Source organism: Halomonas sp. (genome assembly GCF_034520545.1).
Classification (GTDB): domain Bacteria; phylum Pseudomonadota; class Gammaproteobacteria; order Pseudomonadales; family Halomonadaceae; genus Halomonas.
In genome coordinates this window covers 282887-395471 of sequence record NZ_JAXHNN010000003.1, presented here as the reverse complement: position 1 = coordinate 395471, position 112585 = coordinate 282887, and the positions used below count along the sequence as shown (strand labels likewise).

At 64.3% G+C, this 112585-nt stretch carries 108 protein-coding genes, 6 pseudogenes and 1 riboswitch (2 of these 115 cut by a window edge); of the genes and pseudogenes, 56 read left to right on the top strand and 58 right to left on the bottom strand.

The genetic code is table 11. The features are described from left to right. Window positions 1–130: the beginning of a DUF6394 family protein gene (locus U5L98_RS03875; protein ID WP_322557028.1), read on the bottom strand. 254 nt of this gene lie to the left of the window's left edge; only the first 130 of its 384 coding nucleotides appear in the window; it begins with the start codon at window positions 128–130; its stop codon lies off the left edge, out of view. On the opposite strand from U5L98_RS03875, the gene U5L98_RS03870 reads away from it, so the two are divergent. The 3 genes from U5L98_RS03870 (at window position 129) to U5L98_RS03860 (ending at window position 1537) form a co-directional block, all read left to right on the top strand. Continuing rightward, window positions 129–344 carry a hypothetical protein gene (locus tag U5L98_RS03870; protein WP_322557027.1) on the top strand — a complete coding sequence of 72 codons (216 nt, stop codon included), beginning with the start codon at window positions 129–131 and terminating at the stop codon, window positions 342–344. The genes U5L98_RS03875 and U5L98_RS03870 overlap by 2 nt on opposite strands. 27 nt (window positions 345–371) lie before the next feature. Next, window positions 372–1055 (top strand): HAD-IA family hydrolase, encoded by a 684-nt coding sequence (locus U5L98_RS03865; RefSeq protein WP_322557026.1) that lies wholly within the window; start codon window positions 372–374, stop codon window positions 1053–1055. 107 nt (window positions 1056–1162) lie between these two features. Then, complete coding sequence (locus U5L98_RS03860; protein ID WP_322557025.1) at window positions 1163–1537, top strand: translation initiation factor Sui1; 375 nt, start codon at window positions 1163–1165, stop codon at window positions 1535–1537. Here U5L98_RS03860 and U5L98_RS03855 read toward each other — a convergent pair. Continuing rightward, window positions 1518–2396 (bottom strand): NAD-dependent protein deacetylase, encoded by an 879-nt coding sequence (locus U5L98_RS03855; protein WP_322557024.1) that lies wholly within the window; start codon window positions 2394–2396, stop codon window positions 1518–1520. The genes U5L98_RS03860 and U5L98_RS03855 overlap by 20 nt on opposite strands. A 100-nt stretch (window positions 2397–2496) precedes the next feature. On the opposite strand from U5L98_RS03855, the gene U5L98_RS03850 reads away from it, so the two are divergent. Continuing rightward, window positions 2497–3408 (top strand): nuclease-related domain-containing protein, encoded by a 912-nt coding sequence (locus tag U5L98_RS03850; RefSeq protein ID WP_322557023.1) that lies wholly within the window; start codon window positions 2497–2499, stop codon window positions 3406–3408. Here U5L98_RS03850 and U5L98_RS03845 read toward each other — a convergent pair whose 3' ends face one another. After that, window positions 3409–4203 carry a ribonuclease T2 family protein gene (locus U5L98_RS03845; RefSeq protein ID WP_322557022.1) on the bottom strand — a complete coding sequence of 265 codons (795 nt, stop codon included), beginning with the start codon at window positions 4201–4203 and terminating at the stop codon, window positions 3409–3411. It lies immediately after the preceding gene. 1 nt (window position 4204) lies between these two features. Further along, complete coding sequence (locus U5L98_RS03840) at window positions 4205–5554, bottom strand: deoxyguanosinetriphosphate triphosphohydrolase (RefSeq protein ID WP_322557021.1); 1350 nt, start codon at window positions 5552–5554, stop codon at window positions 4205–4207. Between the two features lie 145 nt (window positions 5555–5699). Between U5L98_RS03840 and U5L98_RS03835 the strand changes: the two genes are divergently transcribed. Together U5L98_RS03835 and U5L98_RS03830 are read left to right on the top strand one after the other, a co-directional pair. Next, on the top strand, window positions 5700–5969 hold the full coding sequence (locus tag U5L98_RS03835) for a type II toxin-antitoxin system Phd/YefM family antitoxin (protein WP_322557020.1): 270 nt from the start codon (window positions 5700–5702) through the stop codon (window positions 5967–5969). A gap of 2 nt (window positions 5970–5971) precedes the next feature. Continuing rightward, entirely contained in the window at window positions 5972–6292 is a 321-nt protein-coding gene (locus tag U5L98_RS03830) for a type II toxin-antitoxin system RelE/ParE family toxin (RefSeq protein ID WP_322557019.1), read from the top strand. An 11-nt stretch (window positions 6293–6303) separates the two neighbouring features. Here the strand turns inward: U5L98_RS03830 and U5L98_RS03825 are convergent, their stop codons facing one another. The 6 genes from U5L98_RS03825 to glnA form a co-directional block, all read right to left on the bottom strand. After that, the gene (locus U5L98_RS03825) at window positions 6304–6558 is read right to left on the bottom strand and encodes a hypothetical protein (RefSeq protein WP_322557018.1); all 255 of its coding nucleotides are present in this window, start codon (window positions 6556–6558) and stop codon (window positions 6304–6306) included. Between the two features lie 34 nt (window positions 6559–6592). Further along, window positions 6593–7801 (bottom strand): CoA transferase, encoded by a 1209-nt coding sequence (locus U5L98_RS03820; RefSeq protein WP_322557017.1) that lies wholly within the window; start codon window positions 7799–7801, stop codon window positions 6593–6595. Window positions 7802–7967: 166 nt separating this feature from the next. Next, on the bottom strand, window positions 7968–9380 hold the full coding sequence (gene glnG, locus U5L98_RS03815) for a nitrogen regulation protein NR(I) (RefSeq protein ID WP_322557016.1): 1413 nt from the start codon (window positions 9378–9380) through the stop codon (window positions 7968–7970). Beyond that, window positions 9373–10419, bottom strand: coding sequence for a nitrogen regulation protein NR(II) (glnL, locus tag U5L98_RS03810; protein ID WP_322557015.1), 1047 nt, complete (start codon window positions 10417–10419; stop codon window positions 9373–9375). The genes glnG and glnL overlap by 8 nt, the downstream gene beginning before the upstream one ends. A gap of 483 nt (window positions 10420–10902) precedes the next feature. Then, window positions 10903–11493 (bottom strand): DUF4124 domain-containing protein, encoded by a 591-nt coding sequence (locus tag U5L98_RS03805; protein ID WP_322557014.1) that lies wholly within the window; start codon window positions 11491–11493, stop codon window positions 10903–10905. 179 nt (window positions 11494–11672) lie between these two features. Next, a complete protein-coding gene (gene glnA / locus U5L98_RS03800; RefSeq protein WP_322557013.1) occupies window positions 11673–13079 on the bottom strand; it encodes a glutamate--ammonia ligase in 1407 nt (468 codons plus the stop codon). Between the two features lie 638 nt (window positions 13080–13717). Between glnA and typA the strand changes: the two genes are divergently transcribed. From typA to U5L98_RS03760, 8 genes are all read left to right on the top strand, one after another. Then, complete coding sequence (typA, locus tag U5L98_RS03795; RefSeq protein ID WP_322557012.1) at window positions 13718–15568, top strand: translational GTPase TypA; 1851 nt, start codon at window positions 13718–13720, stop codon at window positions 15566–15568. Window positions 15569–15810: 242 nt separating this feature from the next. Next, window positions 15811–17439 (top strand): thiamine pyrophosphate-binding protein, encoded by a 1629-nt coding sequence (locus U5L98_RS03790; protein ID WP_322557011.1) that lies wholly within the window; start codon window positions 15811–15813, stop codon window positions 17437–17439. A 161-nt stretch (window positions 17440–17600) separates the two neighbouring features. Beyond that, entirely contained in the window at window positions 17601–17921 is a 321-nt protein-coding gene (locus U5L98_RS03785; RefSeq protein ID WP_322557010.1) for a hypothetical protein, read from the top strand. Between the two features lie 128 nt (window positions 17922–18049). Further along, window positions 18050–19495: a sodium-dependent transporter gene (locus U5L98_RS03780; RefSeq protein WP_322557009.1), complete on the top strand. Its 1446-nt coding sequence runs from the start codon at window positions 18050–18052 to the stop codon at window positions 19493–19495. 36 nt (window positions 19496–19531) lie between these two features. Next, complete coding sequence (locus U5L98_RS03775) at window positions 19532–20299, top strand: ABC transporter ATP-binding protein (RefSeq protein WP_322557008.1); 768 nt, start codon at window positions 19532–19534, stop codon at window positions 20297–20299. Between the two features lie 87 nt (window positions 20300–20386). After that, entirely contained in the window at window positions 20387–21091 is a 705-nt protein-coding gene (locus U5L98_RS03770; RefSeq protein WP_322557007.1) for an ABC transporter ATP-binding protein, read from the top strand. A 34-nt stretch (window positions 21092–21125) separates the two neighbouring features. Next, window positions 21126–22130 carry a branched-chain amino acid ABC transporter permease gene (locus U5L98_RS03765; RefSeq protein WP_322557006.1) on the top strand — a complete coding sequence of 335 codons (1005 nt, stop codon included), beginning with the start codon at window positions 21126–21128 and terminating at the stop codon, window positions 22128–22130. Next, window positions 22130–23431 carry a branched-chain amino acid ABC transporter permease gene (locus U5L98_RS03760; protein ID WP_322557005.1) on the top strand — a complete coding sequence of 434 codons (1302 nt, stop codon included), beginning with the start codon at window positions 22130–22132 and terminating at the stop codon, window positions 23429–23431. Before U5L98_RS03765 ends, U5L98_RS03760 begins: the two co-directional genes overlap by 1 nt. A gap of 126 nt (window positions 23432–23557) precedes the next feature. Here U5L98_RS03760 and U5L98_RS03755 read toward each other — a convergent pair whose 3' ends face one another. Next, window positions 23558–24772, bottom strand: a complete 1215-nt coding sequence (locus tag U5L98_RS03755) for an ABC transporter substrate-binding protein (protein ID WP_416208169.1) — start codon at window positions 24770–24772, stop codon at window positions 23558–23560. A gap of 141 nt (window positions 24773–24913) precedes the next feature. Between U5L98_RS03755 and U5L98_RS03750 the strand changes: the two genes are divergently transcribed. The 5 genes from U5L98_RS03750 to U5L98_RS03730 all read left to right on the top strand — a co-directional run bounded on the left by U5L98_RS03750 (window position 24914) and on the right by U5L98_RS03730 (window position 30136). Then, entirely contained in the window at window positions 24914–25678 is a 765-nt protein-coding gene (locus U5L98_RS03750) for a dienelactone hydrolase family protein (RefSeq protein WP_322557004.1), read from the top strand. Between the two features lie 2 nt (window positions 25679–25680). After that, entirely contained in the window at window positions 25681–26751 is a 1071-nt protein-coding gene (locus U5L98_RS03745; RefSeq protein WP_322557003.1) for a C45 family peptidase, read from the top strand. 125 nt (window positions 26752–26876) lie between these two features. Further along, the gene (locus tag U5L98_RS03740) at window positions 26877–27245 is read left to right on the top strand and encodes a DUF6746 family protein (RefSeq protein ID WP_322557002.1); all 369 of its coding nucleotides are present in this window, start codon (window positions 26877–26879) and stop codon (window positions 27243–27245) included. A gap of 257 nt (window positions 27246–27502) precedes the next feature. Continuing rightward, window positions 27503–28927 carry a bifunctional enoyl-CoA hydratase/phosphate acetyltransferase gene (locus tag U5L98_RS03735; protein WP_322557001.1) on the top strand — a complete coding sequence of 475 codons (1425 nt, stop codon included), beginning with the start codon at window positions 27503–27505 and terminating at the stop codon, window positions 28925–28927. A 15-nt stretch (window positions 28928–28942) separates the two neighbouring features. Further along, window positions 28943–30136 (top strand): acetate/propionate family kinase, encoded by a 1194-nt coding sequence (locus U5L98_RS03730; RefSeq protein ID WP_322557000.1) that lies wholly within the window; start codon window positions 28943–28945, stop codon window positions 30134–30136. 56 nt (window positions 30137–30192) lie between these two features. On the opposite strand, the gene U5L98_RS03725 is transcribed toward U5L98_RS03730, so the two are convergent. The 3 genes from U5L98_RS03725 to ltrA all read right to left on the bottom strand — a co-directional run bounded on the left by U5L98_RS03725 (window position 30193) and on the right by ltrA (window position 33430). Further along, the gene (locus U5L98_RS03725; RefSeq protein ID WP_322556999.1) at window positions 30193–30798 is read right to left on the bottom strand and encodes a DUF4202 domain-containing protein; all 606 of its coding nucleotides are present in this window, start codon (window positions 30796–30798) and stop codon (window positions 30193–30195) included. 107 nt (window positions 30799–30905) lie between these two features. Next, a complete protein-coding gene (locus U5L98_RS03720) occupies window positions 30906–31961 on the bottom strand; it encodes an endonuclease (protein WP_322556998.1) in 1056 nt (351 codons plus the stop codon). An 80-nt stretch (window positions 31962–32041) separates the two neighbouring features. After that, the gene (gene ltrA, locus U5L98_RS03715) at window positions 32042–33430 is read right to left on the bottom strand and encodes a group II intron reverse transcriptase/maturase (RefSeq protein WP_322556997.1); all 1389 of its coding nucleotides are present in this window, start codon (window positions 33428–33430) and stop codon (window positions 32042–32044) included. 627 nt (window positions 33431–34057) lie between these two features. Between ltrA and U5L98_RS03710 the strand changes: the two genes are divergently transcribed. After that, window positions 34058–34381, top strand: coding sequence for an antibiotic biosynthesis monooxygenase family protein (locus U5L98_RS03710; RefSeq protein ID WP_322556996.1), 324 nt, complete (start codon window positions 34058–34060; stop codon window positions 34379–34381). 113 nt (window positions 34382–34494) lie between these two features. Here the strand turns inward: U5L98_RS03710 and U5L98_RS03705 are convergent, their stop codons facing one another. Then, window positions 34495–35904 (bottom strand): amidase, encoded by a 1410-nt coding sequence (locus U5L98_RS03705; RefSeq protein ID WP_322556995.1) that lies wholly within the window; start codon window positions 35902–35904, stop codon window positions 34495–34497. A 508-nt stretch (window positions 35905–36412) separates the two neighbouring features. Here U5L98_RS03705 and U5L98_RS03700 point away from each other — a divergent pair. Then, entirely contained in the window at window positions 36413–38272 is a 1860-nt protein-coding gene (locus tag U5L98_RS03700) for a class I poly(R)-hydroxyalkanoic acid synthase (RefSeq protein ID WP_322556994.1), read from the top strand. 34 nt (window positions 38273–38306) lie between these two features. Here U5L98_RS03700 and U5L98_RS03695 read toward each other — a convergent pair. The 4 genes and pseudogenes from U5L98_RS03695 to U5L98_RS03680 all read right to left on the bottom strand — a co-directional run. After that, window positions 38307–38702: pseudogene (locus U5L98_RS03695) on the bottom strand (IS5 family transposase); the annotation flags it as partial. A gap of 187 nt (window positions 38703–38889) precedes the next feature. Further along, the gene (locus U5L98_RS03690) at window positions 38890–39651 is read right to left on the bottom strand and encodes a PRC-barrel domain-containing protein (RefSeq protein ID WP_322556993.1); all 762 of its coding nucleotides are present in this window, start codon (window positions 39649–39651) and stop codon (window positions 38890–38892) included. A 289-nt stretch (window positions 39652–39940) separates the two neighbouring features. Beyond that, window positions 39941–40486: pseudogene (locus tag U5L98_RS03685) on the bottom strand (DUF4396 domain-containing protein). Window positions 40487–41070: 584 nt separating this feature from the next. Beyond that, entirely contained in the window at window positions 41071–41499 is a 429-nt protein-coding gene (locus U5L98_RS03680; protein ID WP_322556992.1) for a hypothetical protein, read from the bottom strand. Between the two features lie 283 nt (window positions 41500–41782). Between U5L98_RS03680 and U5L98_RS18660 the strand changes: the two genes are divergently transcribed. Together U5L98_RS18660 and U5L98_RS03675 are read left to right on the top strand one after the other, a co-directional pair. Beyond that, a complete protein-coding gene (locus U5L98_RS18660) occupies window positions 41783–41956 on the top strand; it encodes a response regulator (RefSeq protein WP_416208168.1) in 174 nt (57 codons plus the stop codon). 33 nt (window positions 41957–41989) lie between these two features. Then, on the top strand, window positions 41990–42301 hold the full coding sequence (locus tag U5L98_RS03675) for a hypothetical protein (protein ID WP_322556991.1): 312 nt from the start codon (window positions 41990–41992) through the stop codon (window positions 42299–42301). A 78-nt stretch (window positions 42302–42379) separates the two neighbouring features. Here the strand turns inward: U5L98_RS03675 and U5L98_RS03670 are convergent, their stop codons facing one another. The 4 genes from U5L98_RS03670 to U5L98_RS03655 form a co-directional block, all read right to left on the bottom strand. Next, window positions 42380–42664 (bottom strand): YrhK family protein, encoded by a 285-nt coding sequence (locus U5L98_RS03670; RefSeq protein WP_322556990.1) that lies wholly within the window; start codon window positions 42662–42664, stop codon window positions 42380–42382. A gap of 91 nt (window positions 42665–42755) precedes the next feature. Next, complete coding sequence (locus U5L98_RS03665) at window positions 42756–44171, bottom strand: DegQ family serine endoprotease (RefSeq protein WP_322556989.1); 1416 nt, start codon at window positions 44169–44171, stop codon at window positions 42756–42758. Window positions 44172–44246: 75 nt separating this feature from the next. Next, window positions 44247–45662, bottom strand: coding sequence for a HAMP domain-containing sensor histidine kinase (locus U5L98_RS03660; protein WP_322556988.1), 1416 nt, complete (start codon window positions 45660–45662; stop codon window positions 44247–44249). Then, window positions 45659–46315 (bottom strand): response regulator, encoded by a 657-nt coding sequence (locus U5L98_RS03655; RefSeq protein WP_322556987.1) that lies wholly within the window; start codon window positions 46313–46315, stop codon window positions 45659–45661. Before U5L98_RS03655 ends, U5L98_RS03660 begins: the two co-directional genes overlap by 4 nt. A gap of 262 nt (window positions 46316–46577) precedes the next feature. Here U5L98_RS03655 and U5L98_RS03650 point away from each other — a divergent pair, with 262 nt between their 5' ends. Then, the gene (locus U5L98_RS03650) at window positions 46578–47243 is read left to right on the top strand and encodes a hypothetical protein (protein WP_322556986.1); all 666 of its coding nucleotides are present in this window, start codon (window positions 46578–46580) and stop codon (window positions 47241–47243) included. A 166-nt stretch (window positions 47244–47409) separates the two neighbouring features. On the opposite strand, the gene U5L98_RS03645 is transcribed toward U5L98_RS03650, so the two are convergent. Both U5L98_RS03645 and U5L98_RS03640 read right to left on the bottom strand, forming a co-directional pair. After that, window positions 47410–48384, bottom strand: coding sequence for a calcium/sodium antiporter (locus tag U5L98_RS03645; RefSeq protein WP_322556985.1), 975 nt, complete (start codon window positions 48382–48384; stop codon window positions 47410–47412). A gap of 41 nt (window positions 48385–48425) precedes the next feature. After that, a pseudogene (locus U5L98_RS03640) lies at window positions 48426–48824 on the bottom strand (ATP-dependent zinc protease); the annotation flags it as partial. A gap of 137 nt (window positions 48825–48961) precedes the next feature. Here U5L98_RS03640 and U5L98_RS03635 point away from each other — a divergent pair. Next, entirely contained in the window at window positions 48962–49735 is a 774-nt protein-coding gene (locus tag U5L98_RS03635) for a glycosyltransferase (RefSeq protein ID WP_322556984.1), read from the top strand. Here the strand turns inward: U5L98_RS03635 and U5L98_RS03630 are convergent. Then, on the bottom strand, window positions 49723–50760 hold the full coding sequence (locus U5L98_RS03630) for a hypothetical protein (RefSeq protein ID WP_322556983.1): 1038 nt from the start codon (window positions 50758–50760) through the stop codon (window positions 49723–49725). The genes U5L98_RS03635 and U5L98_RS03630 overlap by 13 nt on opposite strands. Before the next feature lie 203 nt (window positions 50761–50963). Between U5L98_RS03630 and U5L98_RS03625 the strand changes: the two genes are divergently transcribed. Then, window positions 50964–51188, top strand: coding sequence for an amphi-Trp domain-containing protein (locus U5L98_RS03625; protein WP_322556982.1), 225 nt, complete (start codon window positions 50964–50966; stop codon window positions 51186–51188). 150 nt (window positions 51189–51338) lie between these two features. Here the strand turns inward: U5L98_RS03625 and U5L98_RS03620 are convergent, their stop codons facing one another. Further along, on the bottom strand, window positions 51339–53276 hold the full coding sequence (locus U5L98_RS03620; RefSeq protein ID WP_322556981.1) for an alkaline phosphatase family protein: 1938 nt from the start codon (window positions 53274–53276) through the stop codon (window positions 51339–51341). Window positions 53277–53491: 215 nt separating this feature from the next. Here U5L98_RS03620 and yegS point away from each other — a divergent pair, with 215 nt between their 5' ends. Continuing rightward, window positions 53492–54394 carry a lipid kinase YegS gene (gene yegS, locus U5L98_RS03615; protein ID WP_322556980.1) on the top strand — a complete coding sequence of 301 codons (903 nt, stop codon included), beginning with the start codon at window positions 53492–53494 and terminating at the stop codon, window positions 54392–54394. Window positions 54395–54543: 149 nt separating this feature from the next. Here the strand turns inward: yegS and U5L98_RS03610 are convergent, their stop codons facing one another. The 7 genes from U5L98_RS03610 to U5L98_RS03580 form a co-directional block, all read right to left on the bottom strand. Next, window positions 54544–55578: a sodium:calcium antiporter gene (locus tag U5L98_RS03610; RefSeq protein ID WP_322556979.1), complete on the bottom strand. Its 1035-nt coding sequence runs from the start codon at window positions 55576–55578 to the stop codon at window positions 54544–54546. A gap of 63 nt (window positions 55579–55641) precedes the next feature. Continuing rightward, on the bottom strand, window positions 55642–55992 hold the full coding sequence (locus tag U5L98_RS03605; RefSeq protein WP_322556978.1) for a DMT family protein: 351 nt from the start codon (window positions 55990–55992) through the stop codon (window positions 55642–55644). A gap of 285 nt (window positions 55993–56277) precedes the next feature. Continuing rightward, a protein-coding gene (locus U5L98_RS03600; protein ID WP_322556977.1) for an IS3 family transposase occupies window positions 56278–57836 on the bottom strand; the annotation gives its coding sequence in 2 pieces (ribosomal slippage) (window positions 56278–57357 and window positions 57360–57836; 1557 coding nt in all). Window positions 57837–58199: 363 nt separating this feature from the next. Beyond that, window positions 58200–58481 carry a HigA family addiction module antitoxin gene (locus tag U5L98_RS03595; protein ID WP_322556976.1) on the bottom strand — a complete coding sequence of 94 codons (282 nt, stop codon included), beginning with the start codon at window positions 58479–58481 and terminating at the stop codon, window positions 58200–58202. 9 nt (window positions 58482–58490) lie between these two features. Next, window positions 58491–58769 carry a type II toxin-antitoxin system RelE/ParE family toxin gene (locus tag U5L98_RS03590; protein WP_322556975.1) on the bottom strand — a complete coding sequence of 93 codons (279 nt, stop codon included), beginning with the start codon at window positions 58767–58769 and terminating at the stop codon, window positions 58491–58493. A gap of 155 nt (window positions 58770–58924) precedes the next feature. Further along, window positions 58925–59356, bottom strand: coding sequence for a large conductance mechanosensitive channel protein MscL (gene mscL, locus U5L98_RS03585; RefSeq protein WP_322556974.1), 432 nt, complete (start codon window positions 59354–59356; stop codon window positions 58925–58927). 159 nt (window positions 59357–59515) lie between these two features. Next, window positions 59516–60739 (bottom strand): YbfB/YjiJ family MFS transporter, encoded by a 1224-nt coding sequence (locus U5L98_RS03580; RefSeq protein WP_322556973.1) that lies wholly within the window; start codon window positions 60737–60739, stop codon window positions 59516–59518. Between the two features lie 94 nt (window positions 60740–60833). Between U5L98_RS03580 and U5L98_RS03575 the strand changes: the two are divergent. Next, a pseudogene (locus tag U5L98_RS03575) lies at window positions 60834–61473 on the top strand (aldo/keto reductase); the annotation flags it as partial. A 14-nt stretch (window positions 61474–61487) separates the two neighbouring features. Here the strand turns inward: U5L98_RS03575 and U5L98_RS03570 are convergent. From U5L98_RS03570 to U5L98_RS03555, 4 genes are all read right to left on the bottom strand, one after another. Beyond that, complete coding sequence (locus tag U5L98_RS03570) at window positions 61488–61721, bottom strand: hypothetical protein (protein WP_322556972.1); 234 nt, start codon at window positions 61719–61721, stop codon at window positions 61488–61490. A gap of 190 nt (window positions 61722–61911) precedes the next feature. Beyond that, entirely contained in the window at window positions 61912–62886 is a 975-nt protein-coding gene (locus tag U5L98_RS03565; RefSeq protein WP_322556971.1) for a DUF4349 domain-containing protein, read from the bottom strand. An 84-nt stretch (window positions 62887–62970) separates the two neighbouring features. Continuing rightward, window positions 62971–63210, bottom strand: coding sequence for a DUF2442 domain-containing protein (locus tag U5L98_RS03560; protein WP_322556970.1), 240 nt, complete (start codon window positions 63208–63210; stop codon window positions 62971–62973). A gap of 56 nt (window positions 63211–63266) precedes the next feature. Next, a complete protein-coding gene (locus U5L98_RS03555; protein ID WP_322556969.1) occupies window positions 63267–64178 on the bottom strand; it encodes a LysR family transcriptional regulator in 912 nt (303 codons plus the stop codon). 122 nt (window positions 64179–64300) lie between these two features. Here U5L98_RS03555 and U5L98_RS03550 point away from each other — a divergent pair, with 122 nt between their 5' ends. The 3 genes and pseudogenes from U5L98_RS03550 (at window position 64301) to U5L98_RS03540 (ending at window position 68266) form a co-directional block, all read left to right on the top strand. Further along, window positions 64301–65899, top strand: a complete 1599-nt coding sequence (locus U5L98_RS03550; protein ID WP_322556968.1) for an NADH-quinone oxidoreductase subunit L — start codon at window positions 64301–64303, stop codon at window positions 65897–65899. Further along, window positions 65896–67299 (top strand): annotated as a pseudogene (locus U5L98_RS03545) (putative inorganic carbon transporter subunit DabA); the annotation flags it as partial. The gene U5L98_RS03550 and the pseudogene U5L98_RS03545, both read left to right, overlap by 4 nt. Further along, entirely contained in the window at window positions 67250–68266 is a 1017-nt protein-coding gene (locus U5L98_RS03540; RefSeq protein ID WP_322556967.1) for a putative inorganic carbon transporter subunit DabA, read from the top strand. The pseudogene U5L98_RS03545 and the gene U5L98_RS03540, both read left to right, overlap by 50 nt. A gap of 7 nt (window positions 68267–68273) precedes the next feature. Here U5L98_RS03540 and U5L98_RS03535 read toward each other — a convergent pair whose 3' ends face one another. Then, window positions 68274–68744 (bottom strand): TspO/MBR family protein, encoded by a 471-nt coding sequence (locus U5L98_RS03535; protein ID WP_322556966.1) that lies wholly within the window; start codon window positions 68742–68744, stop codon window positions 68274–68276. A gap of 80 nt (window positions 68745–68824) precedes the next feature. Between U5L98_RS03535 and U5L98_RS03530 the strand changes: the two genes are divergently transcribed. Continuing rightward, on the top strand, window positions 68825–70003 hold the full coding sequence (locus U5L98_RS03530) for a UbiH/UbiF/VisC/COQ6 family ubiquinone biosynthesis hydroxylase (RefSeq protein ID WP_322556965.1): 1179 nt from the start codon (window positions 68825–68827) through the stop codon (window positions 70001–70003). An 11-nt stretch (window positions 70004–70014) separates the two neighbouring features. Here U5L98_RS03530 and U5L98_RS03525 read toward each other — a convergent pair whose 3' ends face one another. Beyond that, on the bottom strand, window positions 70015–70917 hold the full coding sequence (locus tag U5L98_RS03525) for an alpha/beta hydrolase (protein WP_322556964.1): 903 nt from the start codon (window positions 70915–70917) through the stop codon (window positions 70015–70017). Window positions 70918–71060: 143 nt separating this feature from the next. Between U5L98_RS03525 and U5L98_RS03520 the strand changes: the two genes are divergently transcribed. From U5L98_RS03520 to U5L98_RS03505, 4 genes are all read left to right on the top strand, one after another. After that, entirely contained in the window at window positions 71061–71210 is a 150-nt protein-coding gene (locus U5L98_RS03520) for a hypothetical protein (protein ID WP_322556963.1), read from the top strand. Continuing rightward, window positions 71210–71944, top strand: coding sequence for a metal ABC transporter ATP-binding protein (locus U5L98_RS03515; protein WP_322556962.1), 735 nt, complete (start codon window positions 71210–71212; stop codon window positions 71942–71944). Before U5L98_RS03520 ends, U5L98_RS03515 begins: the two co-directional genes overlap by 1 nt. Beyond that, window positions 71928–72818, top strand: coding sequence for a metal ABC transporter permease (locus U5L98_RS03510; protein WP_322556961.1), 891 nt, complete (start codon window positions 71928–71930; stop codon window positions 72816–72818). Before U5L98_RS03515 ends, U5L98_RS03510 begins: the two co-directional genes overlap by 17 nt. 68 nt (window positions 72819–72886) lie before the next feature. Further along, complete coding sequence (locus U5L98_RS03505) at window positions 72887–73936, top strand: metal ABC transporter solute-binding protein, Zn/Mn family (protein WP_322556960.1); 1050 nt, start codon at window positions 72887–72889, stop codon at window positions 73934–73936. Between the two features lie 425 nt (window positions 73937–74361). Here U5L98_RS03505 and U5L98_RS03500 read toward each other — a convergent pair whose 3' ends face one another. Next, window positions 74362–74505 carry a hypothetical protein gene (locus U5L98_RS03500; protein WP_322556959.1) on the bottom strand — a complete coding sequence of 48 codons (144 nt, stop codon included), beginning with the start codon at window positions 74503–74505 and terminating at the stop codon, window positions 74362–74364. Between U5L98_RS03500 and U5L98_RS03495 the strand changes: the two genes are divergently transcribed. The 3 genes from U5L98_RS03495 to U5L98_RS03485 all read left to right on the top strand — a co-directional run bounded on the left by U5L98_RS03495 (window position 74504) and on the right by U5L98_RS03485 (window position 78583). After that, complete coding sequence (locus tag U5L98_RS03495; protein ID WP_322556958.1) at window positions 74504–75157, top strand: ABC transporter ATP-binding protein; 654 nt, start codon at window positions 74504–74506, stop codon at window positions 75155–75157. The genes U5L98_RS03500 and U5L98_RS03495 overlap by 2 nt on opposite strands. Before the next feature lie 26 nt (window positions 75158–75183). Then, entirely contained in the window at window positions 75184–75882 is a 699-nt protein-coding gene (locus U5L98_RS03490; RefSeq protein ID WP_322556957.1) for a TVP38/TMEM64 family protein, read from the top strand. Between the two features lie 184 nt (window positions 75883–76066). Beyond that, the gene (locus U5L98_RS03485; RefSeq protein WP_322556956.1) at window positions 76067–78583 is read left to right on the top strand and encodes an ABC transporter permease; all 2517 of its coding nucleotides are present in this window, start codon (window positions 76067–76069) and stop codon (window positions 78581–78583) included. A gap of 51 nt (window positions 78584–78634) precedes the next feature. Here the strand turns inward: U5L98_RS03485 and U5L98_RS03480 are convergent, their stop codons facing one another. Beyond that, window positions 78635–79603 (bottom strand): ABC transporter substrate-binding protein, encoded by a 969-nt coding sequence (locus tag U5L98_RS03480; RefSeq protein ID WP_322556955.1) that lies wholly within the window; start codon window positions 79601–79603, stop codon window positions 78635–78637. A gap of 102 nt (window positions 79604–79705) precedes the next feature. Continuing rightward, window positions 79706–80239: a lactoylglutathione lyase gene (gloA, locus tag U5L98_RS03475; RefSeq protein ID WP_322556954.1), complete on the bottom strand. Its 534-nt coding sequence runs from the start codon at window positions 80237–80239 to the stop codon at window positions 79706–79708. A gap of 241 nt (window positions 80240–80480) precedes the next feature. Here gloA and U5L98_RS03470 point away from each other — a divergent pair, with 241 nt between their 5' ends. Both U5L98_RS03470 and U5L98_RS03465 read left to right on the top strand, forming a co-directional pair. After that, entirely contained in the window at window positions 80481–80825 is a 345-nt protein-coding gene (locus tag U5L98_RS03470; protein WP_322556953.1) for a hypothetical protein, read from the top strand. Window positions 80826–80881: 56 nt separating this feature from the next. Next, a complete protein-coding gene (locus U5L98_RS03465; protein WP_322556952.1) occupies window positions 80882–81403 on the top strand; it encodes a C40 family peptidase in 522 nt (173 codons plus the stop codon). A 59-nt stretch (window positions 81404–81462) separates the two neighbouring features. Here the strand turns inward: U5L98_RS03465 and U5L98_RS03460 are convergent, their stop codons facing one another. Next, window positions 81463–81660 (bottom strand): CopG family transcriptional regulator, encoded by a 198-nt coding sequence (locus tag U5L98_RS03460; protein ID WP_322556951.1) that lies wholly within the window; start codon window positions 81658–81660, stop codon window positions 81463–81465. Window positions 81661–81853: 193 nt separating this feature from the next. Between U5L98_RS03460 and dauA the strand changes: the two genes are divergently transcribed. The 3 genes from dauA (at window position 81854) to thiE (ending at window position 85237) form a co-directional block, all read left to right on the top strand. Next, window positions 81854–83608 (top strand): C4-dicarboxylic acid transporter DauA, encoded by a 1755-nt coding sequence (dauA, locus tag U5L98_RS03455; RefSeq protein ID WP_322556950.1) that lies wholly within the window; start codon window positions 81854–81856, stop codon window positions 83606–83608. A 77-nt stretch (window positions 83609–83685) separates the two neighbouring features. Beyond that, window positions 83686–83786: riboswitch (TPP riboswitch) on the top strand. A gap of 37 nt (window positions 83787–83823) precedes the next feature. After that, window positions 83824–84630: a hydroxyethylthiazole kinase gene (gene thiM / locus U5L98_RS03450; RefSeq protein ID WP_322556949.1), complete on the top strand. Its 807-nt coding sequence runs from the start codon at window positions 83824–83826 to the stop codon at window positions 84628–84630. After that, on the top strand, window positions 84620–85237 hold the full coding sequence (gene thiE / locus U5L98_RS03445) for a thiamine phosphate synthase (protein ID WP_322556948.1): 618 nt from the start codon (window positions 84620–84622) through the stop codon (window positions 85235–85237). The genes thiM and thiE overlap by 11 nt, the downstream gene beginning before the upstream one ends. Window positions 85238–85241: 4 nt before the next feature. Here thiE and U5L98_RS03440 read toward each other — a convergent pair whose 3' ends face one another. The 3 genes from U5L98_RS03440 to U5L98_RS03430 all read right to left on the bottom strand — a co-directional run bounded on the left by U5L98_RS03440 (window position 85242) and on the right by U5L98_RS03430 (window position 88557). Next, the gene (locus U5L98_RS03440; protein WP_322556947.1) at window positions 85242–86117 is read right to left on the bottom strand and encodes a DMT family transporter; all 876 of its coding nucleotides are present in this window, start codon (window positions 86115–86117) and stop codon (window positions 85242–85244) included. A gap of 109 nt (window positions 86118–86226) precedes the next feature. Further along, the gene (locus U5L98_RS03435; protein WP_322556946.1) at window positions 86227–87624 is read right to left on the bottom strand and encodes a D-alanyl-D-alanine carboxypeptidase; all 1398 of its coding nucleotides are present in this window, start codon (window positions 87622–87624) and stop codon (window positions 86227–86229) included. A gap of 165 nt (window positions 87625–87789) precedes the next feature. Further along, complete coding sequence (locus U5L98_RS03430) at window positions 87790–88557, bottom strand: sulfite exporter TauE/SafE family protein (protein WP_322556945.1); 768 nt, start codon at window positions 88555–88557, stop codon at window positions 87790–87792. Window positions 88558–88984: 427 nt separating this feature from the next. Between U5L98_RS03430 and U5L98_RS03425 the strand changes: the two genes are divergently transcribed. From U5L98_RS03425 to U5L98_RS03405, 5 genes and pseudogenes are all read left to right on the top strand, one after another. Next, window positions 88985–89194 carry a hypothetical protein gene (locus tag U5L98_RS03425; RefSeq protein WP_322556944.1) on the top strand — a complete coding sequence of 70 codons (210 nt, stop codon included), beginning with the start codon at window positions 88985–88987 and terminating at the stop codon, window positions 89192–89194. Between the two features lie 222 nt (window positions 89195–89416). Beyond that, window positions 89417–89650: a 3-keto-5-aminohexanoate cleavage protein gene (locus U5L98_RS03420; RefSeq protein ID WP_322556943.1), complete on the top strand. Its 234-nt coding sequence runs from the start codon at window positions 89417–89419 to the stop codon at window positions 89648–89650. Window positions 89651–89653: 3 nt separating this feature from the next. Beyond that, window positions 89654–90606 (top strand): annotated as a pseudogene (locus U5L98_RS03415) (L-carnitine dehydrogenase). Beyond that, window positions 90606–90725, top strand: coding sequence for a thioesterase family protein (locus tag U5L98_RS03410; RefSeq protein ID WP_322556942.1), 120 nt, complete (start codon window positions 90606–90608; stop codon window positions 90723–90725). Before U5L98_RS03415 ends, U5L98_RS03410 begins: the two are co-directional and overlap by 1 nt. Window positions 90726–90855: 130 nt before the next feature. After that, a complete protein-coding gene (locus U5L98_RS03405) occupies window positions 90856–91047 on the top strand; it encodes a hypothetical protein (RefSeq protein ID WP_322556941.1) in 192 nt (63 codons plus the stop codon). Window positions 91048–91146: 99 nt separating this feature from the next. Here the strand turns inward: U5L98_RS03405 and U5L98_RS03400 are convergent, their stop codons facing one another. From U5L98_RS03400 to U5L98_RS03350, 11 genes are all read right to left on the bottom strand, one after another. After that, window positions 91147–91599 (bottom strand): helix-turn-helix domain-containing protein, encoded by a 453-nt coding sequence (locus U5L98_RS03400; RefSeq protein WP_322556940.1) that lies wholly within the window; start codon window positions 91597–91599, stop codon window positions 91147–91149. A gap of 283 nt (window positions 91600–91882) precedes the next feature. After that, complete coding sequence (locus U5L98_RS03395) at window positions 91883–92107, bottom strand: hypothetical protein (protein ID WP_322556939.1); 225 nt, start codon at window positions 92105–92107, stop codon at window positions 91883–91885. Window positions 92108–92182: 75 nt separating this feature from the next. After that, window positions 92183–92926: a Crp/Fnr family transcriptional regulator gene (locus tag U5L98_RS03390; RefSeq protein ID WP_322556938.1), complete on the bottom strand. Its 744-nt coding sequence runs from the start codon at window positions 92924–92926 to the stop codon at window positions 92183–92185. Further along, a complete protein-coding gene (gene glp, locus U5L98_RS03385; protein ID WP_322556937.1) occupies window positions 92886–94142 on the bottom strand; it encodes a gephyrin-like molybdotransferase Glp in 1257 nt (418 codons plus the stop codon). The genes U5L98_RS03390 and glp overlap by 41 nt, the downstream gene beginning before the upstream one ends. Further along, window positions 94139–94723 carry a molybdenum cofactor biosynthesis protein B gene (gene moaB / locus U5L98_RS03380; RefSeq protein ID WP_322556936.1) on the bottom strand — a complete coding sequence of 195 codons (585 nt, stop codon included), beginning with the start codon at window positions 94721–94723 and terminating at the stop codon, window positions 94139–94141. The genes glp and moaB overlap by 4 nt, the downstream gene beginning before the upstream one ends. Window positions 94724–94733: 10 nt before the next feature. Further along, window positions 94734–95555, bottom strand: coding sequence for a peptidylprolyl isomerase (locus tag U5L98_RS03375; RefSeq protein ID WP_322556935.1), 822 nt, complete (start codon window positions 95553–95555; stop codon window positions 94734–94736). 12 nt (window positions 95556–95567) lie between these two features. After that, on the bottom strand, window positions 95568–96251 hold the full coding sequence (gene narI / locus U5L98_RS03370) for a respiratory nitrate reductase subunit gamma (RefSeq protein WP_322556934.1): 684 nt from the start codon (window positions 96249–96251) through the stop codon (window positions 95568–95570). Between the two features lie 12 nt (window positions 96252–96263). Next, complete coding sequence (gene narJ / locus U5L98_RS03365; protein WP_322556933.1) at window positions 96264–97064, bottom strand: nitrate reductase molybdenum cofactor assembly chaperone; 801 nt, start codon at window positions 97062–97064, stop codon at window positions 96264–96266. Next, complete coding sequence (narH, locus tag U5L98_RS03360) at window positions 97057–98631, bottom strand: nitrate reductase subunit beta (RefSeq protein ID WP_322556932.1); 1575 nt, start codon at window positions 98629–98631, stop codon at window positions 97057–97059. The genes narJ and narH overlap by 8 nt, the downstream gene beginning before the upstream one ends. After that, complete coding sequence (locus U5L98_RS03355; RefSeq protein WP_322556931.1) at window positions 98628–102410, bottom strand: nitrate reductase subunit alpha; 3783 nt, start codon at window positions 102408–102410, stop codon at window positions 98628–98630. The genes narH and U5L98_RS03355 overlap by 4 nt, the downstream gene beginning before the upstream one ends. A gap of 199 nt (window positions 102411–102609) precedes the next feature. Next, window positions 102610–103941 (bottom strand): MFS transporter, encoded by a 1332-nt coding sequence (locus tag U5L98_RS03350; RefSeq protein WP_322556930.1) that lies wholly within the window; start codon window positions 103939–103941, stop codon window positions 102610–102612. Window positions 103942–104092: 151 nt separating this feature from the next. Between U5L98_RS03350 and U5L98_RS03345 the strand changes: the two genes are divergently transcribed. From U5L98_RS03345 to U5L98_RS03315, 7 genes are all read left to right on the top strand, one after another. Next, window positions 104093–105997: a type IV pili methyl-accepting chemotaxis transducer N-terminal domain-containing protein gene (locus U5L98_RS03345; RefSeq protein ID WP_322556929.1), complete on the top strand. Its 1905-nt coding sequence runs from the start codon at window positions 104093–104095 to the stop codon at window positions 105995–105997. Window positions 105998–106002: 5 nt separating this feature from the next. Further along, window positions 106003–106668 carry a two-component system response regulator NarL gene (narL, locus tag U5L98_RS03340; protein ID WP_322556928.1) on the top strand — a complete coding sequence of 222 codons (666 nt, stop codon included), beginning with the start codon at window positions 106003–106005 and terminating at the stop codon, window positions 106666–106668. A 268-nt stretch (window positions 106669–106936) separates the two neighbouring features. Continuing rightward, window positions 106937–108529, top strand: a complete 1593-nt coding sequence (locus tag U5L98_RS03335) for an MFS transporter (protein ID WP_322556927.1) — start codon at window positions 106937–106939, stop codon at window positions 108527–108529. A gap of 68 nt (window positions 108530–108597) precedes the next feature. After that, window positions 108598–109074 carry a universal stress protein gene (locus U5L98_RS03330; RefSeq protein WP_322556926.1) on the top strand — a complete coding sequence of 159 codons (477 nt, stop codon included), beginning with the start codon at window positions 108598–108600 and terminating at the stop codon, window positions 109072–109074. 6 nt (window positions 109075–109080) lie between these two features. Next, window positions 109081–110583, top strand: coding sequence for an MFS transporter (locus U5L98_RS03325; RefSeq protein WP_322556925.1), 1503 nt, complete (start codon window positions 109081–109083; stop codon window positions 110581–110583). Window positions 110584–110846: 263 nt separating this feature from the next. Continuing rightward, the gene (locus tag U5L98_RS03320; protein WP_322556924.1) at window positions 110847–112199 is read left to right on the top strand and encodes a nitrate/nitrite transporter; all 1353 of its coding nucleotides are present in this window, start codon (window positions 110847–110849) and stop codon (window positions 112197–112199) included. A gap of 179 nt (window positions 112200–112378) precedes the next feature. After that, window positions 112379–112585: the start of a hypothetical protein gene (locus tag U5L98_RS03315; protein ID WP_322556923.1), read on the top strand. Its footprint extends 234 nt past the window's final position; the window shows 207 of its 441 coding nt (coding positions 1–207); its start codon is at window positions 112379–112381; its stop codon lies off the right edge, out of view.

The window sequence follows — 112585 nt, the reverse complement described above, 5'->3', positions numbered from 1 at the left end:
CGATGATGGCGAAGGTGAGAATCCAGACGTTGTGGTGCTCAGCCGTATCGACGCCACCCGCCACGAACGCGACATTGAGGCTCAAGGTAAGGACGATAAAAAAACCGAATACCACGCGTTCGAAATTCATGGAACTGCTCCTGGCCGAGGCGCGACGACAGTATAGGCATGCGCCTGCGTTGACCGCGAACGCCATGATGGGCTCGGACAGCAGCCGAGCTCACGATATCAGCCTGCGCGAACGTCTCGTCACCGCGATATTGAAGAACACTGTTCACAAAAAACGGAAACTGGGCTTTAATGTTGGGCAGGAAGACCCGATGTCTGTAACAATGTATTTATAACGTTCTGATTCTTCGTGAGGCCCGGTGATGGCACGCCCCCTCTGCCTGCTCTTCGATTGCGACGGCACCCTGGTCGACAGCGAGCCGCTGCTCGCCGACGAAATGTCGTCCAGCTTGACCGACGCCGGCCTGCCCTTCCAGGCAAGCGACTACATGGGAGAGTTTCGCGGGGCCCGCTTTCGCCACATCGTCGCCGAACTCGAGCGCCGCTACGGCAGCGTGGACCCCGAAAGGCTGGGACCCCTCGAGAGCCGAATGCGCGCCAACCTCAACCGCCGCCTGGCCAGCGAGCTGATCACCATCGATGGCGCCATGGAGGCCCTAGCCGCCCTTGCCCACCACCCCATGGGGGTGGTCTCGAATGGCCCGGAGAACAAGATTCGCATGTCGCTCGAGGCCACGGGGCTTGCCGGGATTTTCGACAATCGCCTGTTCAGCGCCTATACCGCCAATTGCTGGAAGCCTGATCCCTGCCTGTTCCGCCATGCCGCCAGCCTTATGGGTTATACACCCGAAGAGTGCGTGGTCATCGAGGATGCCCTGGTGGGTGTCAGGGGCGCACTGGCTGCCGGCATGACGGTGATCCACCTCAACCGCTTTCCCGACGCCGAGGAGACACCGGAAGGGGCCATCATGATCAGCAACATGTTCCAGTTGCCCACGGTGATCGGCCATCTGGAGAGTGGCCGGGCCCTGGCCGCCCATGCCTGATATCCACAACCCCTTCCCGCTACCGCCTGTGCGTGACTCGCATGGATGCAGGCCGCCTGCGTCATGTCTATCATCGGCGTGACATTCTCGAACAGCAGGAGACCGACATGGCATCCCTGAAGGAGCAACTCGGCGGCCTGGTCTACTCCACCGAGCACGGCGATACCTGCCCGGACTGCCGGCAGCCCCTGGCCCAATGCCAATGTACCGAACAGGCAGAATACGCCCGCCTTGCCGAACTGGACGGCATCGTGCGCATCCGCCGCGAGACCAGCGGGCGCAAGGGCAAGGGCGTCACCACCCTCGATGGCATCCCGCTACCTTCCGGCGAGCTAAAGGCCCTCGCCAAGGAACTGAAAAAGCGCTGCGGCACCGGCGGGGCCATCAAGGAGGGAGTTATCGAGATTCAGGGCGACCATCGCGAGCTGCTCAAGGGCGAGCTCGAGAAGCGCGGCTTCCGCGTCAGGCTGGCCGGCGGCTGACTCCTCGGGAAAAGCCGTTCTCCAGCATCCCGCACAGGGAATCGAGGGCCTCGGCCGGGGCCTGTACCTTCAGCGCATAGAGCGCATCGGCCCGGGTTCGCCCGAGGTTGAGACAGGCAATGGGTTTATCCTGCCGAGCCGCCTCCCGGGCGAAGCGGAAGCCGGAAAAGACCATCAGCGAAGAGCCCACCACCAGCAACGCATCACTCTCGGCCAGCATGGCGAAGGCCGCCTCCACGGTGGTGCGCGGCACGCTGTCGCCGAAGAAGACCACGTCAGGCTTGTAGATCCCGTCGCCGCAGCGCGTGCAGTCGGGGACTCGGAACCCCGAGAAGTCGGCCTCCAGATCGGCGTCGCCATCCGGGCCCGCCCGCGCGCCAGCCTCCCGCCAGTACGGATTACGGGCGGCAAGCTCGGCATGCAGGTCATGTCGCATGCGACGGGCGCCACAGCCCATGCAGCGCACCATATCGGCGCGGCCATGCAGGTCGATCACCCGCCTCGAGCCGGCCCGCTGGTGCAGGCCATCGACGTTCTGGGTGATCACCCCACTGACATGGCCTTGGGATTCGAGCCTGGCCAGGGCCGCGTGGGCCGCATTGGGCCGGGCCTGCTGCAGGGTGTGAAAACCCACCAGGGCCCGTGCCCAGTAGCGTTGGCGCGCCGCATGGCTGGCCATGAACACCTGGTGCTGCATGGGTGGCGGACGTTTCCAGTCGCCGCTGTCGTCACGGTAGTCAGGTATGCCGCTGGCGGTGCTGACGCCGGCGCCGGTGATCACCGCCAGGCGTGGATACCGCGCAAAGAAGGCCGCGAGCGCCTCGAGATTTCCGGAGTCACCACTCAGAACCTGATCCACACTCGTCCCCTCCCCATTTACCACTCACGCCGAAAGAGCATGGCCCCGCGAGGGGCAGGTTGTCTAGAATGAGCATTCCCCCCAAGGGCAAGGAATCCCGATGGCCTGGCTGGAATACCTGCTCCCGCTGATCTTCCTGTTTCCGCTGGCGGCCACTGCGGTGATCGTGGTGGCGCTGCGCAACCTGCACGACGCGCGGGTGCGTTCGCCCTTCGACGCTCACCCGCTGCGTGAACCCGGACAGGCCCTGCGCGATCGTCTCGACCACGCTTTCGCCAGCCTCTTCCTCGACGGCGCCCTGGGCCCCATCGTCACCCTGACGCCACTGGTCTACGGCATGGGCCGCATGCTCTTTTCCAGCGAACAGGACTGGATCGAGTGGGCCCTCTACGGGGCGCTCTGTACCCTGCTGGCGCTGGTATTCTGTTTTCTGCTGATCCGCGACTTTCAGCGCATTCGTCGGCTCAAGCTGGGCCTGGCCTGCGAACTCGCCGTGGGCCAGGAACTCGAGCGGCTGATTCGTCCCGAGGCGCACCCCTACTTTGTCTTCCACGACGTGCCCGGCGATGGCTATACCATCGACCATGTAGCCGTCACACCCCACGGCATCTTCGTGGTCGAGACCCGCGCCCGTACCCCCGCCATCACCCCCGGCGGCCGGGAGGTCAACCTGGTCGCCGTGGAGCCGGACCGCCTGCGTTTTCCGGGCTGGAGCGAGCACCGGCCACTGCACAAGACCCGCCTGGCAACCAGCTGGCTGACCGTTTGGCTCGAGCATCAGATCGGCGGTCCGGTACCGGTCAAGGGCGTGCTGGCCCTGCCCGGCTGGGAAATCGACGTCAGCCAGGCACCGGACGACCTGCTGGTCGTCGGTGGCGGCGACCTGGCCAGGCGGCTTACCGCAACCCGACTGGGCGAGGTCGACGATGCCACCCATGATGCCGTGATCACGGTTCTGCGCCATCGCGCCAGCCTGCTGGACCTGCCGCCCCTGGAGGCCCCTTCGGTCTGATCAGTCGAAGGTGGCGATCCGCACCCGTGTCGCACAGCGGCCTCGGTCTTGGTGCACCAGGCTCTCGGCAGCCGGGAAGTCCGCCAGGCGCTCAGCGTCGATGCCGATGCGCACCTCGGTTAGCAGACGATTGCCGCGCCCGCGGCACTCCAGCCGCAGTGCCCGGCCAGTCCCCTGGCCGAAGGCCGCCTCGAAGGCGTCGATCAGTGCGTTGCGCTTCACGTCCCCACCCTGATTGAGGGTCACGAAGGCACCGAAGGCACTCTCGTTGACCGCCTCCACCAGGGCGACCGAGGCCGCGAAGTACGACGCCTCGGGTAAGGCCAGACAGGCGGCGTGCTTGGCGTACTGGTAGCGACCCAGACAGCTCGCGCGACCCGGCATGGCGGTATCCAGCGCCTCCCCTAGCGGCTCCGGCAAGTCGAGAGGCGGATGGGCGCGGCAGAAGCTGCCCTCGGGCCGCGGCGTCGCAAGGAAGCAGCCCTCTTGCCACCAGCGCTTCCGGTCGATCCCTCGCTCAGCGAAGCGCTCGGGCAGCGAGGGCCACAGGCCATGCAGCACGAAGCCCCGCTCGGCCCCCTCGTATAGGGTCGGCTCACGGCACTCCCGAGGCGGGCGCGAGCGGCTCTCGCAGAAGCCGGGATGCCAGGTCAGCGCCAGGGTGTAATGGTCGAAGCCCTCCCCTTCGAGGCGCTCGAGGGGCCCTTCGGCCAGGGACGGCAAGGCTGCCAGCAGCAATGCCAGCCCGAGCAGTGCCCCCCGCCAACCAGCCACTATTGCCTGCAGCATCGTCATCTCAGTCTCCCCGCAGCCGGCCACCCATCTCCTGGGCCAGGTCCACGGCGTAGTGATCGGTCATGCCCCCGATGAAGTCGAGCATACGCCGGTAGCTGTCATAGAGGCTCCAGGAGGGCCGCGGGGTGTTCTCGCCGATCAGTGCCAGCACCCGCTGGTGCTTGAAGGTGGACCGACCGGTATGGTGAAGCTCGTGGGCGGCACCGATAAAGGCTTCGAGCAGGATGCCCAGGGTGGTGTAGGCACCAATCTCCAGCTTGGCCTTGCGCTCGTTCTGGAAGATCCGCTCCCGGGCCAACTGCTTGGCCGCCTTCACCCCCCAGCCCAGGTCCGGGTGGCAGAGCTCCAGCAAGTCGTCCTTGAGGCGCCCGCCCAGCAGTTCGGCCTCGTACTGCACGAAGACCGCACCCACGTCGTTCACCGCCCGCTCCATGGCCGCGCCGCGCAGGGCGGCGATACGCCGCCGCTGAGAGACCCCGTGGCGCTGCATAGTGGCATAGTCGGCGGGTTCGCCACCGGCGATCTGGATGAGGATCTCGGCCACCTCTTCGTAGCGAAGGATCCCCATCTCCAAGCCATCCTCCAGATCGAGCAGCGCATAGCAGATATCATCGGCAGCCTCCACCAGCCAGGCCAGTGGGTGGCGACACCAGCGTCCCTCGCCGCGGGGCAGCAAGCCCAGCCGTTCAGCCACTTCGGCAAGCAGCACGCGCTCGCTCTGGTAGCAACCGAACTTGCCAGCCGCCCCGCCGTGCTCAACGGTCCAGGGATACTTGAGCAGAGTACCCAGGGTCGCCGTGGTCAGGCGCATGCCACCGCGGAACTGGTTGTATTCCACCTGGGTGACGATGCGAAAGCCCTGGGCGTTGCCTTCGTAGGTCAGCAGATCTTTGCGCTCGGTCGCCGAGAGCCCTTCCAGCAAGCCCTTGCCGTCGACCGCGGCGCGGGCGAACCAGTCACGGATGGCGTATTCACCGGCATGGCCGAAGGGCGGGTTGCCGATATCGTGGCCCAGGCAGGCGGCCTGGACGATCACCCCCAGATCCGCCGGGGTGATCCAGTCGGGCAGTCGGCCGCTCAGCCGCTCGCCGACGATCATGCCCAGCGAGCGTCCCACGCAGCCGACCTCCAGAGAGTGGGTCAGCCGGGTGTGGATATGATCGTTGTCGGTCAAGGGGTGGACCTGGGTCTTGCGCCCCAGGCGCCGGAAGGAACCGGCGAAGACAATGCGGTCGTGATCCTTGTGGAAGGGGCTGCGTCCGATCTCGTCGCGATCGCCGCCGGGGCGTTCACCTCGCCGGTCATGCAGGCGGCTCGGGTCGAGCAGCAGCTCCCAGCTCATCTGCGTCATGGGCATTCTCTCCTTGGATGGCCCATTCTGGCACTGCCGACCGACACGTTGCCATCATCCCTGACGAGGCAGCAGACCCTGTCCATTGCCATGGCACCAGATAAAGACTAAATTAAGTCCGAACAGGCTGCGACGCAGGGGTACCATGAAATACTCAGAGAACATCAAGCCGATCAGCTACCTGAAGGCCCATGCTGCGGAGATTTCCCGCTCGCTCAACGAGCTGCGCGAGCCCATGGTGATCACCCAGAATGGCGAGGCCCGGATGGTCGTGCAGGATATCCGCAGCTTTGAACAGACCCAGGAGACCCTGGCGCTACTGAAGATCCTGGCGCTTGGCGACCAGGAGGTCGAACAAGGCAAGACCCTGGACGCCACAGAGTGTTTCCGCCAGCTGCGCCGCACAGACGGCTGACGATGGCGCTTCGGATCGAGCTCACGGCCTCGGCTTTCGAAGATTTGCGGGAACTGTACGACTTCATCGCCGAGGACTCACCACTGGTGGCCGATCAGCTACTAAGCGCCCTTGAAGAACGCATTGCCTCCTTGGGGGAATTTCCCGAACGCGGCAGCCACCCCCGCGAACTGCTGGAACTGGGCATCCGGGAATACCGGCAGATCATCGCGCCACCGGTACGCATCCTCTACCGGCAACATGCTGAGCGCATCATCGTCTATCTGATCGCCCATCAGCGGCGTGACATGCAGCGGCTACTGGCCCGGAGGTTGCTCAGCTAGCGATCCGGGAGCTACTGCAGGCGCCTCCGGACCAGCCAGGAGTAGACCAGGCCGATCTGCTGGGCGACCTCCTTCCACTCGTCGCTGTCTGAGAGTGCCTGCAGGTCCTCCACCATGGCGGCATAGTCCTCGTCGAAGACCTCGCCGCCGGTGTAGAAGCCGCGCCAGTTGTAGCCCGCCACGTCATTGCCCTGGGAGGCGGCGGTGGGCAGCTCGGCGAAGGGGTCGGGCAGGGGCTCCTCGGAGAGCACCGCCAGCACGCGCACGTCCCCCCCTCGAGGCGGCCGTGTTCAGGGTAGTTCAGATCACCCCACGCGCTTGCAGATCATCCAACGCTCCCCGGGTCATGCCCAGCTCCCCGAGCAACTCGCGGGTGTGCTCGCCGAGCCGCGGTACCCGATGGTAGAGAGTCGCCGGCGCCTCGCGCATCTTGACGGGAAAGCCGGTCACGGGAACCTTGCCGGAGGCCTGCTCCAGCTCCAGGCGCATCTCCTGAGCCTGCACCTGGGGGTCGGCGAAGGTCTCGCGCATGTCGTGTACTCTCCCGCACGGGACACCGGCTCGGTTGAGATGCTCGATCCATTCATCTACCCCGCGTTTTTCGGTGACGTCGTTGAGAATCTCGCGCAGCGCGTCGCGATTGTTCATACGTCGAGCGTTGTCGGCGAAGCGTTCCTCATCGAGCAGATGCAGCATATTCAGGGCGCTCAGGAAGCGTTCCACCATGGTGTCGTTGCTGGGAGCGATGGCCACTTCACCGTCGTTGGCCTTGAACAGGCCATAGGGATAAAGCATGGGGTGGTCGTTGCCGGTGCGCGCCGGCACATGGTCAGTGGCGAAGAACTCGGCGGCCAGATAGCCCATCATGGCGATCAGGCCGTTGGTCAGCGCCGTCTCGACGATCTCCCCCTGGCCGGTGGTGGCGCGGCGCACCAGGGCGGCGCAGATGCCGAAGGCGAGGTTCTGGCTGGCCACCATATCGCTGATCGGCGGTGCCGCCCGCATGGGCTCGCCGTCGGGTGGGCCGTTCACGCCCATGAAACCGCTCATGGCCTGGGCGATGAAGTCATAGGCGGGGCGGTCGCGATAGGGGCCGGTGGAACCGAAGCCGTTGATGCGCCCCACCACCAGATGGGGGAAGCGCTCGCGCAGGGTGTCGTCGTCGAGGCCCATCTTGGCCAGCACCCCGGGGCGGAAGTTCTCCACCAGCACATCGGCGCCCTCCAGAAGACGCCGCAGGATCGCCTTGCCGTCGTCGCTGCGCAGGTCAAGCGTCAGCGAACGCTTGTTGCGATTGAACTGGGCGAAGTACCAGCTCTCGCCGTTGACCATGTTGCCTTGGCTGCGTACCACATCGCCCTTGCCCGGTGGCTCGATCTTGACCACATCGGCCCCATGGTCGCCGAGGATCTGGGTGCAGAAAGGACCGGAGATGACGCGAGTCAGGTCAATGACGCGAATGCCGGCCAGTGAACCCGATGCCGGGGAAGCGATGGGTGTCATGTTCATCGACCCTCTGCCGTGTCCACGTCACCAAGGTGGGAACGCGAGAGCGGAGCTTCTGGAGCGACGGGCATAGAAAGACCTATTGAATGAAAAATTGCTCATACATCGGCGACGCTACGGCAGCGGCGTCACGCTCAACAATGCGCCTTTCGTCCTAGCCAGTCACGGCTCACTCCCCCTCCGCCAGCGCCGGCAGCAGCGTCTTCAGCTTGCGCGTGAGCGTGTTGCGCCCCCAGCCCAGCAACTCGGCGGCCTCGCCCTTGCGTCCCCCGGTGTGCTTGAGTGCCGTCTCGATCAGGATGCGTTCGAAATCCGGCACCGCTTCCTCGAGCAAGTGGGTATGGCCAGCGGCCAGCGCCCTGTCGGCCCAGTCACGGAAGGCGGTGCGCCAGTCCTCGATGTTGCCCACGGCGGCCCCGGGCTCGCGCAGCTCCTGCGGCAGGTCCTCGACGAGCACCTCGCGCCCGGAGGCCATCACCGTCAGCCAGCGACAGGTGTTCTCCAGCTGGCGAACGTTGCCCGGCCAGGGCAATCGGGTGAAGTGCGCCTCGGCCTCGGGGGTCAACACCTTGACGTCGGTAGCGAGCTCCTTGGCCGCCTCGGCCAGGAAGTGGCTCGCCAGGCGCGGGATGTCCTCGCGGCGCTCGGCCAGCTTTGGCAGGTGCACGCGGATGACGTTGAGGCGGTGGAAGAGGTCCTCACGAAAGCGACCATCTCCTACCAGGGTCTCCAGGTTCTGGTGGGTGGCCGCGATGATTCTCACATCCACCTTCACCGAGGTGTGCCCGCCGACTCGGTAGAACTCGCCATCGGCCAATACCCGCAGCAGGCGGGTCTGGGTCTCGGCGGGCATATCGCCAATCTCGTCGAGGAACAGGGTGCCACCATTGGCCTGCTCGAAACGCCCCTGGCGCTGGGCGGTTGCACCGGTGAAGGCACCCTTCTCGTGGCCGAACAGCTCCGACTCGATCAGGTCCTTGGGGATCGCCGCCATGTTCAGGGCGATGAACGGCTTGCCGGCCCGCGGGCTGTGCTGGTGCAGCGCCTGGGCTACCCGCTCCTTGCCAGTTCCCGACTCGCCGTTGATCAGCACGGTGATATGTGAGTGTGACAACCGGCCGATGGCGCGGAACACCTCCTGCATGGCCGGGGCCTCGCCTATGATCTCGGCGTCCAGGCCCTCGGGCACGTTGACCGGACGCTGGCGCTCGCGGGCATGGGCCACGGCACGGCGAACCAGGGCCAGTGCCTCGTCGACATCGAAGGGTTTGGGCAGGTATTCGAAGGCGCCACCCTGATAGGAGGCCACGGCACTGTCCAGGTCGGAATGGGCCGTCATCACGATCACCGGCAGTTCCGGATGAACCTCGCGCAGCTTGGCCATCAGATTCAGGCCGTCGATTCCCGGCATACGGATATCGGTGACCAGCACGTCCGGTGGCGCCTCGAGCAGGCGCTCCAGGGCTCCATCGGCTCGAGCGAGGGTCTCCACTTCGAGGTCAGGCTGGGCCAGGGCACGCTCGAGTACCCAGCGAATGGCACGGTCGTCGTCGACGACCACCACGCGTGCGACATCAGTCATGGTGTTTCTCCAGCGGAATCAGCAGTCTGAATTGGGTATGGCCGGGCTGGGACTCGCACTCGATCAGCCCATGGTGCTGGTGCAGGATTGACTGCGCGATGGAGAGACCCAGGCCGCTGCCTTCGGCACGCCCAGAGACCATGGGGTAGAAGAGGGTCTCGCGCAGCGACCCGGGAATGCCCGGGCCGTTATCGACGACTGCCACCTCGCAAACAAGCCGGTGACACTCGGCCCCCAGGGTGAACTGGCGGCGAGCCCGGGTGCACAGCGTGAGCTTCGGCGAGGCGATGCCTGCCTCGGTCATGGCCTCAACCGCATTGCGCGCCACGTTGAGCACAGCCTGGATCAGCTGAGACTCGTCGCCAGACAGGTCCGGCAGGCTGGGGTCGTAGTCGCGCTCGATCCATACGCCCGGATGCTCCACGATAAGCAGCGCACGGACCCGCTCCAGCACCTTGTGGATATTGAGCGGCTCATGGCGAATCACCCGATTGGGCCCAAGCATGGAATCGACCAGATCACGCAGGCGGTCCACCTCTTCGATGATGATGTGGGTGAACTCCTTGAGACCCGGGTCATCGAGATCACGCTCCAGCAGCTGAGCCGCGCCGCGGATACCGCCCAAGGGGTTCTTGACCTCATGGGCCAGACCCCGGGCAAGCACCTTGATGGTCTCCTGTCGGGTCTGCAGCGCCTCCTCGCGGGAGATGCGCAACAGCCGGTCGCGAGGCTCCACCTCCAGCAGCAACTCGTCGGCAGACAGCGGCGAAACCGTATAATCCACCGTAAGCGTCTCGCCGGAGGCCAGGGTCAGCCGCGCTTCTCGCTGAGTGAAGGGGTGGAGCTCGTCGCGTGCCTTGGCCAGCAACTCACCGATCTGCTTCCCGCCATCCACCAGGGACGGCAGGGGCAGCCCTTTGAGACGACTCAGACTGATCGCCAACAGCGCTTCAGCGGCCGGGTTCATCCAGCGCAGCCGCAGCTCGCCATCGAGCAGCAGTACCGCCGTGGTGAGATGTTCCATCAAGCGTTGGTACATGGGGAGGTCCTGCCCAGTCCGGTTTGGCCTCCATCGGGAGGCGCTCTCAAGGCTTGTCACTCAAGACTTGTCTTTCAAGACATGCTGCAAAAAGCGCGCCACTTTATGGCGCGCGTCATGGCGCCTTATCGGGGCAGGGTCGCACCCGCATTGCGCACCACTTTAGTGCAGGATGGCACGGACTGGCGATTGGCGTGCAGCGAGGACGCCAGGAGAGCAGGAGAATCAGCGCGACTCCGAAGAAGGAACGTCGGAGTAACGATGACGATGTGGCGGGTATGGCGATGCCTCTCGTTCGGCATCGGGACGTTGCGGGGTCTCGCCGTCGCGCAATCGCTCCAGGTGTTCGAAAGCCCTGCCTTCACTCACCCGGTCGGCATGATCGAAAGCATCGAAGTGGCCCTCGTCGCGAGGCGGAGGCTCGCGACAGGGCCTGTGGCTACCGTCCGGACACAGCGGCGGGTTTGGCCGACGATGGGGCAGCTAATTGCTGCCCGGGTTATTAGGGTTCTGGGGCAGGTTGACGCTGGCCCGCTGCACGTAGAGGGTCACCGGCGACGTGCGATGTCGCACCGCCCCATTCGCATCCAGAAGTTCGGCCTGCAGCACGTGTTCACCGCGATTCAGGTTGTTGAGCATGAAGGTATCGGTATGCATGGCCGTCTGGCTGACCCGGCCGTCCACCAGCAGACGCACCCGATGGTCCTCACGCAGGTTCGGCTGTATGCCCAAGGCCACCTGGACGTTGCCGGCGGCCCCGGTGGGCAGGGTCTCTTCCTGGCGTGGCGAGAGGATGGTGAAGCTGTCGTAGGGCATGAAGGGCTGCCCCGGGCCGGCAGAGGTTCCGCCACTACTCCCGCCGCCGTCGATCACAGCCGGTGGCTCCCCCTCGCGGACCCCGCCGCGGCTGGGTACCACGGTGAGTGGTTTGAGGTCGACTTCCTCGCCGCCGCGCTCCGGATTGTCGGTGAACACCACATTGCCCTGGGCATCGGTGCTGCGGTAGATGTTCTGAGCCTGGGCCACGAAGCTTACCGAGAGCCCCAGCGCCAGGATCACGAGTACCTTGTTCATGCCTACCCCCTGCGTCGTTGCCGCCACCTGACGGCAACGGCCATGAGATTGCATCATCGCTTTATTGGATAGTGTACGAAAGCAAGGGGTTCCGCCATGGCGGAACCCCTTTCCTCACTCAACACGCGTGGCGGCAAGCCACGGCGGACCTGAAGGCCCGAGCCGTCAGCCGTGCGTAATCAGCAGCTGTAGTACATATCGAACTCGATCGGGTGCGTGGTCATGCGGATGCGTTCCACATCCTCGCTGAGCAGCTCGATGTAGGCATCGATCATCTCGTCGGTGAACACGCCACCCTCGGTGAGGAAGTCGCGATCGGCATCCAGCGCCTCCAGGGCCTGATCGAGGCTGTGGGCCACGGTCGGCACGGACTTGCCTTCTTCCGGCGGCAGGTCGTAGAGGTTCTTGTCCATGGCGTCGCCGGGATGGATCTTGTTCTTAATGCCGTCGATTCCGGCCATCAGCATCGCCGAGAAGCACAGGTAAGGGTTGGCGGTAGGATCCGGGAAGCGCAGCTCGACACGCTTGCCCTTGGGGCTGGCGGTGTAGGGAATGCGCAGCGACGCGGAGCGGTTGCGGGCGCTGTAGGCCAGCATCACCGGCGCCTCGAAGCCCGGCACCAGACGCTTGTAGGAGTTGGTGGAAGCGTTGGTGAAAGCGTTCAGGGCACGAGCGTGCTTGATGATGCCACCGATGTAGTAGAGCGCCATCTCGGAGAGACCGGCGTACTCGTCACCGGCGAACTGGTTGACGCCCTCCTTCCAGAAGGACTGGTGGACGTGCATGCCACTGCCATTGTCACCGACCAGTGGCTTGGGCATGAAGGTAGCGGTCTTGCCGAAGGCGTGAGCCACGTTGTGCACCACGTACTTCATTTCCTGAAGCTCGTCGGCCTTCTTGACCAGAGTGTTGAACTTGACTCCGATCTCGTTCTGACCGGCGTTCGACACCTCATGGTGATGCACTTCCACGGTCTGGCCGATGGCCTCCAGGGTGTTACACATGGCGCCACGGATATCGTGGAAGCTGTCCACCGGCGGAACCGGGAAGTAACCACCCTTGACGCGCGGACGGTGACCCAGGTTGCCGCCCTCGACCTGACGATCGGTGGACCAGGCACCCTCCTCGGAGGTGATCTTGTACATGGAGCCTTCGATATCGGACTTCCAGTGCACCTCGTCGAAGATGAAGAACTCGGGCTCTGGTCCGAAGAAGGCGGTATCGCCCAGCCCAGAGGACTGCAGGTAGGCTTCGGCACGCTTGGCGATGGAGCGCGGGTCGCGCTCGTAGCCCTGCATGGTAGCCGGCTCGATGATGTCGCAGCGCAGCACCAGGGTCGAGTCCTCGGTGAAGGGATCGAGGAAGGCAGTGCCATCTTCAGGGCGCAGAATCATGTCCGACTCGTTGATGCCCTTCCAACCAGAGATGGAAGAACCGTCGAACATCTGGCCGTTCTCGAAAAATTCTTCGTCAACGTCACGGGCCGGAATGGTGACGTGCTGCTCCTTGCCGCGGGTATCGGTGAAGCGCAGATCGATCCACTTAACGTCGTGTTCTTCAATCAGGGCGAGAGTCTTGGCAGACATGATGTCCTCCGCTGTGAGCTAGGCTCGAAAGGTTAGGCTTGTGTATTGCAATAGTGCTGGCGATACCAGCAGGTGTTGTAGCATGCCGTAGCAACGCTGCCCACGGCCGCCATGCACGAACACGGCACTGCCCACAACAATGCAGGCAGCGTGCCAACCCTGCACCGTTTCATGCCGTCAAATCCATAATTTGATGATTTACAAGAATTTTATAACATAGCTACTGGAAAGATCCTGCACCAGCATCGGGATAGCGATACGTAAAGGGGGGATATCACGCACCAAAATGCACCACTTAGGTGCGCCATCGTCTTACCATGCACCATATCGACACATGCAGCCACCCCTTGTCCGCAGGACTATCGCAATTACCCAAGGCGAAAGGCGCCGGGGACAGGTCGAAGTGGAGGTCTACGCCAGGGGCAAGGAGCACTGCTCCGATGTTCCGACACTTCGGAACCTGTCGCCGGAACAGCCTTGAGCAATACTTCCCTCTGCGATAGCCCTGGTAAGGCACCGAACTTGCTACTCCTGGGCGCCGCTAATCTGTACAATGCGCGGCCTACATTCCCTGCCCCGCGCCTAGGGTACTTATAAAACGTGTACATAGGTGCGTACATATCAGCGAGTCACACCCTATGAGCACGACCGTAACTCCTTCACATATCGATAGTCTCAGGAACATCGCCATCATCGCCCACGTCGACCACGGCAAGACCACCCTGGTCGACAAGCTCCTCAGCCAGTCCGGCACGCTGGACCGCAAGGCGGAGGGGCAAGAACGCATCATGGACTCCAACGACCAGGAAAAGGAACGCGGCATCACCATCCTGGCCAAGAACACGGCCATCCGCTGGCAGGCGCCCGATGGCGAGCACTTCCACATCAACATCGTCGACACGCCGGGACACGCCGACTTCGGCGGCGAAGTCGAGCGCGTAATGTCCATGGTCGACTCCGTGCTGCTACTGGTAGACGCGGTGGACGGCCCCATGCCGCAGACCCGCTTCGTCACCCAGAAGGCCTTCGATCAGGGCCTCAAGCCGATTGTGGTCGTCAACAAGATCGACCGCCCCGGCGCCCGCCCGGACTGGGTCATCGACCAGATCTTCGACCTGTTCGATAACCTTGGTGCCAGCGACGACCAGCTCGACTTCCCGATCATCTACTGCTCGGCACTCAACGGCATCGCCGGGCCGGATCCCGATGAGCTGGCCGAGGACATGACGCCCATGTTCCAGTCCATCGTCGACATCGTCGAGCCGCCCAAGGTCGAGCTGAACGGCCCCTTCCAGATGCAGATCTCCGCGCTGGACTACAACAGCTACGTCGGGGTCATCGGCCTGGGCCGCATCAAGCGCGGTTCGGTGAAGCCCAACCAGCAGGTCACCATCGTCACCAAGGAAGGCAACACCCGTAAGGGCAAGATCGGCCAGGTGATGACCCATATGGGCCTGGAGCGCGTTCAGACCGACGAAGCCACCGCCGGCGACATCGTCTGCGTCACCGGCATCGACAGTCTGGCGATCTCCGACACCCTGTGTGATCCGGCCGCCGTCGAGGCGCTGCCGCCGCTCTCCGTGGACGAGCCCACCGTCTCCATGAGCTTCCAGGTCAACGACTCGCCCTTCGCCGGAAAGGACGGCAAGTTCGTCACCAGCCGCAACATCAAGGACCGACTCGACCAGGAGCTGATCCACAACGTGGCGCTGCGGGTGGAGCAGGGCGAGACCCCGGAGAAGTTCAAGGTCTCCGGTCGCGGCGAGCTGCACCTCTCGGTGCTGATCGAGAGCATGCGTCGTGAGGGCTTCGAGCTCGCCGTGGGGCGTCCCGAGGTGATCATCCGCGAGATCGACGGGGAGAAGCAGGAACCCTACGAGGAAGTGATCATCGACTGCGAGGAGCAGCACCAGGGCGCCATCATGGAGGAACTCGGCTATCGCAAGGGCGAGCTGCTCAACATGAACCCGGACGGCAAGGGCCGCGTGCGCCTGGACTTCATGATCCCCGCCCGCGGGCTGATCGGCTTCCGTGGCCAGTTCCTGACCCTGACCTCGGGCACCGGCATCCTCACCAGCCGCTTCGACCACTACGGCCCGCTCAAGCCCGACGCCTCCATCGAACGTCGCAACGGCGTGCTGGTGTCCATGGTTTCCGGCAAGGCCCTGGCCTATGCCCTGTATGCCCTCCAGGAGCGCGGCAAGCTGATCATCGATCATGGCACCGAGGTCTACGAGGGCATGCTGATCGGCATCAACAACCGCGCCAACGACATGGTGGTCAACCCCACCAAGGGCAAGAAGCTCGACAACATGCGCGCCTCGGGCAATGACGAGAACATCGTGCTCACACCGCCCGTCAGGTTCAGCCTCGAGCAGGCCATCGAGTTCCTCGATGATGACGAACTGGTCGAGATCACCCCGCACCACATCCGCCTGCGCAAGAAACATCTGACCGAGAACGATCGCAAGCGCGCCGGCAAGAAATAGGCACATCGCGAAACAAGCTTGACCCGCACCATCGCGCGCCGCCTCGACGCTCATGGCGAACGACGTCCACTGGACGATTCGTGCCGGCAAGCGGAACGGCGGCGATATCGAGCTCGGGTGGTGAAAGGCTTGCCGATTGACGGTTGCCGGTTCTGGCCTGAACATGGGCACGAAGAAAGCGGGCAACCACCACAACAAAATGTCTGCGACCGGCGAGCAGGCATCAGCAATGATTACTGAGCATGTCTGACAAAAAAACCTACGTTTACCAATCGATTGCGCAATCCATCCAGGACCACGGCGTCGACACGCTGTTCGGCCTGATGGGTGATGCAAATCTCTTTATGGTCGATCACTATGTGCGATCGTGCGGGGGAACATTTGTCCCCGCCGCCTTCGAAGGCAGCTCGATCCTGATGGCGATGGCCTATACCCATGTCTCGGGCCAGGTCGGCGTAGCGACGGTTACGCATGGGCCGGGCCTCACCAACTGCGTCACCGCACTGACCGAGGGAGCCCGCGGCAACATCCCGATGGTTCTGCTGTGCGGCGACACCCCGGCGGTGAACCCCCAACACCTGCAAAGCATCGATCAGCGCGAAGTGGTCACGGTGACCGGAGCGGGATTCGAACAGATGCGCTCTGCACAGACCGCGGCGGAAGATGTCGCTAATGCCTTCTACCGCGCACGCATTGAAAGACGGCCCATCGTGCTGAACATGCCGGTCGAATTCATGTGGGAGGAGGCACTGCACCAGAAGGTCAAGTATCCGGTCTTCACCACTCCGGCCTATGTGCCCGAAGGCGATGACCTCGATGAAGCGATCGGCATGATCGCCTCCGCCCGGCGACCGGTCATCCTGGCCGGGGCCGGAGCGACCGGCGCCCGAGACCAACTGATCCGCCTGTCCGAACGTCTGCAGGCGCCACTCGCTACCACGCTCAAGGCCAAGGGCCTGTTCAATGGCCACCCCGGCAACATGGATATCTTCGGCACGCTCAGCACGGATGCGGCCTATGATGTGATCGCCAAGGCCGACTGCGTGATCGCCTTCGGCGCGAGCCTGCACTACTTCACTACCGACCGCGGCAAGCTGATGGAGGGCAAACGCGTCGTACAGATCAACGACGACCCCGCCGCGATCGGGCGCAATTACCACCCCCATGCGGCACTAGTGGCCGATGCGGGGCTGACCGCCGACAACATCGTCTACTGGCTAGACGAAGCCGAGATCGAACCGAGCGGCTTCACCGAGGAGCTGGACCCGGCGACGCTCACCGCCCATTCGCCGGGACAGGCTGACAAGGCCCCGGCGGGCTGCGTCAATTACATCCATGCACTCGACCGGCTGGAAGAGGCTCTGCCGAAGGACCGCATCCTGACCACCGACGCCGGCCGCTTCATGACCGAGGTCTGGTGCCGTATCTCCGTTCCCGATCCGCGCAGCTTCCTGGTGACGGCGAATTTCGGCGCGATCGGCCTCGGCCTGCAGGAGGCGATCGGCGCCGCCCTCGCCGCCCCGGATCGACCGGTCGTGCTGTTCACCGGCGATGGCGGGTTCATGATGGGCGGGGTGAACGAGTTCAACGCGGCCGTCCGTCTCGGCCTCAATCTGATCGTCATCGTCTGCAACGACAGTGCCTACGGCGCCGAGCATATCCAGTTCCTGGATCGCGACATGGACCCTGGCTTATCGCAATTCAAATGGCCGTCTTTTGCCGATGTTGCCACGGCCCTTGGCGGTGAGGGGATTCGTGTGGAGTCGACCGAGGAACTCGAAGCCGCCATCGCTGCGATCGAAACACGAGATCGCCCGCTGCTGATCGAACTCCCTCTCGATCCCTACGATGTTCCGCGGATGCGGAGCTGAACCACACAAAACTTGCGATACGAGTGCCCCACGAGGGCTTCACGCCCCTCCAGAGCCCGCTTTCCCGGCGGGCTCTCTCGTTTTTAGTCGTGACGTACTTTCGTGTCCTGCCTCGACGGCTATGCTGGAGGCTGTATTCCCCTACCGTAAGGAGAGCCACCATGCACAAGCACGTGGAATGGGATGAGCCCGGCCGCGACAGCGTGCTGGCGCATTTCGCCAACCATCCCGAGCAGCTCGTCGAGCCCCGGCCCGGCGACATCCTGTCGGCCCGCTACGAGGGCACCATCGTCCGGGTGAAGGTCGAAGCCTGGGTCGAGGGCACCAGCATCGGCGAGGTGGCGGCGATCATAGCCATGGACAACGGCCGACGCCTCAAGTCTCACGGCAAGCTCGCCCTGGGCGACACCGTGCGCCTGCCGGACGACAAGCGCGCCCTGGAGCCCGAGCCCGGCGCTGCCGAGGACGATGACGAGGAATGATCCAGCGCGTGGATACCATTTTCACCACCAACGCCCCCTAAACGCAGGACGACTAGCCAGGAAGGGGGTTTGTGCCGCAAAGTCGCAGGGCAGGCCCACAAGGCCCAACAAGACAATCCTGGATCCCCATGAGCACGCACAACGTCTGGACTCACAAGGGTACTTTCCTGCTCGCCGCCGTCGGCTCGGCCGTAGGGCTTGGCAACCTCTGGCGCTTTCCCTACCTGACCGGCGAGAATGGCGGTGGCGCCTTCATCCTGGTCTATGCCATTACCATCTTCGCGGTGGGCATTCCCATCCTGATCGCCGAGATCATGCTGGGACGCAACAGCCGTCGCAGCCCGATCATGGGCATGCGCTTCCTGACCCGTACCCACCAGACGTCGCGAAGCTGGGAAACGATCGGCTGGCTGGGCGCCGCTTCGGCCTTTCTGATCCTGAGCTTCTACTCGGTGATCGCCGGCTGGGCGATCCACTACACCGGCTTGATGTTCACCGGTGCCATGGTCGACGTGGATGCCGGCAGCGTGGGACAGAGCTTCGATGCCCTGCTCGCCTCGCCCGCGTTGCTGACGCTCTATCACACCCTGTTCATTGCCGCCTCGGCGCTGATCGTCGGTCTCGGCATCCACAGGGGCATCGAGGCAGGGCTGCGCGTGCTGATGCCCTCACTGTTCGTGATCCTGCTGGTGGTGCTGAGCTATGGCGCCATCATCGGAGACTTCGCTGCCGCTGCCAGCTTCCTGTTCACCTTCAACCTGGCCGATCTCAGCCTGGAAGGCTGGCTGCAGGCCATGGGCCAGTCGTTCTTCACACTGAGCCTGGGCATGGGCGCGATCATGGCCTACGGCGCCTACATGCCCGGTGAGGCATCGTTGACCCGTACCGCTTTTTCCATCGCCGTGGTCGACACTGCCGTGGCCATGGTTGCCGGCCTGGCGATCTTCTCGCTGGTCTTCGGTGCCGGGCTCGACCCCGGCGAGGGCCCGGGACTGATGTTCGTCACCCTGCCGCTGGCCTTCGCCGAGATGCCCGGCGGGGCGTTGGTCGGCGGGGCCTTCTTCATCCTGGTGCTGGGCGCGGCCATCAGCTCCTCGATCTCGCTGATCGAGCCGGTGGCGGCCTTCCTGGTCGAGCGCTTTGACCTGACCCGGCCCCAGGCCGTGGCCATCATGGTCATCGCCAGCTGGGCACTGGGGTTGCTCACCGTGCTCAGTTTCAATCTCTGGGCCGAGGGCACGTTCTTCCACGTCCTCTTCGGGCGCAGCGCCTTCGAGCTCATCGAGTTGCTGACCAACATCTTCATGCCACTGGGCGGCCTCTTGATCGCGCTCTTCGCCGGCTGGACGCTGACCCACTCCGAAGTCATGAAGGAAATGCGCACCAACGAGCGCTGGTTCCGCATCTGGCGCTTCCTGGTACGCTTCGTTGCGCCTGCTGCGGTCGCCTTCGTCTTCCTGCGCAGCATCCCACAGGTCGAGGGCTACGTTATTCCGGCCATCGGCGCCGTGGTGATCATCGGCGCCTTCGCCGCCGGCCGAACCTTCCTGGCCGGTGACAGCCAGGAACTGTAAGAACAAGGGTACAAACAACCAGCGACGGAATCCGATATGGCAGCCATCATCGACGTCCAGCACGTCCAGAAAGCCTTCGGTGGCCTAAGGGTCATCAATGACTGCTCGATCCAGGTGGAGCAGGGCTCGATCACCGGCCTGATCGGCCCCAACGGCGCCGGAAAGTCGACGCTGTTCAACATCATCGCCGGCGCCCTGCCGCTGGACAGCGGCCAGGTGCTGCTCGACGGCGAGGACATCACCAACCGTCCCGCCAACGAGCTGTTTCACAAGGGGCTATTGCGCACCTTTCAGATCGCCCATGAATTCTCGCAGATGACGGCACTGGAGAACCTGATGATGGTGCCGCCGGCCCAGGCCGGCGAGACCCTCTTCAATGCCTGGCTCAAGCCCTCCCTGGTGAACCGGCAAGAGGACGAAGTCCGCCGCAGGGCGCTGGAGGTAATCGACTTCATCGGTCTGCACCACGTACGCAACGAGCTGGCCGGCAACCTCTCCGGCGGCCAGAAAAAGCTCCTGGAGCTCGGCCGCACCATGATGACCAACGCCCGGGTGGTACTGCTCGACGAGATCGCCGCCGGGGTCAACCGCACCCTGCTCGGCGACCTGGTGACCAACATCGAGCGGCTCAATCGCGAGATGGGCTACACCTTCCTGGTCATCGAGCATGACATGGACATGATCGCGCGACTCTGCGACCCGGTGATCGTGCTCGCCCAGGGCAGCGTGATGGTTGAGGGCAGCATCGCGGAGATCCAGAACAACCCCCAAGTCATCGAGGCCTACTTCGGCGCCGCATCCTGACGGGAAAGCCGCTGCCGAAGGCAGGCTTCCGGCCAGCGCATTCCAGCGCTTTCCAACAACGAGAACGAACGCAGAGAACATCTGACAATGCCATTACTCGACGCACGCGACGTGCAAGGTGGCTACGGCGGCATGAACATCCTAAATGGGGTGGACATGGCCATCGAGGCCGACGAGATCGGCGTGATCGTCGGCCCCAACGGCGCCGGCAAGTCCACCATGCTCAAGGCCATCTTCGGCCTGCTCCACGTCAGCCAGGGCGAGATCCTGCTGCGTGGTGAGCCGATCCAAAACCTGCCACCCAACAAGCTGGTGCAGAAAGGCATGGGCTTCGTCCCCCAGGAACACAACGTATTCCCCAGCCTCACGGTGAAGGAAAACCTGGAGATGGGCGCCTTCCTCAAGCCCGACAACGTCAAGCGCATGTTGAAGCAGGTCTATGAGTTCTTCCCGCCGCTCCATGACAAGCGTCACCAGCCTGCCGGGGAGCTATCCGGCGGCCAGCGCCAGATGGTGGCCATGGGCCGGGCGCTGATGGCCGAACCCAGCCTGCTGCTGCTCGACGAACCCACCGCAGGCCTCTCGCCGCTCTTCGTGAACGAGATCTTCGAGCAGGTAAAGCTTGTCAACTCGGCCGGCGTAGGCATCCTGATGGTCGAGCAGAATGCCAAGCAGGCCCTGGCCATTGCCGACCGAGGCTTCGTGCTGGCCGCCGGCCAGAACCGTTTCACCGATACCGGCGCCGCCCTGCTGGCCGATCCGGAAGTCGCCAAGAGCTTCCTGGGCGGCTAGCCCAGAAGGTCAGAAAAGGTGGGAGAGTACCGACGTGAATGAACTTGTCTTCTTTATCAACAACGTGGTGATCGCTGGCAGCGTGAGCGGCTCGATCTATGCCATCGGCGCGGTGGGAGTGACGCTGATCTTCAGCATCATGCGCTTCGCCCACTTCGCCCATGGCGACATGATGACCTTCGGCGCCTTCATGGTGCTGTTGCTGACTACCGCCTTCCCAGGGGTGGGTGCCGCCTTCGGCGTGCCCTCTGCGCTGATCCTGCTGCCGCTGGCCATGGCGCTCACCGCCCTGTTAGCGGTGGGCATCGACAAAGCGTTCTACAAGCCGCTGCGCGCCCATGGGGTCAAGCCGATCGTGCTGGTGATCGGCTCGCTTGGGGTGACGCTGATGCTCCAGGGCCTGATCCGGCTGTTTGCGGGCACCAGCGGCCAGAGCCTCTACGTGGATGATCGCAAGGAGATCTTCCGCCTCGCCCTGCCCTTCGATGGTGTGCGGGCCCCGGTGGTGATCACCGAACCGCAGCTCTATCTCTTCGTGATCACACTGGTCACGGTCGTCGGCCTGCACCTCTTTCTCAACCGCTCGCGGCTGGGCAAGGCGATGCGCGCCATGTCCGACAACCCCGATCTAGCCCAGGCCTCGGGCATCAACACCAATACCATCGTCGCCGTCACCTGGGTGATCGCCGGGGGACTGGCCGCCATCGCCGGCACCCTGCTGTCGCTGGACGTGACCTTCAAACCCGACCTCAGCTTCTTCCTGCTGCTACCGATCTTTGCCGCAGCAATCGTCGGCGGCGTGGGGCACCCCTACGGCGCCGTCGCCGGCGGCTTCGTGGTCGGCTTCGCCGAGACCCTCGCCGTCTTCAACTGGAGCGTATTGCTGCGACCCTTCCGCGACAGCCTGCCGGAGTGGCTGACACAGTCGGGCAACCTGGCCTTCGTCGGCACCGAATACAAGATCGTGGTGCCCTTCTTCATCCTGGTCGTCATTCTGGTGTGGCGCCCCACCGGCATCTTCAAGGGCAAGGTGATCTGATGGACACGAAACGAGCCGATACCGTCGCCGCACCGCGCCGCTTTCCGCTGCGCGAGGTGATCCTCTTCGCTGCCGTGCTGGTGGCCGTGCTGGGCGTCTACGCCGCCATGGGCCCGGCCTACAGCACCCGCATGCTGGTCGAGGCATCCTGCTACGCCATCCTGGCCCTGGGGCTGACCATCCAGTGGGGCTATGCCGGCCAGTTCAACGCCGGGGTGATGGGCTTCGTCGCCCTGGGCGGCTTCTGTGCCATGCTCTTCAGCTTTCCGGTCAATCCGGATTTCTGGGAGAGCGAGCTGCCCGGTGAGCTGGGACGAGCATTACTTTACATGGTCGGCGCCGTGTTAGTGGTGTTCGGCGCCACCCGGCTCGACCGCCTCGGCGTGCCGAAAAAGCTGCGTACCGTCATCGCCGTGATTCTCGGGGTAGTGCTCTACCTAGTGGTGGTCAATGCCTTCCGCGGCGTGACCGACCAGATCGAAACCCGTGCCGGCTTCATCGGCGGCCTCGGCCTGCCGGTCGGCGTTGGTTGGATCATCGGCGGGGCGCTCGCCGGTGGCGTCGGCTACTTCATAGGCCGCGTCTGCCTGGGGCTGCGCAGCGACTACCTGGCCATCGCCACCCTGGGCATTGCCGAGATCATCAAGGCCTTCCTCAAGAACTCCGACTGGCTGACCCGCGGCACCGCTACCGTCTCGCCGCTGCCCTGGCCGGTGCCGGGCCCGGCCGAGGTCGGGTTCACCCTGGCCCGTGCCCTCTATCTCTCGGTCACCGCAGTGGTGATCGCGGTCATCTTCTTCCTGCTGAGCCGCGCCTACCACGCTCCCTGGGGGCGAATGATCCGCGCCATTCGCGATAACGAGATATCCGCTGCCGCCATGGGCAAGGATATCAACAAGCGCCGCCTGGAGATCTTCGTGCTGGGCTGCATCCTGATGGGGATCGGCGGGGCGGCCATGGCCAGCTTCAACACCATGTTCGATCCCCAGGGCTACCTGCCTCTCAATCACACCTTCCTGGTGCTGGTGATGGTGATCCTGGGCGGGCCCGGCAACAACCTGGGCACCATCTTCGGCGCCGTGGCGGTGTACATCATCTGGATCATGTCAGCACCCTTGGCACTGTTCCTGATGGACATGGCCGTTGCTTTCGGTGAGGGCGCCTTCGGCTGGGATGCACCCACCAACCTGGACAGTCGGGCCCTGCAGGCGAGGGTATTGGTGATCGGCCTGCTGATCACCCTGGTGCTGCGCTACGCACCCAAGGGGCTGCTGCCAGAGAAGGTTCGACACCATGGGTGACTCAGGCTGTAAGCTGCAAGCCGTAAGCCGTAAGCCGTAAGCCGTAAGCAACACAAGGTGCAGCAAGCGCAGAGAAAAGGCCCCGGCGGTTACCCGCCGGGGCCTCGTGCTGCAGGAGCCGGTGTCTTAGACGTCGTCGGCCTCGAGTTCGCCGACCTGCACGAACTCGCCGTCTTCGACGGTCATCTCGACCACGATGCCCGGCACGTCGCCATTCTCGTCGAACTCATGGGTACCGGAAGCGCCCTGGTAATTGATCTCGGTACCGGCGGCGATCAGCTCCACCGCCTTCTCCCACTCACCGGGCAGGATCACCTCGCCGGGGGCCATGGCGACGCTGCGCAGCGCCGCGGATAGCCCCTCGCGCTCGGCGTTGCCGTTCTGCTCGATAGCCAGCGCCAGCAGGAAGGCCGCGTCGTAGGCCTGGGCTGCGAACACCGCATCGGGATCGACCCCGGCCTCCTCGGCAGCCTCAGTGAACATGGCAGTGCCCGGCAGGTCCGGGCTGCCCGGCCGAGTGGCGATCATGCCCTCGAGCACATCGGCACCCACCGCATCCACCAGGCTGTTGCCTACCATGCCGTCGGCGCCCACGTACTGAGTGAACATGCCACTCTCGTAGGCCTGACGCAGCACCGTCTGACCGGAGGTGTCGGCGTAGGCCAGCACCACCAGGGTCGGTACACCGGTGGAGGAGAGGGTGCCGAGTTCGGAACGGTAGTCGGCGCGGTTATCCTCGTGGGCCAAGTTCGCCGCCACCGTGCCACCTTCGGCCTCGAAGGTCATGGCAAAGGCATCGGACAGGCCCTGGCCATAGTCGTTGTTGACGTAGGTGACCGCCACCTCGTCGATGCCCTTCTCGAGCAGCAGCTTGGCCAGCATCTTACCCTGGAAGGCGTCCGAGGGCACGGTCCGGAATACCAGGTCGTTGTCGTCGAGTTCACTGACCGCCGGGGCCGTGGAGGCCGGCGAAACCATGGTCACGCCGCCGGGAATGGCCGCGTTGTTGGCCGCCGCGATGGTGGCGCCGGTGCACAGGGCACCGACGATGGCCGTAACCTGCTCGGTGTTGACCATGCGGTCGGCTGAGTTGGAGGCCGCCGAGGCATCGGAGCAGGTGGTATCACCGGTGGGCATCTCGATCATCTGACCATCGAGGAGGCCGCCCTGCTCGTTGACCTGATTCACCGCCAGCTGGGCGCCATCGAAGATCGGCGGGGTCAGACTCTCGATCCCGCCAGTGAAGCCCCCCAGGAAACCGATCTTGACTTCGGCCTGGGCCATGCCCGAAAGGGCTACAGTGGACGCAGCGACTGCCATCGCCAGTACGTGTTTTTTCATGATTGTCGTCTCGCTCAGGTTGCTCGGGTAACTCACCATCACAATCTGGAACCCTTCCCGCCAGAACACAAGTCCGCCCCGCCAACGTTCCCGGAGACGAGGCCTATACTGACAGTCGTCAATCAACCTTGGAGGCACCTCATGAGCCACCCGCTTTACGCCACCGTTACCCTGGCCACTATATTGGGCGTTGCCGCAGGCAGCACGCTCGCGTTCGAGCCCACCGGACAGAACGTCACCTATGACGTCGCCGGTGAAGCCTTCGAGGGCTACCTCGCCACCGCCGAGGGCGAGGCCCGCGGCAGCGTGCTGGTCATCCACGACTGGGACGGCCTCGACGACTACGAGCGCCAGCGCGCCAATATGCTCGCCAAGCAGGGCTATGACGCCTTCGCCGTCGACCTCTACGGTCAGGGGAATCGCCCCGACCGCATCGAGGATCGCAAGGCCGAGACCGCCCGCCTGTACGAAGATCGCGAGCGCATGCGCACCCTGACCCTGGCCGGCCTGGCCGAGGCACGGGACCAGGGAGCCGCCCAGCCCACCGTGGTAATGGGCTACTGCTTCGGCGGCGCCGTGGTACTGGAGCTCGCCCGCTCCGGCGAGGCGCAGGATGTGGCCGGCTATGCCACCTTCCATGGTGGCCTGGCGACCCCCGAGGGTCAGTCCTACAACAGCGATACCGCCCCGATCCTGATCGCCCACGGCGGCGCCGACCAGTCGATCTCCCTGGACGACGTCGCCTCCCTGGGTGAGGAACTCGAGGCCGCTGGCGCCACCTACGAAATCCAGATCTACTCCGGCGCGCCCCACGCCTTCACCGTCTTCGGCAGCGACCGCTACCAGCAGCGAGCCGACGAGAAGTCCTGGGCCGCCTTCCTCGGACTGCTCGACGAGGTGCTGTGAACATGCACATCACTCCCCTCTCCGGCAGCCGTCGCGAGATCGGCGAGGCTCACGGCCGCGCCCATGCCGAGCTGATCAGCCACAGCCTCGAGGTCTATGACCGCCTGTTCCAGGACTTCGTGGGCCTGGACTGGGCAAGGGCACGCCAGACGGCCGGGCGCTTCCTGCCGATGATCGAGCGCAGCTTCCCGGCGATCCTCGAGGAGATGGACGGCATAGCGCGAGGTGCCGGGCTCGACTTCGAAGACATCCTCACTCTCAACTGCCGCAGCGAGATCTCGCTGACCCAGGCCAGCGGCGGCTGCTCGGCCTTCGCCCTGAACCGCAACGGCACCCAGTGGCTGGCCCAGAACTGGGACTGGAGGACCGACCAGCTGCACAACGTGGTGGCGCTGGAGATCAGCGGCCACGACGCCCCCGCCCTGATCAGCATCGGCGAGGCGGGTATGGTGGCCAAGATCGGCATGAACGAGCACGGCATCGGCGTCTGCCTCAACGCCATCCGCTCGCGGACCTGCGGCGAAGGGCTGCCCATCCACGTCGCCCTGCGCAAGATCCTCGAGAGCCCCGACATGGAAAGCGCCGTGGCCGTAGCCACCCATGACCGGGTCTGCTCGCCCGCCCATTTCCTGATCGCCAGCGCCCAGGTCGGCAACGAAGGAGGCCAGGCCGCCGGCCTGGAGGTGCACCCCGGTGAACCCGGCCAGTTGGCCCCGGAAGGCGGCATGGTCACCCACACCAACCATCTCTATGCCCGCGAGGCCACCGGCCAGGTCGAGGACTTTCCACGCCAGGACTCCCGGCCACGCCTGGCGCGGCTGGATAGCCTGCTGCGCGAGCGGCTGCCTGCCGAGGGCGAGATCGGCGAGCGCGAACTGTTCGCCATCCTCAGCGACCACGACAACGCGCCGCTCTCCATCTGTCGACACTTCAATCCCGACCAGCCCCCCGAGGAGCGCATGGAGACCCTGTTCGCGGTGGTGATGAACCTCACCGAGCGGCGCCTGACCCTGCGCCACGGCAAGCCCTGCGAGAGTGACGAGAGCCTGACCGTGCAGTTCGGTGCAACGTGACTGCTCGCCAGCATCTGACCCAGATCAAATGCGACTAAAATGCAAACGATAACTGTTGTCAGTAAAGGAGAACATTGATAGCGTCCTCCATGCGATTGATTCTCATCACCATGAAGGATGCCAACATGAAACACCTGCTTTTCGCCGCTCTCTGCACCGGCCTGCTGGCCACCACCGCCCAGGCCGAGGAGCGTCCTGATCACTTCGAGGGCGAATCCGCCGGCACCCTGGCCGAGGCCGTGAACCAGTTCTCCGAGACCAACCACCAGCTGGCCGAGCTGCTCGCACAGGAGGAACTGAGCAACACCGACCTCGGCACCATCCACAAGCTCACCTATACCCTGGAGAACGCCATGGCGAAGATCGACGAGGAGCTCGACACCATGGCCGTGGACCTGGAGGAAGTGCACCTGGGCTCCGAAACCGTCGACCGCGAGCGCGTACGCACTCATGGTGACGCCTATCTCGAGGCAGCCCACACGCTGATTCCCTGATCAAGCACTAGCCAACGGCAACAATGCGGGCGGGCCATGCTGAGCTGACATGGCCCGCCCGCCTGCTTTCTCGACTCGGGCGGCGCTCCCGCCAGCGCCTCAGCCACATGGCCCAGCAGCCGCAGAGCCGCCTCCCGGCTCGGCGCGGGCGTCAGACTCGTCACGGTTCCCTACAGGTCAACGAAATGTAGCCAACAACAAGCTATGCTAAGGTCACTATTTGCTGCATCGCAATATTCACCAATGGAGTTGCCGCCATGGATGCGCCAAACGACGACCGCTATATCGAGAATCGCACCTTCGACGAGATCCAGGTAGGCGACGAGGCGCACCTCGTGAAACGCCTGACCCTGGATGACATCAAGCTGTTCGCCATCATGTCCGGGGACGTCAATCCGTCCCATGTGGACGACGACTTCGCGCGCAGCTCACGCTTTCAGGAAGTCATTGCCCACGGCATGTGGGGCGGGGCGCTGATCTCGACGGTGCTGGGCACCCAGCTGCCCGGGCCCGGCACCATCTACCTGGGCCAGACACTAAGCTTCCGGGCACCAGTTGCCCTGGGCGACAAGCTCAAGGTCAGCGTACGCGTAACCGCCAAGGACGAACCCCGCTCGCAGCTGACCCTGGATTGCCGCTGCGAGAACCAGAAGGGCAAGGTGGTGATCGAGGGCGAGGCCAAGGTGCTCGCCCCCATGGAGAAGATTCGCCGCCCCCGCACCGTGATGCCCACGGTGCGCCTGGCCGAGCGCGGCCGCCTGCACGAGATCCTCTCCGCCGCCGACCACCCGCCCGCCATTCCCGTGGCCGTGGTGCACCCGGTGGATGACGTCTCGCTGACCGGCGCCGTGGCCGCCGCCCACCATGGGTTGATCATCCCTATCCTGATCGGCCCGAAAGACAAGATCCGCGCCGCGGCCGATGCCGCCGACGTCGACATTCGCGACTTCGAGCTGATTGACGTTCCCCATAGCCACGCCGCCGCGGAGCGTGCCGTGGCCCTAGTGCGGGAGGGGCGTGCCGAGGCCATCATGAAGGGCGCCTTGCACACCGACGAGCTGATGCACGAAGTCCTCAAGCGAGACGGCGGCCTGCGCACCGAGCGCAGCATCAGCCACGTGATGGCCCTGGACGTGCCGACCTACCCACGGCCGCTGTTCATCACCGATGCCGCCATCAACATCTCCCCCAGCCTCGACCAGAAACGCGACATCATCGCCAACGCCATCGAGCTGGCCCACGCCCTTGGCAATCACGACCCCAAGGTGGCCATTCTCTCCGCGGTGGAAACCATCAACCCCAAGATCCCCTCCACCCTGGATGCCGCCGCCCTGTGCAAGATGGCCGACCGCGGCCAGATCAAGGGCGGCACCCTGGACGGCCCGCTGGCCTTCGACAACGCCATCTCGGAGAGTGCCGCACGCACCAAGGGCATCGACTCGCCCGTCGCCGGCCGGGCGGACGTCCTGATCGCCCCGGACCTGGAAGCCGCCAACATGCTCATGAAGCAGCTGACCTACCTGGCCGATGCCACCGGTGCCGGCCTGGTGCTGGGCGCCCGAGTCCCTATCATCCTGACCAGCCGCGCCGACGAAGCCATCACCCGCATGGCCTCCTGCGCCCTGGCCCTGCTCGTGGCGGATCATCAGAAATGCCAGGGTCTGCCCAGCAAGAGTACTTGATACAAGGAATCTGAAATGAGCCATATCCTGACCCTCAACAGCGGCTCTTCCAGCCTGAAGTTTGCCCTTTACCCGCTGACGGGTGCCGATTCACTCGACACCCTGACACCCCGCTATCGCGGTATGTTTTCCGGGCTGAACGGTGGTACCCCCAGATTGAAGCTGCAGGATGGCGAGGGGCGCCCCATGACGATGGACATGGGCGAGCTGCCCGCACGGCTCGAGCTGCCCGACGCCATGGCACATCTGCTGAGCTGGCTCGATGAGCTCCCCGACCTGTCGCTCGCCGCGGTGGGGCACCGGGTGGTGCACGGTGGCCGCGACTACCACCAGCCAGTGGCACTCACGCCCGAGATCACCGCCGAGCTGGGCGAGCTCGAATCGCTGGCACCACTTCATCAACCCTTCTGCCTGGCGCCCGTGGCACCGCTCGCCGAGCGCCACCCCGACCTGCCCCAGGTGGCCTGCTTCGACACCGCCTTCCACGCCAACCAGCCCGAGGTGGCCCGCCAGTTTGCCCTGCCCCGCGAGATGACTCAGCGCGGCCTGATCCGCTACGGCTTCCACGGCCTCTCGTATGACTACATCAACCGCGTGCTGCCCCGACACCTGGGCGATGCTCGCCGCGAACGGGTGATCGTCGCCCACCTGGGCAACGGGGCCAGCCTGTGCGCCATCCGCAACGGCACCAGTGTGGCCTCCACCATGGGCTTCACCGCCATCGAAGGCATGCCCATGGGCACCCGCAGCGGCAGCCTCGACCCCGGGCTGGTGCTGCACCTGATCCAGCAGGAAGGCATGAGCGCTGAAGCGCTCTCCGAGGTGCTCTACAAGCGCTCCGGCCTGCTGGGCGTTTCCGGCATCAGCAGCGACATGCGCGAGCTGCTTGAGAGCGATGCCCCCGAGGCCCGCGAAGCGGTGGAACTCTATACCTACCGTGCCGTGTGCGAGATCGGCAGCCTGGCCGCCGCCCTGGGGGGGCTCGACCAGCTCGTCTTCACCGCCGGCATCGGCGAACACGCCGCCCCGGTGCGCGAGGCCATCTGTCGAGGCTGCGAGTGGCTGGGCCTGGAGCTCGATAGCGACGCCAACCACCGCGATGCTGACCGCATCAGTACCGCCGACAGCCGCGTCGGCGCCTGGGTGATTCCCACCGACGAGGAGCGCATGATCGCCTGTTACACCGCCCAGGTGGTGGGCCTGGCATAGCCCGCTGCCAGGCCGAAAGAGCGACCTGCCCGGGCTGCTCGCCCGAGGCGCTGGTGCTATCCCGCCAGCGCCTCTTCCACCAGGCCGCGCGCCTCATCGCTCATGGGCAGGCCCAGCGCCAGCTGATGGGCCTGGGGCGACATCTTCTTCCAGGTCATCTGCACGATGCGGATCAAATGGTCGTGGTCGATCTGTTTCGAAAAGTCACCGAAGTAGTTCTCCAGGAACACCAGGCAGGCGCAATCCTCCACTGCCTGGGCGCCAGGGTCGCGCCCCAGGCCCTGCTTGCGGATCATCCGTTCCACCCGCTCGGCCTGCTCGGCGGAATAGCCCGCTTCCTGCATAAGCCGTGCGGTGGTCTCCCCGGCGCGCTGGCCCTGATCGCGACGCCAGGTCAGGTAACCTACCCGCCCCTCGGGGTAGTCGCCCCGCGGCACCTGCCAGCGCTGCAGGTGCTGGCCGCGTACCGCCAGCTGCACCAGTTCGTCAGGCTGTTCATGCAGCCGCTCCAGCCAGGCACTCATGCGTCCGGCATGCCACAGCTCCTGGGGTACCGGCTCGCCGTCCACCTCCACACTGCGCGGGTCCTCCGCGTGCAGGGCATCCAGGGCGGCGAGGGTCTGATCGAAGGAAGGCGTCTCGAGCGGAGGGGTGGCAGGCATCGGGTTCTCCTTGGATAGGTTTCGGTCATTACAGCAGCGCTGTGCCTATAGCATACCGAGCCGCGCGCCATCGCATAGCCCTCGCACCGGCAATCGTCGCCATTTCCTTACCCGCTACACAGCAGCCCGCTTCGCTGGATCTCCCCCAGCCGCCCCTCGCCGATCCCCGAGATCCGGGTGAGCTCGCCAGGCACCTGCCACGGCCGACCGGCAATGATGTCCGCGGCGCGCGACGGCCCCACATGGGGCAGCTGCGTGAGCTGGCCCGCCTTGCTGTCGTTCAGATCGATGCAGTTTGCCACCCGCCGGCTTGCCACCAGCTCGCCGCTGCCGGCATGGGTCGCGACCAGCGCCGCGCCATTCAGAGCCAGGTAGACCGGCGCATGGTCCGAGACCCGGTCTCGCGCCGCCTGATGGGCCAGGGGCAGCAGTTCGGGAAAGAGCAGGATGCCCTGACCATCGGGATCCAGCCGGTCGGCGTCGTACCAGAGGTTGTCGTAGAGGCTGGCGTACTGGCCAGCGGAGGTAGCCAGGGTCGAGCGCCCCTCGGTGATCGCGGGGCTGGCCCCCAGTTCGCGCAGCGCCTGCCAGGCGGCATGGTCCGGTGGCAGGTTGAAATCGCCCGCCAGCAGCCGCGGCGTCTGCGGATGGCTCTCGCCGAGCCACTGCCAGTAGTCGGCCAGCGCCTCGATCTCCGGCAGGCGATCGCTCACGCTGTCGCCGTAAACCACGTGCACGGTAGCCAGGGTAAACAGGTCGTCGGTTTCCACATCGCGAAAGCGCGCCGAGTAGGGCTCGCGCGAGAAGACGTCGCCATGATCGATGAACACCACGGCGCTATCCTCGTACGCCACCTCGCTCTCCCGCCACAGGAAACCATAGTGCTCCTCGTAGGAACTGCGCCCCAGGGCATGGCTGGCCATGGAGGACCACGCCTCACCTGACATCTCCTCCAGGTTCGCCTCGAGGCGCGAAAGAGCGGCGGGGTCCATCAGCTCCTGCACTGCCAGCAGGTCGAAATGGTTGGCCACGTGAGCCACCTGGGGCATGGCCTTGTCGTTGTTCCAGCCCAGGTGCTTGATATTCCAGCTACCGACGAGCACATCGGCCTGGGCGAAAAGGGGAAACAGGGCCAGCAGCCCGACGAGCCTTATACGAGGCATCCTTCCTCATCGAGTAGGAAGGGGAGTTGCCTCCCCCGTCCTCTCACACCACCGGGCATACGGTTCCGTACCACGGCGGTTCATGAAGAACGACTAAGCCATCTTACCGTATCGAGTACCGAAATCAGGCCCCGCTGATCGAACCACTTATTCGGCAGGGCATGATTCATGTGCGAAGCCCCGGCATTCCACCAGGGGCCTCGCCCATTCCCTGCTGATTTCCAGGCCCGATAGGCATCCAGACCCAGCGCTTGTAGTTTCCGGCGCCGGGTCTTGGGACCTTTCCATTGCCGCCAGATCACGCAGCGCAGTCGGCGACGTATCCACTGATCCAGTGCCTCCAGTGGGCGCTTCACATCGACGAGGGAGAAGTAGTTGGCCCAGCCCCGCAGGACCGGGATCAGTTCTTCTATGACTCGCCGGATGTGTCGCCCTCTGCCGCGCTTGAGGATCTCACGGACACGCTGCATCAGGCGCTGCAAACTGGCCTTGGCAATGGTCAACCGTGGCTGTTTATGCCGGGTCAGCGTGTAGCCCAGATATTCCCGGTGCCAGGGCCGGTCCACCGCACTCTTGGCGCGATTGACCGTGAGCCTGAGTGAATTCTCGAGAAAATCACTCAGGCTGGCCATGACGCGCTCGCCCGCTCGTCGACTCTTGACGTACACCTGCATATCGTCGGCGTAGCGGCAGAAGCGGTGGCCGCGGCGTTCCAGTTCCTTGTCCACGTCGTCCAGCAGGATATTGGCCAGTAATGGGCTAAGTGGCCCGCCCTGGGGCGTACCCTGCCTTCTTGGCGCGGTCAGGCCGTCCTGGAACATCCCGGCTTCCAGATAGCGGCGGATCAGACGCAGCACCCGCTTGTCGCGGACGCGGCGCGCGACCCGTGCCATCAGCAGGTCGTGGTTCACTCGGTCGAAGAAGGCTTCCAGGTCGAGGTCGACCACCCAGCGGTGGCCGGCAGTGACATGGGCCTTCATGGCCGAGACGGCCTGCTGGGCGCTGCGCTTGGGGCGGTAGCCGTAGCTCGATTCGGAGAAGTCCGGATCGAAGATCGGCGTCAGCACCTGGAGCAGCGCCTGCTGGATCAGCCGGTCGCTGACCGTGGGGATGCCGAGCTGTCGCGTCCCGCCCTTGGGCTTGGGAATCTCGACGGCTCGGATTGGGCTGGGGTGGTACTCACCGGCCAGCAGCCGCTCGCGCAGCGTCGGCCAGTGCTCCTTCAGGTGGTCGGCCAGTTGGCGCACCGTCATGCCGTCGGCACCCGGCGCGCCCTTGTTGGCGACTACCTTACGGTAAGCCTGCGCCATGTTGGCTTTATCCACCACGGCCTCCATGAGCAGGTCAGGCTCCGCTTTCGTCCACGATGACGACGCCGGGACCGTCTCGACGCCCACCGGCCGGGACTCGGGGTACTGCCCCTGCCCCTCTGGGTGGGTGACGGTATCAGCGCCAGTTTCTGTCTTCATGATCGATCCTCGAGACGTCATCGCCTACTCGCGGTTCTTCATGTTCGGCCCTTGGTGCCGGGGTGAATCGGCACTTACTATGGCCTCTGCTGACGTCTGGTGGCCCATCCCGTCGCCTCTCGACGCCGGTAGCACCGTGGCAGACCACCAGACCTCCCAGGGTAAGACGCGCGACCTTCCCGCTTATGCCTGTCGGATTTACGCCATGGCGTTCCGTGCAAGTACCGGGCTTCGGTGATTCGTGCCACCTCACCCCGCCATGCCGCCTCGTATCCGCTTCCTGTTCGTCAGGCCAGCGTTTTGCCTCGGGCTGCCTTCAGATTCCCCCTCGCGGGAGACACCCTTGCCGTCGGCTAGCACTTCCCCTTGCCGGGCGTGCAGGGGACTTTCACCCCCAAGTCATCCCGAGGCACCACCCTCGGGAACAGCGCCAGTCAGGCGCTGCGCGCCATGCCTGGCGCACCACGCAAAAGGCCGCCATCCTGGCGGCCTGGGCGCAAATGATCAATCCCTTATCAAGAAGCAGCCGGAAATACCCGCAGCACATGCCACCCCGTGCGGGGCGAAGGCACGCCGGTAGCGGGATACACTGATCAGGAAACCGAGGAGGAGAGGAGAAGAGGCGCCATGAAATACATCTTCGAGGTGCACATCCGCGAAGGCTACACCACCGAGGACTACGCCGAGGCCTGGGTACGCGCCAGCGAGCGCATCCAGCAGGCGCCGGGGGCACGAGGCACCGAGCTGCATCGCAAGATCGGCGACCCCACCACCCTGATCGCCATCGCCCACTGGGACAGCAAGGCCAGCCGCGATGCCATGGAGGCGCAGCACGACCCGGTGGTCAAGGAGATCATCCGAAGCGCGGCCCCCTGCTGCGAGATACGCCCACTCGGCGAATTCGAGGAGCCCGAGTGGGTGGTGATGCCGCCTGAGACCAGACCCGGATAGCTCGCTAATGTCGCTACCAGCAGCGTGCTAAAGAACCCACGTCGCCAGTCTGGCGCCCATTGAAGCCGGGACCTCAGGGTGAAGGGTTCTTTGTTGCGCCTTCAGCCTCGAAACTACTTGTTGGGATCGGGGCATTCGGGAAAGCGCGTGGGATACGCCGTCATGAAGGCGTGGCAGACGCGTAGCACCCGCACATCGTCATGCTTGCCGCCCGCCAGCTGAAAACCGACCGGCAGGCCGTCATCGGTAAAACCGCAGGGCACCGAGGCGGCCGGCTGCTGGCTGAGATTGAAGGGGTAGGAGAAACCGGCCCACTCCTCCCAGTCGTGCATGCCGCTGCCGGGCGGGACGTTGTGATTCAGCGCAAAGGGCGGGATCGTCACCGAGGGCGTCATCAGCAGATGGTAGCGCTGGTTGAAGTGCTCGAGCCGCTCGGTCAGCCGGGCCCGTTCGGTCAAGGCACAGAACAGGTCGACGGCACGCCACTCGTCGGCGCGGTGGGCATCGGCCACCAGCCCCGGGTCGAGCAGCTCGCGCTGTCGCTCATCCAGCCCTTCCCAGACCACCAGCGACGCGGTGGACCAGAGCTTCTTGAAGGTATCCAGCGGAGAGGCGATATCGGGGTCTACCTCCTCGACCTCGGCACCCAGCAGCGTAAGCCGGTGTGCCGCCTTGCGCACTCGCTCGGCGACCTGAGCGTCGACCCGGGCAAAACCCAGATCCGGCGAATAGGTGATACGCAGGCCGCGCAGCCCCTGATGAAGCTCCATCCCCCAATCCTCGGGCTGGCCAAGCACGGCATAGGGATCGCGAAAATCGTAGCGCCCTATCACGTTGAGCATGCGAACGGCATCGGTCACCGAACGAGTCAGGGGGCCAAGGTGCGAGAGGGTCGGCTCGGTGCTCGGCGGCCACTGCGGCGTCCAGCCGAAGGTGGGCTTGAAACCGAACACCCCGGTGAAGGACGCCGGGATCCGGATGGAGCCCCCGGAATCCCCTCCCTGATGCAGCACGCCCATGTTGAGCGCCGCCGCCGCCGCGGCCCCACCGGACGACCCACCCGGCGTCAGCCGCGTGTCCCAGGGGTTGGCCGTGGCGCCGAAGACCCGGTTGTCGGTCACCGCCTTCCAGCCGAACTCGGGGGTATTGGTCTTGCCCAGCATCACCGCCCCCGCCTCGCGCAGCATTCGAGCCGGAGGCGCATCCCGCTCGCTGGCGGTGTCTGGCGCCGTCAAGGACCCCAGGCTCGAAGGCATCCCGGCCACCTCCGTCAAGTCCTTGATCGAGACCGGCACGCCATCGATGGGGCTCAGCGGCTGCCCCTGGTTCCAGCGCCGGGCAGAATCGCGGGCCGCCGCCTCGGCCCCTTCCCGGTCCAGATACACGTAGGCATTCACGGCATCATTGAAGCGGTCGATACGCTCGAAGGCCGCCCGTGTCGCCTCGAGCGGCGACGCCTCGCCAGACTCGAAGAGAGCAGCCAGCTGACCGGCATCCATCAGTCCAAGATCGCTATCGCTCACATGCTCCTCCCTGCACCGGTGGATGGGACGCCAGGTCCCACAAAGCACTTTCAACGTAAGTGACAAAGGTAGCCCGGCGCAAAAACTGGGCGTTGCTCCGGCTCAGTGGACGGCTTCCCTGCTTCGGGGCAACCCACCGTGCCGGCCCCACCGTCCTGGTTGCCTTCGCCCACTGGGCCAGGCCGGCCAGCCGCGATGCCATGGAGGCCCAGCCGAACCCGGTGGTCAAGGAGATCATCCGAAGCGTGGCCCCCTGCTGCGAGATCCGCCCGCTCGGCGAGTTCGAAGAACCAAAAATCGCCATTGCGGAAGTCGCCAGAACCGCGGCTATCAACGCGTTCGGACATGAACGGTTGCGTCTCACCCAGCGCCTACGATACTGACACCGTAGTGGCGGCAGATGGGGGGGCGGCAGATAGGGGCAGCGTATCGATCCTGCCACGTCGATCTGTCTCCGCTCGGGTTGAACAAGACCGCTATCGCGGAGCACTTATCAGGGGACAAGGCAATGAATGACAAGAAACCGTCTTCAGCAACGTCAGGCGATCAGGCGAAACCACCCAAAGAGGCATCGCCGGACGAGCTGGCGCAGCGCTATGCCGAGGCACTAGAGCGACTGTCGACCGGGTCGTCCCGGGCCTGGAAGGGCTGGCTAGAGCGCCAGACACGCGGAGATTCCTTCACCATGCCCGACCCGGCGGTCGCGGCCAAATCGCTCGCCAGTCTGAACCAGCAGTTCCTGCTCCATCCGCAACAGGCCCTGGAACTCCAGCAGCAGCTGTGGGAGGGCTATACCACCCTCTGGCAGAACGCCATGCAGCGCCTGTCCGGCAAGACGCCCTCATCGCCCCTCGATGCCGCTCCGCGGGACAAGCGATTCAAGGGCAAGAGCTGGGAAGAGAACCTCTTCTTCGACACGCTCCGCCAGGCCTACCAGCTGACTGCCGAGCAGTGGCTGAAGGGAGTGCATGAAGTCACCGAGGATATGGACGACGACGAGCGAGCCAAGGTCGAGTTCTATGCCCGTCAGCTGATCGACGCCCTCGCCCCCAGCAACTTCGCCACCACCAACCCGGAGGTCATCGAGGCCACGGTGCGCACCGGCGGCGCCAACCTGTTGCAGGGGCTGGCCAACCTGATGGAGGACATGGCGCGAGGCGAGGGGTTGCTGCGCATCACGCAGAGCGACTCGACCGGGCTGGAACTGGGCAAGGACATCGCGGCGACGCCGGGCAAGGTCGTCTACCAGAATGAGCTGATGCAGCTCATCCAGTACTCACCCACCACCGAGGCGGTCGACCGCCGGCCGCTGTTGATCGTCCCGCCCTGGATCAACAAGTTCTACATCCTGGACCTGACGCCGAAGCGCTCGTTCATCCGCTGGGCCGTCGAACAGGGCATCACGGTCTTCATCATCTCGTGGGTCAATCCGGACGAGCGCTACGCCGAGGTGGCCTTCGACGACTACCTCACCCGGGGCACCCTCAAGGCCATGGATGTGGTGGGCGAGATCACCGGCGAGGACACCCTCAACACCATCGGCTACTGCATCGGCGGCACCCTGCTGGCCAGCACCCTGGCGCATCAGGCCGCCCGGGAGGATAAGCGGGTGCACAGTGCCACCTTCTTCACCACCCTGCTCGACTTCAGCGATGTGGGGCCACTGGAGGTGTTCATCGACGAGGAGCAGGTCCGCTACATGGAGCATCACATGGCCCAGCGCGGCTATCTGGAGGGTACGCACCTGGCCAACGCCTTCAACCTGCTGCAGTCCGCCGATCTGATCTGGGGCTTCGTGATCAACAACTACCTGCTCGGCAAGAAGCCGCAGGCCTTCGACCTGCTCTACTGGAACTCCGACTCCACCCGCATGCCACGGCGCATGCAGAGCTTCTACCTGCGCAACATGTACCTGAATAACCGCCTCGCCGAACCCGGGGGCATTACCCTGGCGGGCGAAGCCATCGATCTGAGCAAGGTGAACATCCCCGCGTTCTTCGTGGCCACCGAGAAGGATCATATCGCCCCCTGGCAATCCAGCTATCGCGGAGCACACCTGCTGGGCGGCCGACCCCGCTTCATCCTCGGGGGCTCCGGCCATATTGCGGGCGTCATCAATCCGGCCGACTCAGGGAAGTACGGCTACTGGAGCTACGGCCACCTGCCCAACGACCCCGACCGCTGGCTGGAATCGGCCACTCACCACGAGGGCTCCTGGTGGCCGGAGTGGCGCCAGTGGCTCAAGCGCCATGCCGGCGGCCAGGTGCCCGCCCGCGAACCCGGCAGCGAGGAATACCCGCCTATCGAGGAGGCGCCGGGGTCCTATGTTCAAGTGCGCGTGGATGACCCGGGTACGGCCGGCGAGTAAGGGATTAGGTGGAGTCGAGGCGGTGGCTATGCACGCCTCGGCTCCGTCCTAGGGCATGGTCTACGGGTTCTTGCTGCCCCCCTTTTTTGCCACCTCCAGAGGCTGCCCGTGTGGTGCGGATCGATGTCGAGTCAATCATCCACGTATCCAGGTCCATCAGGCCATCCTCTCGCAGCCGAAGCTGTAGGCGAGCCAGGATTGCCTCGAAAGTGCCGTCATCTCGCCAGTGTCGGAAGCGGTCATAGACCGTTTTTCAAGGGCCGTAACGCTCCGGGAGGTCGCGCCACTTGGCGCCCGAGCAAAGGATCCAGAAGATGCCGTTCAACACCTGGCGGTAATCGCGGCGGGGGCGCCCCGTCGCCTGCGGCGGTGACACGATATCCTCAATGAGGGCCCAGCCGTTATCGGAGATCTCGTAGCGTCCTGCCATACATCACCTATGCAGCTGCGACATAGGAAAAATTCGCACATCCGACTTTTCGGACAAAACTTAGACTGTGTCATGACCTGCCTCCCTCAATAGTGGCTCTGTGTTCTGGACCCTACCTCAACGTAACCCTCGACATTGAGGAGGGACAGGTCAGTCCACCATGTCTATGGTTCATCAATGGAATCAATCAGTCTTTCCAGAAACTATTATATTTTTTGTACGTGAAGGCCGGCATATCTGAGAGCGCTTCCTTTGAGTAAGGAAGCTCATAGTGCATGGCACTCGGCAACCAGTCATCCGGATGGCCGTAGAAAGGATAAGCATAGGGACCTTTGCCGAATTCAGCGCTCGAAGGCTTCACAACAATGGCCTGCATCACGCCATCTCGGGTGAAAAGCGCATCCGTGATATAGCCTATCCCAGTTTCCTCACCGAGGCTGGCAAAATCATCGATGATGTCGGTGACCTTCCAGATACGCGGCCCCGTCATGACATCGCCTTCCACCGGAGTGCTTTGCTCAAGATCTGCCTTGAAGATATAAGCCTCGTCGACATACTCATTGTTGAACAGGTTGTAATCTTCAATGTTGTCTTCTCGAACCGGCACGCGAACGCCTTCTTTAATAAGTTCAGCCTCTTCCCATGGAATGGAAACGTGCCTGTCGCCGCTCTCCCACATGCCACCGACCTCAGCGATGAGGGTCACAATCTGGTTTTCTTCATCCAAAATAACATTCTCGATCGAACCAACCACATTACCTGTAGCACCTATCGCCTTGGCACTCAGCAAGTTCTCGACCCGGATGCCTCCTTCTTGATAAAGCGCATCGTAACTCCATTCATCCAAAGGGCGAGGGTCATCCTGATTCTGCGCGGCCTGAGCCGTCAGCATGTTGATGGACATGATAGCAAGCGATAGAGTCGATACAGTTATGCCATGTAGCTTCATGATTAACTCCTTGTCGTTTATCCCATTTTAGCATAGTTCATTTCTGGTTTTGGCGTCAATCGGACCTGTTTCACATAAATGTTTTAAAAGCTTTCACTCCTGATTTAAAGCATCTGAATCCGTGAGACCCGTCACCCTAAAGTTCTTCAAACCACTGCTGTGCAAGATAATATAGCGACCATCACCTTTCACCCGGACTGTTCTACGCTCAACGTCAAATTCTGCGACAGTGGTCGCAACCTAACCAGCCATTCCAGCCCCTCAATCATCGGCCAGTGTCGATCCTTAATCAGTGGCAGTGGGCGGACTGCTCCTCATTCCTGGGGTCGCCCATGCCGCCTTTCAGGCCATACCGAATCAGCAGCAGGTTGGCGGGCCACGCGGCAAAGAGCCCAAGTGTCAGCGATACGTAAAGCGATGACCAGAACAGCGCATCGCCCATGGTCGACTGGCCACCCAGATACAGGTCAGTGGTGATGGCCACCGATTCCATCACCACAATGCTGGTGGTTTCCGCCAGAAAGGCACCTTAAAAAGCCTCTTTGAAGGCCATTCCATTCTGCATCATCGGCCCGATGTTGAGGGCAAAGCCGAAGATGTAGGCCAGTGCGAATGTGATAATGGCGGCCCAGAAATTGCCCATCGCAAAGAGCCCAACCGAGATAATCACGCCGAGGACCTCGCCAATGCCGCACCCAGAATAGCAGTGCGCCACGGAGCGAAAGCCCTTCCGGGCGAGGCTGTCAGTCGATATCTGTTTGCGCCCGGAGTAGCGGTAGATCAGCACGCCAATCGGGCCGGAATAGAGGACGGTTAACCCCCAGACCCACTGCATCATTGACGCAATATGGCTGTTTTTTGTACGCAGATCATAAATGACCCAGACCACGCTGGCAGCCACCAGCGCCAGCCAGATGCCCAACCCGGTCCAGGTATCGATAATGTTCTGTATTTGCTCAATCATAAGAGTTACGAAGCTCCGTCACCGAAAAAAGATCGTCTTTTACAGAGACGTGCATCAATAGGGTTCTGTCAAGTAATTCTTTGTTGTTGATTTCATCTGCCCGTTCTCCCGCAGGTTCATTTGCGCAATCGCCCATCCGCTGCTGGGTTTTAAAAAAGGTTCGTTCCGAAACATTGCCCGTTTCTTAAAGGCAGCCGCTACGCTGCCATGAAGCGTACATGGCTGACGCTGTCACCGATATGCTGGTCCGTTACTCCTCCCAGTATCAGGATGAGTGTCGCATCTTAAAAAAAGCGGCCCTGCCGGAGACAGGGCCGCTCAGGACGTTTTCTCGAGTTTAGATCAGATACCGTCATTTTCCTCATTGTCACCGAGAATGATGACGGCATCGGGCATCAATTCAATGTTTTTGAATTCATCGAAGGGTCGCTTAGGTGCCGACCCGGATGCTCTTCTTAGAAATCGAAGACGCCAGCCTCACCGGCATCATCCCACTCGGCCTCATTCCAATGACCATCCTCATTGGCATCGTAGTTGGTGTAGATGCCTTCATAGACTTCCCCTGAGTCGACAAAGCCATCGGCATCGGCGTCCCAGGTATCGTAATCCCAGTCGACGTCCAACTCGGCGAATTCGTCTTCATCCAAAAAGCCATCGTCATTGAGATCCCAGTCGGAATAGGTTCCGACATCGGCCAAGGTACCGTAAAATTCATCCTTGCTCAGCTGGCTATCATCATTAGCATCTTGGAGGCTGAACGAGGCTCCATAGAACTCGTCCTTGTTCAGCTGGCCATCATCGTTGACATCCATGCTGCTGAACGAGGCAAAGGCAGCCGTTGAACTCAATGCTAGTGCTAATCCCAACATCACTTCTTTACGCATGACGCTCTCTCCTTTCATGGCTGAACAAGCTTTTGCGCGTCAGTTCCCGGGCAGGCTGCCCTCCTGACACCGCTAAGATCAGCCGCTAAGATTAACTGAACCTTAGCGCTGGGTAGGATAATCGCCTCTGTCCAGTGCTAAGATAGTAAACAACCGCCCTGCCAGACAGGTAGACTTCGGCCTTGAGGAAATCCCATTGCGTATCCTGCTGGTGGAAGACGATAACATTCTTGGCGATGCCCTCTGCGAGGGATTGCGCCAGGACGGGCATACCGTCGATTAGTTGACCGCCGGTTGTGTAGCCGAGCAGGCGCTGGAAGCCGATGGGTTCGATACCGTTGTACTGGACTTGTCCCTTCCTGGCCGCTCGGGCCTTGATATCCTCGCCTCATGGCGTCGGTCGCAGCATCTCACGCCCGTGCTGGTACTGGCTGCCCGTGAAGGCCCCCGGGATTGAATTGCCGCCCTGCATCTGGGTGCCGATGACTATGTGGTCAAACCCGTCGATCTGGCGGAACTCGAAGCCCGATTGCGCGCGTTGCTGCGTCGCGCCACCGACCATGCCGATAACCGTCTGTCATGTGGCACCCTGATTCTGGATCGTGCCGATCAGATGGTCTGGTGCGCCGACGAGGTTGTTGATCTGTCTGCCTACGAATTTGTCGTGCTCGAGGCGTTGCTGGAGCATCAGGGCGAATGCGCCCGCATGGGGGTCTGCGATGAGGGCCCGGCATTCCCCATGACGAGTTCGTGCGCCTGTTCACCCCTTTCTTCTGTAGTCGTAGCCAGGGCAAGGGGGTGACGGCATTGAACTGGCGATCGTCAAAGCACCACCTCGGTCATGACAAAGGCAAGGTGGATCAAGTCGTCACAAGAGAGTTCAGTTCATCTCCTCTTTCTTCTCGAGATCTTCCACATCCCCCATCGAAGCCAGCCTGATATCACGCCAGGTACGGATGGTGGGTTTGAAGGCAAACAGGACCGAGCCGACGATGAAACACCAGGTCGCACTCGTGTGAAGGCTCTCGTACAGGAACAGTACAGAGCCAACCAGGAAGGCTATTGCTGCACCGAAGTCGACGAAAGTGTAAATCAGCTCCCAGGCGGCGTAGAAGCGCCGTGTGCGTGCGTTATCGTCGCGTCGGTCCCTGTCGAATAGCGCCATGCTGTTGTCCTTTTGCCAGAGATAAAAACACCCCGACGATCCTGGTCGCCGGGGCGAAAGTAACGGTGAATTCAGGGTCACTCAGTCACTGTCAATTACCATTGCCCAACTGCAAGGCCACGAAGTAGCCGCGGCCATCTCGGTTGAGCAGGACAGGCACTGTTTGATCGTCCGGCAGGGTGGTGAGCATCTCCTTCAGCTGATCCGGGCTCTCTACCGGCTGCTGGCCCAGGCTGACCAGCACATCACCGGGACGAATGCCGGCGGCAGCGGCGTGGCCGGTCGGATCGACCTGGGCGATGCGAACCCCGTGCTCGATACCGAGCCGACGCTTCTCCGTGTCATTCAACGGCTGAACCGCGATACCCAGTCGAACCGAGTCGCCGTCGGATTGATCAGGGCCGGCATTTGGCCACTCACCAACCTCCACCGTGATGGTCTCCTGCTGGCCGTCGCGCAGAACGGAGAGCTCAACGTCTTCGCCGGGTACCGTCTCACCGATCAGGCGTGGCAGGGTGGTGGAACGATCCACTTCCTGGCCGTTCACCTCGAGGATGACATCGCCTGCCTGAAGGCCGCTATCGGCCGCGGGGCCGCTGGGCTCGAGCTCGGCGATCAAGGCGCCCTCGGCCTGCTCCATGCCGAAGGACTCTGCCAGGTCCTTGGACACCGGCTGAATGCTGACGCCGAGCCAGCCGCGACTCACATAGCCCTCTTCACGCAGTTGATTGGCGACATCCAGTGCCACATCGATGGGGATGGCAAAGGACAGACCCATGTAGCCGCCACTGCGGGTGAGGATCTGAGAGTTGATGCCCACGACCTCGCCATCCAGGTTGAACAGCGGTCCGCCCGAGTTGCCCGGGTTGATCGCCACATCGGTCTGGATGAAGGGAACGTAGACATCCTGGGGCAGGGTGCGGTTGATGGCGCTGATGATCCCGGAGGTCACGGAGTGGTCGAAGCCGAAGGGCGAGCCGATGGCGGCGACCCACTGACCGACCTTGAGGTCGGTGGACTCACCCAGGTCCAGGGTCGGCAGGTTGTCCGCCTTGATCTTGAGCACCGCCACGTCGGTCTTTTCGTCTGCACCGATAAGCTCCGCCTCGAGCTCGCGGCGGTCGTTGAGGCGCACCAGGATCTCGTCGGCCTCCTTGACCACGTGGGCGTTGGTCATGATGTAGCCATCTTCATCGAAGATGAAGCCCGACCCCAGTGACCGACGCGGCTCGTCACCGCGATTGGGCCCGCCATCAGGCGGCATCGGTAGGCGGTCGCCGAAGAAGTGGCGAAAGATCTCCGGCACCTCCTGCCCGCCGAATTGCCGGGAGGAGGTCATGGCCCTCTCGACCTCGCGGGTGGTGGAGATGTTGACCACCGCCGGCGCGGCCTTTTCGACAAGCTCTGTGAAGTCAGGCAATTGCTGTTGTGCAATAGCAGGCTGTGCGGCCATAAGGAACAGTCCCAGCATCAACAACCAGGAAAGCGTTCGAGTCTTGGGTATCACGAGTGGCTCCTGTCGCATCGAGTGGTTGAAGGATAACAGCGACCGTTGGTCCTGTATGGAGGCTGAAAAGTTCCGTCAAACCGTCGAGATCGCCAAGGGAAGGTAGATTCGAAATTCGGTCCCGCCTTCGTCGGGAGCAACGACCTCGGCCCACCCGCCATGGGCATTCGCTACTGCCTGAACAATCGCCAAACCCAGTCCGTTGCCGCTCTTACCTGATGCGTCGCGTTCACAATGATAAAAAGGATCGAAGACCTTGTCTCGCTCCTTCAGTGGGATACCGGGGCCCTGGTCGATGACCCGAATAATGGCCTGGTCGCACTGCCTGGCCAGGCTTACGTCAACCCTTCCCTGTGGCAGGGAAAACCGTATCGCGTTGGTCAGCAGATTGGCGATCAGCGTGTCGAGCAAGGTGGGATTGCCCTGAACAAAAAGCGGCCGATCGATGCCTTGCATGCGAAACCGGATATCGGGATTGGACGCAACGACATTATCGACAATTTGACGAACCAGATGGCCGAGGTCCAGGGGTTCCATGTCCGGTGGTGGCGCAGCCGGGTCGAGTCGAGCGAGCAGCAGCAACTGCTCGACCAGGGCCGACATATGATCGACAGAGTGTTGAGCCTTGTCGATGGCACCTTGCCGCTTGTCAACGTCCTGGCTTCGACGCGCGACCTGGAGTTGGGCCCGGCATCCGGCCAGCGGAGTGCGCAGTTCATGCCCGGCAGCGGCAGTAAAGGCGCGTTGACGCGTCAACACTTCCTTTACCTTCTGCATCAAGCGGTCAAGCGTAATGATCAGTGGGCGGAGTTCACTGGGGACTTGCGCCGGATCGATATCCAGTGGGCTGGGTGCCAGTGGATCCTGAACGGCGATGGCTTTCTCGAGGCGTCGCAGAGGAGCCAGACCTCGCCACACAGAGAATACCGCCAGCATGGCGAAGACGGGCAGCAGCCAGATGAGAGGTGAGGCAAAATCACGTTGAAGGTTGTCGGCTCTGGTCGTGCCATTGGATTGCAAGATCGCTGCACGGCTGACGAGGCGCTGTCGCCGATCAGCCAGAGTAAAGATGCGCCATTGCTGGTCTTCGATGGTCCTGTCCTCGAAACCCGGTGACGAGTCTCGGGCGGCACCCGGGAAGTCGGGTGTGGTTGCCAGAATGCCCGTGTCGAGCGAGATGATCTCGAAGCTAAGCGGTGTCTCCCGCCCCAGCGTCGATGGGATCGTCAGCACGACCCCACGAGATGGCTCGATTGCCGGCGCTTGATCGCGGGATGCCTTATCAGGCGCTTGTCGAGTATAGAGGCCCAGCAGCAGGGTCGCGGTGGTCTTCAGGCGCTGGTCGATGTCCTGGGATGCCGTATCCTTCACGGTGCTTGTGGTGTTCGACCAGAGCACCACCCAGAGCGTACCCAGCAACGCCAGCAGCCATAGGATCAGCCGTGCGTGCAACCCGATGGTGATCCTTTTCCAGCTGATTAGCGGCTTCATGACACGATCCGATAACCAAGGCCGCGAACCGTCTCGATACGAGACGCACCAATATGCGAACGCAGCTTGTGGATCAGGACATGCAGGCTGTTGCTCTCCGGACCATCGCCCCAGCCATAGAGGCGTGACTCGAGCTGCTCCCGGCTGACGACTCGGCCTGGCCGCTCCAGCAACGCCTCGAGCACGACAAATTCGTAGGCCGACAGATCAACAACCTCGTCAGCGCACCAGACCATGTGATCGGCACGATCCAGAGTCAGGGTGCCACACGACAGACGGTTATCGGCATGGCCTGTGGCGCGACGCAGCAACGCGCGCAACCGGGCTTCGAGTTCTGCCAGGTCGACGGGTTTGACCACATAGTCATCGGCACCCAGATCCAGGGCCGCAATGCAATCCCGCGTGCCTTCACGGGCAGTCAATACCAGCACGGGCGTGAGATGCTGCGACCGACGCCATGAAGCGAGGATATCAAGGCCAGAGCGACCAGGAAGGGACAAGTCCAGCACGATGGTATCGAAAGTATCGGCTTCCAACGCCTGTTCAGCCACACGACCATCGGTCAACCAATCGACGGTATGTCCGTCCTGCCGCAACCCCTCGCAGAGGCCATCGCCAAGAATGTCATCGTCTTCCACGACCAGAATTCGCACGTCGTTCACTCTTGAGAGCAGGGTGATTGGGGATAGAACTCACCTTAGCATCCCGGAGGTGGCCGAGTCTGCCCAACATTACACCGAACCGCCCACCGCATGCCGCATGCCGCATGCCGAGAATCCAGAAAGCAACCGATCTTCGTACCGCTAAGGTTCGATTAATGTTTGGCCCTGATGCTGTGCGTATGGGTTTCGAACTGGCCCATTACTGAAACGCGAGATCAATGCTGTGTTCGATCAACGTAATGGAGGTTTTTTCATGAAAATGCAAAAGACTCGGATGGCATTCATGCTCACTATCACGGCTGCTGCCACCATGGCACCGGTCATGGTACTCGCTGCGGAATCGCCCTATACCAAACCCGATGACACCTGGATCAACTTGAGCGGTACCGCCGTGGATACCGGCCCCAGCAGCTTCGTTCTAGATTACGGGAAAGGCACTATCACGGTCGAGATGGATGACTGGAGTTGGTACGAAAAAGATGGATATGGGCTCATCGAGGGTGACAAGGTCACGGTCTATGGCAAGGTAGATGACGGGATAGCCGAAATGGCCAAGATCGAGGCTGGGAGCGTCTACGTCGAGAGTCTGGGCTCCTACTTCTACGCCGACAGTGCCGATGAGGAAGATCTACGTTACAACGTCGTGACACCCATCGTCCCGGCGTATATGGAGCTCACAGGCACCGTCACCAGTGCCAGCGAGTTCGAATTCACCATCGACACGGATCTCCAGCAGATGACAGTCGATACCACTTCCCTGAGTTACGATCCTCTCGATGAAAAAGGGTTCCAACAGATCAACGAAGGCGATCTCGTCACGGTGACCGGTGATCTGGATACCGACCTTGTGGAAAACATGGAGCTGATGGCAGATTCCATCGTCATCCTTGATGATCAAGAAGAGGATACTAGCAGCTAAGTAACTCTCGTTCTCGCCATCGAAGTGCCCCGTCTGTTGGCGGGGCAATTTGTGCGTCACGACTCTAGTCAGCAGGTGGGGCCGGGCATGATGGGGATCGGACTCCAGGCTCGAGAGCCAAAATTCGTAACGTAAACTCTCACCCGCCCTGGTGTTCCATAACTGATCAGGCTGTTAGCACGGCGTTGACCAGCCAGCCATTGTAGACCACCAGCCCCAGCAGCAGTGCGCTGGCCTCGATGCGATTGATGCGCCCCTCGCCGCGAAACCCATAGCCCATGACGAACAGGCTCACGATCATCGCCATCATCACCGGCCAGTCACGCAGCATGATATCCGCTGAAAGGGCTTCCATCGGTGCGATGACACCGGCGATACCCACCACCGCCAGAAGATTGAACATGCAGGAGCCGACGACATTGCCCATGGCGATATCGTGTTCTCCCTTGCGTACCGCGGCAATCGATGACGCCAGTTCAGGCAGCGAGGTGCCGAGAGCGACGATGGTCAGGCCAATGATCAGATCGCTCACGCCCAGGGCACTTGCCACGGAGACGGCGCCCCACACCAGCATCCGCGAGCTCACCAATAGCAGGGCCAGGCCAACCACGAGCCACAGGATGGCCCGGCCAAGTGTCATGGCATGCGTGGAGAGCTCCTGTTCGGTCTCCGCGGCCAGCGGGTCATCCTTGCCACGCAGTGCCGTCCAGATCGTCCAGCCCATCAGGGCGAAGAATCCCAGCAGCAGCAGCAATGACTCCAGTCGGCTGAGCTGGCCGTTCCAGAACAGCACCCCGGCCACGGTCCCAAACAGCAAGAGCAGCGGCAGTTCACGGCGGATGATCGTCGAATGCACCGCGATCGGCACGATCAACGCCGTCACTCCGATGATCAAGCCAACGTTGTAGATGTTGGAGCCCAGCGCGTTGCCGAGTGCCAGGTCGGGGTTGCCATCCAGGGCCGCCATGATGGAGACGACAATTTCAGGGGCCGAGGTGCCGAACCCGACGATCACCATGCCGATCACCAGAGAGGGCAGTCCGAGGTGTCCGGCCACCGCCGCGGCACCCTCGACGAAGCGGTCGGCACTCCACAGGAGCAGCACGATCCCCAGGATGATGGCCAGAATCGGTAACAGCACAGCGTCTCCTCAATGGTTGCAAGTGGCATGACAGCGGCCCGTTAGATACCGATGTCTTCGTCGTCGTCATGGTCGGCATGGCGAATCAGCTGGCTATCCTCATCACAGTCCGGGTCATGCACGAAGGTTCGCGTGACATCGACCGCCCCCAGGCTCTGGATGGTGCGACGTCCCAGCAGGACTGGATAGTTCATGTCGTCGCGATCCTCCAGGCTGAACTGCTCTTCATGGAGGGTCTGGCCCATGCAGATCGTCATCAGCACCACGGGGCGATGGTCCTCCCCACCGGCGCCGCTGACCACCAGGTCACGAAATACCGCGCGTTCGAAGGTGCGTGATACTACCTCATCCGTGTCCTCATCCTCGACCTCGACGGTGAAACGCACCCAATCTTCGCCGTCATGTTCGAAGGTCTCGATCTTTTCGGCCTGCATCGAGGAGGTGGGGGCCCCTCAGGGTTCGAGGGTCGCCGTTTCCACCCAACCGTAGGTTGGCTTGTCGGCCCCCATGGCAGCGTCTGTCAGCCCTGCGGCGGCGAGCAGTGTGGAGGTATAACATATTGATCTAATAAATTTTATTGCTGGTTTTCTCCTTGACTAGAAGGCCATTTTGCGCGTCTGGCGCGGCGTCTGCGTCGCCGTGCTGCCAGGCACTGGCTAGTCATCGCGCCGAGGAGCCCCGGGTCGCCGCCGTACAGAACTTCAACGGCAGTGACTTTTCCTTGCCGGTACCGATTCCCGGGCAACTCTATGAAGCCATCGAGGCTTTCGAGCCCGATATCGTGCATTCCCATCATCCCTTCCTGCTGGGCGATACGGCCTGTCGCGCCGCCGAGACCTATGGACTGCCGCTGGTGTTCACGCACCATACCCTCTACGAACACTACACCCACTATGTCCCGGGGGACTCTCCCCGGATGCAGCGCTTCGCTACCTCCTTGGCCGCGCAGTACACTTGGCTGTGCGATGCCGTCATCGTCCCCAGCGAGAGCATTGGTCAACTGCTCCTCGAGCGTGAGGGTAATCCGGCCATCAGCGTGGTCCCCAGTGGGGTCGCAACAGCACGTTTCGCCCAGGGGAATCGGCGCAACTGGCGTGAGCGTCTCGGGATAAATCAACAGTCCTACGTGATCGGGCATGTAGGTCGACTGGCTCAGGAGAAGAATCTGGCATTTCTTGCCGAGGCAGTTAGCCGAGCCCTGCATGATTGCCCGGCTGCCCATTTCCTCGTGGTGGGTGAGGGAGAGGCTCAACCCAGCATGGCGAGCGTTGCCAAGTCGCTGATTTGTGGTACAGGGCCCGGCACATCACCCGCCAGATATCTCCTGCCCGCCCGGGGTCAGGAAATATGAAGCAGGGTATAGGGCGCCTCGCAGGCGTGACGTTCGTCGCGTTCATCGAGACTGCCCAGTCCCAGGTGACGGTCATTGTCGTAGGCGACGAACAGCCGCTCATGATCCAGCACGGCCAGGCCCTCGGCCTTGTGCTCGAACTCCAGTGGGGAACCATCCGGTGTAGTCACCAGCGAGGGGTTTCGTGACGTGTGCAGGTCCTCGAGGTGCATCTCCCAGAGGTAACCGCCGATGTGGGGCACCCCGTCCTGCTCTGTCTCGAAACTGGTCAGCAGGTAGAGCCGGGCATGGTAGGGATCGTACTCCAGGCTCGAGAGACCGCATTCGTACCGCACACTTTCGTGGTGGCCCGGATCGAAGGCATAGAACTCCCGCACCTCGTCGATGAAGTTGAGATTGCCCCGATCGGTGATCTCGTAATGGGCCCCCACCAGCCGGCTGACATAGGAGAAGTCATCGTGGGACTGGCCCTGCTCGCGGATACCGAACAGCAGCAGGCCATCGCCATGCTCACCGGGAATCGCCGCCAGGCCCTCGATCTTGTAATACGGGAAGCCGATACCCTGATCGAGCTTGTTGCGCAGCTCCAGCGACCCTTCCACACCGTCACGCGGATCCGGGTCCACCACCTGCACCTTATCCGGTTCACCCAGCGGCCAGATCAGCAGGTGGTTATAGGCATTGAGATCATGGCTGACATCATCGATGCGATCGAATCCCGTGGTGGCCAGTACATGACGACCATCGGCGGTGAGGGCGAAGTCCTCGTACTTGACCGCCTGCTTGATGAGCGGCGTCGTGAAGTACTCGAGCTCGCGGTCATCCGGTCCGTCCGGCCGCATGGGCAGCGCGAAGACAGCGGAACGCTCCTCGCCGGGAATCGGCTTGTCGCTGGCCAGGATCAATCGCTTGCCGTCGTACACGACCGCTGACACCTCGGCGTTGACCGGCTTCCCCCTCTCGTCCCGCAGGCCGACGGGGAAGCAGTGGATGGTGCCTTGCTGCAGAATGGTAGCGCTCGTCATGGCGGTGGGTCCTCTAACTATCGCGAATGCGGGAGAGCTTACTAGGCATCAGCACGAGGAGTCGAACTCCCCAGAGCGCCCCGTGCACGCAGGTTGCAACGAGACAGGGATGCCGAGTAGAAAGTGTCGTAGCCGTGTTAGATTAGATATTCGACTGCTTGCGCCTATGGCGCTGGCGGAACCCCATCACCGAGGAGAGACACATGGGATCCAAAGGCGAGAGAGACGTAGAAAAGGACTACCCGAAAGCCGACTTCGTGGCCAAGCTACGGCGGCTGGCCGATGCCATCGAGAACGGCGATCGGTTCGAGATTCAGATTGCCGGCGAGCGCATCTATGTCCCCGTCCGGGCCGAATTCAGCATCGAACACGAACGATCAGATGATGAAGAGGAGATAGAGTTTCAGATCAAATGGCAAAATGAATAGATCGGATAATCTGATCGTATGGTCGCCTCTCCCTCAGCGATAAAACCGTAACAGCGCTTGCAGCACCTGAGTCGAATCAAGCGGCGGGACGGCCTGCAATGTGCTAGTTCTACCATGAACGGCGATGTTTAAGCTGAATGCCGGTGGTGCTCATCTCTCCGATTGACGGTCGGGAAACACCACATCGAAGCCGCGGCCATCGAGCTGGCGGATGTCGCTGGGCCTTCCCTGATCATCGAGTTCCACCAGGCCGATGCCGCTGCCATTCCACAGTCGTTCGCCGGCCTTGGCGCGATCCGGGTCGCGCGGGGTGATTTCCATCCGCCGGCGCTTGGTGAACCAGTTGAGCGGCGAACGCGGCGCATAGAGCCAGCGGTTGGCGCGGTCGAACCAGTCGAGCAGGGTGTCGGGGAAGGCATTCTTGATGCCGCTGGAGGTGATCTGCCAGAGCCTGGGGCCCTCGCGACGGTGACGAATGCGGATGTCGTAGGCGAAGGAGTAGTGCACGTCGCCGGAGAGAATCACATAGTGCCCGGGAGTGCGGGAATGGCGGAAGATGTTGAGCATCACGCTGGCCGCCCCGCGATGGGCCATCCAGTTCTCGGCATCCACCATCAGCGGCTTGCCGGCCAGGGTGAAGAGCTTCTGGATGACCTCGATCAGCTTGACGCCGAACATCGGAGCCGGCGAGACGATCACCACCGAGGGAGCATCGAGAACCTGCTGCTGTAGCTCCGAGAGGGCCTCCCAGTCCATCAGGCCGGAGGGGCGTTTCGGGCTGCGCTCGCTGCGCCAGCGTCGGGTCCGGGTATCCAGAATCACCAGTTTGGGATCGCCCTCGACCTGTACCTCCCAGCCCTGGAAGCGCTGCAAGTCATCGATCACGGCATCCTGGTCTTCGGCGGGTAGCCAGCCATCTTTCGCCTGGGCGGTTTCCAGCAGCTCGGCCACGGCATCCAGCGGCTCGACCAGCCGATCAGGATCATTGCCCCAGCCCTGGCAGAGCAGATAGGCCAACAGGGCGTTGCCGATGATCCGCTTCGAGAAGGGGTGGCCGTAGGCGGTGCGCTCCCAGTCGGCGCTGAGGTTCCAGTCGTCGGTAATGTCGTGATCATCGAAGATCATCAGCGAAGGCAGATGAGCCAGCAGCCGGGCCCCGGCGGGGAGTCCCTCGACGAAGTGCTCGATGACCGTCCGTTCTCGCTGGAAGAGCGCAGACTTTTCCTCATCCAGTGGCGGCCGAGCGATCTCGATCAATCGCCAGGGCAACGGCGACCAGGTCAGCAGATACATGGCGATGACCTCGGCGAAGGTCATCAAGTGGTTGTGGGCGTTGGCTGAGGTGAAGACCGGCTTGCGCACGCCGCCGAAGAAGCGTTCGCGCAGGTCGGCACTGCTCTCGACATCCGGCAGCAGCGCCTCGCGGCGGTAGTAGGTCGCCTCGCTGCCATAGAGCCCCTGGCTGTCGGCGACGGTGGCGCCCTCCAGGGACTCGTCGAAGAGGCCCAGGCGGCGGATCAGCGCGTGAATGGCCACCAGCAGGGGGCCGGCGACGTCGTCGGCGTAGACCTGGTCGCCGGTCATCAGCAGCCAGGCGGGCCAGGCCTCGGGCGTCTCGCGGCGTTCGGCCAGCCAGGCATCGGCGCGCACCAGACCGTCGGGCCCATCGTAATGGGGGCGACGACAGGAGCCGTGGAGCAGGCGCCGATGATCGCCGGCGAGGACGAAGCAGGGATACGTCGCGCCCTCGTGCAGCAGGTGGGGTGCCCAGTCGGCGATGCCGCTGCCGCCCTCATCGGTAGCCATCTTCAAGTCATAGTCGATATACACGCCCAGAGGTAGGGGGGTATCCAGCGCCACGTCGATCAGGTGTAGCCAGGCATGCTTGCCGAGGGGCAGACGCCTCAGGCGCTTGTCGTTGAGGTTCAGCCGGCGCGGCGGATGACCGCTCGGGTGCAGCATCAGGCTGAGGTCGAGGGGCCGAGTGCCCACCAGCCAGATCACCAGCCGCTGCGGCGAGATACGTCTGAGCAATGGGCCCGCGAGAACGTCCGGCAAGGGGGCATCTGAATTGGCATCAAGCGTCATCTATGGCCTCAGTGAAGGGTCGGTCGGTAATGAATCGCGCCAGCATGGATTGAACGGCAGATTGAAACATACACGTTGCTGGTACTGATCGTTTCGACAAGACAGACAGTGTAGGGAAGTCGTAATCTGAATGGCATTCATGATTCGACACATGCCGTCATAGTGGGTGTTGGTGTCATGCTCGGGATGAGGCGATGAAGGCGAGAGGAGCGCGAATGACCAGGTTGATCCTCAATGGCAAGGTGGCGCAACTGCCGGCGGTGAGGGAGGCGGTCTTCGCTCGCCGTGAGGCGGGCGACAATATCGAGGTCAGGGTAACCTGGGAGCAAGGCGATGCTGCCTGCATGGCACAGCAGGCCGGGCAAGAAGGAGCCGAGCGGGTGATCGCCGGCGGCGGTGACGGTACGGTCAACGAGGTGGTCAACGGCCTGATGCGTCTGCCAGCCGAGCAGCGTCCCGGGTTGGGGATCCTACCGCTGGGCAGCGCTAACGATCTGGCTACGTCGCTGGGGCTGCCGCTGAATAGCAACAACGCCTTGGTCTCGGCCCTTCATCTTCCCATGCGGCGCATCGATGTGCCGCGACTGGACGACTGGCACTTCCTCAACATGGCCACCTGTGGCTTCGGTGCCGATATCACCTCCTCCACCCCTAAAGCACTCAAGCGCCTGCTCGGTGGCGGGGCTTACTCGCTGATCGGCGCCGTCAAGGCCTGGGACTACCAGCTCTACCCCGCGGTGCTGCGCTGGGAGGGGGGCGAGCGCCGCACCGAGGCCTTCATGCTGGCCATCGGCAATGGCCGGCAGTCGGGCGGTGGCCAGGCGCTTACGCCTCAGGCCATGCTGGATGATGGTCAGCTCGATGTGCTGCTGTTGCACGATATCGGTTCACTGTCAGAGCTGCACGCCATGCGCCACGAGCTGGCATCGCGCCCTGCGCAAGGGCGCTACGTCGATGCCTTCCGCACGGACGGACTCACCTTCGAGGCGGAGGAGGCGTTGCCGGTAACGCTGGATGGAGAAGCCTTGCATCGACAAAGCTTCCAGGTAGCCATCAGCAAAGACGCACTGGCGCTGGCAGCACCACCGGATTGCCCGCTCTTCTCTTACTCGTCTTGAGGCCATGAATCGCTCCCAGGCCGAGGACTGACGGCAATCCCCCATGGTGACACTTCACTCTTTTCGACAAGTGCAGCATGAGTCGACATCGTTTGTTCTCAAGGAATCCGACACCTCAGGGTGCCGTCATGCGGCCTACTTTGAGGTGATCAGGCCGTGGGCGGCAGGCTGGGTACCCAGTCGAACATCCCGAACGTCTCCGCTCCGATCCAGACGATAAAGGCCACGTAGATTACCAGCAGGGCGATACACTCCCACCGGGAGAGGACCATCTTTGTGCGCATCATCAAAAACAGGACGACTGTGGCTGCGGTGAGTGCCGCCATCATCGGGGCGGCGATGGAAAAGTTGATGGCGGCAGTACCGGCGATCAGCACCCCCGCGGGAATGCACACCAGAAGGTCGAAAGTGTTGCTGCCAAGCACGTTGGCAATGCTGGTGATGCCACGGCCACGACGGGCGGCGCGAATCGACACGAAGGCATCCGGGATCGAGGTGCCGGCGGCCACCACGGTGATGCCCCACAGGAAGCTCGGGGTACCGAAGATGTCGCCGAAGTTGATAGCGGCTCGCACCAGCCCCTCCACGCCGATCACGATCACCACCAGAGAGAGTGCCAGCAGACCCCACTCCCGGCCAGGGCGGATGTCGCGGGTGTCCACCTCCGTCTTGTAATCGAGTGTGTCCTGGTACTGAACGAACAGGTAAAGCCCGTAGAGGGCCACCGGCATCAAAGCCAGAGGGCGAGTCAACTCACCGCGAATGGCGCCGTCGGTGCCGGAAAGCGGCTGGTAGATAACGGCAAAAGAGAAGGTAAGGGTCAGCACCGCCACCGCGATCATGTAGAACTGCGCTTCCTTGTAGACCAGGTCACGGTTGGACTGCAGCGGCTCGGGGCTGGTCAATCCCGACAGAGCGGGTATCACCAGGATGTTGAACAACGCCGACCCGACGATGGCGGCCACGCCGAGCTCGAATTCACCGTGCACAAGGGTCGATATCACCGTGGTCGAGAGTTCGGGAAAGCTCGATCCCACCGCCACTACAATCGCCCCCTGTACGATGTCCGGTAGCCGGTAGAAGGCCGCCAGGCGTTCGCTGGCTTGCTCCAGCAACCCGCTGCCGCGCCACACGATTGCCGTAGACACCACCGCCACTAGCGTCCAAATCAGCACTTCAGGCATGGTCTTCTCCTGCTGTGTACTACCCCAACATGAACGAAAAAGGCTCAAGCCTGCCTGGCCTTGTTATGCCAAATTTCCTCGAAACATGAAGTAAACAGCCCCAACCATGCAAAGTCCAGCCCAGAGAAAATCGATCTTAATAGGTTCTTTCATATAAAGTATGGCGAATGGGACAAACACACTAAGCGTGATGACCTCTTGTAGAATTTTGAGCTGACCTAGCGTCAGGACTGTAAAGCCAACACGGTTAGCCGGTACCTGGAACAGGTATTCCAAAAGCGCTACTCCCCAACTTAATAACGCTGCCACTATCCATGGCTTGTCGCTTAACTCCTTCAAATGAGCGTACCATGCAAACGTCATAAATACGTTGCTTACTGTAAGTAGTGCGACTGTAGTCAGTATGGGGTTCACGTTATCCTCAAGGCACTAATTTAATAACAAATGGGGCATTATACTGCCAAATTTATTATTGTCATGAATGCGTAATCACGCTCAATAATGTTATTTAGTTCATCATCTCCACGGCCCAAATTCCTGAAATTCCAACTATGTTATATATAGCTTGCGGACACAAATCTAATCACCTTGCGTCCGAACAAAACGGCTGAACGCGCTAGTTACCTTCGCCAATATGGTCGCTTTGGGTCGATATCGGAGCCTGTCAACATAGTTGGCACATGAAATGACTATGGCTCTTTAAAAACCTGCGGCCTCTGGCACCGCCTCCCGCTCGGGATTGAGGTGCACCACTTCTGGCAAGCTGAGGTCTCGGATGTCACCTGACCACCGCTCCGGGTAGCGCTGCTTCGCGGCCTCAAAGACTTCCCTGCGCTGTGCCAGAATGCCTTCGGCTTCGCCGCTATGTCGCTGTGCTGGGGTGACGTAGCGAAGGGCACTGTGGCGGTGCTCATGGTTGTACCACTCGATAAATTTCTGGACCCAGTCCTGGGCCTCGATCAGGGTCGCGAAGCCGTCGACGGGGAAGCCCGGCCGGTACTTCAGCGTCTTGAAGGCTGACTCGGCAAAGGCGTTGTCGTTGCTGACCCGTGGCCGGCTATACGACGTGTTGATGCCCAGGTCATACAGCTTCTCCAGGAAGGTCGCCGCCTTCATCGGGCTACCGTTATCCGAGTGGAGAATCAATGGCTTATGAAGGTCCGTCAGGCGCTCACGCCAGCACGTCTTCTGGATCAGCTCAGCAGCCAGTTCGCCGGTCTCAGCTTCATAGACCTCGTGCCCGACGATCTTGCGGCTGTAGACATCCATGATCAGGTACAGATACCACCAGGTGCCACGCGCAGGGCCGGGTAACCAGCTGATATCCCAACACCAAAGCCGATTTGGCGCCGTGGCCTGATGTGTCGTCGGCTGCCGCTTTCGCTGCGGGGCCTGCTGGCGGCCCCGGTGGTGTTGCTGGCCGACTTCATGAAGGACTCGGTACATCGTCGACTCCGACGCCAGGTAGCGCCCTTTGTCCGCCTGATCGGCCACGATGAAGGCCGGAGGGCGGCTTCGATATTCCGGGGCGTTGCAGAGCGCCACAACCGCCTCTCGCTCCTTGGGAGTCAGCTTGTTGGCCGGCTCCGGGCGGTCGGCATCGGGGCGTCGATCCGCCGCCACCTCGCCTTCGGCGACCCAGCGATAGTAGGTGCGGACGTTAATGCCCATCACCTGACAGGCCTTGGCCAGCCGAGCACCGTCACGCTGGGCGTCTTGCACCAGGGTCACGATGCGCTGGCGATCCGGGAGGCTGGTCAGTCGTCCTCGTCGTTGGTCGTGCCCCAGATCGCCTCGGCCTTTTTTGACAGGATCATCAGCGCCGCCGCCTCGGCCAGCGCCTTGTCCTTGCGGTGCAGCTCACGCTCTAGCTTACGGAGCCGCTTCTGCTCCTCCTTGCGTGCCTGTCGGAGCTGCTTGGCCTGCGCTGCCGCATCATCGTTGGCGTTCATGCAGGCATCCCGCCAGGCCTCCACCTGCTCGGGGTAGAGCCCACGCTCGCGGCAATAGGCGCTGACTTCGGCCTCGTTCATCGGGGCCGTCTCCAGGACGATCTGGAACTTCTCCTGGCTAGTCCACTGATCGGGCTTGGTGGAACGTGATGGCAAAACCTGTCCTCGTGCTCTGGCCTGTTTCCGCCAATTGTAGAGGGTTGTCGCTGTGATGCCTTCCTGTTCAGCCAGTTCCGGGATGGTCAGGCTCATGGGCGGTGCCATCTTCTGGAGGATGGCTTCCTTACGCTCTGCGGGGTAACGCATGTTGATCACCTCTCAACTGGTTTAGGTGACAACTACGTTGACAGATAGGGACGTGGTGGCCGTTCTTGCGGGTGATGACGATCGGCTCGCCCTTCTCGTACACCGTGTCGCACAGCTCCTTGAGGTTACGACGTGCCTTGCCAAGGGAAAGAGAATCGCTAGCCATGGCATCCAACTCCTGTCGTTTATGCCCTTCAGTCTAGGCACACAGGCGAATAGAACCAATCACGTCATTAGCTTGTGGGAGCCGAGAGGCGGGGCCGTGCTACCAAACACAAAAGCACCGTTTCACGCAGAATGGGTAAACTGGGCGTGAGATGTCATAGTGGCTTCACGCCCTGCTCTGGCGTTGCACAGGCCGCTTCAGCCCGCTTCATGCAACGGCGTCACCTGAGTGCGCGAGCGCTGTGAAGCCAGCCACAGCTCATGTTTCATCTGCATTTCCAACCACATCTCGGCACTGGTGCCTAATGCTTGCTCAAGGCGCAGTGCCATGTCAGCAGAAATACCCGCATTGCCGTTCAGGATGCGAGACAGGGCGGCTCGGGTTACCCCAAGTCGCGATGCTGCTTCAGTGACAGTGACATCGCCGAGATATTCGCGCAGTACGGCGCCTGGGTGCGCAGGGCTATGCATGCGGTTCATACTGCCCTCCTAGTGATAGTCCTGATAATCAACCAAAATGGCATCCTCTCCATCGAAAGCGAAGATGAGCCGCCAGTTCCCATTAACAGTGATTGCCCAACGCCCACGCAAACTCCCCTTGAGCGGGTGGAGCTTCCAACTTGGTGCGCTCATGTCTTCGGGACGCTTGGCGCTATCCAACGCGGTTAGCTGCACTTGCAGTTTTGGGGCGTGCATGACCTGAATACCAGCGGTAGAGCCGGTTTCGAAGAACTTGCGCAGCCCTTTATGTCGAAAGCTCTTGATCATGCGATCATCGTATAGCGTCGCTATACACAAAACAATGGCACCATCCCAATACAGTAGCCCGGGTCCAGAAGTGACATCTTCTCGTTCGGCACCGCGGTCAGCGCTTAAGCCTCGAAAATACCTCGACGACAATTATCGTTGATACCGATTGGCGCTCACGGCTCCTCGGCTCGCCGGGCCAGGCTGTCGCGAATCTCGCGCAGCAGCAAAATATCCTCGGGTGGGGCGGTGGGTGCCGTCGGCGCCGCGGCCTGCTGGCGGCGCAGGCGGTTGATGCCCTTCACCAACATGAACACGGCTAACGCCACGATCAAGAAGCTGATCACGTTGTTGACGAACACCCCGATGTTGAGGGTCACCGCCCCTGCCGCCGTGGCATCGGCCAGGGTCGCATAGGGCCCTTCGCCCTTGAGCACCAGGAAGATATCGGAGAAATCGACCCCACCCATCAACAGCCCGATGGGCGGCATCAGGATGTCATTGACCAGGCTCGAGACGATGGTGCCGAAGGCTCCGCCGATGATGATGCCTACCGCCATATCCACCACGTTGCCGCGTACGGCGAATTCCTTGAATTCCCTGAACACCTTTCTCTCCTCAAGCTCATCAATCGGCCGTTAACGCCCCACGCCCTCTGCGATTGTGTCGCCCAGGCCGGCCGAGCAAAGTGTACTCCGGATTCGACCTGAAGGAATGTCGACCCCCGAATGGTCTCAGGCCATCAACCGCCTCTGGAAAACATCACCTCACTCCGACGGCGCCGCCTTCGCCTCGGCATCCAGCCGCTGGGCCGTCTGGTCCACGCGGCGCAACCAGGTCAGCAGCACGGCACCCAGGGCCACGAAGCCACCGGCCAGCCACAGGCCCGTGTCGTAGTGGCCGGTAGCCTCGGCGAGCATGCCTGTGAGTGCCGGGGCGATGATCTGTGCCGCGCCGTAGGCCAGGGTCATGCGCCCCATCATCCGCGCCGGGCTCTGCGGGTAGAGCCGGCCTGCCATGGTCAGCACCAGGCTCACACAGCCCAGGAAGGTGCCGCCGTAGAGCACGGCGCTGAGCAGCACGCCGGCCAGGCTGTCGGTTAGCGCCGGCAGCACGATACCCACTACCTGCAGGATCATGGCGGCGATCAGCGCGCCCAGGTAGCCGATGCGCCGAGCCACCAGATCCCACAGCATCACCGCGGGCGCCGCGGCCAGGCCCACCAGGGCGAAGGTCCAGTTGCCGGCACCGGCCAGCAGCGGTTCGCGCTCCACGATGGCGACGATGAAGGTGGCGCTGATCACATAGCCATAGCCGGCGCAGAAATAGGCCGCCAGCATCAGGCGCATGAAGGCACGGCTGGGCGGCGTGGCCTGCCGCTGAGCGCTGCCACCGCTGCCCGCCATCGGTTTCGCGGGCCTTGGCAGCCAGCGCCAGGCGGGAATCAGCAGCGCCAGGGCCAGGACCGCGAAGCCCCACCACTGGGTCTGCCAATCGAGGGAGAGGCGCAGCATCAGCTCCACCGCCAGGGCCGCCACCAGGATGCCCACTCCCAGGCCGGCGAAGTGGATACCCAACTCGCCGCGCTGCCGATGGCTGATCAGCCAGTGCAGGATCAAGCCCGAGGCCAGCAGCATCGCGCCGCTGCTGGAGAACCCGGCCACGAAGCGCATGCCCGCCCACAGCCAGAAGCTGTCGGCCAGCGCCATGCCGGCCGTGGAGAGCACCGCCAGCAGCAGAGTGAGGCGGTAGAGCGTGTCCTTGAGCCGGATGCTATGGAGGGAGGAGGCCACCAGCGCGCCGAGCATGTAGCCGGCGTAGTTGAGGGCGGCCAGCCAGCCGCCCTGGGCATCGTTCAGCCATGTCTGCTGCTGCATTACCGGCAGCATCGGCGTGAACGCGAAGCGCGCCACGCCGATGCAGAGGATCTGGCTGAACACCCCCGCCAGCAGCACGCGGTAACGCGGGGAGAGAAGAGAGAGGTTGGCCACACCGGGTGCTCCTGAGTTCAGGGTGTTGTCGTCGCGCCGCGCTGCCCTGGCGCTCGCGCCTGCTGACGCCACGGCATCATGCTGCCCAGCGTAACCGGCGCTGGGCAGCAAGGTGATCGACGGCCGGCCAGACACGCTGCGCCGCCAGTGCGAGGAGAGCCTGGCGCGGCTGGGCACCGACCACCTGGATCTCTACTATCTGCACCGCTGGGACAAGGGCGTGCCCATCGAGGAGAGCGTCGGCGGTGCAGTCCGAGTACTCCCTATGGACCCGCAACCCCGAGATTGCCCTGATCGACGCCTGCCGCGAGGCCGGCACGGCCCTGGTGGCCTTCAGCCCCCTGGGGCGCGGTTTCCTGGCGGGCGCCGTCAGCGATCCGGCAAGCCTCGAGGAGAACGACATGCGCCGCGGCATGCCGCGCTTCAGCGCCGAGAACCATATCCGCAACCTGCGTCTGCTCGAGGCTTTCACCGCGCTGGCGAAGGCGCAGGGCGTGACGCCAAGTCAGCTGGCGCTGGCCTGGCTGCGCGCCAAGGGCGACGATGTGCTGCTGATTCCCGGATCGCGCACTGTGGATCACATGCGCCAGAACCTGGCGGCGGAAGGCCTCAGGCTGGCACCGGAGACCATGGCCCGGCTGGATGCCATGATGACGCCGGACCAGGTCGCGGGGGCCCGCTATGGCGAGGCCCAGCAGGCGGAGGTCGATACCGAGACATTCGGCGCCGCGTGACGCCCTGCCCTGCCTCAATCGTGATCCACGAGCCCGGTTTCGCCGGCCTGATGGGCACAGTGGGCGCAGCAATAGACCGTACCACCATGCTGAACGCCGTGTCCGATCGCCCGGCACCCGCACTGGGCGCAGGTGGGTGCCAGCTTGTGGATAGCGCATTCGAAGGAATCGAAATCGAAGCTCTGACCGTCCTTGGTGACCGTGAAGGTGTCATCGTACTGGTTGCCGCACGTTGCGCAGATACCCATCGACTATCTCCTTATGAACACGTGGTGAAGTGGCTTGCCTCGCGTCCGCTCGATCAATCGGGTGACCCGCGTCTCGGCGGCGCGATGTGTCGCTTATTCCCTTCAACCGTAGCAGACGCTCGGCCCCTGTCTCGAACGGGATGGGCGTCGGGCCTGCGGAGTGAGCGCGCTTGGCCGTATGCGCCCTGCCCTAGGCACCGTCAGGCTTGCTGCGCGCGCGCCGCTTCTCGCCCAGCCGGGAAAACGCCCGCCGCACTGGCCGCCACAGGCGGCTGAGCAGCCACAGCACGGGCAGACCGATCACCAGCCAGGGGGTGAGGAACACCACCACCAGGATCACCTGCCCCACCGACTCGAAGAACAGCGACATGCTGCGGTCCAGCGCCCGCCACAGCGGCGCCAGCACGCCGTGCTGGCGGGGCTCCACCCAGCGCTGCTGCTGGAAACTGGCCGAGATCGCCACCGTATCGGTGACGCGGGCCAGGTGGCGCTGCTGGCCCTGCATGGATTCGATCTCGCCCTGCACCCGGGCCAGTTCGCGTTCCACCTGCAAGAGATCCTGGATGCGCCGCTCGCTGAAACCGCGGCCTTCCAGGGCGAGCTCCTGTAAGCGCTCGCGAAGCACGATCTGCTGTTCCAGGCGGGCCTCGGTATCAATCATCTGCTGGGTGCGATCGTTGCGGCTGATTTCCACGCCGCTCAGGGCCGGTGAATCGGCCACCAGCCGGACCGGCTCGGCGGTCTCTATCCGGTCGCGATCCACCCGCATGGCCAGGTAGCCATTGGCCAGGCCGTGGCGGGGGGTCTGCAGGCTGCCCTGCTCCACCCGGCACTCGGCGGCCGCCAGACAGGCGTCATGGGTCTCGTGATAGGCCGCCAATAGCGATTCGGCCTCATCGAACTGCAGGCTGTAGTTGCGACGTTCCTCGATGCGCGCCTGACTCTCGCCCTGGGCATTCCCCTCCATGGACCGGCTGACACTGGCCATGTCGGCCTGGCGCAGCATGGCCTCACCCGAGAAGCCGGCAGACTCCGGCGCGACGCTCGGGCGAGGCGGCGGGTTCTCGAGTTGGGTGTCGATCCCATCACAACCGGCTAGCCCCACGGCGGTGGCCAGCAGGAAGAGCGGCAGCAGACGACGTTGATAGCGAAGGGAAGCGGGCATGACGGTGGATCATCCGTGATGGGCGAGCGACATTAGAGTAGCACTCCAAGGACTCGGAAGCGCCTGGAGCGCTCACGGCCATCCTCAGGCTGGCTGCTTCAATTCAGCCAGTAGCGTTTCCGGGGCAATGTCCTGACCGTTCGGCCAGGTGATGGCACCAAACAGGATACCCACCCGTTTGAAATACGACTCGTCTATCAACTCACGAAAGATTCCGTGATCCAGGTAGGGCGTCATATCAAAGAACCCCTTCTGGCCATTTTCCAGTTCGACATAGAGGAGATGGTCATCCTCCACTTTTACAACTTTTACATCCCAATACATGACGTTGGACTCCTGATCCCCTGCAGAGGATCGATCTTGTAGAGACTCTAACTATGTCAGATCTTACCGCCCTCTACTGTCGTCGGCAGCAGCGTTTCGCTCGACTGACCCAGCAAGCGCTTGAGCAGGGGTGACCCGAAACGCCGGCGGATGGTGATGGCATAGAACTCCTCGAACACTCCGGGCAGGGCGCCGAAATCGGTCAGCGTACCGGCCCGAAGTTCGTCGCGCACCACCACCCGCGGCATCACCGCCAGATGGTGCGTATCACGGGCCAGCAGGCGCATCATGGCCATGTCGTCCACCTCGGCGATGATCGTCGGTGTCAGGCGATGATACTCGCACAGCTGGTCGAAGGCGTGGCGCACGGTGCTCTCGGGGCCGGGCACGATGAGGCCGCGACCCCGCAGCCCATCGGGAAAGTTCGGCGGGGGGCCAAGGCCCGACACGCCAATGATGCTGACGGCCTGGCGTGCCAACCGCTGTGAGCGCCAGGGATGCTGGTCGTCACCCCGCACGGATTGATTGGCGAGCACGACATCCAGGCGGTGGGCGGAGAGGCGGCGCAGAAGATCGTCCAGGCCGCCACTCTGCAGGCTCAGTTCCATGTCCTCGCGGTCGAGCAACGGGCGCAGGAACTCCTCCTGGAAGTTGCGTGACAGGGTGGCTACGGCACCCACTCGGATGCTCTCGCGATGCGCCTGGCCGCCCTCGGTAAACAAGGCGGTCAGCTCTTCCCCCTGGCGAAAGATGGCGTTGGCATAGTCGAAGGCCAGCCGCCCCGCCTCGGATAGCCGCAGCTTGCGGCCTTCGCGGATGAACAGCTTCTGACCCAGACGCTCCTCCAACTGACGGATCTGGTGGGAAAGCGCTGACTGCGACACGTGTAGCGCCTCGGCGGTCTGCGTCAGGTGCCCCGACCGGGCGACCTGCCAGAAGTGGTAGAGATGGTGATAGTTGAGCTTCATTCCACTACCCGATGACCTGGAATACTGTTCTTTTTAAACGAACGACACCTTCTTTATAAACTATTTTTAATAACATAACGACAACGACATAGTGCGCCCAGTTCTCACCAAGGAGCCGTACTATGACGAATCTGCTCGAAACGGCGACTCATGTGTCGTTGGCCATTTGGCTGGCACTGCCGGTCGCCCTGCTGATCCTCGCCGGCGTGTCCATTCGCCTGAGCGACCCCGGGCGCCAGCAGCGCTTTTGGCGAATCGGACAGGCGCTGATGTTCGGCAGCTTCCTGGCCAGTGCATTGATCGGCGGCCTGCTGGTCGCCGATAGCGCGGGCGTGAATACCGGGCTGCCGGAAGTCGCCGTCCCCCTGGGGCTCTATCCCGATGGCCTGGCGGTGTGGATGGCGCTGCTGATCAGCTTCCTCGGCGTCGTGCTGCTGCGCTTCGCCGACGGCTACCTGCAAGGCGACCCGGGCCGTGCCCGTTTCCTGCCCTGGTGTCTGGTGGTGCTGGCCAGCGTGCTGCTGCTGGTATTCACCCACCACCTGCTGGTCATGCTGGTGGCCTGGGTGGGCGTCAGCCTGGCGCTTCACCACCTGCTGACCCTCTATCCGCAACGCCTGGAGGCGCGTCGCGCGGCCTGGCAGAAGTTCGCCGTCAGCCGCCTGGGCGACCTCGCCTTGCTGGTCGCGGTGGGCCTGCTTTACCACCACTACGGCAGCTTCGAGTTGCCGGTGCTGCTAGCCGCGGCAGCGGCCTCCACCGGTGAGGGCTGGGCGCTGCCGGCGGCGTCGATAGCGCTGGCGCTGGCGGCACTCTGCAAGTGCGCCCAGCTACCGCTGCACGGCTGGCTGATGAAGGTGATGGAGGCCCCGACACCGGTCTCGGCACTGCTCCATGCCGGGGTGATCAACCTGGGCGGCTACCTCTGGCTGCGCCTCTATCCGCTGTTCGACGGCATCACCCCGGGGCACCTGATGCTGATCGCCATCGGTGGCACCACCGCCGTGGTCGCGGTGCTGACCATGCTCACCCAGGCCTCCGTCAAGCACGCCCTGGCGTGGTCCACCTGCGCCCAGATGGGTTTCATGCTGATGGAAATCGGCCTGGGGGCTTACACCCTGGCACTGATTCACCTGCTCGCCCATTCCCTCTACAAGGCCCACTCCTTCCTCGCCTGCGGCCGCACGGTACGCGCGGCCAGCGTCTCGCGGCTGACGCCGGCTCCGCTGCGCGAGCGCCTGATGATGGCCGGTCTCGCTACCGGGACGGCGGGTGCAGTGCTGATCGCATGGCCCGGGCTGGTCAGCCACAACCCGATCCTCGGCGCGCTGCTGATGCTGGCCGTGGGCGGGTCGCTGCTGGGCATGCCGGCCGGGCTCGGCCGTGACCGTCGCCTGGCCCTGGTCGCCATGGCCCTGGCGCTGGTACCGCTGTATGCACTGTTGCATGCCCTGGTATCGCCGGCGCTGCCGCGGGCCAGCGATGCGTTGACGCTGGGCACTGGCCTGCTGGGCGGAGCCGTGCTGCTAACGCTGGTGAGCCTGTCCCTCATCGTCGTGCTGAAACCCCAGCATTCCATGGTCGCCTACTGGCGGATCCACTTCCGCCAGGGCCTCTACGCCCATCGGCCGCTGGAGCGCCTCATAGAGCGCCTGATGCGCCACCGCCACCCGATTCCCGCTCCCCTCAACCGGGTCCTCGTCAAAGGAGAAGGGTCATGACCGCCGTCGCTCCCAGTCCCATCGCATGCGTCACCGAGGCACACCATCAGACCATGGCCCTTGCCGCCGAGCGAATCGCTCCTACCTGGCCCCTCGATAGCTGGATCGCCGTCAACCCCTGGTGGGGCCTGCGCGACCTGCCCATCGAGGAGGCCGAGGCGCAGCTCGCCAGGCGCGCCGGCGTGAGATTGACTCTACCGGCCGGCACTTACCAAGACGCGTGGGAGAGCGGACGGATTCAACCCGAGGACCTGCGCGCGGCCATCGCCGTGTGCGACTCGCCGCTGGACGAGGCGGCACTCCTGGCCGCCCTGAAGCGGCCCGACCAGCAAGCGACGCGCTGGGCGAGCGCCTGGGAGCTGCTCGCCGATGACACCCCGGCGACGATCGGCGACGCCTTCGAACCGGTGGCGGAGCTGTGTGCCGGCTATTTCGATCATCACCAGCAACGCTGGGAGACGGTGCCGTGCGAGACCCTCTACGGCGGGTGGCGGACCCAGAGTCGCCACGACCGGCGGCTGAGCGCTACCCAGCGTCAGCGAGTCGCGTCATTGCCTGCCGACACGGCGACCGCGCGGGAGGCACTGCTCGCCGACCTGGCACTCTCCCCGGAAGCCCTGGAAGCCCTGGTCCACACCCTGCTGCTGCGGGTCAACGGCTGGGCCTCGTGGTGCCAGGGGCTGGCCTGGCACACGCCCGTCGCTGCCCGCCATGCCGGCATCGACGAGCTTGTCGTCATCCTGCTGGCCTGGGAGTGGCTGGGCCTGGCCGAGCTCGATGAGCCGCGCCGCGCCCACTGGCGGGCCCAGTGGCACCAAGCTACGCCCGGCGCCGATCGCGATCGCCAGGCCCTGTGGTGCTGGCAGTGCGCCTATGAGCTGGGCTATCAGCGCCATTTGTCGGAGAAACTGGCAACGCGCCCTTCCTCGCGGCCGGAACCGGCTAGTGTACAGGCGGCCTTCTGCATCGATGTTCGCTCCGAGCGCCTGCGGCGCCATCTCGAGGCCGCATCAAACGAAGTCGATACCCTGGGCGTGGCGGGCTTCTTCGGCATGCCGATCATCCATGACCCGGCAGGGCCGGCGCGGGCCCTGCCGCGGGTGCCCGGCCTGCTGTCGCCGCGCTACCGCACCACAGAGGCGACACCCCTGAATGACCTGCACCGTCGCCGCTATCGGCAAGAGGCCAGTCGCCAGGGCATTCGCCACGCCAAGTACCATGCACTGTCGACCTTCACCCTGGTCGAGACCACCGGCCTGGCCTGGGGCTGGAAGCTGCTGAAGGACAGTCTGCCTCGCCGCGCCCCCGCGTCATCGCCGACACCGCTGGAGGGCCCCTTCCACGTCGTGGGTGGCGAGCCGTTATCGCTGGAGGAGCGGGTCTCGCTCGCGAAGGGGCTGCTCGGCAGCACTGGCGCTGGGCAAGGAGGTGGCACCGTTGCTGGTGCTGGTGGGGCACGACTCGGCGAGCGACAACAACCCGCATCACGCCGGACTCGCCTGCGGTGCCTGCTGTGGCCAGGGCGGCGGCGTGAATGCCCGGCTCGCCGCTCGCCTGCTCAACGACTCCGAGGTGCGTCGGGAGCTGGCGCTGCGCGGCATTTCCCTGCCAGTCACGACGCATGTAATGGCCGCCATCCATGACACCCTGACCGACCGCGTCACGCTGCTGGACACCGACGCCGTGCCGCCGGAACTGGCGCCCCAACTGCAGCACTTCGAACAGGCCCTCGAGCAGGCCGGCCGCGCCACCCGCGAGGAGCGCGCGACGGCACTGGGCGTGGAGGCTGCCGGCGATGCGCAGCGTCTCGAGACGCTGCAGCGCCGCGGCGGCGACTGGTCCCAGCCGCGCCCCGAGTGGGGGCTGGCCAACAACGCGGCCTTGTTACTCGCACCGCGCGAGGCCAGCCGCAGTCTCGACCTCGATGGACGAGTCTTCCTGCACGACTATGACCCCGAGGGTGACCCGGAGGGCGCCAAGCTCGAGGTACTGATGACCGCGCCCATGTTGGTCGCCAACTGGATCAACCTGCAGTACTACGCCTCGGTGGTGGTACCGTCGCTCTACGGCGCCGGCAACAAGGTGCTGCACTCGGTGGTGGGCGGGCACATCGGAGTGATCGAGGGCAACTCGCCGCAGCTGCGCATCGGCCTGCCGCTGCAGTCGCTGCACGACGGCACGACATGGCGCCACGAGCCGCTGCGCTTGACGGTGGTGATCGACGCCCCGCAGGAGCGGATCGAGGGCGTGCTGGCACGCCAGCCCGACGTGGCGAAACTTGTCCGGAATCGCTGGCTATGGCTATGCCGGAACACCGAGGCAGGCCTGGAGTGCTACACCCCGGACGGCTGGAAGCCCCTCGGCTGAGCCGGTCTCAGCCATTCAGCCACCAGATGGCTGCATTAAGGTAGGCGGCGAAGCTGACCCAGGCGAGATACGGCGCCAGCAGCCAGGCGGCCATGGGCGAGACCGCTGCGAAGCGGCGGATGGTCAGCACGATCAAGCCCCAAAGCAGCAGCAGATCGAGCAGCGCCAGGCCCATCCAGTGCAGGCCAAAGAAGAGGATCGACCAGAGACCGTTGGCGGCCAGCTGGGCGGCGAAGGGCCAGAGAGTATGCCATCGCTCAGCGGGCGCAGCCGCCAGGGTGGCGCGCCAGGCGGCCACGGCCATGAGCAGGTAGAGCGTGGTCCAGGCGATGGGGAAGGCCAGGTTCGGCGGATTTAACGGTGGCTTGGCCAGGCCCGCGTACCAGTCGCCGGGCGGGGTAAAGATGCCGGTCAGCGCGGTCAGCGTCACCAGCGCGAGCCAGCCGAGCAGAACAAGGGCGGAACGCGTAGGGGTCATGGTCACTCCTTGGGTCGCTGGATCCCGTATCCTAGGTGGTAGTTTCCCCCATTTGGAAGCGCTGGCGCTTGGAGATAAGCATGGAAGAAACCCTGGATGCGATCATCGTGGGCGGCGGCATGGTCGGCGCGGCCGTGGCGGCGGCACTTGGCCAGGCCGGCATGGCCGTCACGCTGGTGGAAGGGGGCAAGCCCCCCGAGGCGATCGCCGAGGATGCCCCCTTCGATCTACGCGTGTCGTCGCTCAACCTGGCCTCGCAGGGGCTGCTGGAACGGATAGGGGCCTGGTCGTTCATCCCCGAGGCCAGGCGCTGCCCCTTCCGCCACATCGAGGCAACTGACGAGGCCGAGACGCACCAGGTCCATTTCAGCGCGTCCGACCTCGAGCTGCCCCATCTGGGCCACTTCGTCGAGAACCGGGTGATTCGCCACGCCCTGTGGCAACGCCTGGCCGAGATGCCCAACGTCACAACCCTGTGTCAGGTCAGCCCGGTCGCGCTGATCCGGGGCCGGCAGCATACGCTGGTCGAGCTCGACGACGGCCGACTGCTGGCCGCGCGACTGGTCGTGGGCGCCGACGGAGCCGACTCACGCATTCGCGAGATGGCAAGAATCGCCACCCATGACGAGGACTACGGGCAGCGCGCGCTGATCATCAACGTGCGCACCTGCCTCCCCCAGCAGGACGTCAGCTGGCAGCGCTTCATGCCCCACGGCCCCCAGGCGATGCTGCCATTGCCCGGCCCTCATGCCTCGCTGGTGTGGTATGACGACGACGAGATCACGCTGTCTCGCGAGGCGCTGGAAGACGAGGCACTTCGCCTGGCCATCGAGGCGGCATTTCCCGCACGCCTGGGCGGCCTCGAGGCAGTAATGGGGTGTGCCAGCTTCCCCATCCGCCGTCGCCACGCCGAACGCTACGTGCAGCCGCGCCTGGCACTGGTGGGCGACGCTGCCCACGTTATCCATCCGTTGGCCGGCCAGGGGCTCAATCTCGGCCTGCAAGACGCCGAGGCGCTGAGCGACCGGGTGATATCAGCCTTCCAGGAGGGCCAGGATCCGGGCGGGCAACGGCCGCTTGCCGGCTATGCCCGCAGCCGCCGCCCCCAGACCCTGGCGATGATGGCCGCCATGGAGACCTTCCATCACGTGTTCACCGGTCCCGAGCCTCTGCGCCATGCCGGCGCCGCCGGGCTGGCCGTGGCCGAACGCCTGGGAGGGGCCAAGCGCCAGGTGATGCGCCACGCCCTGGGGCTGTGAGCGGCACGCGCTCAGGCCGAAGCGGGCGCCGACTCGGCCAGGGCGGCTTCGATAAACGCCAAGAGCTCGGGCAGCTCGGTCTCGATGTGCTGGCTGAGATCGTGATCGCCGGGCAGCAGGCGCAGCATGGCCGGGGTCTCACCGCGACAGGCATGCAGCCGTTCGGCATCGTGGGGCGGGATCACCTCGTCATCCCGGCCGTGCACCAGCAGCACCGGGCACCGCACCCGCGGCAGGGTGGTAACCGGGGCAATGGCGTCGAAGCGATGGCCGATCACATGCTCCACGTAGCGCATCACGTACCAGCCCACAGGAAAGAACGGCAGCCCCTTCTCCGCCAGCCAGCGGCGCATCATCCCATCCGGGTGAGCGAAGGCCGAGAGACTGACCACGGCACCGATGTCATCACGCCGCGAGGCGGCCAGCAGCACAGCCGCCGCGCCCACCGAGTGCCCCAGCAGCGCCACCGGTGCCCCGGCCATGCCGGGTCGGGCCCGCAGCCACGCCAGCGCGGCCTCGGTGTCCTCGGCGAAGCGGGGCATGGAGGAGAAGGTATCGGCATCGCTTTCGCCGTGGTTGCGGGCATCGAACAGCAGCACGTTCCAGCCCGCCGCCTGCAGCGGCGTTGCCAACGGCAACATCAGTTCACGGTTGGCACCCCAACCGTGGGTGATCACCACCGTGCCGCGCCCCTGGCCGGGCAGCCACCAGGCCACCAGCGTCTTGCCGCGGCGCGAAGGAATGCGCACCGTCTCGCCCGCCACGCCGTGTTCGGCCAGACTGCGCACTATCGCCACCCGCGGCGCCGCCAGGCTGATGCGCAGCCGCCGGTGGAAGAGGTGCAACAGCAACCCGACCGCGACCACCGCTGCCGCCAAGGCCATTCCCGCCAGCGCTATCCCCCATCCTGACATGTGCAAGGCTCCCGGCCTGCTTCCCATTACGGCCATTCTCCGCGATGCCGCCGACGACGTCAGCCGCTTCGGTGTCGCAGGGGCGCTAGCCGGATGCAGTATTGTTATGTTATAACCTCCGCCAGTTTTCCGGAGGCTCCCTCATGGCACACCACAGACACCGGCACCGCCCGGAAGGGCCCTGCCATTTCTCGCTGATGTCGCTCTCCGCGACCCGCCGCCTGCTGCTGGTCGCGGCGCCGCTGTTCGCCCTTTGGCTGGCAGTCTCCTGGGCCGCAGGGTGGTGGTCCTGATGTCACGCCTGCAACTGCATGATCTGCAGCTAGCCCGCGGCGGCCAGACGGTGCTCGAGCACCTGGACGGCCGCTTCATGGATAACGCCATCACCGCGCTGATCGGCGCCAATGGGGCAGGCAAGAGCACCCTGATCGCTGCCATCATGGGCATGCTGGCCCCGGTGGCCGGCACCGTGGAGAGCCAAGTACCCCGCGAGCGCTGCGCCTGGCTGCCCCAGCAGTTGGCGCTGGACCTCACCTTCCCGATGAGCGTGGAAGAACTGATCATGACCGGCACCTGGCCGAGCCACGGGGCCCTGAAGGGGTATTGTGCGGCCCACTACCGCCGCGGCCGCGAGATCATGGCGCGGCTGGGCATCTCGAACCTGGCCCACCGGCCGCTTGGCGAACTCTCCGGTGGCCAGCGCCAGCGCGCCCTGCTCGGCCGCACCCTGATGCAGGAGGCCGAACTGCTGCTGCTCGATGAGCCCTTCGCCAACGTGGATATCGAGACGGTGGATGTGCTGATGGACGTGCTGCGCGACATGGCCCGGCGCGGGACCACCATCATCGTGGTGATCCACGACATGGAGCAGCTCTCCCGCCTGGCCGACGATGTCCTGCTGCTCTCCGGCGGCCATGGCCGCTGGGTCAGCCCCGACGCCCTGGTCGACCACCATAGCGGCCTTGTACCCCGGGCACCGCGCCTGCCCCTGACCTTTCCGGATGCCTCCCATGCTGGCACTGCTTGAGGCCTGGCTGCTGGCGCCCTTCGACTACGGCTTCATGCAGCGTGCTCTGGTGGCCGGCCTGGCGCTGTCGCTGGCCGCCCCGCCGCTGGGCGTGTTCCTGATGCTGCGCGGCATGAGCCTGATCGGCGACGCCATGGCCCACGCCATCCTGCCCGGCGTGGCGCTGGGCTTCCTGGCCGCCGGCTTCTCGCTGCCGATCATGAGCCTGGGCGGCATCCTCTCGGGGCTGCTGGTAGCGGTGCTCGCCGGCAGCGTGTCGCAGATGACCGGCCACCGCGAGGACTCGGCCATGGCCAGCTTCTTCCTGATCTCGCTGGCCGCCGGGGTGATGCTGGTCTCGCTGGGCGGCAGCAGCGTGGACCTCACCCATGTGCTGTTCGGCTCGATCCTCGCCGTGGACTCCACCGCCCTGGTGCTGATCGCCGGCATCAGCAGCCTGATCGTGGTGATACTGGCGGTGATCTTCCGCGCCCTGGTGGTGGAGTGCCTGGACCCGCTGTTCCTGCGCGGCCAGGGGGTGCGAGGCGGGGTGGTCCACGGCATCTTCCTGGGGCTGGTGGTGCTCAACCTCACCGCCGGCTTCCAGACCCTGGGCACCCTGATGGCAGTGGGCCTGATGATGCTGCCGGCCACCACGGCACGCTTCTGGAGCCAGCGCCTGGAAGGGCTGATCGCCATCGCCATCGGCATCGCTCTGGTGGCCAGTACCGGCGGCCTGCTGCTCTCCTATCACCTCAGCCTGCCTTCGGGCCCGGCCATCATCCTGCTGGCCGGCAGTGGCTATGTGCTCTCCGCGCTGTTCGGCCGCCACCACAGCCTGACCGCCCGCTGGCGGCGCCAAGCCGCGCCGCTGGGCGCGCCCGAACACGACTGACTCGACAACCACCCACATATCGCTCACTGACACATCGATCACTGATACAACAACCGAGGAAGAATGCCATGCGTCTCTCCCGTTCATCTGCCCTGCTGGCCGGCGTTTCCACCCTGCTGGCGCTTCCCGTCGCCTTCGCCGCCGAACGCGTGCAGGTGGTCACCAGCTTCAGCATCCTCGCCGACATGATCGAGAACGTCGGCGGAGAGCACGTCGAGGTGACCGCACTGGTGGGGCCGGACAGCGATGCCCATGTCTACTCGCCGCGCCCCGCCGATGCCCGTGCCCTGGCCGAGGCCGACCTGGTGGTGTTCAACGGCCTGCAATTCGAGGGCTGGATCGAGCGGCTGATCGACGCCAGCGACTTCACCGGCCCCCTGGTGGTGACCACCGACGGCATCGAGTCACGCCTCGCCGCTGCCGAGAACGCTGAACACGACGACCACGACGACCACGACGACCACGACGACCACGACGACCACGACGACCACGACGACCACGACGATCATGATGACGGTCATGACCATGGCGATATCGACCCCCACGCCTGGCAGGATCTGGATATGGGCCGGCTCTATGTGGCCAACATCCTGGAGGGCCTGATCGAGGCCGACCCGGACAACAGCGCGGCCTATCAGACCCGTGCCGAGGCTTACCAGGAAGAGATGGCCGCCGTCGATAGCGAACTGCGCCAGCTGCTCGGCGAGATTCCCGCCGGTACCAGCGTGATCACCGGCCACGACTCCTTCGGCCACTTCGCCCGTGCCTATGGCCTGACGTTCCTCTCGCCCCAGGGGCTCTCCACCGAGGCCGAGCCCAGCGCGGCCAACATGGCCCGGTTGATCGACGTGATCCGCGAGGAGAACGTCCAGGCGCTGTTCCACGAGAACATGACCAGCCCGGCGATGATCGACCAGCTGGCCGAGGAAACCGGCCTGACGGTGGCCGGCACCCTCTACGCCGACGCCCTGGCCGGCGAGGGCGAGGCCAGTACCTACCTGGGCATGATGCGCCACAACGCCCGCACCCTGCACGACGCCCTGGCCGAGCCGGGCCACGAGAAAGACGATCATGGGGGCGATGAGCATGGTCACGACGACCATGGCCACGACCACTGAGCGTTACCCCCGCTACGCGACCAACGCCACCTTCGGGTGGCGTTGTCAGCCACTGCCGGCACGGTGCTAGACTCTTCATGAGCCTTTCACGCCCGGAATGTCACCATGCGTCTCAGTAGAGAGCAGCGCCAGCTCATCCTTTCCATCTCCAGGCGACTCGTTGATCACGACGTGGAGGTCCGCGTGTTCGGCTCACGCCTGGATGATACTCGCCGCGGCGGAGACCTCGATCTGCTGCACCGGACGGCCGATCGCTCTACCCAGGCCGAACTGAACAGGCCTGGAGCACGTGCAACTGCCTGTGGATATCGTGACTTATGCACAGGGCACCGAAGCGACTCCCTTCCAGGCCATTGCCCTGAAACAGGCACGGCCTCTCGATGCCGAGGATGCGGCATGAGCCTACATAGGACCTCTTTCATCCCTCACGATAAGTCGTAAGCTTGACCAACAAGCAACTCGGCACCCTCCTGCCAGCCAGGACTTTTCTGCGGAGTTGAGCGGATCTTCGCCTGAGCCATCGGCTGTGCCACCATCACCGGGCCATCGAACGCCAGAGAGGCCGCCATGCTCGAGTTCCGCCAGGTCCACAAGGCCTATGCCACGCCTCAAGGACCGCTCAAGGTGCTGGATGGAGTCGATCTGACCCTCAACGCCGGCGAGAGCCTGGCGCTGATGGGGGAGTCCGGCTGTGGCAAGTCGACCCTGCTGCACCTGGCCGCGGGCCTCGACCTGCCCGATCGCGGCGAGGTCAGGGTCGCCGACCGGCTCATCTCGTCGCTCGGCGAGGCGGACCGGGCGCGGCTGCGTCGTGAGACCCTGGGCCTGGTGTTCCAGCAGTTTCACCTGGTACCGAGCCTGACGGTGCTCGACAACCTGCGCCTGCAGGCACGCCTGGCCGGGCGCGAGCGGTCCGACTGGACAGCCGAACTCATCGAACGGCTGGGCCTGGCCGGCCTGGAGAAGCGCTACCCGGAACAGCTCTCCGGTGGCCAGCAGCAACGTCTGGCCATCGGCCGCGCCCTGGCGCCGCGCCCGGCCCTGCTGCTCGCCGACGAGCCCACCGGCAATCTGGACGAGAGCACCGCCGATGAAGTTCTGGACCTGTTGCTGGCCCTGGTGAGCGACACCGGCTGCGCGCTGCTGATGGTCACCCACAGCCCGAGAGTGGCCGCCCCGCTGGACCGCCGCCTGCAGCTTTCCCGTGGCCGTATCGGCTAATTCAGCGTCGAAAGGATACCGACACCGTGAAAGCCCCTCCCAGCTGGGTCTTCAAGACCGGGCTGATTGCCACCGTGGCGGCCATCATGGCCGGGATCTGGTGGCTGCTCCAGGCGCTGGGTCTGCCCATGAGCTTCTCTCCCTCCGGCATCGCCGGATGGTTCAACAGCCAGGGCAGCCTGGGCCCCCTGCTGCTCCTGCTGTTGATGACGCTGGCGGTGGTGGTCGGCCCGATCCCCACCCTGCCGGTGACCGCGGCCGCCGGGCTGGCCTTCGGCCTGCTCCCGGGCGCGTTGCTGTCGATCGTCGGCGCCATGGCCGGCGCCATGATCGCCTTCACCCTGGCCCGGCTGCTGGGGCGTGAGGCCTTGCGCGCCAGGCTGCCAAGCAATCCGCTGTTCGGTCACCAGGGCTCGCAGCGGCTGCTGTTGCTCACCGTACTGGTCACGCGTCTAGTGCCCATCTTCTCGTTTGCCCTGGTGAGCTACGCCGCCGGGGTCACCGCCATCACCACGGGGCGCTTTGCACTGGGTACCATGGTCGGCATGCTGCCCATGACCCTGGTGTTCGCCAGCCTGGGGCGAGCCTTCGAGCTGAACCCGTTGCTATCGATCATGGCTGTCGTCGCGGTGCTCACAGTGATGAGCCTGCTGCCCTGGTACCTGAATCGACGACGCCACTCCCGGCTGGCCCATTGGCTGCACCTCGATGAGCCCGAGAAGTAACCGGAAGCTGACGGCTAAGCGACTATCGCTGCGCTGCTCACGCCGGTAGTGCTCGGGGCGTTGCCCGAAGCGAGACCGCATTCTGGGAGCTGTACGCCTGCCATTCCCCGCCTTGTCGCTTCTGTGAGACGATACCGGTAAAAGGGGCCACGCGGCCCCGCTCGTCTGCCACCTACGTGCTCCCATGCTCACCACCCTGGCCACCCTGCTCTCCCACTATCGCCGCCACCCCGGCCAGCTGGCCATGCTGCTGCTGGGCCTGTGGGTGGCAAGTGCGCTGTGGAGCGGTGTGCAGGCGATCAATGCCTCGGCCCGCGACAGCTATGACCGGGCCGAGGCGCTCTTCACCACTGGCCTGGACCGCCTGGAGCGTCGCGACAGCGAGCCCCTTGACCGTGAAGATTTCGTGACCCTGCGCCGCGCCGGCCTGCCAGTCTCACCGCTGCTGGAAGGCCGGGTGTTAACGGCAAAGGGCGAGCGGCTGACGGTGATCGGCATCTACCCGCTGACCCTGCCCGGCGACAGCGCCTTCGCCACGGCAGGCAGTGGCGGTGAGCTGACGGCCTTCTTCACGCCCCCCTGGCAGACCCGGCTGGCCCCGGATACCGCCCCGCGGTTAGGGCTCGAGCGGCAGACGGCGCCCGGCGCCGAACCAGCGTTGGCCGATGGCCGGCGGCTGCCACCGCTGGTCCTCGCGCCCTCGCTTCCGCCGGACACCCTGGTGATGGATATCGCCGCTGCGGCCCGCCTGCTGGAGCGTGGCACCACACTCAGCCGGCTGGTGACCGCACCCGGCGCCCTGGAGGCGGCCCCCGAGGGCTATCGGCTCAGCCGCGCCGAGACCCTGGTCGACCCGGGCGAGCTCACCGCGAGCTTCCACCTCAATCTCACCGCCATGGCGCTGCTGGCGCTGATCGTCGGGCTCTTCATCGTCCAGGCGGCGCTGGGCCTGGCGCTGGAGCAGCGCCTGGGGCTGCTGCGAACGCTGCGCGCCCTGGGCGTTCCGGGGCGCACGCTGGTGGGCCTGCTGGCGCTCGAGCTGGTCCTGCTGGGCATCATCGGCGCCCTGGCGGGTATCGCCAGCGGCGTGTGGCTGGCCCGTGTCCTGCTGCCGGACGTGGCGGCCACGCTGCAGAACCTTTACGGCGCCGCGGTGGGCACGGAATTGCGCCTGCCCTGGCACTACTGGATGGGCGGACTCGGGGTGACCCTGGGCGGGCTCTTCGTCGCCGGCAGCGGCACGCTGTGGCGGGCCTCGCGGCTCGGCGTACTGGGAATGGGCCAGGCCCAGGCGTGGCGCGCAAGCTTCCAGCGACAGCTGCGTGGCCAGGTCATCGCCGGCACCCTGGCCGCCCTGCTGGCCCTGGCGGTCTGGGCCTGGCTGAGCGCACAGCCCCCCGGCGAGGGACTGGTCGCCGGCTTCGTGCTGGTGGGGGCGATGATGCTGGCCTGCGCCCTCTGGCTCTCGCCGCTGCTGGCGGCCGGGCTTGCCGGCCTGGGACGGCTTGCACGCCGCACTCCTCTGACCCAGTGGGCGCTGGCCGACCTGCAGCTCCAGTTGCCGCGCCTCTCGCTGGCCATGATGGCGCTGCTGATCGCCCTCTCCGCCAACCTGGGCGTCGGTAGCATGGTCGGCGGCTTTCGCCTTACCTTTCTTGACTGGCTCGACCAGCGGCTGACCGCCGACCTCTACCTGAGACCGCCAACCGAGCAGTTCGATGCGGTGCAGGCCTGGCTGGACGGGCGCGACGACGTCGCCGAACTACTGCCCACTGCCAGCGCAGAGTCGACCCTGCTCGAGGTCCGGGCCGGCGACGACGATCGGCGTCTCGAGGTGCCGGTATCGCTGTTCGGTATCACCCCGGGAACCCGGCTCACCCCGACATGGCCGCTGCTCGAGAGCCGGGAGGGGCGAGGTGCGGCCTGGGCGGCGCTCGAGGACGGCGAAGCCTTTATCAACGAACAGCTGGCACTCGGCCACGGTATCGGCCCCGGGGACCGGCTGGCCCTGCGCTCGCCGGACGGCCAGCAGACGATGACGGTGGCCGCCATCTACCCAGACTACGGAAACCCGCGTGGCGAAGTGCTGATGACCGCGACAATGCTGCGGGAACGCTTCGCGGCCAAGCCGGAGTCGATCGGCATCGTGCTCGCCGATACGGCCGACTCGGACGGGAGCAAGGCCGATACGCTCTCCCGCGAGCTGGCCGAACGTTTCGCGCTGGACCAGGAGGCGCTGATCGACCAGCGCCAGGTCAAGGCACTCTCTACCGACATCTTCGAGCGCACCTTTTCCATCACCCGAGCGCTCAATGCCCTGACCCTGGCCGTGGCGGCCCTGGCCCTGCTTGCCAGCCTGCTCGCCCAGGCGCGGGAGCGCCGCCGTCGGCTCGCGCCGCTCTGGGCCCTGGGCGTGACCCGCGGGCGCCTCGCCGGCATCCAGCTAGTTCAGCTGGGCGGCGCAGCGCTGGTCACGGGTCTGGCCGCCGTGCCGCTGGGCATTGCCATCACCGCCTGCCTGGTGGCGGTGATCAACGTGGCCGCCTTCGGCTGGCGCCTGCCGCTGCATGTCTTCCCTGTCGAGATCGTCGTCACCCTGGGCACAGCGCTGCTGGTGGCACTGCTGGCAACCGGTCTGCCGGCCCTGACGCTCTGGCGCACATCCCCCCGCACCTTGCTGGCAGAGGGGGAAGCAACATGATGCGCCAGGCCCCTGGGCGGCCTCGTCGTTGTGCACGTAGCGCGGCAAGCATCAGGCGCCGGGTATCTCCAGCGCCTGCTGCACGACTGGCCAGCCCGGCTCGCCGTCGCGGGTGGTCACACCTTCCAGAAAGGCCTGTACCTTGCCGGGATTGTCGCGGATCCAGTCCAGCGCCACCGCCTCGGGCTCGCGCTCCTCGTAGCTGAAGCCACGGATCATCGCGCTCTGATCTTCGGCCGTGAAACTGAGCTGATCAAGCAACAGGGTGGCGTTGGGACTGGCCTCGGCGAAGTCGCTGGTGACTAGAGTGCGCACGTCGCTGCGCCCGCCGTCAGGCCCCCACATGTCCTGGGTATCGGTCAGGTACTCGAGGTCGTACTCGATGTTCATCCAGTGAGGGGTCCAGCCGGCGAAGACGATCCACTCCTCACGATTGATGGCCGCCTCCACGGCGCTGAGCATGCCCGGCGTTGAGGTCTCGGACAGCTTCCAGTCGCCCAGGCCATAGGTGTCGTTCTCCACGGCCTCGTTGAGGGTGTCGCTCATGCCGGAGCCCACCTCAATGGAGTAGATGGTGCGATCGAGCTTTTCGGCGATCTCTTCGTCGGCCAGGTCCTCGGCGGAGGTCACGCCGGCCTCATGAACATAGGTCGGCACGGCAAAACCCAGTCGTGCTCCCTCGACATTATTGCCGAGATCGACGATGGCGCCCTTTTCCATAGTGGCATCGAACATCGCTTGCTGGGCGGGCAGCCAGGCGGCGAGGAAGACATCCAGCTCACCCTGGGTGAGGGCTTCGTAGGTGATGGTCGAGCCCAGCTCCTGCTGGCGGGTCTCATAGCCCAGGGCATCCAGCAGCTGGCCGGCCAGGGCACTCTTGACGGTGACGCCGGGCCAGGCGGGTACCGAGAAGCGCACTTCGGTGGGCTCTTCGGCCAGGGCGGTGGCGCTCCAGGCCAGAGGGGCGGCCAGCAGGGCACCGGCCAGGGCAAGGTTCACGGGACGGTTAAGCACTTTCATCGAATCTCCTTGGCAGATCATGCCATGAACAAACAGGGTAAGGACCTTATCCCTCTGAGCCGTAGAAGGCAAAGATCGCCCCGCCGGGACGACGCAGCAGGCTCAGTCGCCCTTGCCCGCCATACGGTCGGCCTGGATCACCTCAATCCAGTAGCCGTCGACGTCCTTCACGAAAACCACATCCTTCATCTTGCCCTGGTCGGCGCGCTTGACGAATTCCACATCGTTGGCGTCGAACCAGGTCTCCGCGGCCTCGAGATTCGGCACGCTGAAGCAGATATGGCCGAAGCCCTGGGGTTCGGCATTGCCGTCGTGGTAGGCGAAGCCTTCCTTCTCCTCTGTGCCCCAGTTGTGGGTCAGCTCCAGCACGCCACGCTGGCTGAAGGTCCAGACGGTGCGCTCCCCGGTCTCCTCCGGGACGGTCTCGCCGGCTTCCAGCTGCGCCAGAAAGTAGAGCGAGAACTGCATCTCCTCGAAGTCGAGCCGGCGCAGCACCCGCATGCCGAAGACGCGGGTATAGAAGGCCAACGCCTTCTCGGGGTCCTTGATCCGCAACATGGTGTGGTTGAGGCGAAAGCCCTCGCTATCGGCGGTGGGCGTCTGGACGCCGGGGTGCTGTTCTCCCTGAAAGCTCATGGGGGCTCCTTTTCACTGAGGTGGACGAACAATCTTCTTTAGTGGGGGTATTCAGGGCACTTTTCCACCCCGCCGGACGAATCACCGCTGACAACGCGAGCCGTTAGTTCCTTTATAAGGCATATACACATCATTCATGCAGTGTCACAACACCAGCAACGGATACGACTGAGGCCTCTTGATATGACCTGACAACCTTCTACACTAGTTGTACACACACCAACTCTGAGGAGGCAACACAATGTCCATCCCGGCCTGTCAGCTGGGTGACCATGTCACTCTCAAGGAAATCTCCAATGCCATCGCCCATGGCCTTACGCCGATCGTCGAGGTCGAATCGATGGATGGCATCTATACGGTGCGGTTCCACCACGCCAATGATGTCTCGGAACTCTCCGACAACCAGGGCAAGACCCGCACTTTCCTCGGCACTGGAGAGATCCGCGATCTGCTCGGTGGCATCGGCCTGACCCATGGCGTGCTGACCTGGGGCGACCAGTGCGGCGACGAGATGATCGGCGTACCGGGGCATGCCCTCTCACCGGACGAGATGCTGGCCAGTGGTGCGCGCATTTCCTTTCGCTAATACATACCGACGGTATAGGCTGACGGCTTAACCGCCCAAGAGTGACCGCGACGGAGATGACCGAGACATCTGCCCTGCCCCGCCTCTCTCTCGGCCATGCCCTGACGACGGCCGGCAATCGCCTGCTGGTCATGATGTTCCTCGTCGCCCTGCTGACCGGCTGTGCGGGACGCGAGCTCGCCACCCGAGAAGCGCCGGGGGAGCTCTCCATCGACCGGGCGCTGATCCTCGCCGAGGCCAAGCGGGCGCTGGGCACGCCCTATCGCCTGGGCGGCACCACCGAGCGCGGCATGGATTGCTCGGGGCTGGTCCAGCGTGCCTACTCCCGGGCCGGCATCCGCGTGCCAAGCACTTCCCGGGAACAGTTCGAGGCCCTGCCACGGGCCGATGCGGCTCGCCCCGGCGACCTGCTGTTCTTCGCCACCGCCGGCGGCGGCAAGCCGAGCCACGTAGGCATCTACCTGGGCGACGGCGAGATGATCCACGCCCCGGGGAGAGGCCGTCGTGTCACCACCACCGCGCTGGCCCTGGACTACTGGCAGGAACGCTTCCTGGGCGCCGCCGCGCCCGCGCCCTGACGCCTCTTCTCCCACCTCCTTCGGCACAATCGTTTCCTGCCCTGCCGAGTGCCGCAAAATCACTCCCGTCCCGGCGCGTCCCTGGTGGCCAGGTCGGGGCGTGTCTCGTATTCCACACCATGGTCGCGCAGATAGTCGCGGATCAGCTGTCGCACCACCTGGGACGGGGTCAGGTCCTGTGCCGCACAGAGCTGCTCGAAGGCCCGCTTCTTGTGCGGGTCGATCAGCAGGGTCAGGCGTGCCGTCTTTTTTTCCATCGTGATTCTCCGGAAACATTATCATCAAATGTTAATACCCGCTGCCACCCGTGGCAATGCCGGGGCACATTTGTCGAAAATACTAACGGCATGTTAATGTTATTCACATAAGCAACCGGATCACCGCCTACCTCGGGTGCGGCCACCAGCCCATCCAGGGGATGGGTGACCCCGCAAGGAGGAGACCTCGCGCATGGCACGCCACCGACCGCCACCGCGACTTCCCGGCATCGCCACCGGCCTGCGCGCGGCCTGGCGAGATGGCTACGGCCTGGACGACCTGCGCCGCGACGTGCTGGCCGGGCTGACCATCGGCACCGTGGCGGTGCCGCTCTCCATGGCGCTGGCCATCGCCACCGGCGTGCCCCCACAGCACGGGCTCTACACGGCAATCGTCGCCGGCGCCATCATCGCGCTAACCGGCGGCTCACGCTTCAACGTCTCGGGCCCAACGGCGGCCTTCGTCGTCATCCTCTTTCCCATCGTTCAGCAGTACGGTCTGGGTGGCCTACTGATCGCCACGATGATGGCCGGGCTGATCCTGGTGGCGCTGGGCCTCACCGGTATGGGGCGCCTCATCCAGTACGTGCCTTATCCCGTGGTATTGGGCTTCACCGCGGGGATCGCTGTGGTGATCGCGGTACTGCAGGTGCCCGACTTCCTGGGCCTTCAGGTCGGCCAGCTGGGCGAGCACTTCGTCGAGAACCTGGGGCGCATCGCCGCCTCACTGCCGAGCCTGAGTCCGCTGGAACTGGGGGTCGGGGCCTTCACCCTGGGGGTCATGCTGCTCTGGCCGCGCCTGCATGTACCGATTCCGGCGCCGCTGATCGGGCTGGTGGTCGGCGCGGTGGCGGCCTACGCGGTCAACCACGGGATCGGCGACCCGAGCACGGGTAACCTGGTGGAAACCATCGCCTCACGTTTTACCTGGGAGGCCAATGGCGAAACGGGCAGCGGCATCCCGCCGATCGCCCCGAGCTTCACGGCCCCCTGGCGGCTGCCTGGCGCGGATGGCGAGCCGCTGGTGGTGGATTTCGCCCTGTTACGCGCCCTGCTGGGTCCCGCCTTCGCCATCGCCATGCTGGGGGCGATCGAGTCGCTGCTCTGCGCGGTGGTGTCCGATGGCCTGACGCGGACCCGGCATGACCCCAACGCCGAGCTGATCGGCCAGGGGCTGGGCAACATCGTCGCGCCACTGTTCGGCGGTATCACCGCCACGGCCGCCATCGCTCGCACCGCCACCAATATTCGCAGCGGCGCCCGCTCGCCGATCGCGGCGGTGGTGCATGCGCTGGTGGTACTGCTGGCGGTGGTTGCCCTGGCCGGCTTGTTAGGGCTGGTGCCGATGGCCGCGCTGGCGGCGCTGCTGTTCATCGTCGCCTGGAACATGAGCGAGGCCCGCCACTTTCTGCACACCCTGCGCTCAGCCCCGCCGGGGGATGTGGCCATCCTGGTAACCTGTTTCACCCTGACGGTGGTCTTCGACATGGTACTGGCGGTGGCCGTGGGCATGGGGCTCGCCGCCGCCCTGTTCATCCGGCGCATGTCGCTGTTGACCCAGACCGAGCGTGTCGACGCGGCCACCCATGCCAGCATCGATCCGCTGCCCGACGAGGTCACGCTCTACGATATCAACGGCCCGCTGTTCTTCGGCGCCGCCGAAAAAGCGCTCACTTCGCTGCACCTGGTGGACCCAAACGTGCGGATCGTCATCCTCGACATGCATGACGTGCCGAGCATAGATGGCACCGCCATCGTGGCGCTGAAGACGCTGATCGACGAGATGCATCGCGAAGAAGTCGCCCTGGTGCTGGTCGGGCTTCCGACCCGGATTATCGTCAAGCTACGCCGCGCGGGTATCCGCCGCACTGCCGGCCAGCTGACCTTCTGCCGGGAGCTGACTAACGCCCGGAAGGTGGCCCTGCGCTGGCTCGCGCGAACCGCCTGAAGGGCAGCGGCGCCAACTCCGAGAAGGCCTGAGCTCGGCCTTTCCTTTACAGCCGGTAGGCGCGCGGGGATAGTGACAGCTGACGACAGGGGCGCCGCGGCGAGACCGCCACGGCTGAGATGCACCCTCGGAACCTGACCCGGATAATGCCGGCGTAGGGAGTCGTGCGGCTCAGGCCCTTCGCCGACCTGCACTTCCCGCGCCGGGGAGGCACTATGCATTCTATCGATCCCGCCGCCCACCTGACCCGGGTGCGCGAGACCAGCCCGCTGGTCCACAACATCACCAACCATGTCGCCATGAACAGCATGGCCAACGTGCTGCTGGCCATCGGCGCTTCGCCGGCCATGGTCCATGCCCGCGAGGAAGCCGCCGAGTTCACCGCGCTGGCAGGCGCCCTCACCCTCAACATCGGCACCCTCTCGCCCCATTGGGTCGACGCCATGGAGGCCTCTGCGCTGGCCGCCAGGGAGACGGGCCGTCCCTGGGTGCTGGATCCCGTGGCCGTGGGCGCCACGCGCTATCGCCGCGAGACCGGCGAACGGCTGCTGGCGCTGTCGCCGGACGTGATCCGCGGCAACGCCTCGGAGATCATCGCCCTGGCCGGGCAGGCCGGCGGCGGACGCGGTGTGGACAGCACCGACCCAGCCGAAGCCGCTCTCGAGGCCGCTCGCCAGTTGGCTCATCAAACGGGCGGCGTGGTCGCGGTGACCGGCGAGGTGGACCTGGTCACCGACGGCCGGCGGGTTGCCCACGTCTACGGTGGTCATCCGCTGATGCCCCGGGTCACCACCCTAGGCTGCGCGCTGACCGGCGTGGTAGCAGCGTTCGTAGCCAACGCCGATGACTCCTTCGAGGCGACGGTGGCGGCGCTGGCCTGCTACGGCGTGGCAGGCGAACTGGCCGGTGAAGTCGCCCATGGCCCAGGCAGCTTTGCGGTAGCCTTCCTCGACGCCCTCTTTCATCTCGATGGCGAAACCCTGGCCGAACGGGCCCGAGTGGAGATGCACGATGCGCCTTGATCTATCGCTCTATCTGATCACGGACCGGGAGCTCTGCGCTGACTTGGGGCTGGTGGAGACCGTGATGGCGGCAGTACGCGGCGGTGTGACGATGGTGCAGCTGCGTGACAAGCACGCCAGCGATGCCGATCTGATCGACCAGGCGCGTCGCCTCAAGGCGGCGCTTTCCGGCAGCGGCGTGCCGCTGATCATCAATGATCGGCTGGGGGTAGCTCTGGCTTGCGGTGCCGAAGGCCTGCACATCGGCCAGGACGACGGCGACGTGGCCAGGGCCCGCGCGGCGCTGGGCCCGGAGGCGATTCTCGGGCTCTCGGTACAGAACCATGAGCAGATGGTCCGCGTCGATACCGAGTACCTCGACTACCTGGGTCTGGGCCCGGTATTCGCCACCCCCAGCAAGCACGACCACGCCGCACCGCTGGGCTTCGAGGGGCTGGCAAGCCTGGTGGCGGCCAGCCCCTTACCCACCGTGGCCATCGGCGGCCTCAAGGCCGAGCACGTGGCCGCGACGCACCAGGCTGGCGCCCAAGGCCTGGCAGTGGTCTCCGCGATCTGCGGCGCTCCCGACCCAGAAGCCGCCGCGCGCGCATTCTGCTCGCCAAGCTGAGTGGTCAGGAGGTCGGCCGGCGCTTCAGGGTGGTGCGCCGCTCATGATAGGCGATCGCCAGGCCGCTGCCGATGATCAGGGCGCTGCCGATAAACACCCAGATATCCGGCATCTCGCCCCAGAACCACCAGCCCAGCAGCACCGCCCAGAGCATGGCGGTGTAGTCGAAGGGGGCGGCGATGGCCGCCGGGGCATGGCGGAAGGCCATGGTGATGAAGGCCGTGGCGCCCACCCCGAAGATGCCCGAACCCAAGAATGCTGGCCAGTGCCAGGGATGGGGCGTCTGCCACACCCAGGGCAGCGCCAGGGCGGTCAGTAAAAATGGCACCAGGGTCATGTAGAAGACCATCGCCCAGAGGTGCTCGGTGCCACCCCAGCGTCGCGCGGTGATCATCATCAGCGCATAGAAGACCGCCGCGCCGATCAGCGCCAGGGCGCCGGGATCGAAGGCCTCGCCGCCAGGACGCACCACGATCAGCACCCCCGCGAAGCCCACCAGCGAGGCCGCCAGCACCGGCCCCTCGATGCGCTCGCCCAGCAGCGGCACCGAGAGCAGGGTGACGAACAGCGGTGCCACGAAGGCGATGGCAGTGGCCTCGGCCAGCGGCAGCAGGGTCAGTCCCAGCACGAAGCAGAACATGGTGCCGCTGTAGATCAGCCCACGCAGCAGGTGGATCCCGGGGCGTCGTGTGCGCAGCTTGCTCAGGCCGCCACCGAACCGGGCCAGCACCGCGATCATCGGCAGCGAGACCAGGGTACGAAAGAAGATGATCTGTAGTGGTGAGTGCACCTCGCCCAGCCACTTGGCGATGGCGTCGCCGATGGCCAGGCAGAGCACACCCAGGCACATGAAGCCGATGCCCTTGAATGACGATGACACGCCGATGCCCTCCCCTGGCGGAACCCCAAAAAGCCACCCCGCCGGCCTGGGGCCGGCGGGGTGGGTGGAGATCACTACGCTAGTCGGTGACGTGCCGGAGGGCAAGCCCTCACAGGCTGGCCTGGACCACCATGCACTCCATGCCCTGGGCCACCAGGCGACGGCAGGCGGTATGAGCCTGCCCCTCGTTCATGTCCACCAGGCGGGCACGGTAGATGCCGGCCTTTTCGGCGTCGGCCACGGCGACCCGAGCGTCGGTCAGCTCGCTGGCCAGCTGATGGGCGGCACGGGACGCCAGGGTACGGGCATGGCCGGCATCGCTGAAGGCACCCACCTGCACGCCCCAGCTCCTGCGCTGGATGGCGCCTTCCTGGAGAGGGAGGAAATCCGCCACCGGGGGTGTGCTGGCCATGAGCTCACGTATGGGATCGTCGGTCGAGCCCTGCTCCAGGCCCACCATGGCGGTGGAGACCGGCGATTCAACACGGACGACCCGCGACGCCACCTGTCTCGGAGTCTCCACAGCCGCCGTCGGCGCCGCGGTCGGTGACGTAATGGTCGATGTGCCAAGGTTGGCCAGACGGACCCGGTCGCCGACCGGCTGCCCTGGAGCCTGGGGGTCACCCGGCATCAACCGCCCTCCGGTGATATCGGCACTGGCCAGCCAGCCGCGACCATCGGCCAGCGAGGCACGCATGAAACTGCGATCCAGCAGGTCGGCGGTGTGGGCATCCCGCGAGGCGGCGCTGAAGCCACCCATCACGACGGTCAGCAGGCGACGATCGTCACGCACCGCCGAGGTGGCCACATTGAAGCCCGAGGCACGGATGAAGCCAGTCTTCATGCCGTCTGCGCCGGCGTAATTATCCAGCAGCCGATTGTGGCCGGTGATGGTCTTGCCGCGCCAGGTGAAGCTCGTCCGCGAAAAAAAGGGATAGTACTGAGGGAAGTCGCGCATCACGCTACGGGCGAGCACCGCCATGTCGCGAGCTGTGGTCACTTGGGCGGCATCGGGCAGACCGTTGGGATTCCGGAAGGTGGTACTGTGCATGCCCAGCGCGCGAGCCTTATCGGTCATCATGCGACCGAAATGCGTTTCGCTGCCACCCAGGGCCTCGGCCACCACCACGGCCACATCGTTGGCCGACTTGATCACCAGCGCCTCGATGGCCTTCTCCACTGGAATGGTCGATCCCGCCTTCACATAGAGCTTCGAGGCCTGTTTGGAGGCGGCATAGGAGGAAACCGACAGCGGCGAACCGAGTTGCAGTTCGCCCCGCTCGAGTGCCTCGAAGAGAAGATAGAGCGTCATCATCTTGGTCAGCGACGCGGGATAGCGCAGCTTGTCTGCATTCTCGGCGTAGAGGATCTCCTGGCTGTCGGCATCGATGACGATACCGGCATAGCGAGGATTGGCCTGGACGGCCGTAGCTGCAAGCAGCAGGCAGGCCAGCAGCGCGAAGATGCCCCCACTACGGCGCCAGTTATTCGTTGTGATAGGCACCATGTCGTGTTCCCTCGAAGTTTATTTATTGTTGCCCAATGCCATTATGGCTGTCTATGGCGCCCTGTACAGGTCAGAAAGCGGACTTTTCCCGGTTTTTTTCGCTGTTTTAACCCTTTTTCCATCCTTACACACTGCGCCACTGCCCAAACTGATTGAGTGTAACTATCACCCTGCCCCTGCCAACCGCTGCCCCCCTAACCACACCAGGCGCAGCGCAAGCAGCGTCAGCGCCCACTTGAACAAGATGTCGAAGCGGTGCTCCGGGAGCCAATGCAGGAGGCGCAGTCCCAGCCAGGTGCCGACAAAACCCGCCGCTACCATCATCAGCATCAGCGGCAGCCAGTCCCGGAAGACAAAGCCGGCCACGCCGAAGACGAAGGCCTTGGTCAGGTGCTGCAGCAGCATGCAGGCGGAGAAGGTCGCCACCTTGGCCAGACGCCCTTCCTGGCTCTGCTTGATGAAGGCGGCCACTACGGGGCCGCTGGCACCCACCAGGCTGGAGAGCAGTGTGGTGACGGCGCCGACGACAAACACGCCCCACCGCCCCAAGGCCCGTTTCGGCAGTCCTGGCCCCCAGCAGGTGAAGAGCACGAAGGCGGCGATGCTCAACTCCAATACTCCCGCCGGCAGACGCACCAGCAACCAGGCGGCGGCCAGCGCGCCCAGCAACACCCCCGGTATGAAGGCAACGAGCATGGCACGATCGACATGACGCCAGGTCATCGCCGTGCGGCCGACATTGGAGCCAAACTGCACCATGCCGTGGACCGGGATCAGCGCCGCCGCCGGCATTACCTGAGCCAGTACCATGATCATCAGCACCCCGCCCCCGACACCCACCGCGGCGGTGAAGGCCGAGGTAAAGACCGAGATCACGATCAGTAGAAGGTTGATCCCCGACGAGAGCGGCGAGAGAACGTCCAGCAGCGCCATCATGCACTCCCTGCTAAACCGTAAGACAGCGGCCCATGCTAACGGTGATTTCCGCAACGGTCGTTGTCTCGATCTATGCTTCCTGGTTTGTCGCTTTATGCAAAAAGATTCGCTTAAAGTCGAGACGAGGGTAAGGCAAGGGGAAGTCACCGCTCGACATCTCGAATCCATCACCCAAGGAGCGGAGCATGAACCGCAACGTCGTCCTGACCTGTGCCGTCACCGGCGCCGGCGACACCACTGGCAAGAACCCCAACGTTCCCGTCACGCCCAAGCCAGATCGCCGATGACTGCATCGCCGCCGCCAGGGCCGGTGCCAGTTCGCGTATCCACATGCGCATGACCCGGAAACCGGCGGCGTCAGCCACTCCCTGGAGCACTTCCGCGAGGTCATGGAGCGCGTTCGCGAGAGCAATTCGACATCATCATGGACATCACCGCCGGCGGCGGCGACTGGATCCCCGACGTCGAGGACCCACTCGCGGCGGCCCGGGCACCCGACATCCAGACCCCGGCCCAGCGCCACGCGCCGGTGGGCGAGCTACTGCCGGAGCTGTGCGCCCTGGACTCCGGCAGCCTCAGTTCGGCGACATGGTCATCGACGCCGCCGACTGGCTGCGCGAGCACGCCAGGCTGACCAGCGGCGGGCGTCGAGCGAAGCTGATGCTCGACCTCGGCAGCGTGTGCGTTTGCCCGTCAGCTGCAGCAGGAAGGGCCTGATCGACGGTGATCCGCTCTACCAGGTCTGCCCTGGACTTGCCTGGCGCACCGAGGCGGACGCGACGGTGTTGGCAGGTGCGCAACGAGCTGCAGAAACGCCCAGTGGGCGGCCTTCGGCGTCGGCCACCACCAGATGCCCATGGCGGCCCAGGCGGTGCTGCTGGGTGGCCATGCCCGGGTCGGCCTGGAGGACAACCTCTACCTGGAGAAGGGCGTGTTGGCCACCAATGCGCAGCTGGTGGAGAAGGCCTCCAGCCTGTTCGAGAACCTGGGCGCCCGGGTGATGAGCCCGGCAGAGACCCGCGCTCATCTGAAGCTGCGCGACCCGCGCACCGGCCAGGGCAGACCGTGGACCGAAGACCGTGGGAGGTGAGGCATGAGCCGCCAACTTAGCGTGATCGGTACCGGGGTGATCGGCAACGGCTGGATCGCCCGCGCCCTGGGGCGCGGCTGGGACGTGGTGGCCTTCGACCCCGATCCCGAGGCCCCGGCGCGTACCCGCGCCTTCGTCGACAGTGCCTGGGGGTCCCTCGAGCGTCTGGGCCTGGCCGAGGACGACAGCCCCGCGCGGCTGCACTTCGTGGACAGCCTCGAGAAGGCCGTCGAGGATGCCGACCTGATCCAGGAAAACGTGCCGGAGCGCCTGACACTCAAGCGCGAGATCCTCGCCGCCCTGGATGCGAGTGCCGCCGAAGGCGTGGTCATCGGCTCCTCCACCTCCGGCTTCAAGCCCAGCGACCTGCAGCAGGACTGCACACGGGCGCCGGGGCGAGTGATCGTCGCCCACCCCTTCAACCCGGTCTACCTGCTGCCGCTGGTCGAGCTGGTGGGGGGCCAGGCCACGGAGCCGGAGCATATCGAGCGTGCCCAGCGCTCTACCAGGCACTGGCCATGCGCCCCCTGGTGGTACGCCGGGAGATCGAGGGGCATATCGCCGACCGCCTGATGGAAGCGCTGTGGCGCGAAGCGCTGCACCTGGTCAACGACGGCGTGGCCACCACCGAGATCGATGCCGCGGTGGTCTACGGCTGCGGCCTGCGCTGGTCGCTGATGGGCACCTTCCTGACTTTCCACCTGGCCGGCGGCGAGCCGGGCATGCGCCATATGCTCGAACAGTTCGGCCCGGCACTGAAGCTGCCCTGGACCAAGCTCAAAGCTCCCGAACTCACCGACGAGCTGATCGATAAGGTCGTCGAGGGCTGCGAGCATCAGGCTGCCGGTCGCAGCGTGGCCGAGCTCGACCGCCGACGCGACGACTTCCTGGTCGAGCTGCTCGACCTGGTGCATAAATACTGGCCCGAAGCCGAAGGCCTGGAGGGGCGAATCTGATGACACTACTCGAAACCCGAGTCCGGCCGGAGTGGGTCGACTACAACGGCCACATGAACGATGCCGAATACGCCAGGGTCTTCTCCCTGGCGGTGGACGGCTGGTATCGGCCTGGATGATGCCGGCCGCGCGCAGCATGGCTATACGATCTACACCCTGGAGGAGCCCATCTCTGCTACCGCCGCGAGGCCCACGAAGGGCAACCGCTTCGAGGTGGCCCTGAGCCTGATCGCGACACCAAGCGGCTGCATGCTTGCGATGCATGACCTCGATGGAACTCTGCTGGCTACCAGCGAGCAGATGCTGATGGGCATGGGCCAAGAGAGTGGTCGTCCGGCGCCCTTCCCCAACCTCATCGAGGCCGCCATCGCCGAACTGCCCCATGTCGAGCGCAGTGCGTGGCCGACGCTTGCCGGGCGTACCATCGGCATCCGTCGTTGAGCGAGCCGCGTTAAGCACTGCGAGCCACCCTCCCCGTGGGTGGCTACTGGTGTATCCTGCTCCTCACCATGAGACTCCAGCCCCTCCCCACTTTTACAGTCATTCACCAGCCCCTCGACGCGCCTCGCGGGTGCCGTAATGCTGAAACGCCCGCGAGAAACTGGGACCGGAGGTGAAGCCACAGGCCAGCCCGATGGAGAGCACGTCCATGTCGGTCTCGGTGAGCAAGTGCTGTGCACGGCCAAGACGCAAGGCCAGGTACCAGCGGCGTGGGGAGGTGGCAAGATGCTGCTCGAAGAGGCGCTGCAGCTGACGCTGGGAGACGCCGCTGCGGCGGGCGATATCGGAAAGTCCAAGCGGCGTCTCGAGATGCCGCTCCATCAGTGCGACCGCTTCCACCAGACGGCGGTTATGAGTGCCCAGGCGTCGCGCCAGGGTCATGCGCTGCTGATCATTGCGGCTGCGCAGCCGTTCGTGGATCAGCTGCTCGGAGACGTCGATGGCCAATCGAGATCCGTGGCGCCGGGCGATCACCTCCAGGACCATGTCCATGGCTGCGGCACCACCGGCGCAGGAGAAACGACGCTCCCCGAGTTCGAACAGCTCATCAGAGGTCTGGATAGCGGGGAAGCGTTCGCCGGAAGGCCGGCAGACTCTCCCAGTGCAGTGCGCGCTCGCCCTTCAGAGTCCCGCGGCGGCAGCGGGAACACCCAGTATCCAGGCCTCCCAGAACCCAGCCAGCCTGGTCCAGGCGGTGCAGCCAGCCCATCAATGGCCGGGCAAGATGCGCTCCCGGCGCGAAACCGCTGCATACCGCCAGGCATGGGCCGATGGTTCACCTGGTGGATGGAATGGTCGGTGGCAGGGGTGAGGTGCCGTTGCTGGCGGTAACCGGCTCGCCGTGGGCGCTGATCAAGCTCCAGTGGGATGGCGGCCTGTCGCTTCGATCGTTGGCAATGCGCAGCGGCTCCACCGCGGCGAAGAACGCCATCATCGAGAAACACGGCAACAGCAGAAAGCCCACCGACTCAGGCAGCGGGCCGTGGTATTCCAGGCGCATGCTCGTCTCCTCAACGCTGACGACGCATCGAGGTCGTGGGGCCGACGACACGCCCAGGATGGGTGGTGTGGGCTGTCAATCGTCGCTCAGCATGAGATCGCGCAGCTTCTGCTCGTCGAGAACCACCAGCCGCTGCCGATCGATATTGATAAAGCCCTCCTCACGCAACTTGGCCAGCAAGCGCGACAGGGTCTCCGGCGTCATGGCCAGCTGAGCGGCCAGCCAGCGCTTGGGAATGGTCAGCCGGACCACGCGTGGCCCTCTGGCGCGGCGCGCCGGAAGCTGGCGCAGGATGTAGCTGACCAGGCGCGCCATGGCATCGGCCTGGGTCAGCAGGGCCATGTCCTCGAGACGCTCGGTGAGCTCCAGGGCCAGGCGGCTCATGAATTCCGCACGGCAGGCGGGCTGGCAATCCATGATCTCGCGGCAGCGCGCTGCCGGGATCGACAGCACATGGGTGCGACGCAGGGCCTCGGCAGAGTAGAGATAGACGCCGGCGCTGGATACCATGCTCAGCTCGCCCAGAGTGCCGCCGCGCTCCACGCAGCGGATGGTCGCCAAGCGGCCATCGCCAGCGCTGCGCACCAGGCGCACCACGCCGCTGATCACCACGTAGAGCCATTCGGCCGGTGCATCCTGGCGGAACAGCCACTCGCGGGCCTTGAGGGTTCGCACCTGGCTGTATTCCAGCAGGTCCTCGAGCCGCTCATCATCAAGGTCGCCCAGCCAGGGCACCCCACGCACCAGGTCGCGCAGCTGTCGGGGGCGGAACAGCAGCTCAGTCGAGGAACTGGGCACCGGGACAGTATCCGTAGACATGGCCTTCCTCCACATTATTATTAGAATCGATGATCAGGTAGCCATGGGCCTGGCTGGCGGCGCCGAGCATGTGCGAGCCCTGTCCGCCGGCCAGGCGTGCGACAGGCGCACCACCCGTCCAGTCCAGCACCACCCTCAACAGCTCGCGTCGGCCTCTCGGGGCCCGCCGGGAGAAGCCGGCGGTGACCGGGAAGCGCTGCAGCGCCGGAGGGGTACGCCCCTGAAGCCCCTGCACGAACGGCAGCGCCAGCCACTGCCAGCCCACCAGCGAGGCCACCGGGTTGCCTGGCAGACCAATCAGCGGGGTGCCGTCGCACAGCGAGGAACCGAGCCAGCCCAAGACAAAGGGCTTGCCGGGCTTTATCGCCACCCCGTGGAAGCTGATGCCGCCCAGGTGCTCCAGTACCGGACGCACATGATCCTCCTCCCCCACCGAGACCCCACCCGTACACACTACCAGATCGGTTTCCTCGCGCGCCCGGGCAAAGCATTGACTCAGGTCAGCTGCGGTATCGGCAACGACGCCCAGGTCGAGAACCTCGCAGCCCTGCTGGGCAAGCAGGGCCCTCAGCATGGCGCCATTGCTGTTGTAGACCTGGCCGGGCACCCAGGTTTGGCCAGGCTCGATCAGCTCGTCGCCGGTGCTGACCAGGGCCACGCGGAGCCGTCGACGCACCGTCACGATATCGATGCCTTGGCTTGCCAGCAGGGCGATGGACGCGGCGTTCAGCCGCGTGCCCGCGGTCAGCAGCACATCACCGACACGACTCTCCTCGCCCCGGCGGCGGATATTGGCGCCCGCGGCCAGCTCATCCTCGACGTGCACACGCCCCGCGGCGTCCAGGCTCACCTTCTCCTGGGGCACCACTGCGTCTGCACCCAGCGGCACAGGGGCGCCGGTGAAGATGCGAGCACAGCCTCCGTCGGAGAGCCTGAGCACACCGGCCCCGGCCGGCACACGCAGCGTCACCGGCAGGCCGGAGGGCGTCACGGCGAGTTCACGCCGACGCAGGGCATAGCCGTCCATGGCGCTGTTGTCGACACCAGGCAGGTCGAGGACGGCGTGAGCATCCTCGGCCAGTACCCGACCGGTGGCATCGTCCAGCGCGACCCGCTCGCAACCCCCTACCGGAACGCCGGACGCCACCATCAGGGCCCGAGCATCGAAAAGGTCAAGCAGGCCGGGAGTAACGACCTCCGCGCAGCCGCAGTTCATGCCTCGACCCCTTCCGCCGCGCCCTCCTCGGTGGAGACCTGGCGGGATGCACAGTGCTTCGCCTCCGGCAGTACCATGGCGACGAAATTGCAGGGCCGGGTGCGAGCATCGAGCTGGGCCACTAGGATGCCGTCCCAGGCGGTGGCGCACGCCTTGGGCGAACCGGGCATGGCGAACACCAGGGTACGATCGATCAGCCCGGCCACCGCTCGGGACTGGATGGTGGACGTACCGATGCTTTCCAGCGAGAGCTGACGGAACAGCTCGCCATAGCCGTCGACCGCCTTGTCGAACAGGGGCGCGAGCGCCTCGGGAGTGGTATCGCGTGATGTGAAGCCGGTGCCACCGTTGACCAGGATTACCTGAATGTCCTCGCGTACCACCCAGGCAGAGACCACCGCTCGGATGCGGTAGACATCGTCGGGCACGATCTGTCGCTCCACCAGCGCGTGGCCTGCCTGAGTGAGCCGTTCGCCGAGCAGGTCCCCGCTACCGTCTTCATCGAAGCCGCGGGTGTCGGAAACGGTCAGCACGGCGAGACCGAGCGGGGCGAAAGGGGTATCGGCATGGACATGGGCCATGGAAACTCTCCTATTGCATCAAGGCACTGGCGCTATCGTCGTCGAGCGCGATGCCCTCGACGCCGATCTCGGCCTCCAGGGCCAGCAGGTAGTGGCGCAGGGCACGACGCGTGGCCTGCTCGCGCAGGCTGTGGCGGACGTGTTCAGCGACCTGCTGGTAAGGCAGTTCACGACCCTCGACACGCTCATCGATACTGACGACGTGCCAGCCATAGCGGGAGGCCAGCGGGCGGTCGTGGAGCCCCTCGGGCAGATGCTGCAGGGCACGGTCCAGCTCGGCCACGGTCTGGCCCGGGGCCAGCCAACCCAGCTCGCCGCCTTCCTCCTTCGAGGGACAGGCAGAGTATCGCTGAGCGAACTCGGTGAAGCGCTCGGGCACCTCCTGCAGCTGACGGATCAACTTCTCGCCCTGGCGATAGCCGGCATCACGGGCCGGGGCATCGTCCGGGGCCGCGGCCAGCAGCACATGGCGCACCCGCAGCCGAGTGGGCTCGCTGAAACGCTCGGGATGGGCGGCGTGGAAGCGACGACAGTCTTCCTCGGCGGGCTCGGGCACCTCAAGCTCGCGCTCCAGCAGCTCGGCGATGGCGACATCGGCCTCGTCGACCGCCTCGCCGGCGGCCTCGGCCACTCCCAGGACAGCCGCCCGCTGGCGCAGCAACTCGCGCACCACCAAGGCGCGGGCCGCCTTGAGCTGTGCTGTTCCGGCGCTGTCCGCCGGGTGGTACTGCATCTCCTCGGCGATGTCGGCCTCCGCGATGGTGGCCTCGCCGACCCGGATGGGTGGGGGAGTGGCCCCTCCCGGGATCATCTCGATATCGATCTTCTGCATGGTGATAACTCCTCAGCCCCGCTTGCGAACCAGCTGGTAACGGCGAGTGATATACCCGAAGGGCACGCTCCACACATGCACCAGGCGCGAGAAAGGGAACAGCAGGATAATGGTCAAGCCGAGGAAAACGTGGACCTTGTAGATCCATGAGACCTCGGCCATGAAGTCCGCCGCCCCGCCGCTGAAGAAGACGATGGATTGTGCCCAGGCAGCCAGGGTGAGCATCATCGCGCCGTCCAGGTGGCCCAGCGAGAAGAACACGCTGATGATACCCAGCCCTGCCTGGAAGACGATCAGCCCGAGAATGACATTGTCCATCGGAGCGGACGAAGCCTTGACCCGCGGGTTGGTAAAGCGACGGTAGAGCAGCATGCCACCACCCACTAGGACCATCACGCCGGCGATGCCACCGATGACGATCGCCACCACTTGCTTGGCGCCGGCGCTGATGAAGGGTGCATAGATCCAGTGCGGCGTGAGCATGCCGAACAGGTGGCCAAAGAAGATCACGATGATGCCGATATGGAAGAGGTTGCTGGCCAGGCGCATGTTCTTCGACGAGAGCATCTGGCTGGAACCGGTCTTCCAGGTGAACTGGCCGTGGTCGTAACGCAGCAGGCTGCCGACCAGGAACACCGTACCGGCCAGATAGGGGTAGTAGCCATAGATCAAGTGTTGCAGATATTCGCTAAACATGACGGTTCTCCTTTAGCGATCGGTCGGGCCGCGTTCGGCCACGGCACGGTCGGGCTGGCCGCTGCCGGCCATGATTCTGACGGGGTCGCTGGGCACCGCCTGCTTGCGCTCGGCGAGCCGGCGACCCTCGGCGGACTGCAGCGCGCAATCCTCGTCGGAGGCGGCCGTGAAGCGCACGGCTTCCTCCTCCCAGATCTCGTCCAGCGCCTCCGGTGTATCGTCGGGCGCCTCCTCCTTCACCGTCTCGCGGTGGGCGTCGACGTCCCCTTCGGCGCCGATCAGGGCCAGCAGCGCCAGCGGCACCAGGGCTTGATCGGCATCCCGCTCTTCAAGGCGCGCACTGAGCAGCGCCAGAATATGGCGGATCTCACCCAGCCAGCGGCCGATGTCGGCCTCCGGACGGGTCGAGAGATACTCCAGGAACAGCGGCAGGTAGTCAGGCAGTTCACGGGCATCGAGCTCGAAGCCCGCGGCGCTGTACTCGGCCATCAGATCGACCATGGCCTGACCGCGATCGCGGGACTCGCCGTGGACGTGCTCGAAGAGCAGCAGCGAGGTGCTGCGTCCCTTGTCGAACAGCGCCACGTACTCGGCCTGCAGCTCCATCAGATCGGCTTCCAGCAGGCGCTGGCACCAGTCCATCAAACGAGCGCGCAGTGCCGGCTTCCAGCGGCGCTCGCCGTCGAGGATCTCGATCATCTCCGGCGCGGCGGCCTGGAGCTCCGCGGAGGGATAGTCGAGCAGCCTGGCCAGCACGCGCAGGCTCAGCATATCCGGCTCCGCCACGGGATATTGCATCGCTGCCTCAGCCATGACGCACCTCCTCGCTCTGAGTCTTGTCCTGTGCACCGGGATCGAAGGTCTCGACCGGCTGCACCAGGGTGGTGGTCTGTGAACGGCCGTTGAACAGGCTTGGCTTGCTCTCGCCGTGGCAGCCGTCGCCGAAGGTGAAGCCGCAGCCGCCGCGCTCCGGGAAGGCCTCGGTGGCCATTTCGCGATGGCTGGTGGGGATCACGAAGCGATCCTCGTAATTGGCGATGGCCAAGTACCGGTACATGTCCTCCACCTGGGCTTCGCTGAGCCCCACGCTCTCCAGCACCTCGGTCTCGGCCTTGCCTTCGACGTGCTTGCCGCGCATGTAGAGGCGCATCGCCATCAGGCGCTTGAGCGCCAGCACCACAGGCTCTTCCTCGCCGGCGGTGAGCATGTTGGCCAGGTACTTGACCGGGATGCGAAGCGACTCGATCTTGGGCATGACACCCTCGAACTCGACGTTGCCGGCCTCGGCGGCGGACTGGATCGGCGACAGCGGCGGCACGTACCAGACCATCGGCAGGGTGCGATACTCCGGATGCAGCGGCAGCGCCAGACCCCAGTCCATGGCCAGCTTGTAGACCGGCGAGGCCTGGGCGGCGGCGATCACATTGTCGGTGATGCCATCCTTCTTGGCCTGTGCGATCACCTCTGGGTCGTTGGGATCCAGGAAGATCTCGCACTGACGATGATAGAGATCACGCTCGTCCGGGGAGCTGGCGACTTCCTCGATGCGGTCGGCATCGTAGAGCAGCACGCCGAGATAGCGGATCCGGCCCACGCAGGTCTCGGAGCAGACGGTCGGCTGGCCGGCCTCGATGCGCGGATAGCAGAAGATGCACTTCTCGGACTTGCCGGTCTTCCAGTTGTAGTAGATCTTCTTGTAGGGGCAGCCGGAGATGCACATCCGCCAACCGCGGCACTTGTCCTGATCGATCAGGACGATGCCGTCTTCCTCGCGCTTGTAGATCGCGCCACTCGGGCACGACGCCACGCAGGTCGGGTTGAGGCAGTGCTCGCACAGCCGCGGCAGATACATCATGAAGGTGTTCTCGAACTGGCCGTAGATGTCGGCCTGCACCTTCTCGAAGTTCGCGTCCTTGCGCCGCTTGGCAAACTCGGTACCGAGAATCTCCTCCCAGTTCGGGCCCCACTCGATCTTGTTCATGCGCTCGCCGGAGATCAGCGAACGCGGCCGCGCAGTGGGCTGATGCTCGCCCTGCTTTGCAGTGTGCAGATGCTGGAAGTCGAAGGTGAACGGCTCGTAGTAGTCGTCGATCTCCGGCAGATCGGGGTTGGCGAAGATGTTCGCCAATACCCGCCACTTGCCGCCGATACGCGGCTCGATGCGGCCATCCTTGCGACGCAGCCAGCCTCCCTTCCACTTGTGCTGGTTCTCCCACTCCTTGGGATAGCCGATGCCGGGCTTGGTCTCGACGTTGTTGAACCAGGCGTACTCGACGCCTTCTCGACTGGTCCAGACGTTCTTGCAGGTCACCGAGCAGGTGTGACAGCCGATGCACTTGTCGAGATTGAGGACCATGCCTACTTGCGAACGAATCTTCATTTCACGGCCTCCTGCACGGTGTCATTGCCTTCGCCATCCAACCAGTCGATATGCTTCATCTTGCGAATCAGGACGAATTCGTCGCGGTTGGAGCCGACGGTGCCGTAGTAGTTGAAGCTGTAGGAGAGTTGCGCGTAGCCGCCGATCATGTGGGTCGGCTTGGGGCAGATGCGGGTAACCGAGTTGTGGAACCCGCCGCGAGTGCCGCTGACCTCTGAGCCGGGGATATTGGTGATACGCTCCTGTGCGTGGTACATCATCACCATGCCGTTCTTGACCCGCTGGCTCACCACGGCGCGGGCGGTGATCGCACCATTTGAGTTGTACAGCTCGATCCAGTCGTTGTCCTCGATGCCGATCGACTGCGCATCGTCCTCCGACAGCCAGGCAATGGGACCGCCGCGTGACAATGTCAGCATCAGCAGATTGTCGCTGTAGGTGGAGTGAATCCCCCACTTCTGGTGCGGCGTGATGAAGTTCAGCGCCTTGGTCTTGAAGCCGTTATCGGCCGGCAGGGTGAAGCCCTGCGCCGCCTTGGTATTGATCGGCGGACGGTAGACCAGCAGGCTCTCGCCGAAGGCACGCATCCAGGGGTGGTCCTGATAGAACTGCTGGCGACCGCTGACGGTGCGCCAGGGAATCAGCTCGTGGACGTTGGTGTAGCCGGCGTTGTAGGAGACGTGCTCATCCTCGAGGCCGGACCAGGTCGGACTGGAGATGATCTTGCGCGGCTGGGCGACGATGTCGCGGAAGCGAATCTTCTCGTCCTCCTTGGGATGCGCCAGGTGGGTGTGATCCCGCCCGGTGATCTTGGAGAGGGCATCCCAGGCCTTGACCGATACCTGACCGTTGGTCTCCGGCGCCAGCGTCAGCACCATCTCGGCGGCGTCGATGGCACTCTCGATCTGGGGGCGGCCCTTGGAGGATCCGTCCAGCTTGCGGTGGTTGAGCTTGCCAAGCAGCTCCACCTCGGACTCGGTTTTCCAGTTGATGCCCTTGCCACCGTTGCCGATGCTCTCGAGCAGCGGTCCCACGGAGGTGAAGCGCTCGTAGGTCTCGGGGTAGTTGCGTTTGACCTCGACTAGCGCCGGCATGGTCTTGCCCGGGATCGGCTCGCACTCGCCCTTCTTCCAGTCCTTTACATCAACCTGGGCCAGTTCGGCGGGTGAGTCGTGCTGATGCGGCAGGGTGACCAGGTCGGTCTCCTCGCCCAGATGACCTACGCAGACCTTGGAGAAGGCCTTGGCAATACCCTTGTAGATCTCCCAGTCGCTGCGCGACTCCCACGCCGGGTCGGTGGCCGCGGTCAGCGGGTGGATGAAGGGGTGCATGTCGGACGTGTTGAGGTCGTCCTTCTCGTACCAGGTGGCGGTGGGCAGCACGATGTCCGAGTAGAGGCAGGTGGTGGACATGCGGAAGTCCAGGGTCACCAGCAGGTCGAGCTTGCCCTCAGGCGCCTCGTCATGCCACTTGACCTCCTCGGGCTTGGTGCCGCCTTCCTCGCCCAGGTCCTTGCCCTGGATGCCGTGGCGGGTCCCCAGCAGATACTTGAGCATGTACTCGTGGCCCTTGCCGGAGCTGCCCAGCAGATTGGAGCGCCAGATGAACATGTTGCGCGGGAAGTTCTGGGGGTTGTCCGGATCCTCGGCGGCAAACGCCAGCTCGCCGCTCTTGAGCTGCTCGACGGCATAGTCCTTGGTGGACATTCCGGCCTGCTCGGCGGCCTTGGCCAGGCGCAGCGGGTTGGTGGCGAGCTGCGGTGCCGAGGGCAGCCAGCCCATGCGCTCGGAGCGCACGTTGAAGTCGATCAGGCTGCCCGGGTAGTCCTCGGCCTTGGCCAGCGGCGAGAGGATCTCCTTGATCTCGAGCTTCTCGTAGCGCCACTGGGAGGAGTGGTTGTAGAAGAAGGAGGTGGAGTTCATGTGGCGCGGCGGCCGCTGCCAATCGAGACCGAAGGCCAGCGGCAGCCAGCCGGTCTGAGGGCGCAGCTTCTCCTGACCCACGTAGTGGGCCCAGCCGCCGCCGCTCTGGCCGATGCAGCCACACATGACCAGCATGTTGATCAGGCCACGGTAGTTCATGTCCATGTGGTACCAGTGGTTCATGCCGGCACCCACGATGATCATGCTGCGCCCCTGGGTCTTGTGGGCGTTGTCGGCAAACTCACGGGCGATGCGCTCGGCCTGTTTGGCAGGCACGCCGGTGATCTTCTCCTGCCAGGCCGGGGTATAGGGACGGATCTGGTCGTAGGAGGTCGCCCCGTCGTCTTCGCCATCGCCCTTGAAGCCACGGTCGATGCCGTAGTTGGCACACATCAGGTCGAACACGGTGACCGCCAGCATCTCGCTGCCGTCGGCCTTCTTCATTTTCTTGACGGGCAGGTTGTGGAAGAGCAGATCATCCGCGGCACCCACGCCTTCGCCCTTCACATGGTCGAAGTGCTCGTGCTCGATGCCGCCGAAGTAGGGAAATGCCACGCTGGCCACGCTGTCGTGATGGTCGGCCAGGGTCAGCAGCGGCTTGATCTCGGTCCCCTCGGCGTCCAGCGTCTCGAGGTTCCACTTGCCAATCTCGTCACCGGTCTCGCCCCAGCGGAAACCGATGGAGCCGCGCGGCACCACCAGTTGGTCGCGGGTCTCGTCCCAGGCGACGGTCTTCCACTCGGGATTGTTCTCCTGGCCCAGACTGGCATCGAAATCGCTGGCGCGCAGCTGCCTGCCGGGGGCGTAGCTGCCGTCCTCGCGGGCCTCGAGCTCGACCAGGAAGGGCATGTCGGTGTACTGGCGCACGTAGTCGGTGAAGTAGGCGCTGGGCGTGTCGAGGTGGAATTCCTTGAGGATCACATGGCCCATGGCCATCGCCAGGGCGGCATCGGTGCCCTGCTTGGCGGAGAGCCACTCGTCGGTGAGCTTGGAGACCTCGGCGTAGTCTGGGGTGATGGAGACGGTCTTGGTGCCCTTGTAGCGCACCTCGGTGAAGAAGTGGGCATCCGGGGTACGGGTCTGGGGCACGTTGGAGCCCCAGGCGATGATGTAGCCGGAGTTGTACCAGTCGGCCGACTCGGGCACGTCGGTCTGCTCGCCCCAGGTCATCGGCGAGGCCGGCGGCAGGTCGCAATAGAAATCGTAGAAGCTCATGCAGACGCCACCGATCAACGACAGATAACGGCTGCCCGCCGCATAGCTGACCATGGACATCGCGGGAATCGGCGAGAAGCCCACGATGCGGTCCGGGCCGAACTGCTTGGCGGTGTAGACGTTGGAGGCGGCGATCAGCTCATTGAGCTCGTCCCAGTCGGCGCGCACGAAGCCGCCCATGCCACGGGCCCGCTTGTATTCCTTGGACCTCGCCGGGTCCTCGACGATATAGGCCCAGGCCTCGACGGGATCCTCCTTGAGCTCCAGTGCCTCTCGCCACAGCTTGAGCAGCGGCTTGCGGATCAGCGGGTACTTGAGGCGGTTGGCGCTGTACATGTACCAGGAGTAGCTGGCGCCCCGCGGGCAGCCCCGCGGCTCGTGATTGGGCAGGTCGGGCCGGGTTCGCGGGTAGTCGGTCTGCTGGGTCTCCCAGGTGACCAGGCCGTTCTTGACGTAGATCTTCCAGCTGCACGAACCGGTGCAGTTCACCCCGTGGGTGGACCGCACCACCTTGTCGTGCTGCCAGCGCTGCCGGTAGCCGTTTTCCCACTCGCGGGACTCCTGGCGAAGTTCACCATGCTCGTTGGCGAAGGGTTCGCGGGCCTTGCGGAAGAAGTTCAGCCGATCGATGAAGTGACTCATGGTCGCTCTCCAGGCTCCTGATAAAGATGCGTGACCACCCCGGGCCACTCGGACTGCCCCTCCCTCACAGGGCTCAGGCAGCTTCCATGGAAGAGATTCTGGGGGATCGGAAGGAGGAATACTGCCCGGTTACCTCCATATACATGCCCCCTACCTCCAAGGAGATAGACATCGGTGAAGGAGGGGTTAGAGCGGGCATTCAGCGTGCGTCCCCGTGGCCTCGGGCATGATCGGCGAGCATTATCAGCATGCAGGCCACCAGGGCGGCATAGAGGAACATGAAGCCCGCGGTGCGTATTCCCAGCCATTCGCCGCCCAGCACGAAGACCGGTGGCAGCAGAGCGGCGAAAAGCCCACCCAGGGTCAGTGCCAGCCCACCCACCAGCGCCATGTCGTCGCCATGGTCGCGATGGATCAGCCGCATCAGGCTACCTTGGCCCACCCCCATGGCGCCGCCCATGGCCACCAGCAGGCCCAGAAACCCCCATAGTGGTGCCGCATAGTGCAGCGTCAGTTCGCCATACATGCCCTCGATACGCATGGAGAAAGGGGGATAGGAGAGCAGGAACAGGCAGACCAGCACGAAGGCGCTGATCCACCAGCGCAGGCTGCGGAAGTCCCGCCAATCGGCCAGGGCGCCACCAATCACCTGGCCCGCCCCGACGGCGAGCGTGAAGGGCAGCGCCCAGAGTGCCGCGGCTTGCAGCGAGAGCCCGTAGCGGGCCGTCAGGTGACCGGGCAGCCACAGCGCCAGGGCCACGAAGGCGCCGAAGAAGAAGCTGTAGGTGATCGCCAACCGCCACAGCTGCCAGTCGGCGAGGCGGGCGGCCAGTCGAGCGACTCGAGTCCTCGCTGAGGCTCGAGCCGTCGGCAACGCGTCATTCTCTATCTCGCCAACGGGCTCGAACGAGTCATCGTCATCGGCGAACAGCCACAACAGGGCCGCCACCAGCAGCACCGGCAGCAGGTAGAGCTGCGGTGCCATCCGCCAGCCGTAGGCCTGGCTGACCAGTGGCAGCAGCAGGTAACTCAACCCGGCCCCCACCATGCCGGCCCCGTAGAGGCCCAGCGCCAAGCCGGCATGGCGAGGCGGCCCCAGTTTCGCCACATAGACCAGGCCGGCGGCCAGCGAGCCGGCCCCCAGCCCAAGCCCCAGGCCGGACAGCAGGAATTCCAGGTAATGATGCGCCTGGCTGATCCACCACAGGAAGGGACAGATCAGCAGCAGGCAGCCGAGCATGACCCGACGCCCACCATGCTGTCGGGCCAGCAGCGCCATGGGCAGGCTGGCCAGAGCCCCGGCGAGCATCGGCATGGCCAGCAGGACTGCGAAGCCGACGCCTCCCAGGGCCAGCTCCCGGCGGAGCTCCACGCCGAGCACGGCGAACAGGGTCCAGCAGGCGAAGACCAGGGCAAAGGCCAGCGGCGAGAGCACGACCACCACCAGCGAGCGGTAGTCCGGCGGTGCCGATTCGCCATGGACCGACGCATCGCGGGACTCGTTCGAGAAGGAATCGGGGGCGCGAGACATGGGCCGGGGCTCGAGAGGTTTGGTTGAATTCTCGGAAGCCCCAGGGGCAGGGTCAAAAGGGCAAGAGAGGTACGCCTTTGAGGGAGCAACAACTACCCATTAGGGTATAGTGACACCCTGAATCCATACTCATGGGAAGGCCCTCCCGCCGATGAAGCTGCTGCAACGCTCCCTGGTGGCCCGCATCGTCGCCTCGCTGCTGGCAATCAGCGCCATGGCGCTGATCAGCATCGTCGTGACCATGGTGGTGGCCAACGGCAGCCGCGGCGATGCGGCTGCCATCAACGTGGCCGGCTCGCTGCGCATGAACACCTACCAGATCGTCGCGGCCCTGCAGCGTTACGAACGCCAGCCCGAGCCGGCGCAGCGCGAACGGGTCGAGGCACTCAGCGAGCGCTTCCGCGAACGGCTGGCCAACCCTCGGCTGAACCAGGCCCTGCCCCAGGCCGAGGACCACCCCCTGCAGGCACAGTACCGGATGCTGCAGGCGCGCTGGGACGAAGCGCTGGCACCCCAGGTAACTCGTGCCATCGCCGGTGAAGGAGTGGAGGTCGAGGCACTGCGCCAGACCCTGGACGGGCTGGTGGATGACATCGACCAGTTGGTCACGCAGCTAGAGCGGAACAGCGAGGCCAAGATTCGCCTGCTCAGCGTGCTGCAGATCCTCTTCCTGGCGCTGACCGCCGTGGTGGTGGCGATCGCCCTCTACGACATCCGCCACAACCTGGTGGCCCCGCTGCACCAGTTGGTGGTGCTGGCCCGGGAAGCCGGCCGCCGCAACTTCCACTATCGCACCCGGTTCAAGGGCAGCGACGAGCTCGCCCTGCTGGGCCGCACCCTGGATACCATGGCTGGCGAACTCGCCGCCAGCTACGCCGAGCTGGAGGAGCGCGTCTCGCGCAAGCAACAGGAGCTCGAACGCAGCAACCAGGTCATGCAGGTGCTCCACGACGGCAGCCGGGCTCTCTATGGCGGCGGCAACGATCTCTGCGCCAGCGCCGCCCCGATGCTGCGTCGCATTGAACAGCTGCTCGACATCGGGCCGATCAAACTCTCGCTGCACGACCCCTACGATGACCACGAGGTGCCGATACTGGCGACGCACTCGCGTAGCCGTCCCACCTACTGTCGCGACCACGACTGCCACGCCTGTCTGATCGACCCCGAGCCCCTTGAGCTCTCCGAGACCGGCAAGGCGGAGTGTCTGCTGCTGCCAGTGAGCGTCGGCGCGACCCTGCTCGGCACCCTGGAGATCTGGTATCCCGAGGACCGCACGCTCACCGACAGTACACGCCGGCTGCTCAATGCTCTGACCAACCAGCTGGCCACAGCGGTCTACCTGCAACGGCGCATCGAGGAGCAGCAGCAGGTAACGCTGATGAACGAGCGCACCATCATCGCCCGTGAGCTCCACGACTCCCTGGCCCAATCGCTCTCCTACCTCAAGATGCAGGTCGCCAGGCTCGAGCGCATGCAGGCCAGGGAGATGCCCCGCGAGGCCCAGACGGCCGTCTTCGGCGAGCTGCGCACCGGGCTCGACAGTGCCTACCGTCAGCTGCGCGAGCTGCTCACCACCTTCCGCTTGAAGCTCGAGGGGCCCGGCCTCTCGAGCGCCATGCGCCAAACCACCGAGGAGTTCGCCGAACGGCTTGGCTTCCCGGTGGAGCTTTACTTCGACGTGCCACCGCATCTGCTCAATCCCAACGAGGAGATCCATGTGCTGCAGGTGGTCCGCGAGGCGCTGGCCAACATCCACAAACATGCCCGTGCCCACTGGGCGGCGGTTACGGTGCGCTTTCAGCAGGCCCGCCTGCATGTCATGGTCGAGGACGACGGTATCGGCCTGCCGGACGACGGCTCGCCACCCATGCACTATGGCCTGGTGATCATGCGCGACCGCGCCGATACACTGGGCGGAGAATTCGAGGTGCGCAACCGTCAGGCCGGCGGCACCCTTGTGGAGCTCGCCTTCTCGCCACAGACCGCACGACTGATCGCCCAGCAGCCGGCCAGCGCGCCCGAGGCCGCCGCCCTTCAACACGGACAGAGGGACTAGCCAGGATGACCCGGACCGATCACGACACCCCCGCCACGATCCTGCTCATCGACGACCATCCGCTGCTGCGCCGCGGCGTGGCCCAGCTGCTCGAGCTGGAAGATGACCTTGAGCTGGCCGGCGAGGCGGGCGAGCCGGAGGTCGGCATCCGGCTGGCCGCCGAACTCGACCCCGACATGATCCTCCTCGATCTCAACATGCCCGGCATGGATGGCATCGCCACCCTTAAGCAGCTGCGCGAACAGGGCTATGCCGGACGCATCGTGATGTTCACCGTCTCGGATCACGAGGAGGATGTGGTGGCCGCCCTGCGCAGCGGTGCCGACGGCTACCTCCTCAAGGACATGGACCCCGACGAGATGGTGCGCCAGCTGCGCCAGGTCGCTTTGGGGCGCATGGTGATCAGCGAGAGCCTCACCGCCCTGCTGGCCGAAGCATTGCGCAGCCAGCGCAACCAGCCGGCGGCACCGGATATCCACAGCCTGACCCAGCGGGAGCGCGAGATCCTGCGCGAACTGGCCGCGGGTCTTTCCAACAAGCTGATCGCCCGCAAGCTCGACATCACCGAAGGCACCGTCAAGGTCCACGTCAAGCACCTGCTCAAGAAGCTCAACTTGCGCTCGCGGGTGGAAGCCGCGGTATGGGCCGTCCAGGAGGGGGTGGACAAGTAGATCCTGTGTGGATACCTCCAAAGACCTTCGAAGCATCCGCCGCCTCCCTACTCACCCCTCCCCCCATGACAAAAACCATGTAGATCAATGACCTGACCTCGAATACCTCCTACCTCCCTGGAGGTATCCTGCTGGTTTTTCGGCATTTTTGCCCCGTTTCGCCCTTCCCCTCCGAGGCGTATCTTTCGCGACAAAGCCCCGCGCCTTGATATCGGTCAACCGCGACCCTGGCCGGGGCCTCACGCAAGCGCTCTAAGGGGGAAAAGCCATGACGAGAAAGAATGCCGACATCGAAGACTGGGATGTCGAGAACGAGGAGTTCTGGGAAAAGGAAGGAAAGAAGGTTGCCAATCGCAACCTCTGGATTTCCATACCCAGCCTGCTGATGGGCTTCGCCGTATGGCTGATGTGGGGCATGATCACCACACAGATGCAGAATCTGGGCTATCCCTACAGCGTCGATCAGTTGTTCACGCTGACCGCCCTTGCCGGGCTTGCCGGCGCCACCCTGCGCATTCCCGCCTCCTTCATGATTCGCATTGCCGGCGGGCGCAACACCATCTTCCTGACCACTGCCCTGCTGATGATCCCTGCGCTGGGCACCGGCATCGCGCTGATGAATCCGGACACGCCCTTCTGGATGTTCCAGATACTGGCGCTGCTGTCGGGCATCGGCGGGGGCAACTTCGCTGCCTCCATGAGCAACATCTCCACGTTCTTTCCGAAAAAGCAGCAGGGTTATGCCCTGGGCATGAACGCCGGCCTGGGTAACTTCGGCGTCACCACCATGCAGATCCTGATCCCGCTGGTGATGACCGTGGGCATCTTCGGTGGTCTGGCCGGTGCGCCCATGGCGCTCGAAAGTGCGAGCGGCACCCTGATCGGCCGCATCGAGGCCGGGACCGACACCTGGATCCAGAATGCGGCCTTCATCTGGCTGGTTTTCCTGATTCCGCTGGCCTTCGCCGGCTGGTTCGGCATGAATAACCTGCGCGCCATCACCCCGAATCCGGGCACACCGGCCCAGGCCTTCGGCAAGATCCTGGGGCTCTATGGCGTGGGCCTCGTGACCTCGGTGATCGGCATGCTGGCGCTTGTCTGGCTCAACATGTGGATCGCCCTGCCGCTGACCATCCTGATCACGGTATTCGCGCTGCGCCTGATCCCGGGCGACATCCAGCCCAACATCCGGAAGCAGTTCGCCATCTTCAACGATAAGCACACTTGGGCGATGACGGTGCTGTATATCGCCACCTTCGGCTCCTTTATCGGCTTCTCAGCCGCACTGCCGCTCTCCATCAACGTCATCTTCGGCAACATGATGGAGGTGGCCGCCGATGGCAGCGTGACGCGGGTGGTCAACCCAGACGCTCCCAGTGCACTGACCTGGGCCTGGATCGGCCCCTTCGTCGGCGCCCTGATCCGCCCGGTGGGCGGCTGGATCTCCGACAAGGTCGGGGGTGCCGTGGTCACCCAGGCGATCTCAGTAGTGATGGTTCTGGCGTCCGCTGCCGTGGGCTACGTGATGATGCTGGCGTATAACGGCACCGATCCCAACAGCTACTTCGCCATCTTTCTGATCCTGTTCGTCGTTCTCTTCGCTGCCAGCGGCATCGGCAATGGCTCTACCTTCCGCAGCATCGGGGTCATCTTCGATCAGCAGAGCAAGGGACCGGTGCTGGGCTGGACCTCGGCCGTAGCCGCCTACGGCGCCTTCATTGCCCCGCGGGTGATGGGCGAGCAGATCCAGGCCGGCACCCCGGAGATGGCGATGTATGGCTTCGCGGTCTTCTACGCGCTCTGCCTGGTCGTCAACTGGTGGTTCTATCTGCGTAAGAGCGCCTACGTGAAGAACCCCTGATTCCCAGAGTCGGCCACGCCCGGAGGTGACTCCGGGCGATCACCCTACCCGATGTATAGAGAACCGCCATGAAAATCATGCTTGCCTACGATGGGTCGAGAAATGCCAGGCTCGCCCTGGATCGGACCATGCAGATGTTTAAGAAGAACGCGCCCACGCTGGTGCTGGTCGGCGTTGCCGAGAACCCGAGAGATAGCAGCGGTGCCAACGAGGAACTCTTCCAGGAAGAATACAAGGAGCTCAAGGGCAACTTGAAAGAGGGCGTCGAAGCCGCCGTCAAGCAAGGTTTCGACGCCGAGCTTCTGATCGCCGAGGGCGATGCACGCAAGCTGTTGCTGCAGGCCACGCACAAGGAGAAGCCCGACTTGCTGGTGATTGCCCGCCACAGCCACGAACCCGACCCGAGCTTCATCGCCAAGTCGCTGAACGCCATCTTCGATGAATTCGACTACATGACCTTCGGCAGCGTCAGCTCCTTCCTGGCTCGTCGTGCCGAATGTCCCCTGCTGATTCTTCCCACTGGCGAGTCGTCAGCAAAGGAATAAACGACCATGAAAGTCTCTTCCGTCTTCAAGGTGAAAAGCCCCGAGATACGGGCCTTGCACCTGACCTGGATAGCCTTCTTCATCACCTTCTATGTCTGGTTCAACATGGCGCCGCTTGCCTCGAGCATGCTCAAGAGCGTCGACTGGCTGACCCAGGATGACATCAAGCTGTTCGCCATCTGCAACGTGGCACTGACCATACCCGCGCGCATCATCGTAGGAATGGCGCTGGATCGTTTCGGTCCACGGCGAGTGTTCTCGATACTGATGGTCACCATGTCGGTTCCCGCCCTGGTCTTCGCCTTCGGCGATACCATGACCCAACTGCTGGTCTCGCGCCTGGTGCTCAGCTCCATCGGTGCCAGCTTCGTGGTGGGTATCCACATGACTGCGCTGTGGTTCAAGCCACGAGATATCGGCTTTGCCGAGGGGTTCTATGCCGGTTGGGGTAACTTCGGTTCCGCTGCCGCCGCCATGACCCTGCCCACCATTGCCATCACCATGTACGCCGGTGACGACGGCTGGCGCTGGGCCATCGCCCAGAGCGCCATCGTGATGGCCGCCTACGGCGTCTACTACTGGTTCGGCATCACCGATGGCCCCGATCCCAAGGCCCACCGCAAGCCGCGCAAGGCTGCCGCCATGGAGGTCAGCAGCTGGGCCGACATGATCAAGTTGATCCTCTGGACCATCCCGCTGGTCGGCGTGCTCGGCATCCTGGTCTGGCGCATCCAGAACATGGGCTATCTCTCCACCACGGGCGCCGTTATCGCCTACCTGGTGATCGTCGCGGTGGTCATCTACCAGATCGTGCAGATCCTGCGCGTTAACGTGCCGATCCTCAAGGAGGGGGTTCCCGAGGACGACAAGTACCCCTTCAGTAGCGTGGCGGCGCTCAACAGCACCTACTTCGCCAACTTCGGTGCCGAGCTTGCCGTGGTCTCGATGCTGCCCATGTTCTTCGAGCAGACCTGGGGACTCAGTGCTGCCATGGCCGGCCTCATCGCCGCTTCCTTCGCCTTCGTCAATCTGGTGGCGCGCCCCATGGGCGGCATGGTGTCGGATCGCATGGGCAACCGTCGCTTCGTCATGCTCAGCTACATGTTCGGCATCGGCATCGGCTTCGTGCTGATGGCCATGCTCAACTCGAGCTGGCCGCTTATCGTGGCTGTAGCCATCACCATCTTCACCTCCTTCTTCGTGCAGGGGGCGGAAGGCGCAACGTTCGGCATCATTCCCTCGATCAAGCGCCGCATCACCGGGCAGATCTCCGGCATGGCCGGCGCCTACGGCAACGTGGGGGCGGTGGTCTACCTGACCATCTTCACCTTCGTCACCCCGACCCAGTTCTTCTACATCATCGCCGCCGGCGCCTTCCTCAGCTGGCTGATCTGCTTTCTCTGGCTCAAGGAACCGGAAGGCGGCTTCGCCGAGGAGTATCACGTCTCCTCGGTGGATCGCATGATCGAAGAGCAGGCTCTGCTCAAGGCAGAACAGGCCGCTCGCTGAGGCCCACAACCGACCCGGGCGTTTCAACGACCGTCCGGGTCGCTGCGTTTCTCGGTCCTCTAACGTTCCGACGGCGGGCCAAGCTGCTGCAACAAGGCATTGACCAATGTTCCAGAGGCTACTCGGAAGGGACTACCACCGAAGGATTAGAGGCAATATTTCACGAGGTATCAGCGAAAAATCTTGATGCATGTCAATCATGCTATTGCCAAGCCTGACAGGCTGAATGGCGATACTTCATGCACCAGTGAAGGAGACACGACATGGAACATCTAGAGGGTGTCACCCGGCCCCAGCAGTACCGGGCCCTGACACTGAGCACACTTGCGTTCACCACCTGTTTCGCGGTGTGGACGATCTTTTCCATTATCGGAGTCCAGATCCAGCGGGACCTGGGGCTCAGTGAGACCCAGTTCGGCATCCTGGTCGCCACACCGATACTGACCGGCTCCATCAGCCGCATCTTCCTAGGCATCTGGACAGAGCAGTTCGGCGGTCGCCGCGTTTTCAGTATCCTGATGCTGATCACCGCGCTCTGCGTCTTCATGCTCTCCTACGTCGAAACCTACGCCATGTTCCTGGTTGCCGCGCTCGGCGTGGGCCTCGCGGGGGGCTCCTTCATCGTGGGTATCGCCTACACTTCCTACTGGTTCGAGAAGGAGAAGCAGGGTACAGCACTGGGCATCTTCGGTGCCGGCAACGCGGGGGCCGCGGTAACCAACTTCGCTGCCCCCTTCCTGCTGCTCGCACTGGGCTGGGAGCAGACCGCGGTGGTCTACGCCATCGTGTTGACGGTGGTAGCCGTAGGCTTCTGGATCTTTTCCAAGGAGGACCCGCTGACGCGCGCACGGCGCGGCCAGGGCGGCAAGGGGTCTTCCGCCCGGGAACAGCTGGAGCCGCTCAGACATCTCCAGGTATGGCGGTTTGCCCTCTACTACTTCTTCGTGTTCGGTGCCTTCGTGGCCCTGGCGTCCTACCTCCCGCGTTACTACGTCGGGGCTTACGATGTCAGTATCGCCGTGGCCGGCACCCTGGCGGCGCTCTACACCCTGCCGGCCAGCGTGTTTCGCGCCCTCGGCGGGTGGATGTCCGACCGCTTTGGCGCACGGGCGATCATGTACCTGACCTTCATCGCCTCGCTGGTGTGTTTGTTCTTCCTTTCCTATCCCGAGACCAGCTACATCATCCAGGGCAAGGAGGGCGAGATCGCGTTCACTATGATCCTGCCGCTATGGGCCGTGGTGATCCTCACTGTGTTGCTGGGCTTCTTCATGTCGCTGGGCAAGGCCGCTGTCTATAAGCATATTCCGGTCTACTATCCTGAGAACGTCGGCTCGGTGGGTGGCCTGGTCGGCATGATTGGCGGCCTGGGCGGCTTCTTCCTGCCGATCCTGTTCGGTATCGTCCTCGACCTCACCGGCATCTGGACCAGCTCCTACATGGTGCTGTTCGTGCTGGTGGCGGTGTCACTGGCCTGGATGCACGGCGCCATCCGCCGCATGGAGCGCCAGCGCGTTCCCGAGCTTGCCGAGGAACGCTATCGTTATCTGCCGGAGATCCAGGAGCCTGCGAAGCAGTATGCCGAGCGCAGACGGACACGGCAGACCGAGAAGTGACACCGCGTACCGGATTGAAGGAATGCCACCTGCGGGTGGCATTCTCATTTTCGGCAGGGCGTCTTGATCCAGGCCAGGAAAATCCACCGCGCCTCGCGCTATAGTGGCATATGAAATACATCAAAAGGCCTGACTCCCGATGAGGAATCCGGCCGTCTTTCGGATGCGAGGTGCCTTCCATGTCCCACACCCTGGCCCACGAACTTCCCACCAACACCGAGAAAGCCGCCCGCGGCCGCGGTGCGGCCATCATCGTCTACATGCTCTTCCTGGGCAGCGTGCTGGCCGTGGTCACCGCCCCCGTCGGCGTGCTGATCGCCCACCTCAAGCGCCGCAACGCCGAGCCCTGGGTACAGAGCCACCTGCAGTTCCAGATCCGCACCTTC

What these genes read in the sequence shown, in the direction of transcription:
- U5L98_RS03870 (WP_322557027.1), top strand. Translation starts at nt 129, where the DNA reads ATGGAACTGCTCCTGGCCGAGGCGCGACGACAGTATAGGCATGCGCCT.
- U5L98_RS03865 (WP_322557026.1), top strand. Translation starts at nt 372, where the DNA reads ATGGCACGCCCCCTCTGCCTGCTCTTCGATTGCGACGGCACCCTGGTC.
- U5L98_RS03860 (WP_322557025.1), top strand. Translation starts at nt 1,163, where the DNA reads ATGGCATCCCTGAAGGAGCAACTCGGCGGCCTGGTCTACTCCACCGAG.
- U5L98_RS03850 (WP_322557023.1), top strand. Translation starts at nt 2,497, where the DNA reads ATGGCCTGGCTGGAATACCTGCTCCCGCTGATCTTCCTGTTTCCGCTG.
- U5L98_RS03845 (WP_322557022.1), bottom strand. Translation starts at nt 4,203, where the DNA reads ATGACGATGCTGCAGGCAATAGTGGCTGGTTGGCGGGGGGCACTGCTC.
- U5L98_RS03840 (WP_322557021.1), bottom strand. Translation starts at nt 5,554, where the DNA reads ATGACGCAGATGAGCTGGGAGCTGCTGCTCGACCCGAGCCGCCTGCAT.
- U5L98_RS03835 (WP_322557020.1), top strand. Translation starts at nt 5,700, where the DNA reads ATGAAATACTCAGAGAACATCAAGCCGATCAGCTACCTGAAGGCCCAT.
- U5L98_RS03830 (WP_322557019.1), top strand. Translation starts at nt 5,972, where the DNA reads ATGGCGCTTCGGATCGAGCTCACGGCCTCGGCTTTCGAAGATTTGCGG.
- U5L98_RS03820 (WP_322557017.1), bottom strand. Translation starts at nt 7,801, where the DNA reads ATGAACATGACACCCATCGCTTCCCCGGCATCGGGTTCACTGGCCGGC.
- glnG (WP_322557016.1), bottom strand. Translation starts at nt 9,380, where the DNA reads ATGACTGATGTCGCACGCGTGGTGGTCGTCGACGACGACCGTGCCATT.
- glnL (WP_322557015.1), bottom strand. Translation starts at nt 10,419, where the DNA reads ATGTACCAACGCTTGATGGAACATCTCACCACGGCGGTACTGCTGCTC.
- U5L98_RS03805 (WP_322557014.1), bottom strand. Translation starts at nt 11,493, where the DNA reads ATGAACAAGGTACTCGTGATCCTGGCGCTGGGGCTCTCGGTAAGCTTC.
- glnA (WP_322557013.1), bottom strand. Translation starts at nt 13,079, where the DNA reads ATGTCTGCCAAGACTCTCGCCCTGATTGAAGAACACGACGTTAAGTGG.
- typA (WP_322557012.1), top strand. Translation starts at nt 13,718, where the DNA reads ATGAGCACGACCGTAACTCCTTCACATATCGATAGTCTCAGGAACATC.
- U5L98_RS03790 (WP_322557011.1), top strand. Translation starts at nt 15,811, where the DNA reads ATGTCTGACAAAAAAACCTACGTTTACCAATCGATTGCGCAATCCATC.
- U5L98_RS03785 (WP_322557010.1), top strand. Translation starts at nt 17,601, where the DNA reads ATGCACAAGCACGTGGAATGGGATGAGCCCGGCCGCGACAGCGTGCTG.
- U5L98_RS03780 (WP_322557009.1), top strand. Translation starts at nt 18,050, where the DNA reads ATGAGCACGCACAACGTCTGGACTCACAAGGGTACTTTCCTGCTCGCC.
- U5L98_RS03775 (WP_322557008.1), top strand. Translation starts at nt 19,532, where the DNA reads ATGGCAGCCATCATCGACGTCCAGCACGTCCAGAAAGCCTTCGGTGGC.
- U5L98_RS03770 (WP_322557007.1), top strand. Translation starts at nt 20,387, where the DNA reads ATGCCATTACTCGACGCACGCGACGTGCAAGGTGGCTACGGCGGCATG.
- U5L98_RS03760 (WP_322557005.1), top strand. Translation starts at nt 22,130, where the DNA reads ATGGACACGAAACGAGCCGATACCGTCGCCGCACCGCGCCGCTTTCCG.
- U5L98_RS03755 (WP_416208169.1), bottom strand. Translation starts at nt 24,772, where the DNA reads ATGAAAAAACACGTACTGGCGATGGCAGTCGCTGCGTCCACTGTAGCC.
- U5L98_RS03750 (WP_322557004.1), top strand. Translation starts at nt 24,914, where the DNA reads ATGAGCCACCCGCTTTACGCCACCGTTACCCTGGCCACTATATTGGGC.
- U5L98_RS03745 (WP_322557003.1), top strand. Translation starts at nt 25,681, where the DNA reads ATGCACATCACTCCCCTCTCCGGCAGCCGTCGCGAGATCGGCGAGGCT.
- U5L98_RS03740 (WP_322557002.1), top strand. Translation starts at nt 26,877, where the DNA reads ATGAAACACCTGCTTTTCGCCGCTCTCTGCACCGGCCTGCTGGCCACC.
- U5L98_RS03735 (WP_322557001.1), top strand. Translation starts at nt 27,503, where the DNA reads ATGGATGCGCCAAACGACGACCGCTATATCGAGAATCGCACCTTCGAC.
- U5L98_RS03730 (WP_322557000.1), top strand. Translation starts at nt 28,943, where the DNA reads ATGAGCCATATCCTGACCCTCAACAGCGGCTCTTCCAGCCTGAAGTTT.
- U5L98_RS03725 (WP_322556999.1), bottom strand. Translation starts at nt 30,798, where the DNA reads ATGCCTGCCACCCCTCCGCTCGAGACGCCTTCCTTCGATCAGACCCTC.
- U5L98_RS03720 (WP_322556998.1), bottom strand. Translation starts at nt 31,961, where the DNA reads ATGCCTCGTATAAGGCTCGTCGGGCTGCTGGCCCTGTTTCCCCTTTTC.
- ltrA (WP_322556997.1), bottom strand. Translation starts at nt 33,430, where the DNA reads ATGAAGACAGAAACTGGCGCTGATACCGTCACCCACCCAGAGGGGCAG.
- U5L98_RS03710 (WP_322556996.1), top strand. Translation starts at nt 34,058, where the DNA reads ATGAAATACATCTTCGAGGTGCACATCCGCGAAGGCTACACCACCGAG.
- U5L98_RS03700 (WP_322556994.1), top strand. Translation starts at nt 36,413, where the DNA reads ATGAATGACAAGAAACCGTCTTCAGCAACGTCAGGCGATCAGGCGAAA.
- U5L98_RS03690 (WP_322556993.1), bottom strand. Translation starts at nt 39,651, where the DNA reads ATGAAGCTACATGGCATAACTGTATCGACTCTATCGCTTGCTATCATG.
- U5L98_RS03680 (WP_322556992.1), bottom strand. Translation starts at nt 41,499, where the DNA reads ATGCGTAAAGAAGTGATGTTGGGATTAGCACTAGCATTGAGTTCAACG.
- U5L98_RS03670 (WP_322556990.1), bottom strand. Translation starts at nt 42,664, where the DNA reads ATGGCGCTATTCGACAGGGACCGACGCGACGATAACGCACGCACACGG.
- U5L98_RS03660 (WP_322556988.1), bottom strand. Translation starts at nt 45,662, where the DNA reads ATGAAGCCGCTAATCAGCTGGAAAAGGATCACCATCGGGTTGCACGCA.
- U5L98_RS03650 (WP_322556986.1), top strand. Translation starts at nt 46,578, where the DNA reads ATGAAAATGCAAAAGACTCGGATGGCATTCATGCTCACTATCACGGCT.
- U5L98_RS03630 (WP_322556983.1), bottom strand. Translation starts at nt 50,760, where the DNA reads ATGACGAGCGCTACCATTCTGCAGCAAGGCACCATCCACTGCTTCCCC.
- U5L98_RS03625 (WP_322556982.1), top strand. Translation starts at nt 50,964, where the DNA reads ATGGGATCCAAAGGCGAGAGAGACGTAGAAAAGGACTACCCGAAAGCC.
- U5L98_RS03620 (WP_322556981.1), bottom strand. Translation starts at nt 53,276, where the DNA reads ATGACGCTTGATGCCAATTCAGATGCCCCCTTGCCGGACGTTCTCGCG.
- yegS (WP_322556980.1), top strand. Translation starts at nt 53,492, where the DNA reads ATGACCAGGTTGATCCTCAATGGCAAGGTGGCGCAACTGCCGGCGGTG.
- U5L98_RS03610 (WP_322556979.1), bottom strand. Translation starts at nt 55,578, where the DNA reads ATGCCTGAAGTGCTGATTTGGACGCTAGTGGCGGTGGTGTCTACGGCA.
- U5L98_RS03595 (WP_322556976.1), bottom strand. Translation starts at nt 58,481, where the DNA reads ATGAACCGCATGCATAGCCCTGCGCACCCAGGCGCCGTACTGCGCGAA.
- U5L98_RS03590 (WP_322556975.1), bottom strand. Translation starts at nt 58,769, where the DNA reads ATGATCAAGAGCTTTCGACATAAAGGGCTGCGCAAGTTCTTCGAAACC.
- U5L98_RS03570 (WP_322556972.1), bottom strand. Translation starts at nt 61,721, where the DNA reads ATGGGTATCTGCGCAACGTGCGGCAACCAGTACGATGACACCTTCACG.
- U5L98_RS03565 (WP_322556971.1), bottom strand. Translation starts at nt 62,886, where the DNA reads ATGCCCGCTTCCCTTCGCTATCAACGTCGTCTGCTGCCGCTCTTCCTG.
- U5L98_RS03560 (WP_322556970.1), bottom strand. Translation starts at nt 63,210, where the DNA reads ATGTATTGGGATGTAAAAGTTGTAAAAGTGGAGGATGACCATCTCCTC.
- U5L98_RS03555 (WP_322556969.1), bottom strand. Translation starts at nt 64,178, where the DNA reads ATGAAGCTCAACTATCACCATCTCTACCACTTCTGGCAGGTCGCCCGG.
- U5L98_RS03550 (WP_322556968.1), top strand. Translation starts at nt 64,301, where the DNA reads ATGACGAATCTGCTCGAAACGGCGACTCATGTGTCGTTGGCCATTTGG.
- U5L98_RS03535 (WP_322556966.1), bottom strand. Translation starts at nt 68,744, where the DNA reads ATGACCCCTACGCGTTCCGCCCTTGTTCTGCTCGGCTGGCTCGCGCTG.
- U5L98_RS03530 (WP_322556965.1), top strand. Translation starts at nt 68,825, where the DNA reads ATGGAAGAAACCCTGGATGCGATCATCGTGGGCGGCGGCATGGTCGGC.
- U5L98_RS03525 (WP_322556964.1), bottom strand. Translation starts at nt 70,917, where the DNA reads ATGTCAGGATGGGGGATAGCGCTGGCGGGAATGGCCTTGGCGGCAGCG.
- U5L98_RS03520 (WP_322556963.1), top strand. Translation starts at nt 71,061, where the DNA reads ATGGCACACCACAGACACCGGCACCGCCCGGAAGGGCCCTGCCATTTC.
- U5L98_RS03515 (WP_322556962.1), top strand. Translation starts at nt 71,210, where the DNA reads ATGTCACGCCTGCAACTGCATGATCTGCAGCTAGCCCGCGGCGGCCAG.
- U5L98_RS03510 (WP_322556961.1), top strand. Translation starts at nt 71,928, where the DNA reads ATGCTGGCACTGCTTGAGGCCTGGCTGCTGGCGCCCTTCGACTACGGC.
- U5L98_RS03505 (WP_322556960.1), top strand. Translation starts at nt 72,887, where the DNA reads ATGCGTCTCTCCCGTTCATCTGCCCTGCTGGCCGGCGTTTCCACCCTG.
- U5L98_RS03495 (WP_322556958.1), top strand. Translation starts at nt 74,504, where the DNA reads ATGCTCGAGTTCCGCCAGGTCCACAAGGCCTATGCCACGCCTCAAGGA.
- U5L98_RS03500 (WP_322556959.1), bottom strand. Translation starts at nt 74,505, where the DNA reads ATGGCGGCCTCTCTGGCGTTCGATGGCCCGGTGATGGTGGCACAGCCG.
- U5L98_RS03485 (WP_322556956.1), top strand. Translation starts at nt 76,067, where the DNA reads ATGCTCACCACCCTGGCCACCCTGCTCTCCCACTATCGCCGCCACCCC.
- U5L98_RS03480 (WP_322556955.1), bottom strand. Translation starts at nt 79,603, where the DNA reads ATGAAAGTGCTTAACCGTCCCGTGAACCTTGCCCTGGCCGGTGCCCTG.
- gloA (WP_322556954.1), bottom strand. Translation starts at nt 80,239, where the DNA reads ATGAGCTTTCAGGGAGAACAGCACCCCGGCGTCCAGACGCCCACCGCC.
- U5L98_RS03470 (WP_322556953.1), top strand. Translation starts at nt 80,481, where the DNA reads ATGTCCATCCCGGCCTGTCAGCTGGGTGACCATGTCACTCTCAAGGAA.
- U5L98_RS03465 (WP_322556952.1), top strand. Translation starts at nt 80,882, where the DNA reads ATGACCGAGACATCTGCCCTGCCCCGCCTCTCTCTCGGCCATGCCCTG.
- U5L98_RS03460 (WP_322556951.1), bottom strand. Translation starts at nt 81,660, where the DNA reads ATGGAAAAAAAGACGGCACGCCTGACCCTGCTGATCGACCCGCACAAG.
- dauA (WP_322556950.1), top strand. Translation starts at nt 81,854, where the DNA reads ATGGCACGCCACCGACCGCCACCGCGACTTCCCGGCATCGCCACCGGC.
- thiM (WP_322556949.1), top strand. Translation starts at nt 83,824, where the DNA reads ATGCATTCTATCGATCCCGCCGCCCACCTGACCCGGGTGCGCGAGACC.
- thiE (WP_322556948.1), top strand. Translation starts at nt 84,620, where the DNA reads ATGCGCCTTGATCTATCGCTCTATCTGATCACGGACCGGGAGCTCTGC.
- U5L98_RS03435 (WP_322556946.1), bottom strand. Translation starts at nt 87,624, where the DNA reads ATGGTGCCTATCACAACGAATAACTGGCGCCGTAGTGGGGGCATCTTC.
- U5L98_RS03430 (WP_322556945.1), bottom strand. Translation starts at nt 88,557, where the DNA reads ATGGCGCTGCTGGACGTTCTCTCGCCGCTCTCGTCGGGGATCAACCTT.
- U5L98_RS03425 (WP_322556944.1), top strand. Translation starts at nt 88,985, where the DNA reads ATGGACATCACCGCCGGCGGCGGCGACTGGATCCCCGACGTCGAGGAC.
- U5L98_RS03420 (WP_322556943.1), top strand. Translation starts at nt 89,417, where the DNA reads ATGGCGGCCCAGGCGGTGCTGCTGGGTGGCCATGCCCGGGTCGGCCTG.
- U5L98_RS03410 (WP_322556942.1), top strand. Translation starts at nt 90,606, where the DNA reads ATGACACTACTCGAAACCCGAGTCCGGCCGGAGTGGGTCGACTACAAC.
- U5L98_RS03405 (WP_322556941.1), top strand. Translation starts at nt 90,856, where the DNA reads ATGCTTGCGATGCATGACCTCGATGGAACTCTGCTGGCTACCAGCGAG.
- U5L98_RS03400 (WP_322556940.1), bottom strand. Translation starts at nt 91,599, where the DNA reads ATGGACATGGTCCTGGAGGTGATCGCCCGGCGCCACGGATCTCGATTG.
- U5L98_RS03395 (WP_322556939.1), bottom strand. Translation starts at nt 92,107, where the DNA reads ATGCGCCTGGAATACCACGGCCCGCTGCCTGAGTCGGTGGGCTTTCTG.
- U5L98_RS03390 (WP_322556938.1), bottom strand. Translation starts at nt 92,926, where the DNA reads ATGTCTACGGATACTGTCCCGGTGCCCAGTTCCTCGACTGAGCTGCTG.
- glp (WP_322556937.1), bottom strand. Translation starts at nt 94,142, where the DNA reads ATGAACTGCGGCTGCGCGGAGGTCGTTACTCCCGGCCTGCTTGACCTT.
- moaB (WP_322556936.1), bottom strand. Translation starts at nt 94,723, where the DNA reads ATGGCCCATGTCCATGCCGATACCCCTTTCGCCCCGCTCGGTCTCGCC.
- U5L98_RS03375 (WP_322556935.1), bottom strand. Translation starts at nt 95,555, where the DNA reads ATGCAGAAGATCGATATCGAGATGATCCCGGGAGGGGCCACTCCCCCA.
- narI (WP_322556934.1), bottom strand. Translation starts at nt 96,251, where the DNA reads ATGTTTAGCGAATATCTGCAACACTTGATCTATGGCTACTACCCCTAT.
- narJ (WP_322556933.1), bottom strand. Translation starts at nt 97,064, where the DNA reads ATGGCTGAGGCAGCGATGCAATATCCCGTGGCGGAGCCGGATATGCTG.
- narH (WP_322556932.1), bottom strand. Translation starts at nt 98,631, where the DNA reads ATGAAGATTCGTTCGCAAGTAGGCATGGTCCTCAATCTCGACAAGTGC.
- U5L98_RS03355 (WP_322556931.1), bottom strand. Translation starts at nt 102,410, where the DNA reads ATGAGTCACTTCATCGATCGGCTGAACTTCTTCCGCAAGGCCCGCGAA.
- U5L98_RS03350 (WP_322556930.1), bottom strand. Translation starts at nt 103,941, where the DNA reads ATGTCTCGCGCCCCCGATTCCTTCTCGAACGAGTCCCGCGATGCGTCG.
- U5L98_RS03345 (WP_322556929.1), top strand. Translation starts at nt 104,093, where the DNA reads ATGAAGCTGCTGCAACGCTCCCTGGTGGCCCGCATCGTCGCCTCGCTG.
- narL (WP_322556928.1), top strand. Translation starts at nt 106,003, where the DNA reads ATGACCCGGACCGATCACGACACCCCCGCCACGATCCTGCTCATCGAC.
- U5L98_RS03335 (WP_322556927.1), top strand. Translation starts at nt 106,937, where the DNA reads ATGACGAGAAAGAATGCCGACATCGAAGACTGGGATGTCGAGAACGAG.
- U5L98_RS03330 (WP_322556926.1), top strand. Translation starts at nt 108,598, where the DNA reads ATGAAAATCATGCTTGCCTACGATGGGTCGAGAAATGCCAGGCTCGCC.
- U5L98_RS03325 (WP_322556925.1), top strand. Translation starts at nt 109,081, where the DNA reads ATGAAAGTCTCTTCCGTCTTCAAGGTGAAAAGCCCCGAGATACGGGCC.
- U5L98_RS03320 (WP_322556924.1), top strand. Translation starts at nt 110,847, where the DNA reads ATGGAACATCTAGAGGGTGTCACCCGGCCCCAGCAGTACCGGGCCCTG.